Origin of the sequence: Azospirillum picis (assembly GCF_017876115.1) — a bacterium.
Taxonomy (GTDB): Bacteria; Pseudomonadota; Alphaproteobacteria; order Azospirillales; family Azospirillaceae; genus Azospirillum; species Azospirillum picis.
Genome location: NZ_JAGINO010000008.1, coordinates 111,315 through 215,713, shown reverse-complemented (window position 1 = coordinate 215,713; position 104,399 = coordinate 111,315). Strand labels below are relative to the sequence as shown.

Genomic DNA, 104,399 nt, shown 5'->3' with positions numbered 1-104,399 from the left:
CCAGCACCACCCAGGCCGCAACGGCTACCAACTGCCGCCGCCTGCGCATCCCTTCTCACAACACGGTATAAACTTGTCAAAGAACCCGCAGCGCCGAGACGCGCCGCACCGGCCAGTCAACGGCCTCCCTTCTTCAGGGAGTGTGCCGCGATGGCCGGAGGAATTTCTGTCGATCCCGGAAGCCGTAACCGCTAACCTGCTGTTATCGCTTCCGTTTTCTCCGCCGGCGCCGCGCTTCGTTCAGCGCCCCGCCATCGGTGGAGCGGTTTATAGGCGCCTCCCCCGCCGACGCGCAAGCGCTTTTTTCGCCGCCTTGCGCATTTTTATGTTCGATCGGCGGACGGATTTTCCTAGAGAAGCCCAAGCTCGCGAAGCTCCGCGGCAAGATGGGCGGGCAGTTCGTCCCCGGTGCCGCCGGCCGATGCCAGGTCGGGCGGCGCCGCTTCGACCGTCAGGTAGCGCCAGCCCTGGAACGGGCGGTGGGCTGTCGGCACCGTCGGCACCCGATCGGCGGCGAGGTGGAGCGTGCAGTAGCTTTCCCCGTCCGCGTCGGTTGCGGTGTCGATGGCGAGGATGGGCTGGCGCACCAGGACGCTGCCCTTGACCACCCAGTAGAGCGAACCACCGGCCAGCAGTTCGTCGCCGCGCTTGGGCAGGCGGCGGGTATAGACGGGGATCCGGGTTTCCGCGCCATTGGTGATGGCGCGGTTGCCCTGGAGTTCGGCCAGATGGTCGAGGTCACGGACGCCGACGGCGAGCTTGATGAGGTGAAGAGGCATGATCGCTGCGTTGAAGGGACGGAACCGTTCCTAACATAGGACGGCGGATGGCGTTGTCGCCGGGCGGCTGCCTTCGATCACAGCGTCCATGATCAAAGCGGATCGTTGCGGTCCGACCGCGACGACGGCCGGGCGTGGCCGATGATGGCGCTGAAGCCGAACAGCAGCAGCAGCACGCCCATGATGATTTCGATGCCGCAGACCAGCCGGACCGGACCGGACACCGGATGGATGTCGCCGTAGCCGACGGTGGCGAAGGTCACTATGGAGAAATAGATGCCCTCCGCGAAGGTCAGGTCGCGCCGCACGCCCTCGATCACGAAATTCGGCTCCGCCATGAAGCGGTCCATGATCGTGTAGATCGCCCCGAACAGGATGATGCAGAGCGAATAGAAGGTCAGGAAGGCGAAGGCCGGCAGGACGAGGCGGGCCGATTGCTGGAAGAATCCCTCGAACAGCAGCCCGGCATCGAGCAGGAAGACGGCGATGTCGCGGGCGACCAGCGCCACGATGGCCGCGATGGCCGACATCGCCAGCAGGAAGATCGCCCCCGCCGTCCAGACGTCGATGTCCTGCGACGGCACCAGGAACGTCAGGGCGCCGATGCCCCAGACCGGCGCCATCCACAGGAAGATGCGGTCGAAATGCCCGCCTTCGCGCAGGCGGCGCGACATGACGATCCGGCGGATGTCGTCCGCCCGCCACCAGGCGCCGCCGAGGAAGGCGATCAGCGGCAGGACGAAGGCGACCGCCTGCGCCAGCGGGTTGATGTTGTGGAAGTTGCTTTCCAGGAAGAAGACGAAGATGCAGGCATAGACGCCGATGAAATTGGTGAGCGCCAGCGTGAAGAACTGGCTGCCCGGAAACAGGTAATGGAAGGCGCCGACCACCAGCCCGACCGATCCCAGCAGCACGAAGGTCAGGTTTCCCGACACCGAGCGGATCGACAGGGCGATCAACCCGAGCAGCAGGGCCGTCAGCAGCGCTCCCCCCAGCCATGACCGCCCGGACGAACCGCGTCCGCCATGGAGGGACGAAGGCGGGCTGGCCGTCCGGGGAAGGCGGTCGGGAACGATCTGGTCCATGGGGCGGCAAACCGTATGGGGGGGCAGGCAGCGGCGGCGGTACGGCACCGGCGCGACGCTTGATCCGCACTTATACCGGCTTGCCGCTCCGGACCGTCAGAGATTTCCGCAGGCCCTGCAGGGATTCCACGGCGCGCCTCGGCGTCCGCGGAACGTCCGGCCCCTTCGACGCCTCATCCGGTCACCACCCGCCGGTGGCGAGCCAGCGATCGACCATGTCGAGCCGGTCCCAGCCCCAGAATGGTTCGCCGTCGACGATGACGAAGGGGGAGCCGAAGACGCCGCGCTCGACCGCGTCGTCGTTCTCGACCCGCAGCCGGTCCTTGACGGCGGGATCCTGCAGTGCCGCCGACACCCCGGCCCGGTCGATCCCCAGGCTGCCCAGCGTCCGGGCCGCGATCTCCGCCACCGTGTCGGCCGGCCCAATGTCGCGCCCCTCCGCGAAGTGGGCATGGTAGAGGGCGCGGGCCAGCAGCTTCGCCTGTTCGGGATGTTCGTCGGCGAGCCAGTAGACGGCGCGCGAGGCCGCGACGCCGTTGACCGGCGCCGAATCAGGGAAGGTGAAGGGGGCATCGATCAGCCGGGCGATTCGGCCGACGTCGTGGGTCAGGTACTCGCCGCGCAAGGGCTGCTCCAGGTTCGGCTTCATGCCCGTCACCTTGAAGATCGCGCCGAGCAGCACCGGACGCCAAGTGACGGTGCGGCCATGACGGGCAGCCAGCTCGTCGATGCGCAGGCTGGCGAAATACCCGTAGGGCGAAGCGAAGTCGAAATAGAAGTCGATGGGCTCCGGCACGCGCGCATCCTCCCGTCCACTGCGTCAGCTGGCCGTGCGCCAGCTATTTGGAAGACAGGCTAACGCGGGCGGCGGGGAGCGTCCAGGGCGCTCCCGGAGCAGTTTGCGGCAGCCGCCGGGCACAGGACATCCGCACCGTCGACGACCGCCGCCATCCGGAATGACCAGACGCTGTCAGACGGTGCGGACCTTGGCGTCGAAGACGTAACCGGCGCCGCGCTCGGTCTTGATGATGCGCGGCTCCTTGGGATTCGCCTCGATCTTGCGGCGCAGCCGCAGGATCAGCACGTCGATCGACCGATCGAACACCTCGGCCCCGTCCACCCGCGTGAGGTCGAGGAGCTGGTCGCGGGTCAGCACACGCTGCGGCCGCTTGACGAACGCGGCGAGCAGTCCGAACTCCGCCTTGGTCAGCTCCACCTCGCGTCCCTCATGGCCGCGCAGGCGCTGCGCGGTGAGATCGAGTTCCCAGTTGGCGAACTGCACCACCGCGCGCAGTTCGTCCGGGTTGCGCGGCGGCCGCCCGTCGCCCGACACGCGGCGGAGGACCGCCTTGATGCGCGCCAGCAGTTCGCGCGGGTTGAAGGGCTTGGTCAGATAGTCGTCGGCCCCCAGTTCCAGCCCGACGATGCGGTCGACATCCTGGTCCTTGGACGACAGGATGATGACGGGAATGTGCGATTCCGTACGGATCTGGCGAACCAGCCCCAGGCCGTCGCCGTCCGGCAGCCGCAGGTCGCAGACCACGAGATCGACCGGATCGCCATCGAGCGCCTGCTTGGCCGAACTGGTGTCGTGCGCCGTGGTCACCCGGTAGCCTTCACCCGCCAGGTAGGAGGCCAACAGCTCCCGAATCGGCTCATCATCGTCGACCGCGAGAATGTGCATGCCTGGTACCTCCCCCGCCCTTCTTATCCCACGCGCGAGCAGTGTGCAACGCGTTACAACTTCGTAACCTTGTGTCAGCCTTTCCCCGGTTCGTGAAAGGCCTGAAACGTTGGACCCGCCGGCGACATCAAATTTCCGTACGACCGACATTAACCGGAAACAACTTGTGCTTTAAATCTCGACCATTGGACAGGGGATGACCCAAGACGGAAAGGGTAAGCCAAGCGGACCGCCCGATTCCTCCATCGCCACGTCCACGGTCGCGGCCCGCCGTGACTACCTGTGCAGGGGTAAGACCAAAAAAAGGAGCACAACCGCCATGTCGAACATTGATCACTGCCTGGAGCGACTGAACCTCCTCGACCGCGCCGACCGGCTGCTGAACGAGGTCCGGGTCTATTCATCGCATGGATCGGTCAGGGAGATGCTGGCGGAACAGAGGCTGCTGCTGGGCGAAGCCCGGCGTCATCTCGACTCGGCCCGCGCGGTCGGCCGCCCGCGCTGACCGATGCCGCGCAGAACGACATGAACAATCGCCAGGGCAATGCCACGGCGGTGCGGGTGCCGTGCTCCCTGCCGCTCCGGCGCGGCGGGGCGCGGCCGGCAGCCGTCGACGGCCACCGCCGCCCGGCCCGGTGCGGCAGGCCGGGGGCGGCCGTCCCCGCCACCGCCCTCCTGCTTCCCGCCCCCCTGATTCCCGCCGTCATGCCGGTCGGCCTGCCATCGACCGGGCTGTGGCACCGCATGATGGAGCATTGGCTGGCGGCGCCGTCGCGGACGGACGGCGCCCATCCGTCCGCTCCCCATCCGTCCGTTCCATGACTCTCCCTATTCCCGCCCGAATTCGCCGTTATTCCGGCAGTTCGGGATTCACAGGAACGGAGAGACACACCATGCCCCGCGTCACCCTTCTCGCCTCCACCGCGCTTCTGCTCATCGCCCCTTCCGCCTGGGCGGCCGACGGAGGCGGGGCGGCGGCTGGCGGCCTGACGTTGACCCGGGTGCTGCTGTCCACCGGCGGCGTCGGCTATTTCGAATATGAGGCGACGGTCACCGGCAACGCCGACCTGACGCTGGAGGTGCGGCGCGACCAGGTCGACGACGTGCTGAAGAGCATCGTGGTCTATGACGACAAGGGCGGCGTCGGCACCATCGGCCTTCCCGGGGCCGAGCCGCTGGAGACCGCCTTCCGCGAGCTGCCCTTCTCGCAGGGCGACCTCACCTCCCCCGCTTCCCTGCTCAACGCCATGACGGGGGCCGAGGTGACCGCCGGCGGGCCACGCCAGCTCACCGGCCGGCTGATGTCGGTGACCGAGGAGACGGTCCGCCTGCCCGGCAACGACGGCGCCACCACCACCCGCCACCGCGTGACGCTGATGACGGCCGACGGGTTGCGGCAACTTGTGCTGGAGGAGGCCGATTCGCTGCGTTTCACCGATCCGGCGGTGCAGGCGCGGATCGACGGGGCGTTGTCGGCCGTGGCGGAAAACGCGCGCCGCGAACGGCGGCGGCTGACGGTCCATGCCGGCGCGCAGGGCGGGGGCGCGCAGGGCGGGAGCACGCAGGACAATGGCACGCAGGATGGCGGCACCCGCCGCGTGCATGTCGGCTTCGTCGCGCCGATGCCGCTGTGGAAGGCGACCTACCGGCTGAGCCTGCCGCCCGAGGGCGGCAAGGGGGCGCTGCAGGGATGGGCGGTGCTGGAGAATCTCAGCGGCGAGGACTGGCGCGACGTCGACCTCACGGTGGTTTCGGGCAACCCCGTCACCCTGCGCCAGTCGCTCTACACCCCCTACTTCGTCGAGCGGCCGGAGATCCCGGTCGAGGTGCTCGGCCGCGTCCTGCCCCGCGCCGACGAGGGCACCGTCACGATGGACGCCCCCCGCCCGGCCCTGCGCGCCGAGGCGATGCGTGCCGCCCCCGCTCCCGCCCCGGCCCCCATCGCACCGGACCCGAGGGAGGAGCCGCTGGCCAAGGCTGCCCCTCCCCCCTACGCGCCGGCCGCGACTCCCCAGGCGGCGGCGCTGCAGAGCGCCGATGCCGGCGCCGCCGAAGGCGCCCAGGTTCTGTTCCACTATCCGCAGCCGGTGACGGTGCCGGACGGCGGCACGCTGATGATGCCGATCGCGGTGCGCGACATGCCGGTGGAGCGCGTGGCGCTCTACCAGCCGGCCACCAATCCGCGCCACCCCCTTGCGTCGCTCCGCCTCGGCAATGACGGCGGCACGGCGCTGCCGCCGGGCCTGCTGGCCCTCTACGACCGTGCGAACGGCAGCGCCGCCTATGTCGGCGACGCCCGCATGGCGACCCTGCCGGCGGGTGACAGCCGGCTTCTGTCCTTCGCCGTCGACCAGGCCGTCACCGTGGACCGCGAGGAGAAGCCGGGTCGCAGCCTCACCCGCGCCACCATCGCCGACGGCGTGCTGACCCTGTCGGTCACCGACCGCCAGACCACGGTCTACCGCGTCGCCGGCGCTCCCGACCAGGAGCGCAAGGTGGTGATCGAGCATCCCCGCCGTCCGGGCTGGACCCTCGTCGAACCCGCCATCGCGAAACCGGACGGCCAGCAGGACAGCCGGCCGCGTGAGAAGCAGGGTGCCGGACCCGATGCCACGGCCAGCGCCTACCGGCTGCCGCTGACCGTTCCGGCCGGCGGGACGGCGACCTTGACCGCCACCCTGGAGCAGCCGCGCCAGGAGAGCATCCTGCTCGGCGACCTCGACCCCGAGGAACTGGCCGCGCAGGCCGCCTCGGCGGAACTGCCGGCCGAGCTGCGCCAGGCCTTGAACATGCTGGCCGGCATGCGCGCCGCCGTCGCCGAGAAGGAGCGCCGCATCGCCGACCTGGAGCGCGAACGGGACGAGCGCGTCGCCGACCAGGAGCGCCTGCGCGAGAACCTGAAGGCCCTGCCCGCCGGCAGCGACCTGCAGAAGCGCACGCTGGCCAAGATGACCGAGGCGGAAAGCCGCCTGGACACGCTGGCCCGTGACCTCGCCACCGCGCGCAGCGAGTCCGAGGCGGCCCAGCGGGCCCTGCGCGAGCGCATCCGCACCCTGTCGATCTGACGGGCCAGGAGCGCGGACGGCGCCGCGAGGGGACTGGGCCTACAGCGCCGTCGCGCTGCAATAGGCCCAGTCCTCGCCCTGCAGCCCGAAGAAGGCCGCCACCGGCTTGCCGCTGGACCGGTCGACGACCACACGGAAGCGGCTGCCGGTGCAGGCACCCGACGCCTGCTTGGCGAAGGGCAGCTTGACGTGCTTGGATTTCAGGCAGGCGTCGGACAGCTTCGGCGGGGTGGTCGAACCGTCCACCTTCTTGCCGTTCAACACCATGTAGTAGTTGGTGGCCTGTCCGCCCTTCACGTCCGCCTTCACCTCGATCTTGCCGAAGCGGGACTTGTACAGCCCGGCATCCTGCTCGCCGTCGGGACCGCCGGCGGCGAGCGGACGGAAGGAGATGGCCGCGCAGGCGGGCGGGTCCTTGGCCTCGGCCGGAGCGGCGAGCGCCGCGAGGCCGACGGCCAGCAGGAAGGCGGCCGGCAGGGTTACGGATGCGGCCGCAGGCCGGTTGAGCAACGGCATCATCAGGGGTCCCTTTCGAACTGGATGGCGGATCACTTCGGAAACACGCAGATGGCGGTCTGCTGCATCAGGGCGCAGTCGCGCTCGCGGCCCTCCTCCAGCATCGCCACCTCGACCTGGGTGATGACCAGGGTGCGGCCGGGCTTCACCACGCGGGCGCGGGCGATCATCACCTCGCCCTTGGCCGGAGCCAGCAGGTTGATCTTGAATTCGGCCGCCAGCACCTCGGCTCCCGCCGGCATCAGGGTGTAGGCGGCGAACCCGCCGGCGTTGTCGGCCAGCGTGGTGACGACGCCGGCATGGAAATAGCCGTGCTGCTGGGTCAGGTCGGCCCGGAACGGCATGCGCATCTCGCAGAAGCCCGGCTCCAGCACCGTCAGCTCGATGCCGAGCGTCCGGCAGACGGGCTGCTGTTCGTATGAGGCAAGGCAGCGCGCCTTCCAGTCTGGGTCGCGCGGGTCGAAAGTGGCGGGCACGGAACGGAGCCTCCGGCAAGGTTGCACTGGCGACAGCCTGCGGCAGAGGTCCCGCCCGATCAACAAACAAAGAACGGCCGAAGACAAAGAACGGCCGACACGATGCGGCGGGGTGGCTGCGGTGGGGTCCGTGCCTCAGCTCCCGATCAGGCCGAGCTGCGGGCTGGACGGCTCGGCGAAGGCGCGCATCGGCATGCGGCCGGCCTGCCGGGCGGCGCGGCCCGCCGCCACCGCGTCGCGCATCGCAGCCGCCATCCGCACCGGATCGCGCGCCTTCGACACCGCGGTGTTGAGCAGCACCGCCGAGCAACCGAGCTCCATGGCGCGGGCGGCATCGGAAGCGGTGCCGATGCCGGCGTCCAGCACCACCGGGACCGGGCTGCGGGCACAGATCGTCTCGATGGCGTGAGGGTTGCGGATGCCCATGCCCGACCCGATGAAGGCGCCGAGCGGCATCACCGCCGCGGCTCCCAGATCGGCCAGTTTGCGGCAGGTCACCGGATCGTCGTTGCAGTAGGGCAGAACGACGAAACCGTCGTTCACCAACTCCTCGGTCGCGCGCAGCAGCTCCTCGACGTCGGGGTAGAGCAGGTCGCGGTCGCCGATCACCTCAAGCTTGATCCAGGGCGTCTCCAGTGCCTCGCGCGAGAGCTGGGCGGTCAGCACCGCCTCCTTCGCCGTCAGGCAGCCGGCCGTGTTGGGCAGCAACCCGACCGGCCCGCCCGCCCGCCCGCCCGTGGCGCGGGCCAGCACGTCGACCAGGCTTTCCGAATAGCCGTCGAGGCTGATGCGGCGGATCGCCAGGGTGACGAGTTCGCTGCCGCTCGCCGCCAGCGCGTCCAGCATGACCTGCTGGTTGGGATAGCCGGCGGTGCCGAGGAACAGGCGCGACGAGAAACCGCGCCCGGCGATGACGAGAAGATCGCCGGAATGGGAAGCGGGTGACTGATGGGCGGGTGACTGAGAGGTGGGTGATTGGGAGCTATGGGACATGGGGAACAGCCTTCTGATGATCCCCCCTCCTCCTCCCGGTGCGCGACACGGCATGCATCCCGGCGTTGGCGTGCCCACTGGGCTGGACGAGCTTTCCCTTGCCGTCATGGCCCGATCGTCCAGTGAGTGTCCAACATCCATCGATGGGCGCCTATCGTGGCCGGCACCGAAGGGGAAAGAGGGCGGCGGGGGCGTCAGCCGCCCTGGATGGGGCGGACGATTTCCAGCGAGTCGCCGTCCTGCAGCCTGGTGTCGGCCCAGCGGCCGCGCGGCAGGAGGGCACCGTTCAGCGCGACGGCGACGCCGCGGGCGTCGGCGGCGATCCCGCGGGCGGCGAGCAGGTCGGCGACCGAGACGGCGGCCAGCGGCTCCGCCCTGCCGTTGACGTGCAGGAGCGCGCTCATGCTGCGGCTCCCGTTTCGGCCGGACGCCGGGCGAAGCGGCCGGGGCCGAACGGACGCAGAAGAGGATCGGTTTCGCCGGTCAGCACCAGCCGGGCGATGCCGTCGGCGGTCACCGGCGTCAGCAGGATGCCGTTGCGGTGGTGGCCCGTGGCGTGGATCAGGCCGGGAAGGCCGGACTCCCCGAGGATCGGCGCGTCGTCGCGGCTGCCCGGCCGGAAGCCGGCCCAGGCCTCCTCGATCGGCAGCTCGGCGATGCCGGGAAGCGCCCGCCAGGCACCGTCCAGCAGGGCGAGCTGCCCGCCGGCGGTGAGGCGCTCGTCGAAGCCGCGCTCCTCGGTGGTGGCGCCGATCAGCAGCCGGCCGTCAAGCCGCGGGATCAGGTAGGTGCCGGGGGTCCACACCACATGGCGCAGCAGCGGCAGCCGCGGGTCCATGCGCACGCAGATCATCTGCCCTTTCACCGGCCGTACCGGAGGTCGGGCGGCGTCCGGCAGGCCGGGCACACCGGCCGCCCAGGCACCGGCGGCCAGTACCACGCAGTCCGCCCGGTGCAGGACATCGCCGACGAGCAGGCCGGCGGCCCGGCCCCCCTCCACCGCCAGCGCCACCTCGCCGCAATGCTCGTGCAGCCGCACGCCCGCGGCCCCGGCGGCGCGGCGCAGGGACGCCGCGAGCTTGCGGTTGTCGACCTGATGGTCGTCGGCGCAGAACAGGGCGCCGGCAACGCCGGGCTGCAGGAAGGGCTCGCGCCGCCGCACCTCGGCGCCGCCCAGCCACTCCACCGGCAGCCCGAGGTCGCGCTGGAAGCCGTGCAGGAACCGCAGCTTCGCCGCGTCGTCCGCCGTCAGCGCGATGACCATGGTTCCGTCGGTACGCAGGTCGACCGGCAGGCCGCTCGCCGCCTCCAGATCTCGCGCGAAGCCCGGCCAGAGCGCCTGCGACGCACGGGTCAGCGGCAGCAACCCCTCCTCGCCCGGCTCGGTTTCCACGCAGGCGGCCAGCATGCCGCCGGCGGCGTGGGTGGCGCCGCGCCCGGCCTCCCCCCGTTCGAACACATCCACCCGGCAGCCGGCGGACGCCAGCCGCCAGGCGACGGCCAGACCGATGCAGCCGGCGCCGATGATGGCGACGGAGGGGCGCGCCCCCGATTGGGAAACGGAAAATGGATGCGATGCTGGCGCATGGATCATGCGGCGGCTCCCTTCGCTGGCATTACCCAGACAGGTTCGATGGGTGTGTTCTCAGCCGCACGACCACCGCGCGGCACCCCAGGCCTATGTCCTTGCCTTATGCCAATATTCCGCTGCGCCCACAAGCGGAATCGCCCGGACGCTTCCTTGCCGGACCGGCGCGGCAGGGAGGGGCGGACCATGGCGGCATGCCGCCGGATGCCTGCCACCGGATAAGGGCCGGCCCCGATGTGCCCCTCCCAGGCGCAGGGACTAAAATGCAGCAAAGCATCCCGCGATGCGGATCCAGGGACAGGATCCGGCCCTACAAGAGTGCGGGAAGCAACGACATGACGAGAGGGTCCACCTGTATGCCGTCACTCTTCCGCCCGGCCGCCTCCGCTCCCGCCCAGGCAGGACCCGGCACGGCCGCCGCGCAGGCGCCGGTCGCCGTTCCGCCGCCCGCCACGGCGGAGCCGCCGATCCGCAGCCTGTGCCTGCCGGCCGGCCGACTGGACGCCGCGGCGCTCGGTGGCCTGGGCTTCGCCGCCGGCGCGCCCGCCCTGGTCGTCGGCTTCGTGTCTCCCCATACCGATTTCGCCGCCGTCGCCCGCAAGGTCCGCGACGCGCTGCCGGCCGGCACGCCGGTGGTGCTGGTTTCCACCGCCGGCGAGCTGTGCGCCGCCGCGGACCGGCCGCTCTACCGCGAGGCCGGCGACCGCTGGGACAGCGTGGTCCTGCAATCCTTCAGCCCGCGGCTGTTCGCCGGCGTCAGCATCCACGCCATCCCGCTGCATTGCGAGGATCTGCGCGCCGGCCGCGCGGACGGCACCGTGGCCGCAAGGGTCGAGGCCATCCGGGGAGAGCTGGACCGCATCCGCGTCCCGTTCGCCATCGACAGCCACGACACCGTGGCCCTGACCTTCGTCGACGGGCTGTCCGCCAGCGAAAGCTGGCTGATGGAGGCGATCTACCGCTCCGGCCATTTCCCCTGCCTGTTCATCGGCGGCTCGGCCGGCGGCACGCTGGACTTCCGCAACACGTGGCTGTTCGACGGCCAGCGCGTGATGCAGAACACCGCGCTCGCCATCTTCCTGAAGGTGGCGCCGGGCTTCCGCTACGGCGTCTTCAAGTCGCAGAACTTCCGCCCCACCCAGACGCGGTTCGCGGTGGTCGACGCCGACCCGATGCGCCGCATCGTCCGCAGCGTGATCGACCGCGACAGCTTCGAGGCGGTCGGCTTCATCGACGCGCTGGCCGGGACGCTCCGCTGCCAGCCCGCGGAGTTGCCGGCACGGCTCGGCAGGAACACCTTCGCCGTCGAGATGGAGGGCGAACTGTTCGTTCGCTCGGTTTCCGGCTTCGACTTCGACAAGGGCGAGGTCAGCTTCTACTGCGACGTCAATCCCGGCGATTCGCTGTGCCTGGTCGAGGCCACCGATTTCGTGCGCCAGACCGAGGACGACCTCGCCGCCTACCTGCGCGGCAAGCCGCGGCCGGTGGGCGCCATCCTGAACGACTGCATCCTGCGCCGGCTGAACAACCCGGACCAACTGGCACGGGTGCGGGCCTTCGACGGCCTCGCCGCCGCCGGCTTCTCCACCTTCGGCGAGCTGCTGGGCATCAACATCAACCAGACCCTGTCGGCGCTGATGTTCTTCGAGGTGCCGGCCGGCACTCCCTTCGCCGACGACATGGTCGACCGCTTCCCGGTGCATTACGCCCGGTTCCAGAGCTACTTCATCGCCACCCGCTACAACCGCCTGGACCTGCTGAGCCGCATCCGCAACGGCATCATCGAGCGGATGCACGGCTATCTCGACGCCATGGTCACCCTGACGGGCGGCGTGCAGGAAACCGCGGGCTATGCCACGCGCATCGGCAGCTCCATGGCCACCATCGAGGCGACGCTGAACCGCCACGCCAGCCTGTTCGACGGCCACGCCGAGCGCCGGGAGGAACTGGTCCGGGAGTTCGGCCAGCTCTCGTCGGTGGTGGCGAGCATCGAGAAGGTCCTGGCGGTCATCGACGGCATCGCCAGCCAGACCAACCTGCTGGCGCTGAACGCCACCATCGAGGCGGCGCGCGCCGGCGAGGCGGGAAAGGGCTTCGCCGTCGTCGCGGCGGAGGTGCGCAAGCTCGCCAACGACACCAAGCAGACGCTCGGCGACACCCGGCGGGCCATCGACCGGATCGGGTCGTCGGTGCGCGCGGTCGGCGGCCAGCTCGACGACACCAGCGCCCGCATGGACAAGGCCGCGCAGGCGTCCCAGGCGCTGCAGGCCGACATCCACGCGGTGATCGCCGAGGTGGGGGGCGCGCAGCGGATCATCGAGGAACGCCTGGCCGACCTGGACGGTCACGCGCGGCGGATGGAGGACATCAACCACTACATCGGCTTCCTCAAACGGCTCGACCGCGCCGGCTGAGGTCGGCGACGGGGGCCGGCGAAGGGGGGCCGGCAACGGGCGCCGGGCCGAGGCCCCCTTACAGCAGGAACATCGACGCCAGCCCGAGGAAGGCCAGGAACCCGACCACGTCGGTGACCGTGGTGAGGAACACGGCGCTCGACACCGCCGGATCGACGCCGATCCGCTCCAGCCCGAGCGGGATCAGCGCACCGCTGAGCGCCGCCACCACCAGGTTGATGATCATGGCGAGCGCGATGACGATGCCGATCAGCGGCCCGTACCACACCAGCGCGATCACCCCGACCATCAGGGCGAAGATGCCGCCGTTGATCACCCCGACCAGCAACTCCTTGCCGACCACCCGCAGGGCGTTGGCCGAGGACAGCTCGTGGGTGGCCAGCGCGCGGACCACCACGGTCAGCGTCTGGGTGCCGGCGTTGCCGCCCATCGAAGCGACGATCGGCATCAGCACCGCCAGCGCCACGATCTGCTCGATGGTCCCCTCGAACAGCGAGATGACGCCCGAGGCCAGGAAGGCGGTGCCGAGGTTGACGGTCAGCCAACCGACCCGGCCGCGGGCGATGTCGGCGATGCCGCTGAACACGCCGGTGTCGCCGGAGCCGCTCAGCTTGCGCAGGTCGTCCTCCGCCTCCTGGTCGATGATGCGGACGACGTCGTCCACCGTGATGACGCCGATCAGCCGTCCGGCGGCATCGACCACCGGGGCGGAGACCAGGGCGTATTGCCGGAACAGGTTGGCGACCTCGGCCCGCTCCATGGTGGCGGGAATGGCGTCGACCTCGCCGGTCACCAGGTCGGCGATGCGCACGGCGCGGCGCTGGCGCAGCAGGCGCGACAGCGGCACCGCCCCCACCACCCGGTGCATCGGATCGACGATGAAGATGTCGTAGAAGTCCTCCGGCAGTTCGTCGGTCGCCGCGCGGACATAGTCGATGGTCTTGCCGACCGTCCAGAACTCCGGCACCGCGACCAGCTCGCGCTGCATCATGCGGCCGGCGCTGTCCTCGTCGTAGGTCAGGTTCTCCTGGACCAGTGCCCGTTCGGCCTCCGGCAGGCTCGCCAGGATCTGGGCGCGCGTCTCGGCGTCCAGATCCTCGATCAGCTCGACGGCGTCGTCGGTGTCGAGGTCGGCGACGGCGGCGGCCAGTTCCTGCGGTTCGAACCGCCCGATCAGCGCCTCGCGCAGGTCGGGGTTCAGGTAGGACAGGACCTCGCCGTCCAGTTCGGCCGGCAGCAGGTCGATCAGCTCGGCGCGCTCGGCCGGCTCGGCCTGCTCGATCAGGTCGGCGATATCGGCGGCATGCAGCTCCGCCAGCCGCGCCAGCACGGCGTCGCGTTCGCGCGCGCGCAGCAGCGAGGCGATCTCCTCGACGAAGTCCGGCTCGACGCCGTAGGGGCGCTCGTCGTCGGGCTCGGGGCCGGACGGGGGATGGGGAGCCTTTTCCGGCCGCGGCGGCGGCGCATGGGGATCGGTGTGCATGCCGGCACCCTCCCTTCGACGGTGGCGACGCGCGAACGCCCGGCACCGCTGCGGCGGCGCGGCTCCGGGATCCCGGACGACCTGCGGGCGGTCGGCCGGCATCGCCGGGAACGGGTGCCGAAGATCGGCACCGGACATCGGCGTCGGGCGTTGGCGGTTTGTGGAAGCCCCCATGCGGCACGGGTCTGGCCCGGTGCCGGGAACGACCCCGACATAGAGGCGCCGCCCGCGTTTGTCCAGTCCGGATCGGGCTGGCGGGGCTGCTTTCACACCATGCTCTTGCACCGCAGCAATCCTTCGTGCTCCCATGCGGCCGAGTCGCATCTTGGAGAGAAAGGGGCCGGAAGCGCCGATGGAGTATGCCTTCACCACCGTCGGGGATCGCGACGGCATCCTGCTGTCCGGCCGCTGCACCTACGAGGACGGGACCCGCTTCCACGACATGCTCGGGCACTGGGACTTCGCGGCGAAGCCGGTGGTTCCGCTCGACCTGCGTTTCGTCTCCTTCATCGACTCCGCGGCCATCGGCATGCTGTTCATCCTGGCCAACCGCTGCCGCGAGGCCGGCGGCCACATCGTCGCCAGCGGTGCGGCCCCCCACGTCGTCCGTGCGCTCCGCCGCGCCACCCTGGAACGCTACATCGAGTTCCGCTGAGGTGCCGGAACCCGGATGGCGCCTTCCGATGCGCCGTTGACCTGTCCAGTCACAAAACCGCAACACTGGCCGCTCCCCTCCCCACCAGCGGAGTCGCCGTGGAAGCCCTGCTGCATCTGGACCGGACGCTGCTGCTGTCGCTGAACCGGTTCGCCGGCCACAGCGCCGCGTTCGACATGGCGGTGCGCGGCATCGCCAACATCTACATGGTCAAGCTGGGGCTGTTCTGCGCCGGACTGTGGTGGCTGTGGTTCCGCCGGGAGGAAACCGCCGCCGCCCGGCGGCTGGTGGTGGACGCCATGGCCGCCGTGGCGCTGGCCGTCCTGGCCTCCATCCTCATCCAGGCGGCGATGCCGGAGCGACCACGGCCGCTGCACGACGCCGCGATCGCCTTCGTCCCGCCTCTCGGCCAGGACCGCGAGGCCCTGAAGAACTGGAGCTCGTTCCCCAGCGACAACGCCGCGCTGGCCTTTGCGCTGGCGGCGACCTTCGTCCGCGCCTCCCGGCTGTGGGGGGCGCTGGCCTGCCTGTGGGCGGCGGTGGTGATCAGCCTGCCGCGCGTCTATCTGGGCCTGCATTATCCAGGCGACGTGACCGGCGGCGCCCTGATCGGCATCGCCGCGGCGATCGCCGTTACCCGCCTCGGCACCGGCCGGCTGCCGCCGATGGCATGGGCCTACCGGTTGGCCGAACGGGCCGAGGAGCATTGGAGGCCCTGGTTCTACGCCGGCGCCTTCCTGCTGATCTACGAGATGATGGTGCTGTTCGAGGACATCCGCCGCGTCGGCGGCGGATCGCTGAAGCTGCTGCGCCCACTGCTGTCCTGAAGCCGGACACGAAAAAGCCCGCTCGGTCTTGCGACCTGCGGGCCTTTCGTTCGCTCCCGTATCCCCGGGATGGTCCCATCTGCATGGGAGTGGTGCGGTCGAGAAGACTCGAACTTCCACGGGTTGCCCCACAGCGACCTCAACGCTGCGCGTCTACCAATTCCGCCACGACCGCATCAGGCTGGTAGTTCCCGACCCGCGCTTGCGCGCCTCATCGGGTGGAGCGGGTAGATATCAGCTTCCCGACGGGTGATCAAGCGTTACAATCATCCTTCGCGAAGAATTTTGCCGACCGGCACCAGACCCATCCGCCGAGACCAGATCGAATGACCACCGTGACCAGCCCTCCCGCCAGTCAGACGCCGCCCGCCTCCGCCGACCGCCCGATCGAGTGGCGCATCTCCGACGAGCCGGTGCCCTACCCCGACGCGATCGCCGAGATGGAGGCGCGCGTCGAGGCGATCCGCGCCGGCACCGCGCCGGAAATGGTCTGGCTGCTGGAGCATCCGCCGCTCTACACCGCCGGCACCAGCGCCCGCGACGAGGATCTGCTGGAGGCCGACCGCTTCCCGGTCTACCGCAGCGGCCGCGGCGGCCAGTACACCTATCACGGGCCGGGCCAGCGCGTGGCCTACGTGATGCTGGACCTGAAGGCGCGCGGTGCCGACATCCGCGGTTTCGTCCGCGACCTGGAGGAGTGGATCATCCGCACCCTCGCCTCCTTCAACATCAGGGGCGAGCGGCGCGAGGGCCGGGTCGGCATCTGGGTCGACAAGCAGCCCTACGGCGGGCTGAGGGGGCAGGAGGACAAGATCGCCGCCATCGGCGTGCGGGTGCGGCGCTGGGTCAGCTTCCACGGCATCGCGCTCAACGTCGAGCCGGACCTGTCGCATTTCGGCGGCATCGTGCCCTGCGGCATCTCCGAGCACGGCGTCACCTCCATCGTGGCGCTCGGCCAGCTCGTGACGATGGAGGATGTCGATTCCGCCCTGATCGCGACTTGGCCGGAGGTGTTCGGCGGCCCCATGCGCGGCGGCGAAGCAGCCTGGACTCCGCCAAGCGCGTTGCCGTGAATCACACGGACGACTCTAATATTTCTTGAAGCCGCCGGCGGCCGGGGCGCCCCCCTGGGCGCCGGCGGGATTCACCCGCGGGTCCTGGTTGTCCATCGACTGCACGGTGCAGCCGGTGGAATCGCCGTTGCGGAACAGATAGATCTTCTTGGGATCCGCCTTCCGGCCGGGATCGCGCAGGTTCAGGCCGTGGCCGAAGGCGACGCCCATCACCTGTCCGTTGAAATAGGCGCGGAAACGCATCGGCGCGATCTCGTTGAAGCGCAGGGCCGCGCACTCCCGGCTCAGATCCTTCTCGAACTTGCCGGCCTTGCGCCAGTCCTCCTTGGACCGGATGGTCATCCATTGCGGCGGCAGGGCATACTGCACGATCGGCGGGGCGATCGGCAGGCTGGTGCCCGGCTGTGGCGGCGCCACATGGCCGGGCTCCGTCCGCTCCAGGGCGCCGGCCAGCGCCGGCCCGGCCGGAAGCAGCGCCAGGCAGAAGAACAGGCAAAGCGCTGCCTCCCCATGGCGGCGCGTGTCAAATCCGCACATCGAACCCCTGCTCCCTGATCTCCCTGCCGGCCGGCGCGGCCGGCGGCTCCGCCGCGGCGAGGCGGTCCAGCGGTCCCGCGAGCGTGACCGACAGTTCCACCCCCGCGTCCTCGGCCGCGACAGCGCGGGGCGACAGCGTCACCCGCCCTTCCAGTCCCTCGGGCTCCGCCGTCATGCTCCGGCCCAGCACCGCCATGACGCTCTCCAGCGCGTCGCCCGCCAGATCGCCGGCAGCGACCGTCAGCGCGGCGGAGGGGCGGGCGCCGGATCGCAGGCGGGCGAAAGCACCGGCAAGGCCGCCACCTGCGGAGCGCTCCTCCGCCGGGCGGCGCGACAGGTCGAGCCGGGCCTCGTCGGCCGACAGCGCCGGAGGTCCGTCCGTCACCCGCAGCACGACGCCTGACAGCGTGATCTCGATCTCCCCTTCCACTTCCCCTGCCGCTTCCCGCGCCGGCGGCGCGGCGTCGAGCGTCGATGCCGCATGCCTCAGGTCCTGTGGGCCGAAACGGCGGGCAATCGCCTGCTCGACCGCCGCGGCCCCCTCGTCCTCCAGGCCGAAGGCGGCGAGCAGCCGTCCCAGGTCGCGGGCCAGCGTCCGGACCGCCGGGTCGAGACGGTCGGCGAGGCCAGGCGGTCCATCGGGTTGCCGGCCCGGCGCATCCTCCGCCGCGTCGAACCCCGCGGTGACGCGCACCGCCGGATCATCGTTCCCCCTGGGGGCCGGCGCCTTGCGGGAGGCCGGCGTTGCGGCGGCGGCGGCACCCTGCTTGCGGGCGGCCTTCCCCTTCGCCTCCGCCGCCCTGGCGAAGACACCGGCCAGCATCGCCTTCATGCCTGCGACGTCGTTTGGCATCCCGGTTGCCTTCCGCTGCCTACCGCCGGCCAGCATGACGCCGTCTTGGTTAGCGGAGTGCTAATCCCGCGCATCCGGCGCCAGGAACGGCCGGGTCACTGGCTCGGCAACTGCCTGAAATCGGCAAGACGGGGATCCTGCTCGGGTTCGGCCACCACGTCGCGGACGATCGCCGCCGACGGGCCGCGGCGGCAGGCGTCCAGCATGTGGTCCACCGCCGCGGCAGGGCCGGCGAACAGCGCCTCCACCGTGCCGTCGGAGCGGTTGCGCACCCAGCCGGTCAGGCCCAGCCGCGTCGCGGTATCGACGGTCCAGCCGCGATACCAGACCCCCTGGACCTTGCCGAGGATGCGGGCACGGACCACCTTGCGCGGGGCAACGGCGGTCATGCGGCCCCCCGGCCGGACTCCCGGCCAGAATCTCGGCCAGAACCCTGGGCGCCATCCCGGACCACGGCCTGCTGGACGGCCGCGGTCCTCTTGCGCTCCTCCTCGTCGACCAGCGCCTTGCGGGACAGTTTCCCGATCATCGTCTTGGGCAGCTCCGCGCGGAATTCCACGACCTTCGGCATCTCGATGGGCGACAGCTTGTCCTTCAGAAATGCGGTGAGTTCCTCGGCGGTCAAGCTCTGCCCCTCGCTAAGCCGCACATAGGCCTTCACCGTCTGCCCGCGATACTCGTCGGGCAGGCCGGCCACCACGCACTCGGCGACCGCCGGGTGCAGGTAGATCGCCTCCTCGACGTTGCGCGGATAGACGTTGAAGCCGCTGCACAGGATCATGTCCTTGATGCGGTCGACGATGGTGGTGTAGCCGTCCTCGTCCATCACCCCGACGTCGCCGGTGTGCAGCCGGCCATCGACCAGCGTCTGCGCCGTCTCGGCCGGGCGGCGCCAATAGCCCTTCATCACCTGCGGCCCGCGGATGCAGACCTCCCCCTTCTCGCCGGGGGCCAGGACACGGCGCGGCTCCTCCAGGCTGACGATCTCGATGACGGTGCCGGGCAGCGGCAGGCCGATCGAGCCCTTCTTGTCCGCATGGAGCACCACCGGGTTCACGGTCGCGACGGGAGAGCTTTCGGAGAGGCCGTAGCCCTCCACCAGCGTGCAGCCGGTCGTGCGCTCGAACGCCTCCTTCACCTCCAGGGGAAGCGGCGCCCCGCCCGACATGCAGAAGCGGATGGAGGACAGGTCGAAGTCCTTCAGGCGTTTATGGTGGTTGATCGCGGTGTAGATGGTCGGCACGGCGGGGAACAGGGTGATCCGCTCCTTCTGCAGCGTGCGCATCACCTGCTCCAGCTCGAAGCGCGGCAGCAGGACGATCTCCGCCCCCAGATGCAGGCCGAAATTCATCACGGCGGTCATGGCGAAGACATGGAACAGCGGCAGCACGCCGAGCATGCGCTCCTGCCCGTCGCCCGGACCATCCGCAGCCCCTTCGCCCGGCCGGCGCTCCTTCGCCGCGTACCAGGTCGCGCACTGGATCGTGTTGGCATGGAGGTTGGCGTGGGTCAGCATGGCGCCCTTGGGCACGCCCGTGGTGCCGCCGGTGTATTGCAGCACCGCCACGTCCTCGCGGGCATCGATGGCGACCGGCTCCGGCCGGGCGCCGCCGGCGATCAGCCGGGCGAAGGGAATGTGCCGGTCGTCACGCGGGATCGCCGCGATCTCCGCCCTCTTCGCGATGGGAAACAGCCAGTTCTTCGGAAAGGGCAGGATGTCGGCCATGCTGCAGACCACCAGCCGCTTGAGCCCGGTCTCCGCCAGCATCCGCGCCATCTTGCCGTAAAGCAGCTTCAGGTCGAGCGTGACCATCAGGTCGATGTCGCTGTCGCCGATCTGATGGACCAGTTCGCGTTCGGCATAGAGCGGGTTGAAGTTCACCACCGTGCCGCCGGCCTTCAGGATGGCGAAGAAGCAGATGACGTAGTAGGGCGTGTTGGGCAGGAACAGACCGACCCGGCTCCCCTTCCCCACCCCGAGCTGCTGGAAACCATGGGCAGCGGCATCGACCAGCCGCCCCACCTCGCGATAGCTGGTGCGCTTGCCGAGGAAGTTCAGGCAGGTCCGGTCGCCGTTGGCCGCCACCGCCTCGTCCAGCAGGGCGGTCAGCGGACGGACCGGGATCTGCATCGCCCAATCGACTCCGGGTGGATAGGAGGCCAGCCAGGGATAGGCGGGCGCGGTATGGGCGGCATCTCCCATGAAGGTCTTCCTCCCCTCTGTTTCTTCTTTTCCGGATGCCGTGCCGGCGTCCGGTCGACGATCCCGGCTCCGGAACCGCTGGTTGCCGAAGCGCGATCGGTCGCCTGAGGTGGAGATGGGCATGCGCGGGCAGTGGACAAGCATAGTTTGACAGGCATGGGTTCGCCGGCGGCCCGGGACCGGCCGCCGCCCGGACCCGCCCCGCGATCAGGCCGCCTTGCGCAGCCGGTGCAGCACCTCCACCGCCATCCATTCGGCGAGCGCCCCATCCTCGCCATCGAGGAAGACCGCGACGGAGACGGGGACCGGTCCCGGTGCATGGTAGGCGGCCGGCGTCACCCCCGGCCCGCCGCCGGTGTGCCCCCAATAGGGACCGGCGGCGGGATCACGCTCCACCATCATCCCCAGCCCGTATGACGGCTCGACCCAGGGCCGCCCGGCCATCGGGCCGCCGACCGGCAGCCCGTCGCGCATCCGCCGCAGCAGCGCTTCGGGCAGATAGGCACCATCCGGCTCATGTCCCCACCGTCCGGCACCATGCACGGACAGGCCATGGAGGAAGCGTGCGGCATCGGCATCCTCCATCGCCACCACGCCATGGGAAACCCAGCCCGGGTGATAGCGCTCCGCGACCGCCGCCGTGCCGAAGGGTTGGCCAGGACCGAAGAACAACCCCTCCAGCCCGGCACGGGTCGACAGGAGCGCCGCACTCGCCAGCCCGAGCGGGTGGAACACCTCCCGTGCCAGCATGTCCGCCAGCGGGGCGTCGCCCGCCCGCTCCAGCAGCCGGCCGACCAGCAGGTAGCCGATGTTGGAATAGGCGAAGGTTCCGGCCGGCGGGCCGTCGACCCCGCAACGCGCCAGGAACTCGTCGCCGCTCCAGGGGTCGCCGCCGCCGGCGACCGCCGCGTGGTAGTCGGCCCGGCCGCCGTAATCGGGCAAACCGGCACGGTGGGCGAGCAGATCCGCCACGCTGGCGCGGACGGCGCGCCCGGCCAGTTCCGGCAGCCATCGCTCCGCCGGCCCGTCCAGGTCCACCACGCCGCGGGCCGCGAGCCGCAGGGCGGCGGCGGCCAGGATGGTCTTGGTCAGGCTGTAGACGAGGGCGCGCCGGTGGACGGGGGCGCGGCGGTGGACGGGGACCGGCAACCCGCCTGCGCCATTCCCGCCGGTCCCCTTGCCACGGTGCAGGGTGAAGCTGTGCACCGGTGCCGCCGCAGCCCCCGCTCCGCGGATGACGGCGACCAGTGCCGTCCCGGCCGGTGCCGGGCTGTCGCTCTCCTCCTCCAGCAGGCCGGCAAGCGCGGCCACCACCGTCTCAAATCCGCTATCCATTGCTCTCTCGCCCCAATCATCGACCACCCGGCTCCCCCGATCAGATGGCAGCCTTTGAGCAGGGAGGAAATCGGGTCTTCTCCCAGCGGGGCCGGCCGCAGTTCCACCGTTAACCACGCTCGCGGTCCGGATCGCCAACCGGAAGACGGACAAGATGGCGCACCCTGGGACCGCAGCAGCCGGAGGGGTGCGGGGCCGGCGCCGCTATCGGGATACGGGTGTCTGCTGTATGCTGCTGGATGTGCCACTGCGGGAGGCGTCGCCATGCCCGTGATCGATGCCGGCCAGCGCCGGAAGCTCGAGGACCAGTGTCTCCGCAAGGCGGAAGAGACGGTGCGCCAGATGCGGCGGGAGGCGGAAACCGGTGATCCGGCCCGCGTCGACGCCCTGGCGGACGGATTGGCCGCACAACTGAAAGCCCGCGAGTTCCCCAGCCTGCGCGCCGCCGAGTTCCGTGAGACCGGCCGCGCCATCCAGCGCGGCGCCTACCAGCGCAGCGTCGATACGCTGCTGGTGCAGGCCGAACGCTGCGGCCACCGCGGCGACGACAAGGGACGCAACGCCCTGCTCACCCAGGCGAAGGAGCGGTTCGCCAAGGCGCTGCGCTTCGGTGCCGACGACGAGTTCCGCCATGGGGTCGAGCGGCGTGTGCAGGCGGTGCTGCTGACCAGCAGGGACGGGGTGGACGACCGCACCAAGCAAGCGGCCAAGCGCAGGCTGGACCGGGATGCCGCCGGCGCCAGACCGCCGAACGGCGTCGAGCGCCGCCGCGCCATCCGCTACGTCGACCCGCCGCTGGCGGTCGAGGCGGACGGGCGGAGTTGCACGACCCTCAACTGGTCGACCCGCGGCCTGCTGGTCGCGGTGCCGCCGGGCGAGCTTCCGCACGCCGTCGGCGACCGGCTGCGGCTGGACCTGCAGTGTCCGGAGGCACCGGGGTCCGGCGGGCGGCAAGTCGCCCATGTCGTCCGCCTGGATCCCGACCGGCGTGCGGTGGCGCTGTCCTTTCCCGACATCAGCACCGTGGTGCTGGACCTGATGCACGCCATGAAGGAGGCCGGCATCAGGCCCGAACCGGAGCGGTGACCGAGCCCGCCCCCTTTGTATGGGCGGAGTGTGGGCGGAGGTCGGAAAACCTGCTTAGGGTCTGTCTGGTGCTTATTGAAGCACCCGACAGACCCTAAGCTTTTGGTTCCCGTGTGAGTCGCGTTTCAAGCGATACCGCTTGAAACGATCACGCTCTAGACCACGCCGATCCCGCTGGGCGCGGTGACCGCGTGCTCCTTCAGGATCGCCTCGGAGATCGCCGACACCTCGATGAGCTGCACCTCGTAGCCCCAGAGGTTGGCAATGTGGCGCAAGACCGCCTTGGCGTCGCCTTCGTCGAGCAGCACCCCGTTGGTGACGCGGTGCTGCAGGATCAGCTTGCGGTCGCCGGCGAGGTCGACGTCGACGATCTGGATGTCCGGCTCCAGGTAGCCGAGGTCGTACTGGCGGGCCAGCTTCTTGCGGATGTCGCGATAGCCCCGCTCGTTGTGGATGTGATCGACCAGCAGATAGGGGTCCTCCGCATCGTCGCGCACGCTGAACAGCTTCAGCTTCCGCATCAGGTGCGGGCTGAGATACTGCAGCACGAAGCTCTCGTCGCGGAAGTTGGCCCAGGCCTCGCGGACCGCCGCCATGCCGTCGCCGCGCCCGGCGAGGTCGGGGAACCACTGGCGGTCCTCGTCGGTCGGCGTCTCCGCGATGCGGGCGATGTCCTGCATCATCGCGAAGCCCAGCGCATAGGGGTTCAGGCCGGAGAAACGCTTGTCGTCGAATTCCGGCTGGAACACCACCGACGTGTGCGAGTGCAGGAACTCCAGGAAGGCGCCCTCGCTGATCTGGCCGGTCTCATGCAGGCGGCTCATGATCTGGTAATGGACGTAGGTGGCGCAGCCCTCGTTCATCACCTTGGTCTGCTTCTGCGGATAGAAATACTGCGAGATGTGGCGGACGATGCGCAGGAGCTCGCGCTGCCAGTGCTCCAGCCGCGGCGCCTTCTTCTCCAGGAAATAGAGGATGTTCTCCTCAGGCAGGCCGAGCAGCTTCTTGCGCTCCGACACCGACTTGGAAGGCCGCTGGCCGGCGGCCGGCTTGGGCACCGTGCGCCACAGGTCGTTGAAGGTCTGGTCCTGGTATTCCTGCCGCTCGCGCTCGCGCCGCTGCTCGGTGCGCAGGTCGGAGCGCTTCTTCGGGTACTTGTGCACCCCCTGGCTCATCAGCGCGTGGGCGGCATCCAGCACCCGCTCCACCGCGGCATGGCCGTAGCGCTCCTCGCAGTGGGAGATGTAGGTCTTGGCGAATTCCAGATAATCGAGGATACCTTCGGCGTCGGTCCACTGCTGGAAAAGCTGGTTGTTCTTGAAGAAGTGGTTGTGGCCGAAGGCGGCGTGGGCGATCACCAGCGTCTGCATCGTCATGGTGTTCTCTTCCATGATGTAGCTGATGCAGGGACTGGAGTTGATGACGATCTCGTAGGCGAGGCCGCGATAGCCCTTGCGGTACATCATCTCGTCACGGGCGAAATGCTTGCCGAAGGACCAGTGCTTGTACATCAGCGGCATGCCGATGGAGGAATAGGCGTCGAGCATCTGCTCGGCCGTGATGACCTCGATCTGGTTGGGATAGACGTCGAGGCCCATCTCCTTCAGCGCGATGTGCTCGACGGCGTCATAGACGCGCTTGATCTTGTCGTAATCCCATTCGACGCCGTCGTACAGCAGCGCCTCGGGCCTGGTGATCACAGCGGTCATTCTCGATCTCCCCCTGCCTTCCATTCATGGAAGGAATTCAAAAACTCCCCTCTCCCGCCCCGGGAGAGGAAGGGGCCCGCCGCAGGCGGGAGGGTGAGGGGTGATCCAAAGGGCCAGAAGCGCATGGTTCCTTGGATCACCCCTCACCCTTCCCATGCTGCGCATGGGCCCCGAAGTCGCTCGCAAGCCTCGCGACTGCATTCCGCCTACGATCGCCTTTCGGCGCTCGTCCGGCTTACGGCCGTCGGCTCCACGCCCTCTCCCGGGACGGGAGAGGGAGATCAAGCCCCCGCCTTCTCGCGGGCGAACAGCTCGCGGAAGACCGGGAAGATCTCCCGGCGGGACCGGACGCGGCGCATCGCCAGCGGGCGCTCCGGGCTCTGCACCTGCTTGTAGGTGCGCCAAAGCTCGGTCTCGCGCCCCAGCGCCGACAGCCCCATGTTGTGCTCGGCCGCCACCTCGATGTAGGCGAAGTACTGGCACATCGGCAGGATGGCGTCGCGCAGCAAGGCCGCCGACTTGGCGTTGTCCGAGGACATGTTGTCGCCGTCCGACGCCTGGGCGGCATAGATGTTCCACTCGTTGTGCGGGTAGCGCTCCTGCACCACCTTCTGCATCTCCTCCAGCGCCGTCGACACCACGGTGCCGCCGGTCTCGGTGGAGTAGAAGAAGGTTTCCTCGTCGACCTCCTTGGCCTCGTGGGTGTGGCGGATGAAGACGATGTCGACCGAGCGGTAGCGCCGCTTCAGGAACAGGTAGAGCAGCATGAAGAAGCGCTTCGCCAGGTCCTTCATGTGCTCGGTCATCGAGCCGGACACGTCCATCAGGCAGAACATCACCGCCTGGGCGATCGGCTTCGGCACCGTCTCGAAGCGGTTGTAGCGGACGTCGATCGGGTCGATGAAGGGGATGCGCTTGGAGCGCAGGACGATGCGTTCGAGCTGCTCGCGCAGCGCCTGGATCTGCTCGGCGTCCTCGCCCGATTCCTCCGCCTCGCGGAGCAGCTCCTCCATCTCGCGGATCTCGTCGCGCTTGGGGCGCTTCAGCGCGATGCGGCGCGACAGGCTGTTCCGCATGGTGCGGACCAGGTTCAGGTTGGCGGGCGACCCCGACACCGAATAGCCGGCCCGCGTCAGCGTGTGCGATTCCGACTGCTTGACCTTCTGCTTCACCAGATCGGGAAGCTCCAGATCCTCCAGGAAGATGTCGAGGAACTCGTCGCGCGACAGGACGAAGCGGAACTCGTCCTCGCCCTCGCCGTCGGCGCTGCCCTCGCTGCCGCGACCGCCGCCGCCGCCGTCCGGGCGCTGGATGGTGTCGCCTTCCACATACTCCTTGTTGCCGGGCACGACATAGTCGCGCACCCCGCCCTGGGACGCGCGGTGGAAGGAAGGCTCGCGCACCCCGCCGGCGGCGATCGTCACCTTCTCGCCGTTCTCGATATCCTGGATGCCCCGTTTGCCCGAGGCGTCGCGGACCGCCTTGACCACCTGTTCCTTGGCGCGGCGAAGGAAGCGCTGGCGGTTGGCCAGGCTCTTGCCCTGCGGGTTCAGGCGACGGTCGATGATGTTCATCAAGGGGCTGGCCCTCCCACCCGTTTCGTCACGCGGCCTTCAGACTTTGACAGCTTCCTATGACAGTGGGATCGCCGCGGGGCGTTGCAACACCCTGCCCCGCGGCAATTCCGTGCCTCGTCGGTCTGCCTGCCAATCAGCCCGCCGGCCTCAGCCCGCCTGCTTGACCCGCATGTACCACTCGACCAGCCGGCGGACCTGCCGCTCGGTGTAGCCGCGCGACATCATGCGCGAGACGAACTCGGTGTGCTTCTTCTCGGTCTCGCCGTCCTTCTTCGAGCCGAAGCTGATCACCGGCAGCAGATCCTCGACCTGGCTGAACATCCGCTTCTCGATCACCTCGCGGATCTTCTCGTAGGAGGTCCAGGACGGGTTGCGGCCGGCGTTGGCGGCACGGGCGCGCAGGGCGAACTTCACCACCTCGTTGCGGAAGTCCTTCGGGTTGGCGATGCCCGCCGGCTTCTCGATCTTCGTCAGCTCCTGGTTCAGCAGCTCGCGGTTCATCAGTTGGCCGGTGTCGGGATCCTTGAAGTCCTGGTCCTCGATCCAGGCGTCGGCGTAGTCGACGTAGCGGTCGAACAGGTTCTGGCCGTAATCGGAGTAGGATTCCAGGTAGGCCTTCTGGATCTCGTTGCCGATGAACTCGGCATAGCGCGGGGCGAGTTCGGCCTTGATGAACTCGACGTACTTCTTCTCCGTCTCTTCCGGGAACTGCTCGCGCTTGATCGCCTGCTCCAGCACATACATCAGGTGCACCGGGTCGGCCGCGATCTCGGTCGAGTCGTAGTTGAAGGTCGAGGCCAGCACCTTGAAGGCGAAGCGGGTGGAGATGCCGCCCATGCCCTCGTCGACGCCGCCCTGGTCCTTGTACTCCTGCATCGACTTGGCCTTGGGGTCGGTCTCCTTGACGCTCTCGCCGTCATAGACCCGCATCTTGCTGTAGAAGCTGCTGTTGGGGTGCTCGCGCAGGCGCGACAGCACCGAGAAGCGGGCCAGCATCTCCAGCGTCGCCGGCGCGCAGGGGGCGGTGGCCAGGTCGGAGCCGCGGACCAGCTTCTCGTAGATCTTCTGCTCCTCCGCCACGCGCAGGCAGTAGGGGACCTTGATCACGCAGATGCGGTCGATGAAGGCTTCGTTGTTCTTGTTGTTCTTGAAGGTCTGCCACTCCGCCTCGTTGGAGTGGGCCAGGATCACGCCCTGGAAGGGGATGGCGCCGATGTTCTCCGAGCCGACATAGTTGCCCTCCTGCGTCGCGGTCAGCAGGGGATGCAGCATCTTGATCGGCGCCTTGAACATCTCGACAAATTCGAGCATGCCCTGGGTCGCCCGGTTCAGGCCGCCGGAGAAGCTGTAGGCGTCGGGATCGTTCTGGCTGTAGATCTCCAGCTTGCGGATGTCGACCTTGCCGACCAGCGACGAGATGTCCTGGTTGTTCTCGTCGCCCGGCTCGGTCTTGGTGACGCCGATCTGGCGCAGCTTGCTCGGGTGCAGCTTCACCACCTTGAAGCGGGTGATGTCGCCGCCGAACTCGTCGAGGCGCTTCACCGCCCACGGGCTCATCAGCCCGGTCAGGCGGCGCTTGGGAATGCCGAAGCGCTCCTCCAGCTCGTCGCCAATCTCGTCGGGGTTGAACAGGCCGAGCGGGCTCTCGAAGGTCGGGCTGATCTCCTTGCCGGCCTTGAGGACGTAGATCGGGCACTTCTCCACCAGCGACTTCAGCCGCTCGGCGAGCGAGGACTTGCCGCCGCCGACCGGTCCCAGCAGGTAGAGGATCTGCTTGCGCTCCTCCAGCCCCTGGGCGGCATGGCGGAAGAAGCCGACGATCCGCTCGATCGTCTCCTCCATGCCGTAGAACTCGGAGAAGGCCGGATAGACCTTGATCGTCCGGTTCATGAAGATGCGGCCCAGGCGCGGGTCGCGGGCCGTATCGACCACCTCCGGCTCGCCGATGGCGGCCAGGATGCGCTCGGCGGCCGAAGCGAAGGCCATGGGGTCGTCGCGGCACAGTTGGAGATAGTCCATCAGGGACATCTCGGTTTCGCGGCGGGTCTCGTACGTCTGCGTGTAGCGCGTGAACAGTTCGTCGGCCGGGAACATTCGTCGCTCCGTCTTATCTGGTCCGATGCGCCGGAGGCCGCTGCCGGTCTATCCGGCGGCGGCGCGCGGCGCATGCCGCGATCCATGGGGCACTCCAAGGGATGGAACGGAACCGGTGGTCCCGCCACACCCCCGCTCAGCGGTAGAAGCCAGCGGTCTGGTGTAAGGAACGGTCCTGCAGAGGCCGGGGGCCGTACGTCCTGTGACGCTCCGTCTCCCGAACAAGTCATTTTTGAATGTAATGCCCCACCTTGAGCTTTCCAGGCACTCAGGCTCCATAGCCTGAAAGCCCGCGGTGGGGTCGCCCTTTGCCATAGGGTCTAGGCCCCTTGGCAGGAGCTGGCGCGGCGAGCGCGCCGATGCATCCCGCGCTTGCGGAAGGTACGGACGGGAGAGGCTTGCGGTGCCAAGGGTGGACGGCGTGGGACCGGCGGCCGAACGGGTGGCCCCTCCAGTCAGGGTATGTTGCCCGGTACGGTTCGACTGGGCGCCCTTGATCACGCCATCGCCCTCCAGAGACTTGCGCGCCGCCTCGACGAAGCACGGCGCTGGATCTTATCGTCGATGCTGGACTTCAAACCTTAACAAAATCTCGCAGGGGCCGTTGCCGTCGCTCGCGGCGGGGGTCGCAACACCTCGCCGCGGCGGGCGCCGCAACACCTCTTAGAGATCATGTTGCGTCCCAATCGTCTCCATCAACAAGGCGGAAATTGGGTAAGGGTTCGGCACCGGTTCGGCACGGACGGCGAGTCCCATTCGTTTATGCAGTGAATTCAAGCCCTTGCTTCCTCTCCCACAGGGCGGGAAATCTTTTTGGGCGGAAGCCTGAGGCGCGCGCCTGCGCGCGGTCGGGTATCGGGCGGCACCGGGCATCCCGGCTGCCCCGGTCCGGAGCCCGCCTTTCCCGGTCGCCGCCCCGGTCGCCGCCCCAGCCGCCTCAATGCGGCGCGACCACGCTCTCCGCCTTGAGGCAGGCGGCCAGAACCCCACGCAGGGCCGCCGGCGCGACCGGCTTGGCCAACAGCGCGTCGACGCCGACCGCCCCGGCCGAATCGCGCCGCTCCTGGTCCACGCGACCGCTCATGAAGACGACGGGCGGCCGGTCCCGGCCGGACGGGGTGCCGGCGCGCAAGGCACGGACGAACCCGAAGCCGTCCAGCGGCTGCATCTCGACATCGCACAGGATGACGTCGGGCGTCCGGTCGGCGACGGCGGCCAGCGCCGTCTCGCCGTCGGCGGCCTGGATCACCGTCCCGACGCCGAGCCCGCCGAGCATCTTGGCCAGCACCATGCGGGTGAAGGGGTCGTCCTCGACGACAAGGACGGACAGGACGCCGAAGACCACCGCCTCCTGCCCCATCCCCATCCCCTGCCCCTGCCCCTGCACCATCCCCTGCCCGATCCCCGCCGACTCCATGGCTCCGCCTTTCACGCCGTCCGTGGTGATGTCCCGGTGTGCGGGTGTATGCAGGCAACCGAGGGGACACAAGATGCCCGGTGCGGAGGGGGCCATGCCCTGGATGGGCGGTTGCGCCGGGAACGCGGCGCAGCTTAGATGGAGGCATGAGCTTCCTCGATCATATCCGCGCGTGCAACGCGCATGACCTGTCCGGCTTCCGCCGATTCGAGCTGGACGGCCACTTCGTCGGCTGGGTGCGCCATGAGCTGGCCGAGGCGCTGCCCGGCGTGGATCCCGGCTTCGTCGTCACCGCCGACCGGGTCGGGATCGCCGCCGAGATCAGGGATTTCGAGGCGCGATCCACCCTGCTCGACCATGCCGCCGCCTATCTGGTGGAACGCGGCACGGTGAAGGCGCTGCGCGGGGAGTATTATCCGGTGCTGCCGCGCTGGGGAGCGGAGCCGCTCGCCCGGCTCGACCGTGCAGCGGTCGCCGCCTTCGGCATCGAAGCCTTCGGCCTGCACGTCAACGGCTATGTCCGCGGGGATGACGGCCTGTCGCTCTGGATCGGCCGCCGGGCCGGCGACCGCGACGTGGCGCCGGGCCTGCTCGACAACATGGTCGCCGGCGGCCAGCCCATCGGCCTGTCGCTGGCCGAGAACCTGGAGAAGGAGGCGGCGGAAGAGGCCGGCCTCGACGCCGCCACCGCGCGACTGGCCAAGCCGGTCGGCGCCATCAGCTACAGCCTGGAAACCGCGGTCGGGCTGAAGCGCGACCGCCTGTTCGTCTACGACCTGGAACTGCCGGCCGGCATCACGCCGGTCAACACCGACGGGGAGGTGGAGTCGTTCGAGCTGTGGCCGCTGGACAGGGTCGCCGCGTCGGTACGGGGCACGGACGACTGGAAGTTCAACGTGAACCTCGTGGTGACCGACTTCCTGATCCGCCACGGCTGGCTGACGGCGGAGAACGAACCCGACTATCTGGAGATCGCCTGCGGGCTGCGGCGCTGACCGTCCGCCCCCGGAACGACCGTAACGCTCATCCCACAACGAAAAGCCCCGCCTTCCAGCGAAGGCGGGGCTTTCCGCATGCGCGGTCCGGGTAGGTTGCCGGGACCGTTATTGCGGCAGCGGCTGCGGGCTGTCGGCCAGCGATCGCAGGTAGGCGATGACCGCCGCCCGCTCGTCATCCTTCTTCAGGCCGGCGAAGGTCATCTTGGTGCCCGGCGCATAGTCCTTCGGGTTGTAGAGGAACTTGTTCAGCTCGTCGTAGGTCCAGGTCCCGCCGGTCTTCACCAAGGCGTCGGAATAGGCGAAGCCCTGCATGTGGCCCTTCGGCCCACCGATGATGCCGTACAGGTTAGGGCCGACCTTGGCGGCGCCGCCCTTGTCGAAGCTGTGGCAGGCGGCGCAGGCCTTGGCGACCTTCTGGCCGGCGGCCGGATCGGCGGCGGCGAGCAGGGGAGCGATCGGTGCCGGGCCGGTCGGCTCCGCCGCCTTGCCCGCCGGGGCTCCCGACCCCTCGGGTGCGGCGATGGCATAGACGCTTTTTTCCAGCGGCTTCGAATGGACCAGCACCTTGGCCGCGAAACCCGTCAACATGGCGATCAGCCCGGCCAGCAGCACGGCGCCGAAAATCTTGTTCCACTCCATGCTCATTGATGAGCCCCTTGTTCCCTAATTTCAGTGCACTCGGCGTTTCCCCCGCCCGCGGCTCCAGGCGCCGCGGCCACCATAGCCTGCGGTCCCGACGGGTCATAGCCCGCCGGACCGCGAAAAAAGGTCGCATACAAATTTGCCGCAGTCATCAGCCTCTTAAATTGCTTGCGAGGCACGCTGCACCGCAACAGGCCGGCCGCCCCGGCGGCGGGGCGCTCCACCGGCTGCCGGCGGCCAGGGGCGGAGCATGCGACGGCCCCCCTTGACGGCGTGTGGCCGCCCATGGTTCACCCCCGCAATCCCGCGAAACGCCACGCTCGTGGCCCATCGGAGCCCTTGCCATGACGACTGCCGCCGCCCGCCCCGCCAACCCGATCGTGGTGATCCCGGCCCGGATGGCCTCCACCCGCCTGCCGGGCAAGCCGCTGGCCGACATCCTGGGGGCGCCGATGATCGTCCATGTGATGCGCCGCGCCCAGGAGGCGGCCATCGGCCCGGTGGTCGTCGCCTGCGCCGAGCCGGAGATCGCCCGCGCGGTGGAGGCGGCCGGCGGCACCGCGGTGCTGACCCGCCCCGACCACCCGTCGGGCTCCGACCGCATCTTCGAGGCGCTGCGGCTGGTCGACCCCGAGGGCCGGCACGACGCCGTGGTCAACGTCCAGGGCGACCTGCCGACGGTGGAGCCGGAGGCGGTGCGCGCCGCCTTCGCCCCGCTGGAGGACCCGTCGGTCGACATCGCCACCCTGGTGGTGGAGATCACGCGGGAGGAGGAACGGACCGACCCCAACGTGGTCAAGGCGGTGCTGGAACTGCCGCCCGGCGCCGCCCGGGGCCGCGCGCTCTACTTCACCCGCACCACCGCCCCGCACGGGGACGGCCCGCTCTACCACCACATCGGGCTGTACGCCTACCGCCGGGCGGCGCTGGAGCGCTTCGTGGCTCTGCCGCCCGCGGTGCTGGAGCAGCGCGAGAAGCTGGAGCAGCTCCGCGCGCTGGCCAACGGCATGCGAATCGACGCGGCGGTCGTTGACGCGGTTCCGCTGGGTGTCGATACTCCGGCCGACCTGGAGCGCGCCCGCGCCCTGCTCGCCGGCAAGGCCGGCTGACCGCACCACGCCGGCCGCGAGGCCGGCCAACCACGCCGGCCCCAAGGCCGGCCGACCGCAGCTTCCGCTTCGCCCAGTCGCCGAAGGATCCCCGTCAATGGCCACCGCCAACATCATCGCCTTCCAGGGTTTCCCCGGCGCCTATTCCGACCTGGCCTGCCGCAACGCCCGGCCGACCATGACGACGATGCCCTGCGCGACCTTCGAGGACGCCTTCGCCGCCGTGCGCGACGGGCGGGCGTCGCTGGCGATGATCCCGGTGGAGAACTCCATCGCCGGCCGGGTCGCCGACAACCACTATCTGCTGCCGGAAGGCCGGCTGCACATCATCGGCGAGCATTTCCAGCGGGTGAACCACCAGCTCCTGGCGCCGCGGGGCGCCACGCTGGAGGGGCTGAAGACGGTGCGCAGCCACATCCAGGCGCTGTCCCAGTGCCAGACCGCGATCCGCGGCCTGGGCCTGCAGACGATCAACCATGCCGACACCGCCGGGGCCGCGAAGGAGATCGCGGCGCTGAACGACCCGCAGCACGCCGCCATCGCCTCCTCCCTGGCCGCCGAGATCTACGGACTCGACACCCTGAAGAGCGGCATCGAGGACGCCGAGCACAACACGACCCGCTTCCTGATCCTGGCGCGCGAGCCGAAGCTGCCGGCGCTGGGGTCCTGCAAGACCATCACGACCTTCGTGTTCCGCGTCCGCAGCGTGCCGGCGGCGCTCTACAAGGCGCTGGGCGGCTTCGCCACCAACGGCGTCAACATGACCAAGCTGGAAAGCTACATGGTCGGCGGCCGCTTCACCCAGACCCAGTTCTATGCCGACGTCGAGGGCCACCCCGACGAGCGCCCCCTGCGCCTCGCCCTGGAGGAGCTGGACTTCTTCGCCCACGAGGTGAAGATCCTCGGCGTCTATCCCGCCAACCCCTTCCGCTACCAGGAAAGCCAGCGGGTGGGCGAGGACTGACGCCGGCTGCGCCGGGGACGGCTCACCCTTCGTCGAGCCACTCGCTGATCAGGCGGTGGGCGATCGAGTCGGAGCGGGGAAAGCGGAAGGTCTCGTCCGGGACATGGTCGCGCAGGAAGGCGCGGTCGAACCAGGCGGCGCTTTCCAGCTCGTCGCTGCCGGTGTCGATGTCGAAGCTGGTGGCGCGCGCAGTGAAGCCCAGCATCAGCGAGGACGGGAAGGGCCAGGGCTGCGACGAGCGGTAGCGGATGTCGGTCACGGTCAGCCCGACCTCCTCGAACACCTCGCGGGCCACCGTGTCCTCCAGGCTCTCGCCCGGTTCGAGGAAGCCGGCCAGCACCGAATGCATGCCGGGGGCGAAGCGGGCCTGGCGGCCCAGCACCACCCGGTCGCCGCCGTCATGCACCAGCATGATCACCGCCGGGTCGGTGCGCGGGAAATGGTGGGTTGCGCAGTCCGGGTTGGTGCAGATCCGCACATGCCCGCCCTCGGCCGACGCCGCGGGGGAGCCGCAGACGCCGCAGAAGCGGTGGCGGGCGTTCCACCAGACCATGCCGCGGGCGTAGGCGCACAGCGCCGCCTCGCCCTCCGGCATCTGCGGGCCGGTGCTGCGCAGATCCTCGAACCGGGCGCCGCCCTGCATCGGCTCCCGAAGCGCCGGCAGCGACTCCGGCGCCTCGACCATCGACAGGTCGAGGGCGAAGATCGGGGTGCCGTCCATCAGGCCGAGGAAGATCGGTACCGCCTCCAGCCCCTCGCCGGCCAGCATGACGGCACGCGGCGCCTCCGGCGGCCCGGAGACGAGGTTCCGGCTCTGCCAGACCGGAAGGACGCGGGCCGACGGTGCCAGCCAGGCCTGCGTCAGCCAGTCCTCGTCCTTGCGGCGGAGCGACGCGCGGTCGAGCGGGGTGGCGGCATAGATGTTGGGTCGGTTCATCATGGTGGAGCAAAGGCTGCCACAAGCCGCGCCGGCCGGAAAGTCCCGCCGCATCCGCCTGATGTCCAGGCCGGGTGCTTTCGGGTTTCCGGGCGGGACCTGCGCCGTTAGGATGCGGCAGCCATACCGGCCCCCATGACCAAGGAGCGACCATGACCGAACCCTGCCCCGCCCCGATGGTGGCGCTCGCCCAGCGGTTGGCCGACTCCGGGGCCAGCGTCGTCCGGCGTTATTTCCGCACCCCCGTGGCCATCGACGACAAGGCCGACCACTCGCCGGTCACCGTCGCCGACCGCGAGGCCGAGCACATGATCCGCACGCTGATCGAGAGCCGGCGCCCCGACGACGGCATCTACGGCGAGGAGCACGGCACCAAGAACCTGGATGCCGAATGGGTGTGGGTGATCGACCCGATCGACGGCACCAAATCCTTCATCGCCGGCCGGCCGATCTTCGGCACGCTGATCGCGCTGCTGCACCACGGCCGCCCGGTGCTGGGCATCATCGACCAGCCGATCGTCGGCGACCGCTGGGTCGGCGTCGAGGGCCGGCCGACCACCCACAACGGCCAGCCGGTGCGCGTGCGCCCCTGTCCGGGCGGGCTGGGGGCGGCGATGTTCGGCACCACCTCCCCCGACCTGTTCCCCGGCGGCGACTACGACGCCTACCGCCGGCTGGCCGGTCAGGTGAAGACCTCGGCCTATGGCGGCGACTGCTACACCTACGGGCTGCTGGCCTCGGGCTATTACGACCTCGTCGTCGAATCGGGGCTGAAGCTCTACGACTTCGCCGCCCTGGTGCCGGTGGTGACCGGGGCCGGCGGGCTGATGACCGACTGGGAGGGCAAGCCGCTCGACGCCAGCTCGTCGGGCCGGGTGATCGCCGCCGGCGATCCGCGCACCCACGCGGAAGCCATGGCCGTGCTGGCCGGCTGATCCCGCCTCGTCATCCGTCTCGTTCGCACCCGTTTCAACCGGAAGCCGAAATGACCGCCGTTTCCCCGCCCGCCCGCTCCGTCTTCGAAACCTCGCCGGAGCGCCTGCGGCCCTTCCTGGAGGGGCTGGCGGCGCGGGTGGCCGGCGGGTCGAACTGGATGGTGCGCAAGAAGACCATCTGCGACCTGCTGCTGGGGCTGGACGCCTTCTTCGCGCTGCCGGCGGCCGAGCGCCAGGCGATGATGGCCGGGGGCGCCTCCGGGAGCGGCGCCCCGGTGGACGACTCCGACCAGGCGGGCGGCCCGGAGGATTTCCGCAAGGTGCTGCCGCTCTATGTCGGCGCCATCCTGGAAGGGCTGGGGGAGACCGAGCTGTCCTCGCCGGAGCAGGCGGCGATCTACCTGCTGTCGATCCATCCCGAACACCAGGCGGCGGCGGAGGCCTGGATGCTGGCCGACCCGCGCCACGGCAAGGCGGTGCGCAGGCTGATGCGGAGCGACCGCCGCTACCGCCAGCTCATGGACCGCATGGCCGAGCACTGGCGGGCGCAAAAGGCCGGAAGTGCCGGAAACTTCACGGAATGAGGGGTTTCCGGCTTGACCACGGCGCGGCTGTGGCAATCTAACGAAAGCCTTCTCCGACGCAGGACCGCCGATGCGCCGCCTTCTCGCCGTTGCCGCCACGCTGCTGACGCTTGCCGCTCCCCCGACCATCGTGACGGTCACCGGACCGGCCTTCGCCAGCGTGACGGTCACCGCCCTGAAGCAGTTCGGCGAGCCGGAGTTCAAGCCGGGCTTCACCCACTTCCCCCACGTCAACCCGGACGCCCCCAAGGGCGGGACGGTGACGCTGGCCGAATCGCAGCCCGGCACCTATGACAGCCTGAACACGCTGATCCTGCGCGGCGTGCGGCCGCGCACGCTGGGGCTGATCTCCGACACGCTGATGGTCGGCTCGGGCTGGGAACTGGATGCCGCCTACGCCCATCTCGCCGAGAGCGTCGAGGTGGCCGACGATTACGGCTGGGCGGTCTTCACGCTGCGCCAGGGTGCCCGCTGGCACGACGGCGTGCCGGTCACCGCCGCGGACGTGGTCTTCACCTGGGACGCGATCCAGGCCCACGGCGCCCCCTTCATCAAGTCCTTCCTCGACCGCATCGCCAAGGTCGAGGCACTCGACGAGCGCCGGGTCAGGATCACCCTGAACGGCGCCGGCGAGATCAAGCCGATCATCGACTTCGCCGTCACCCTGGCGCCCCAGCCAAGGCATTGGTGGACCGCCCAGGGCCGCGACATCTCCAAGACCACGCTGGAGGCGCCGCTGGGCAGCGGCCCCTACCGGATCGCGGCGGTCGATCCCGGCCGCTCCATCACCTACGAGCGGGTGAAGGACTGGTGGGCCAAGGATCTGCCGACCGCCCGCGGCTTCTACAATTTCGACACGGTGAAGGACGACTTCTACCGCGACGACGACGTGATGTTCGAGGCCTTCAAGGCCGGCGCCTATGATTTCCGCGGCGAGTACCGGGCGCAGCGCTGGACCACCGGCTATGATTTCCCCGCGGCCAGGGACGGACGCGTGCTCAAGCTGGCGGTGCCGAGCGAGCTGCCGCTGGGCGCCCAGGGCTTCCGCCTCAACACCCGGCGCGACAAGTTCGCCGACGTCCGCGTCCGCGAGGCGCTGGCGCTGCTGTTCGACTTCGACTGGATCCAGAAGAACATCCTGTACGGCCAGTACAAGCGGACGCTCAGCAACTTCCCCAACTCCGAGTTCGGTGCGGCGGGGAAGCCCGGCCCGGACGAGCTGGCGCTGCTGGAGCCCTACCGCGACCGCCTGGCCGAGCGCGTGCTGACCCAGCCCTTCACCCTGCCCGCCGGCGACGGCAGCGGCAACAACCGGGCCCAGGTGCGCGAGGCGACGCGCCTGTTCAAGGAGGCCGGCTGGGAGGTCCGCAACGGCAGGCTGACCAACGTGAAGACCGGCGAGGGGATGGCGATCGAGTTCCTCGACGGCACCGGCGCCCTGACCCGCGTCATCCAGCCCTATGTCGAGACGCTGCGCCGGGTCGGCATCGACGCCACCCTGCGCATCGTCGACACCGCGCAGTTCCAGGCCCGCACCGACGAGTTCGACTTCGACGCGATCATCGTCAACATGAACTTCTTCACGCCGCCGGGCACCGAGCTGCGCGGCTATTTCGGCTCCGCCGCCGCCGGCATCAAGGGATCGTCGAACTATTCCGGCATCCATGACCCGGTGGCCGACGCGCTGATCGACAAGGCGCTGGCGGCGAAGGACCTTCCCGCGGTGGAGGCGGCGACCCGCGCGCTCGACCGGGTGCTGCTGTGGGGCTTCTACATGGTGCCGCACTGGTACAATCCGGAGAACTGGATCGCCCACCGGGCCTGGCTGGCCCACCCCGCGGTCTGGCCGAAATACGACCAGGACTACCGCAGCACCAACTTCCCGGCCACCTGGTGGGTGGACGCGGCGAAGAAGGCGGGCGCGCAGCCTTGATCGCGCCCCGATGCCGGGCTACCTCCGGCAGACCGAACCAGAATGAACGAACGGCAAGGGATGAACCGGGAATGACCAGTCGGATGCGGAGGCAAGACGGACGCCGGACCGCCGGCCTGATGGCGGCCCTGATCCCGGCGGTGGCCGGCCTGCTTCTGCTGGCCACGCCGCTGGCGGCGCAGGAGGGCGGCGGCTCCCATGCCATCGCCCTTCACGGCACGCCGAAATACGGCCCCGACTTCCAGCATCTCGACTATGTGAACCCCGAGGCGCCGAAGGGGGGCGAGGTCAAGCTCATGGCCTTCGGCGGCTATGACAACCTCAACCCCTTCATCCTGCGCGGACAGGCGGCGGCCGGGTCCGGGCTGGCGTTCGAGACGCTGACCACCAGCAACGGCGACGAGGCGATCACCGAGTACGGCCTGCTGGCCGAAAGCATCCAGGTCGCCGACGACCGCAGTTGGGTGTCCTTCACCCTGCGGCCCCAGGCGCGCTTCCACGACGGCAAGCCGGTCACCGTCGACGACGTGATCTGGAGCTTCGAGACGCTGAAGGAGAAGGGGCATCCACTCTACCGTACCTACTACGCCGACGTGGTGAAGGCGGAGAAGACCGGGGAGCGCACCATCAAGTTCTCGTTCCGGAACGGCAACAATCCCGAGCTGCCGGTGATCATGGGCCAGCTCCCGGTGTTGCCGCAGCATGCCTTCGCCGGCCGCGACTTCGCCGCCACCACGCTGGAGCCGATGGTCGGCAGCGGCCCCTACAAGGTGGTCGACGTGCAGCCCGGCCGCTCCATCACCTACGAGCGCGTGAAGGACTGGTGGGCCAAGGATCTGCCGATCAACCGCGGCCGCTACAATTTCGACCGCATCCGCTACGACTACTACCGCGACCTCGACGTCGCGTTCGAGGCGTTCAAGGCCGGCGCCTATGATTTCCGGCAGGAGAACTCCTCGAAGAACTGGACCACCGGCTACAACGTCCCGGCGGTGCAGAGCGGCCAGATCGTCAAGGAGGAGCTGAAGCACCAGGACCCGCAGGGCATGCAGGCCTTCGTCTTCAACATCCGCCGGCCGATCTTCGCTGATCTCCGGGTGCGCGAGGCACTGAACAACCTGTTCGACTATGAATGGACGCGGGCGAACCTGTCCTACGGTCTCTACCAGCGCACCAAGAGCTACTTCGCCAACACCGAGCTGGCCTCCACCGGCCTGCCCTCGCCCGCCGAACTGAAGCTGCTGGAGCCCTTCCGCGGCCAGATCCCCGACGAGGTCTTCACCAAGCCCTACGAGCCGCCCAAGACCGACGGCAGCGGCAACATCCGCGCCAACCTGCGCACGGCGCTCGGCCTGCTGAAGGAGGCCGGCTGGGACCTGAAGGATGGCAAGCTGGTCAACGGCCAGGGCCAGCCCTTCCGCTTCGAGATCCTGCTGGTCCAGGCCGACATGGAGCGCATCGTCCAGCCCTTCGTCCGCAACCTGGAACGCGCCGGCATCCAGGCGCAGATCCGCGTGGTCGACAGCGCGCAGTACCAGAACCGGACCGACAATTTCGATTACGATATGATCATCGAGCGCTTCCCGCAGTCGTTGTCGCCCGGCAACGAGCAGCGCGACTACTGGGAATCCTCGCGTGCCGACCTGCCGGGCAGCCGCAACAGCATCGGCATCAAGAACCCGGTGGTCGACAAGCTGGTGGAGGCGCTGATCGCCGCGCCCGACCGCGACTCGCTGATCGCCGCCACCCGCGCGCTCGACCGCGTGCTGCTGTGGAACTGGTACGTCATCCCGCACTGGCACGACACCGTCTACCGGGTGGCCTATTGGAACCGTTTCTCCCATCCCGCCGTTGCTCCAAAATACGGGCTGGGCTTCTCCGACACCTGGTGGGTCGATGCGGACAAGGACGCCAAGCTCGCCGGCAGCCCGCGCCGGACGGGTCAGTAAGCTTCGGTTCCAGACTTACGCTTCACCGGATCAGGGAGGATCGGGACACCCGCGATGCTGGCCTACATCATCCGCCGCCTGCTGCTGATCATCCCCACCCTGTTCGGGATCATGGTGATCAATTTCCTGATCGTGCAGATCGCCCCCGGCGGCCCGATCGAGCAGATGATCGCCCGCGTCCAGGGCACCGCGGTGGAGGCGACGTCACGCATCGGCGGCAGCGCCGGCGGCGACAGCGGTGCCGCCAACGCCCAGCGCCAGGCCCAGGCCGGCAATGAGAGCGGCGGCAAGTACCGCGGCGCCCAGGGCCTCGACCCTGCCTTCATCAAGCAGTTGGAGAAGGAGTTCGGCTTCGACAAGCCGCTGCACGAACGCTTCATCCACATGATGTCGAACTACGTCATGTTCGATTTCGGCACCAGCTACTTCCGCGACCGCCGGGTCGTCGACCTGGTGCTTGAGAAGATGCCGGTATCGATCTCGCTCGGCATCTGGACGACGCTGATCGTCTATCTGGTCTCCATCCCGCTGGGCATCGCCAAGGCGGTGCGCGACGGCCAGCCCTTCGACGTCTGGACCTCCGGCGTGGTGATCGTCGGCTATGCCATCCCCAGCTTCCTGTTCGCGGTGCTGCTGATCGTCGTGTTCGCCGGCGGCCGCTACCTCGACTGGTTCCCGCTGCGCGGGCTGGTGTCGGACAACTGGTCGTCGCTGCCCTGGTACAAGCAGATCCTCGACTATTTCTGGCACATGGCGCTGCCGGTGCTGTCGATGGTGATCGGCGGCTTCGCCGGCCTGACCATGCTGACCAAGAACTCCTTCCTGGAGGAGGTCGGCAAGCAGTATGTCGTCACCGCCCGCGCCAAGGGGCTGAGCGAGAACCGCGTGCTCTACGGCCACGTCTTCCGCAACGCCATGCTGATCGTCATCGCCGGCTTCCCCGGCGCCTTCATCGGCATCCTGTTCACCGGCGCCCTGCTGATCGAGGTGATCTTCTCGCTCGACGGGCTGGGGCTGCTGGGCTTCGAGGCGGCGATCAACCGCGACTACCCGGTGATGTTCGGCACCCTCTACTTCTTCACGCTGCTGGGGCTGATCATGAACCTGGTCGGCGACATCACCTATGTGATGGTCGATCCCCGCATCGACTTCGATTCGCGGAGGGTGTGATGACGCCGCTGACCCGGCGCCGGCTGGCCAACTTCCGGGCGAACCGCCGCGGCTTCTGGTCCTTCTGGATCTTCCTGGTGCTGTTCTTCGTCTCGCTGGGGGCGGAGTTCATCGCCAACGACAAGCCGCTGGTGATCGAGTACGAGAACCACTACTACTGGCCGGTCTTCAACGCCTATCCCGAGACGACCTTCGGCGGCGAGTTCGAGACCGAGACCGACTACCGCGACCCCTACGTGCGCGACCTGATCAACGCCAAGGGCTGGATGGTCTGGCCGCCGATCCCCTACAGCTACCGCACCATCAACTACAACCTGCCGGTCCCCGCCCCCGCGCCGCCATCGGCCGACAACTGGCTCGGCACCGACGACCAGGGCCGCGACGTGGTGGCGCGGCTGATCTACGGCTTCCGCATCTCGGTGCTGTTCGGGCTGGTGCTGACCGCCTTCTCCTCGGTGGTCGGCGTGGCGGCCGGCGCGGTCCAGGGCTATTTCGGCGGGCTGACCGACCTGCTGTTCCAGCGCTTCATCGAGATCTGGCAGGGCCTGCCGACCCTGTTCCTGCTGATCATCCTGGCCAGCGTGGTGACGCCGACCTTCTGGTGGCTGCTGGGGCTGCTGCTGCTGTTCTCCTGGACGGCGCTGGTCCATGTGGTGCGGGCGGAGTTCCTGCGGGCGCGCAACCTCGACTACGTGCGCGCCGCCAAGGCGCTGGGGGCAGGCGACGTCACCATCATGGTGCGCCACGTCCTGCCCAACGCCATGGTGGCGACGCTGACCTTCCTGCCCTTCATCCTCAACGGCTCGATCACCACCCTGACGGCGCTCGACTTCCTCGGCTTCGGCCTGCCGCCCGGCTCGCCGTCGCTGGGCGAGCTGCTGGCCCAGGGCAAGGCCAACCTGCAGGCGCCCTGGCTGGGGCTGACCGCCTTCTTCGTGCTGGCGATCATGCTGAGCCTGCTGATCTTCATCGGCGAGGCGGTGCGCGACGCCTTCGACCCGCGCAAGACCATCGCCCAGATGTCCAGCGCCATCCCCGGCGAATCGGCCGCCGAGGCGCTGAGCAAGAAGGAAGCGGCGGAGTGACGGCGCCGGATGCCCCCTCCCCGGCCCTCCCCCGCTTCGCGGGAGAGGGAGAAAATTCCCTCCACCGCCAAAGGCGGGGGAGGGTTAGGGAGGGGGCACCCGGCACGCGCCTTCCGCCAACGAAGAAGGCCCGACAGCCCGTGAGCCCGCCATGACCCTGATGCCCCCCAACCCCGACCTCCTGTCCGTGCGCGGCCTGCGCGTCGAGTTCCGTTCGGGCGCCGGCGCCATGCAGGCGGTGAAGGGCGTGTCCTTCGACATCCAGAAGGGCGAGACGGTGGCGCTCGTCGGCGAATCGGGCTCCGGCAAGTCGGTGACGGCGCTGTCGATCCTGCAACTGCTGCCCTATCCGATGGCGCACCATCCCGCCGGCTCGATCCGCTTCCGCGACACCGAGCTGCTGGGCGCCGACGAGAGGGTGCTGCGCGGGGTGCGCGGCAACCGCATCGCCATGATCTTCCAGGAGCCGATGACCTCGCTGAATCCGCTCCACAGCATCGAGCGGCAGATCAACGAGACGCTGGTCCTGCACAAGCGGCTGTCGCGCGGCGCCGCCCGCGCCCGCACGCTGGAGCTGCTGCGCCTCGTCGGCATCCCCGACCCGGAGAAGCGGCTGACCGCCTACCCGCACGAACTGTCGGGCGGCCAGCGCCAGCGGGTGATGATCGCCATGGCGCTGGCCAACGAGCCCGACCTGCTGATCGCCGACGAGCCGACTACCGCGCTCGACGTCACCATCCAGGCGCAGATCCTGGCGCTGCTGAAGGACCTGCAGAGCCGCTTCGGCATGGCGCTGCTGCTGATCACCCACGACCTCGGCGTGGTGCGCAAGATGGCCGACCGGGTCTGCGTGATGAACCAGGGCGAGATCGTCGAGCAGGCCAAGGTCGACGACCTGTTCATCCGGCCCCGCCACCCCTACACCCGCAAGCTGCTGTCGGCCGAGCCGCGCGGCAACCCGCTGGCCCCGCCCGAGGACGCCGAGGAGGTGATGACCGCCGACCGGCTGAAGGTGCATTTCCCGATCAAGAAGGGTCTGCTGCGCCGCACCGTCGGCCATGTGAAGGCGGTGGACGGCGTCGACGTCGCGGTGCGCCGCGGCCACACCGTCGGGGTGGTCGGCGAATCGGGGTCGGGCAAGACGACGCTGGGGCTGGCTCTGCTGCGGCTGCATGCCAGCGAGGGCGCCATCCGCTTCGACGGCACCGACATCCAGGGCTGGCAGCCCAAACGCCTGCGCCCGCTGCGGCGCGAGATGCAGATCGTCTTCCAGGATCCCTACGGCAGCCTGTCGCCCCGCCTGTCGATCGGCCAGATCATCGGCGAGGGTCTGGGCATCCACGGCATCGGCGACCGGGCGGAGCGCGAGGCGATGGTCGCCCGCGCCCTGGAGGAGGTCGGGCTGCCGCCCGATGCCCGCAACCGCTACCCGCACGAGTTCTCCGGCGGCCAGCGCCAGCGCATCGCCATCGCCCGTGCCCTGGTGCTGAAGCCGAAATTCGTCGTGCTCGACGAGCCGACTTCGGCGCTCGACATGTCGGTGCAGGCGCAGATCGTCGACCTGCTGCGCGACCTCCAGGCCCGCCACAACCTCGCCTACCTGTTCATCAGCCACGACCTGCGGGTGGTGCGGGCGCTGTCCAGCCACGTCATGGTGATGAAGGACGGCAAGGTGGTCGAGCAGGGGCCGACCCAGCGCATCTTCGAGCAGCCGCAGCAGGACTACACCCGCGCCCTGCTCGCCGCCGCGCTCAATCTGGAGGCCGTCGACTCGCCGGCGGTGCGGATGTAGCCCCCGCCCCTGGACGGGCTAACGCCCCCGGATGAGGCCACCCAGTCCGGGGGCGGACGAATTGGGCACTGGCGCGCGGCTGCCGGCACGCCTAAAAGTTCGCCTGCACGGCAAGAGCAACGACGAAGGGCGGGCCATCCATGCTGAAGCGTCTCTACGAGTGGACCATGGCCAAGGCCGCGTCGAAGGATGCGACCGGCTGGCTGGCCGGGGTGTCCTTCGCCGAAAGCTCCTTCTTCCCGCTGCCGCCCGACCTTCTGCTGGTGCCGATGGTCATCGCCAACCGCAAGGCGGCGTGGAAGCTGGCGACGATCTGCACGCTGGCCTCGGTGGTCGGCGGCATCGCCGGCTACATGATCGGCTATTTCCTCTACGAGACGATCGGCCGCTGGGTCATCGACTTCTACCACCTGACCGAAAAGTTCGAGCAGCTACGGCTGACCTTCGTCGAGTACGGGGCGGAGATCCTGATCATCAAGGGGATGACGCCGATCCCCTACAAGCTGCTGACCATCACCGCCGGCGTCGCCCACCTGCCGCTGTGGGTGTTCATCGGCGCCTCCATCATCTCGCGCGCGATCCGCTTCTATCTGGTGGCCGCCCTGCTCTACTTCTTCGGCCCGCCGATCCGCGCCTTCATCGAGAAGCGGCTGACCCTGGTGACCAGCGTGTTCGCGGTGGCGCTGATCGGCGGCTTCCTGGTGGTGAAGCTGCTGTAGCCGGCCGCCTTTTCACGACAACGCCTCCTGCACGACGAGACCGCCGTTCCATGCCTGCGCGCGGGCGCCCGCCCCATCCCAACCGCGCCCGCCCGCCGGCCGGCCGGACCGCCTCCCCGTCCGCTTCTCCGAAGGGCTCCCCGCGGGAGGCCGCCGCCGATGAGCCGCGCAAGCTGTTCCGCGTCGCCGGGCTCGCCGCCGTCTCCGCCCTGTTCGACCATGAACCGGAGCGGGTGGAGCGGCTGTTCTACGAGGAGCGGATGAAGCCGGCGGTCGGCGCCTTCTGCAAGGCGATGGCCGCCGCGCGCAAGCCGTACCGCATGGTCGAGGCCGACGAGCTCGCCAAGGTGGCCGGCACCGTGCTGCACGGCGGGGTGGTGGCGCTGATGGCGCCGCGGACCCTGCCGGCCTTCGATCCCGAGCCGGCCCGCCGGGCACCCGCTCCGCTGCTGGTCCTCGACGGGGTCGGCAACCCGCACAATCTCGGCGCCATCCTGCGCACCGCCGCCTTCTTCGGGTTGCCGCGCGTGCTGCTGTCCGACCATCCCGGCCAGGCCCTGCCGTCGGAGGCCGCCTACCGCGTCGCCGAGGGCGGCTTCGAATGGGTGGCGCTGGAGCGGGCGCCGGCACTTCCGGCGCTGCTGAAGCGCCTGCGCGCCGGCCACCGCATCATCGGCACGGCACTGGACCAGACCCGTCCGACGGTGGATGCCGGGGCGCTGTCCGGCTGGCGCCAGTCGGGCGGCAAGCCGCCGGTCCTGGTGCTGGGCAACGAGGAGGACGGCATCCCGCCGGCGACGCTGGCCGCCTGCGACGCGGTGCTGACCATTCCCGGCAGCGGCCGCGTCCAGTCGCTGAACGTCGCCGCGACCGCCGCCATCCTCATCCACGCGCTGGCGACCGGCTGAGGGGGCCGGCTGAGGGGGCCGGCTGAGGGGGGAGCCCCCCAGCCCGAGGCCCGGCGCCGGTCAGCCCAGGGCGAGGATCAGCACCAGCGCGACCAGCACCATCGAGGCGAGCGGCAGCATCTCCACGCCGTCGCGGATCCAGGTCGGGGCGCCGCCATGGCCGTGGGCGGCGGGAGCATCGTCGAGCCAGCCATGGACCGACGGCTTCGCCCCCGGCGCCGACACCGCCGGGGCGGCCGGGCTGGCCATGTCGACGACGCCGTCGCCGCGATGGTAGTCGCCGGTCTGGCGGGCCAGCGCCGGGTTGGGACGGCCGCGCACCAAGCCGGCATCGTCCAGTTCGACCTCCACACCCGCCGCCTCGATCCGCTCGACCACCGCGGCCGTCTCCTCCGGCGTCATCATGTCGACCGGCAGGGCCGCGCCCAGAGCCTCGGCGCTCAGCCGGTTGCCGTTGCGCCGGCCCTGGTCGATCAGGGACTGGACGGCGGTGTCGTTGACGGTGCTGGCCATGGGTGCTGTCTCCTTTCCGGGGATCCTTAGTGACAGTGTTCACATGGGCAACACCGGCGGACGCCCCAAGGGTCCATTCCGCCGTCGCGGGCCTGCGCCACCTTGCCGCAGACGGGCGGACATCCGACATAAGTGGTCCCTCGAACGCACCGTCACTGATGGGAGATCCGACCATGCTGGGGCATTTTCTGCGCAAGCCGGCAGCCCTGCCGACGCCGGAGGAGGCACTGCCCGGCCGCAGCACGCCGATCCCGGTGCCCGAAAGCCACCACGTCAACGGCCATCCGCTGACGCCGCCCTATCCCGCGGGGATGGAGGTGCTCGACGTCGGCCTCGGCTGCTTCTGGGGGGCGGAGCGCAAGTTCTGGCAGCTTCCCGGCGTCTGGGTGACCGCGGTCGGCTACCAGGGCGGCCATACCGAGAACCCGACCTACGAGGAGGTCTGCAGCGGCCGCACCGGCCACACCGAGGCGGTGCGGATCGTCTACGACCCCGCCATGGTCAAGACCGAGGATCTGTTGCGCGTCTTCTGGGAGTCGCACGACCCCACCCAGGGCATGCGCCAGGGCAACGACGTCGGCACCCAGTACCGCTCCGCCGTCTACACCCATACGGCGGCGCAGAAGGCCGCCGCCGAGTCCACGCTGGCCGCCTACCAGCAGCGGCTCGCCGACGCCGGCTACGGCCCGATCACCACCGAGATCCGGGACGCTCCGCCCTTCTATTTCGCCGAAGGCTATCACCAGCAGTATCTGGCCAAGAACCCCAACGGCTACTGCGGCCTGGGCGGAACCGGCGTGACCTGCGCCGCATGAGTTGGGCGGCCTGAACCGTCCGTCCGGGCCGGCCGGCGCGCGCTCCCCGGCGGTCCAGCCCTCGCGGTTGCGCCGCACCGGCCCTTCCGGGTATGGTTCGGGCGGCTCTTGAAAGCTCCGGCGGCGCTCCAGCCGCGGGAGCGCCGCCCGTCCAGCCGCGATTGTCATGACCAAGGAAAGAACCGAGCTGGCGACGCCGTATCTCAGCGGCCTGCTCGAATTCTGGCTCACCAAATCCGTCGCCGGCCGCCCGCCGGTCCCCGCCAGCATCTCCCCGGCCGACCTGCGGCCGTGGAAGGACAACATCGTCGTGTTCGAGGTGATGGGCGAGGAGTCCGGCACCTTCGTCTATTCCTATTACGGCAAGGCCCTGGCCGCCGCCTTCGGCCAGTCGCGGCTGGGCGCCACGCTGGACGACCTGCCGCCGGAACAGCGCGCGGTGCTGCAGCCGGAATACGAGACGGTGCGGCGCGAGCGGCAGCCGCTGGCCCGCGTCCACACCGCCGTCTTCGGCGAGCGCACCCGCAGTTTCGAGCGCCTGGTGCTGCCGATGTCGAGCGACGGCGACACCATCGACAAGCTGCTGGTCGCCGCCTACGAGACGACGCCGCGCGACCTCGCCGCCGGCAAGCCGACCCCCGGCGGGATCGGCGCCGGCCCGGCCGCCTGCGGCCCTGCCCCTGTCGCCGGCCCCGAATCCGACGCCAAATCCGACCGCAAGCCCGGCCCGACCCCCGGTCACCTTTCCCTCATCGTTTCGAAGCCGGGAGCCTCGGCATGACGCCGCGTATGCCGCACCTCGCCGCCCCGCCGACCCAGGCGGGCGTGGTCACCGCCGACGAGTTCAATCTGTGGTGCGCGCTCAACGGCCGCCCCTTCAACCTCGTGCCCAACCCGCGCACCGACGGCCGCCTGATGTGGGACGTGGAGGTGCTGCCCGGCACGCCGCGCGCCGGCACCGTCTACTCCACCAACCTGTCGGACGAGGCGCTGGCGGTGGTCGCCGGCTTCGCCTTCCTGTCGGGCGTCGAGTGGGCCTACGAGGCGCGTGACCCCGCGGAAGAGGCGGCAGCCCCCTGCGAGGCGGCGTCCGCCCCGGCGCCGGGCGAACCGGCCACCGATGGCGGCGGCGTGCCCGCGGCCGTCCCGGCGGAGGCCCCCTGCGCGCCGGCCTCCCCGGCGGCGGACCCGGTTTCGGAGCCGGCCTCGGAGCCGCCCCACTATCCGGCGGTCTATTCGCTGCCGGCGGTGTCGCTCCTGCAGAACCCGCCGCCGCGCCCGGTGCAGCAGCATGACGAGGCGGTGCTGGCCCGCAACGCCCGGATGCTGGAAACCGTCCTGAAGAACTTCCGCGTCCGCGGCGAGATCATGGACGTCCGCCCCGGACCGGTGGTGACGCTCTACGAGTTCGAGCCGGCGCCCGGCACCAAGTCGGCCACCGTCATCAACCTCACCGACGACATCGCCCGCTCGATGAGCGTGGTCACCGCCCGCATCGCCATCGTCCCCGGCCGCAGCGTCATCGGCGTCGAGCTGCCGAACCCGGTGCGCGAGATGGTCTACCTGCGCGAGAGCTTCGACCACGACGCCTTCCGCAACACCACCGCGCAGCTCGCCATCGCGCTCGGCAAGGACATCAGCGGCGAGCCGGTGGTGGCCGACCTCGCCCGCATGCCGCACCTGCTGGTCGCCGGCACCACCGGCTCGGGCAAGTCGGTGGCGATCAACACCATGATCCTGTCGCTGCTCTACCGGCTGCCGCCGGAGCGCTGCCGCTTCATCATGGTCGATCCCAAGATGCTGGAGCTGTCGGTCTATGACGGCATCCCGCACCTGCTGACCCCTGTGGTCACCGACCCGAAGAAGGCGGTGGTCGCGCTGCGCTGGGCCGTGCGCGAGATGGAAAGCCGCTACGAGGCGATGTCCAAGCTCGGCGTGCGCAACATCGAGGGCTACAACGCCCGCATGACGGAGATGATCGCCGCCGGCGAGAAGATGCCGCGCCGCGCCACCCCGCCCGGCGAGCCGGAGAATGTCTTCGACCTGACGCCGCAGGACCCGGCGCCGCTGCCCTACATCGTGGTGATCGTCGACGAGATGGCCGACCTGATGCTGGTGGCCGGCAAGGAGATCGAGGCGGCGATCCAGCGGCTGGCCCAGATGGCGCGCGCCGCCGGCATCCACCTGATCATGGCGACCCAGCGCCCGTCGGTCGACGTCATCACCGGCACCATCAAGGCCAACTTCCCCACCCGCATCAGCTTCCAGGTCACCAGCAAGATCGACAGCCGCACCATCCTCGGCGAGGCCGGGGCGGAGCAGCTTCTCGGCCAGGGCGACATGCTCTACATGCAGGGCGGCGGCCGCATCACCCGCGTCCACGGCCCCTTCGTCTCCGATTCGGAGGTCGAGGAGATCGTCCAGTACGTGAAGGCCCAGGGTGCGCCCAACTACGTCACCGCCATCACCGAGGAGGAGGAGGAGGCCGCCACGGTGGAGGACGAGGAGGGCGGCGGCGGTTCGTCCGGCGACGACCTCTACATGCAGGCCGTCAACCTGGTGGTGCGCGAGGGCAAGGTGTCGGTCAGCTTCATCCAGCGGCAGTTGCAGATCGGCTACAACCGCGCCGCCCGCCTGGTCGAGCGGATGGAGACCGAACGCGTGGTCGGCCCTGCCAACCATCAGGGCAAGCGCGAGGTCCTGCTGTCCCATGCCGGCCTGTCGGCCAAGCGCGCCGGGGTCTGACCGGCGCGCGAGCCCTCCGGCAGCAGACGAGACCTCCATGGACGCCAGATCCCATTTCGAAACCCTCGCCCGTTACAACCGCTGGGCCAACCGGCAGCTCTGCGATGTGGCGGCGCAGGTGTCCGACGCGCAGTACCGCGAGGACCGCGGCGCCTTCTTCGGCTCGCTGCGCGGCACGCTGAACCACATCCTGGCCGTCGACCGGCTGTGGCTGGAGCGGATCGAGGGCTCCGGCCCGAAGCCGTCGTCGCTCGACGGGATCCTCCATGACGGCTTCGCCGGGCTGCGCGCCGCCCGCGAGGCGGAGGACGAGCGCCTTCTGCGCGTCGCCTCGCAAACGCCGGCCGAGCGCTTCGGCTCGACGCTCGCCTACCGCAGCACCGAGGGCGAGCATTACGAGCTGCCCTTCGCCCAGGTCCTGACCCACGTCTTCAACCACCAGACCCATCATCGTGGCCAGGCGCACACGCTGCTCGGCCAGTTCGGGCTGAAGACCCCGGTGCTCGACTTCGTCTATTTCCTGCTGGAGTCGCGATGAGCCATCCGATCACCGATGCCGCAGCCCTGGCGGCGCTGTACGGCGAGCCCGCCGGCCCCTCGATCGCCAAAGAGGTGCCGCGGCTCACGCCCGGCTACCGCCAGCTCATCGAGTCCTCTCCCTTCTTCGTGCTCGCCACCGCCGGGCCGGACGGGCTGGACGTCTCGCCGCGCGGCGACGGCCCGGGCTTCGTCCGGGTGGCGGACGACCGCACGCTGCTGGTTCCGGACCGCCGCGGCAACAACCGTATCGACAGCCTGCGCAACATCCTGGCGGATCCGCGGGTCGGGCTGCTGTTCCTGGTGCCGGGGCTGAACGAGACGCTGCGCGTCAACGGCCGCGCCGTCATCGACGCCGATCCGGCCCTGTGCGACGGCTTCGCCGTCGACGGCAAGGCGCCGAAGACGGTGCTGGTGGTCACCATCGAATCGGTGTTCTTCCAGTGCGCCCGCGCCCTGCTGCGGTCCCGCCTGTGGGATCCGGCGGCGCAACTGCCACGCGACCGCTTCCCTTCCGTCGGCACCCTGCTGGCCGAGGCCAGCGCCGGTCGCGAGGGCGGCGAGGATTACGACCGCTCCCTGGCCGAGCGGATCCCCAAGACGCTTTACTGACGGACGCTTTACTGACGGACGCCTTATTCGCGGCCGTTCTACCGGCGGCCGGTCACTGCGCGGCGAGGCGGTCGCCCACCGTCTCCGCCGGGGCGGCCGGCAGCCGGATGGTGAAGACCGACCCCGCGCCGGGCGTGCTCTCGACCGTCAGGACGCCGCCATGGGCGCTGATGATCTTCTGCGTCATGTAGAGGCCGAGCCCCGATCCCTTGGTCCCGCGCGACGAGGAGGCGCGGAAATAGATCGAGCCGATGCGCTCGACCTCTTCGAGGCTCATCCCCAGCCCGCGGTCGGAGACCCGGATCACCACCTCATCGGCGTCGTTGTCCCGGCCGCCCGGATCGCGCGCGTCGGCGGCCTCGTCGATATCGACGACGGCGGCGCTCACCCGCACCGGCGACTCCGGCGGCGAGTAGCGCAGCGCGTTCTGCACCAGGTTGCCGATCGCCACCGCCATGAAGGGGGTGTCGACCATGAGCAGCCGGTCGGGCCGCTCCACCTCCACCGCCAGGCGGCTTTCCGCCACCAGCCCCGCCAGGCCGTCCAGCGCCTCCTCCAACATCCGGCCGAGCGTCACCGGCTCCGGATTGAGCGCGAGCGCGCCCTGGTCCAGCGCGTCGGCCGACAGGAACAGGTCGACCAGTTCCGCCATCTTGCGGGTGATGTCGCGGACGCGCTGCAACCGGTTCAAGGCCGACGGCGCCTGGACGGCGCCGGACAGCTCGATCATCTGCGCGGCGCTGTCGATCGAGGCGAGCGGGGTCCGGAACTCGTGCGACAGCATGGCGACGAAGGTCCGCTGCTCCTCCGCCCGCTTGGTGGCGAAGGCGGTTTCCTCGCGGGCGCGCAGCCGCTCGGCCTGCAGGCGGCCGATGCGAAGGGCAAGCCCGATGCCCAGGATCAGCACCGCCAGCAGGGAGGCGGTCTGGTAGGGGTCGGCGACGAAGGCGTCGGCCGGCAGCAGGCCGCGCAGCGCAAGCTGCGCCAGCAGGAGGCCGGCCAGCGACACCAGCGTGCTGGCCAGGTAGAAGCGCGGGCTCAGGTCGCCGGGATAGAGCCAGGTCATGCGCGCGGTCAGGACCAGCGCGATCACCACCACCACCAGGGCCGACACCGTCACCACCGGGTTGCTGATCGCGTAGAGCGGCGTCACCGTGGTCGGCAGGGCCAGCAGCGCCAGCAGCGCCAGCCCCTGGTAGCAGCGCCGCAACAGCGGCGCGTGGGTGCGCAGGTCGAGGATGTAGACCCACATGAGCAGCGCGGCGGAAAAGCCGAGGAAGCCGCTGCCGCCCACCGCCATGTTCATCACCCAGCCCGGCAGGTCCGGCAGCAGGACCCCCGCGATGCCGTTGGCGAACAGGTAGTAGGTGAAGACCGTCGCCACGTAGCTGGTATAGGCCAGCAGCGCCTCGTCGCGCAGCAGGAGCCCCAGCGCGAAGTAGCCCAGCGACAGGACGCCGAGCACGCCGAAGAACAGGCCCTGGAACAGCAGGTCGGTCGTCTGGTGGCCGGCATAGGCGACCGGCGACCACAGCCGGGCCGACAGCCGGATGGCGCTGACCGAATCCACCCGAAGATAGAGCGACACCGGTTCGCCTTCCGGCAGGCTGAGCGGCAGCGCGTGCATGCGGGTGTTCATCGGGCGCTCGCTGCGCGGGACGAAGTCGCCGAGGCGCACCAGCCGGTAGTCGCGGGCGACGGGGCGCGTCGCCCCGGCCGCCACGCCGTTCCGGACCTCCGCCGTCCGGGGAATGAACAGGTCGAGATGGTCGATGTAGGGCTCGCCCATTTCCAGGATCCAATCCGCCGGGGCGCCGGGGGGGCGCAGCAGGTCGAACCGGTACCAGTGGATGTCGCGGGTCTGCCCGGCCCCGCGGAAATCGCCGCCCGGCTCCATCCGGCCCTGGGCATCGGCCTGCAGGACGTCCGCAAGGTCGAGCCTGCGCTCCGGGTCGATCAGCCGGGCGAAATGGCCGGCCAGCGTCGCCCGGCTGGTGGCGGCTTCGAGCCGCAGCGGCTCGACAGGCGACTCGGCCGGCGGCGCATCGGCCAGCGCCGGCCCGGCGAACGGCAGGACCGCCAGAGCGAGGCAGGCGATGAGGACGGCAAGCCGCGCCATGAGGCGGAAGGACGCGAAGCGGCCAGAAGGAGAGAGGCCGGACGGGAAAAGGCCGGACGGGAAAAGGCCGGACGGGAAAAGGGAAGGGAGGATCGGCTGCGGAACGGCCCCTGCGGTCCGCCGCCCTGTCCGTCCGGTTGCGCCGCCACCGGCTGCGCTCGGGTCGGCCGGCCGGTCGCCGCACCGGCTGATGATCCTGTCCTTCGCCATCATAAAGTTCGAATAAAGCTAAAGTTTTAGGAAATGATTAAGCGCGTATGTGATCGCGGGCCCCTACCCTGGCACCGGACGGCCGCGGGAGATGGCCGTAGGAACCGGCACGTCGCGATAACGGGGACCGGCATCAGATGCGCGACGGCGACAGCTTGAACTCCACCACCGAGTCGGTGGAGGCCAGCGCCGCGACCAGCGACATCGGATCGGGGTCGCCCTTCGCCTGCAGCACGAGCTGGCATTCGAAATGGCCGCTGCCGCCGGTCAGGTGGAAGGCCCAGTCGACCACGTCGAAGCCGTGCTGCTTGGCCGCCGCCCGCAGGCTCTCCGGCGGCGGCGCCTTGTCGCGGCTGAAGACCAGCGTCAGGTGGATCACCGAACGGTGGGGAAGCAACCGCTCCAGCGGCCGGAGCAGGCTCATGACCAGGATGGTCAGCAAGGCAGCGGCGATGGCGACCGCGTAGAAGCCAAGGCCGATGGTGATGCCGATCGCCGAGGTCGCCCAGATGGACGCCGCCGTGGACAGGCCGCGGATCGACAGCCCCTCGCGCATGATCACGCCTGCGCCGAGAAAGCCGATGCCGGTGACGATGCCCTGGATCACGCGAGTCGGGTCGCCCGCCCCCGCAGCGCCCTGCGGCCCGATGCCGCCGTACCACATGCCGGGATAGGCATTCACCACCGTCAGCGCCGCCGAGGCGAGGCAGACCAGCCCATAGGTCCGCATTCCCGCCGCCCGCCCGTGATAGCTGCGCTCGTAGCCCAGCAGGAGGCCGACCGCCAGCGCCCCCAGCAGATGCAGCAGGATCAGGCCGTTGGTCGCCAGTTCGGCCGGCGACCAGTAGGACTGCAACAGCTCCATGCCTCTCCCCGCCCCCTTCCGTCGAAGCCCGCGCTTCCCGCGCCCCGATCCTACAGCCCTCGGGCCGGAAATGCTTTTTCGCGGTGAAGTGCCATTCGGTCACAGGGGGATACCGCCGCCTCTTGACCTGCATCAATTCATCCCGGAGCGAAGGTACCGATACTAAGGGCCGAAAACCGGCACCTTGGTATGAGACTTTGGTGCCGCTCCAAGACCACCCCCGCTCCGACCGAGAGTGCCGCCATGAGGTACACCCCCTCCTTCCCCGACCAGACCCGGCAATCCGGCAGCCAGGGCGACATCGCGCCGACCCGCCGGGCCGAGGGGCTGATGTTCCTGTGGCTGGCGGTGCTGGTGTGGCCGTTGATCGCCGTCGGCAGCGTCGCCGCCTACGGCTTCTCGATCTGGATGTACCAGCTTCTCACCCATTGAGTTCCACGCCATGCCCCGCTCCCTCGAAGTCCACATCTCCAGCCTCGTCATCCAGCACAGCCCCGACCGCACGGATGCCGTGCGCGCGGCGGCAGCCGCCGTCGCCGGGCTGGAATGGTGCGCGGCGGAGAACGGCAAGGCGGTGGTGACGCTGGTCACCGCGAGCGCCGCCGAGGTGGTGGACCGCATTGCGCAGCTCAACGCCGTCCCCGGCGTCCACGGCACCACCATGGTCTACCACCACTACGAACCCGCGGACGCGATCGACGCGGCCTGACCGGTACCGCCCCGCCGGCACCACTTGGCTGGCGCGCCGCCGCCTCCGCCTCCGCCATTGCAAGACGCACTTTCTCCAAGACTGGAGTCCTCCGAATGTTCCTGACCCGCCGCGATTACCTGAAGGCGCAAGCCGCCGCTGCCGCCGCCGCGGCGGCCGGAATCAGCCTGCCGGCCTCGGCCGCCAATCTGCTGACCGGCGAAGGCGCCAAGCTGACCTGGTCCAAGGCCCCCTGCCGCTTCTGCGGCACCGGCTGCGGCGTGATGGTCGGCGTCAAGGACGGCCGCGTGGTCGCCACCCACGGCGACGTGAAGGCCGAGGTGAACCGCGGCCTGAACTGCGTGAAGGGCTATTTCCTGTCGAAGATCATGTACGGCGAGGACCGGCTGAACCAGCCGCTGCTGCGCATGAAGGACGGCCGCTACGACAAGGAAGGCGAGTTCACCCCGATCGGCTGGGATGCCGCCTTCGACATCATGGCCGAGAAGTGGAAGGAGACCCTGAAGAAGAAGGGTCCGACCGCCGTCGGCATGTTCGGCTCGGGACAGTGGACCATCTACGAGGGCTATGCCGCCTCCAAGCTGATGAAGGCCGGCCTGCGCTCCAACAACCTCGATCCCAATGCCCGCCACTGCATGGCGTCGGCGGTGGCCGGCTTCATGCGCACCTTCGGCATGGACGAGCCGATGGGCTGCTACGACGACATGGAGCAGACCGACGCCTTCGTGCTGTGGGGCTCCAACATGGCGGAGATGCACCCCATCCTGTGGACGCGCGTCACCGACCGCCGGCTCAGCCATCCCGGCTGCAAGGTCGCCGTCCTGTCGACCTACGAGCACCGCAGCTTCGACCTCGCCGACATCGGCCTGGTCTTCACCCCCGGCTCCGACCTGGCGATCCTCAACTACATCGCCAACCACATCATCAAGACCGGCCGGGTGAACAAGGAGTTCGTCGAGAAGCACTGCAACTTCAAGCGCGGGCGCGACGACATCGGCTACGGCCTGCGCCCCGACAACCCGCTGGAGATGAAGGCGAAGAACGCCGCCAGCGCCAACGACTCCGACCCGATCAGCTTCGACGAGTTCGCCAGGTTCGTCGAGCCCTACACGCTGGACAAGGCGCACGAGCTGTCGGGCGTGCCGAAGAACCGGCTGGAAGCGCTGGCCGAGCTCTACGCCGATCCCAAGGTGAAGGTCGTGTCCTTCTGGACCATGGGCTTCAACCAGCATGTCCGCGGCGTCTGGGCGAACAACCTCGTCTACAACATCCACCTGCTGACGGGTAAGATCTCGCAGCCCGGCTGCGGCCCCTTCTCGCTGACCGGCCAGCCGTCGGCCTGCGGCACCGCGCGCGAGGTCGGCACCTTCTCGCACCGCCTGCCGGCCGACATGGTGGTGACCAACCCCGAGCACCGCCGCCACGCCGAGGAGATCTGGAAGCTGCCGGAGGGGACCATCCCCGAGAAGGTCGGCTACCACGCCGTCCAGCAGGACCGCATGCTCAAGGACGGCAAGCTCAACGCCTACTGGGTCATGTGCAACAACAACATGCAGACGGCCCCCAACACGGCGAAGGAGACCTTCCCCGGCTACCGCAACCCGGAGAACTTCGTCGTCGTCTCCGATCCCTACCCGACGGTGACGGCGCTGGCCGCCGACCTGATCCTGCCCACCGCCATGTGGGTGGAGAAGGAGGGCGGCTACGGCAACGCCGAACGCCGCACCCAGCTCTGGCGCCAGCTCGTCGACGCGCCGGACGGCGCCCGCTCCGACCTCTGGCAGATCATGGAGTTCTCCAAGCGCTTCCAGATCGAGGAGGTGTGGCCGGAGGAGCTGCTGAACAAGAAGCCGGAGCTGCGCGGCAAGACGCTGTACGAGGTGCTGTTCCGCAACGGCCAGGTCGACCGCTTCCCGCTGTCCGACCTCGACCCGAACTACAACAACTTCGAGGCCAAGCAGGCCGGCTTCTACGTCCAGAAGGGCCTGTTCGAGGAATATGCCTCCTTCGGCCGCGGCCATGGCCACGATCTGGCGCCCTTCGAGCAGTACCACCAGGAGCGCGGCCTGCGCTGGCCGGTGGTCGACGGCAAGGAGACCAAGTGGCGCTACCGCGAGGGCTCCGACCCGTACGTGAAGGCCGGCGAAGGCATGCGCTTCTACGGCAACAAGGACGGCAAGGCCAACGTCTTCGCCCTGCCCTACGAACCGCCGGCCGAGATGCCCGATGCCGACTACCCGTTCTGGCTGTCGACCGGCCGCGTGATCGAGCACTGGCACAGCGGCTCGATGACCATGCGGGTGCCGGAACTGCGCAAGGCGTTCCCCAACGCCGTGGTCTTCATGCACCCCGACGACGCCAAGCAGCTCAACGTCCGCCGCGGCCAGGAGGTGCGCGTCACCTCCCGCCGGGGCGAGGTGCGGGCGCGGGTCGAGACGCGCGGGCGCAACAAGCCGCCGCGCGGCCTGGTCTTCGTGCCCTTCTTCGACCAGACGGTGCTCATCAACAAGGTGACGCTCGACGCCACCGACCCCATCAGCAAGCAGACCGACTACAAGAAATGCGCGGTCAAGATCACGCCCGTCGCGAACGCCTGAGGAGAGCCGGCATGAAGACCCGTTTCCTGATCGCCGCGCTGGCCCTGCTCGCCGGCGCGCCGGCCCTGACCGCCGGCATCGCCACCGTCGGCATCGCCACGGGCGTCACCGCGGCCAGGGCCGCCGACGCCAGCGCCGCCGACAGCCCGCAGGAGCTGGCCGGCACCGGCACCGTCGGGGGGATCAAGGTCCCCTCCGCCAACCACCCGATCACCCGCGACGACCCGGCCGAGGCGACGCATCGCGAGATCACCGACGACCAGCGCCGCGCCCGCAACTACGCCGACCAGCCGCCGCTGATCCCGCACGCCATCCGCGACTACCAGATCGACCTGAACATCAACAAGTGCCTGACCTGCCACGACCGGCGGAACACCGAGGGCTCGCAGGCGCCGATGATCTCGGTCACCCACTTCCAGGACCGCGACGGCCAGACGCTGGGCACGGTGGCGGCGCGCCGCTACTTCTGCACCCAGTGCCACGTGCCGCAGAGCGACGCCCAGCCGATCGTCCCCAACAGCTTCCGCGACTTCGACGCGGTTCTCGGCCATAGCCCGACCCAGGGCCTGGGCCAGGGCGGCGCCAAATGACGATCCGCGGCGCAGTGCTGGGCCTGTGGCGGCTGTTCGCCCGCCCCAGCGTCCATTTCGGCCTGGGTTTCCTGACGCTGGGCGGCTTCATCGCCGGCGTCGTCTTCTGGGGTGGCTTCAACACCGCGCTGGAGGCCACCAACAAGGAAGCCTTCTGCATCAGTTGCCACGAGATGCGCGACAATCCCTATGAGGAGCTGAAGCAGACCATCCACTTCACCAACCGGTCCGGCGTGCGGGCGACCTGCCCCGACTGCCATGTCCCCCACCAGTGGACCGACAAGATCGCCCGCAAGATGCAGGCGTCCAAGGAGGTCTGGGGCAAGATATTCGGCACCATCGACACCCGCGAGAAGTTCCTGGACAAGCGCCGCGAACTGGCCGAGCACGAATGGGCCCGGCTGAAGAACAACAACTCGCTGGAATGCCGCAACTGCCACAGCGCCGAGTCGATGGACATCACCAAGCAGAACCCGCGCGCGGCGAAGATGCACGAGACCTACCTGTTCACCGGCGAGAACACCTGCATCGACTGCCACAAGGGCATCGCCCACCGTCTGCCCGACATGCACGGCATCGAACCGGGCTGGAGCATGAAGACCAGCCAGAAGTAAGGATACGCCGTCGAAAGCCCCCGCTTCCCCTGGACGCGGGGGCTTTCGCGTTTCACGGGAAACGGCGTGTCATGACGGATGCCCCCTCCCCGCCACTCCCCCGCGGCACGCGCACCCTGGTGCACGGATGTTGCGGAGCGGCGAGAGAGGCCCTCGTCCCCCAGGGAGAGGGAATTCTCTCCGGTGTCGCAACATCTGTGCATCAGGTGGCCCGCCGGCGGGGAAAGGCCGGGGTGGGAGCACCCGCAAGCCGATGCCTCCCCGGCCTCATCCCAGCAGCGCCAGCACCCAGAGCGCCAGCAGCGTCACCAGCACCGCCTCGCCCAGCCCGACCAGCCCGCGCAAGGCCAAGGCGATGGCCCGGGTGGCGAGGCTGCGGCGGTGGCGGACCTCCGTCAGCAGACGGTCCTGGATGCCGGCGACGGTGCGCCGGGCGGACAGGCTGGCGATGCCGCCGCCCAGCGCCACCAGGCCGGTGCCCAGCACGAAATAGAGCGCGCCCTTCCAGCCGGCGAACAGCTCCGGATCGTTCAGGTAATGGCCGGTGCCGACGATGATCCACACCGCCGCCGGCCAGACGCCGACGATCTCCGGCCCCGGGTCGATCCTGTGCGGCCCACCCGCGCCCGCTCCCTCGCCGCCGCCCGCCATGGCCCGCCCCTCTCAGCCGCCGGGCACGTGGCGGTAGGCCAGCACGCGGGTGGCAGGGCCGCCTTCCTCGTCGGCCAGCGGCAGCAGCAGCTCCACGAACTTCGCCCCTGGCAGCATCGGGTCGTCGCGCACCAGCAGGCAGCGCGGCTCGCCGCTCTCCAGGCAGGCGCGCAGGTCGGACAGCCAGCGCCGCGCCGCCTGTTCCGGATGGCATTCGCTGACGCGGCGGGTGACCGGCCGCCCCTCCAGCCGCCGCTGCAGGGCGCGGCCGCAGGATTTGTAGACGAAGTCGCCGCCGTCGGCGGTCGGCTCCATCAGGGCGATGCGCGGCACGCTCTCGCGCACCTGCGCGGTGTCGATCTCCACCGCCAGCGGCATCCGGCGCTTGCGCTTCAGGCGCAGCCAGTGGGTGTAGAGGCTGCGGACCTGCGGCGACTGCTCGACGTCGATCGGGTCGGCGCGGCAGGGCGGCGGCGGCGCGTCGATCACCGGCGTGTCGAGCGGTGCCGCGGCGAAGGCGGCGGTGGCCGGCACCGGCTGCGAGGCGGCCACAGGATGCGCGGCGGCCGCGGTCACCGGCTGGCCGCCGCCATGCCCGGCCGGCGTGTGCCCGATCCGCCCGCCATGCTTCTTCAGCAGCGGCAGCGGCGCCCAGGCCTGGCAGGTGTGATAGCCCTTGGTGATGCGCCGGTAGTCCTGGCTGCTGGCGGTGCGGCACTCGCCCTCCACCCCGTGGCGGGCCACATAGACCAGCGTGTTGTCCTCCGACAGCGCACGCTCGCCGCCCCACGAGACGCAGGCGGCGCAGGCGCGGCTGTCCTTGGCGAAGGCGTGGCTCATCGGGGCGTACTCCAAAGGGGGGCGTGGGAATTGATGCCTGCCTTTCCGGTCCGGTTCAAGGGCGGCGGTGGGCGGCGCTGCCCTGCCCGAGACACTGTCATGCGAGGGTGGCATCCATGCCACCCCTTCCCCCCCGGACCCGAACCCCCTATAAGGGGGCCTTGCACGACATACCACCCCGCGCTCTCCGTCTCCGGTCATCCCGGCGCCGGGGGGCTTTCGGCTGACCACATTCCAGAGAAGCGGACCCATGCCCAAACGCACCGACATCAAATCCATCTGCATCATCGGCGCGGGTCCGATCGTCATCGGACAGGCTTGCGAGTTCGACTATTCCGGCGTCCAGGCGTGCAAGGCGCTGCGCGAGGAAGGCTACCGGGTCATCCTCGTCAACTCCAACCCGGCCACCATCATGACCGACCCCGGTCTGGCCGACGCCACCTACATCGAGCCGATCACCCCGGCCGTCGTCGCCAAGATCCTGGAGAAGGAGCGTCCCGACGCCCTGCTGCCGACCATGGGCGGCCAGACCGCGCTGAACACGGCGATGGCGCTGTCCGACGACGGCACGCTGGAGCGGCTGGGCGTGGAGATGATCGGCGCCAAGCGCGACGTCATCGCCAAGGCCGAGGATCGCATCCTGTTCCGCGACGCCATGGACAAGCTGGGGCTGGAGAGCCCGCGTTCGCGCATGGTCCGCACGCTGGACGAGGGCATGGAGGCGCTGGAGCTGGTTGGCCTGCCCGCCATCATCCGCCCCAGCTTCACGCTGGCCGGCACCGGCGGCGGCATCGCCTACAACCGGGCGGAGTTCGAGGACATCGTGCGCGGCGGCCTGCGCGCCAGCCCGGTCGGCGAGGTGCTGATCGAGGAGTCGGTGCTGGGCTGGAAGGAATACGAGATGGAGGTCGTGCGCGACGGCGCCGACAACTGCATCATCGTCTGCGCCATCGAGAACATCGACCCGATGGGCGTCCACACCGGCGACAGCATCACGGTCGCGCCGGCGCTGACGCTGACGGACAAGGAATACCAGATCATGCGCAACGCCTCGATCGCGGTGCTGCGCGAGATCGGCGTCGACACCGGCGGCTCCAACGTGCAGTTCGCGGTCAACCCGGCCAACGGCCGCCTGATCGTCATCGAGATGAACCCGCGCGTGTCGCGCTCCTCGGCGCTGGCCTCCAAGGCCACCGGCTTCCCGATCGCCAAGATCGCCGCCAAGCTGGCCGTCGGCTACCGCCTGGACGAGCTGACCAACGACATCACCGGCACCACGCCGGCGAGCTTCGAGCCGACGATCGACTATGTCGTCACCAAGATGCCGCGCTTCACCTTCGAGAAGTTCAAGGGGTCGGAGCCGCTGCTGACCACCTCGATGAAGTCGGTGGGCGAGGCGATGTCGATCGGCCGCACCTTCCAGGAGTCGGTGCAGAAGGCGCTGCGCTCGATGGAGACCGGCCTGACCGGCTTCAACGAGGTCAAGATCGGCAGCGGCGATCCCGACCGCATCGCCATCCGCGGCGCGCTCGCCACCCCGACGCCCGACCGCCTGCTGGTGATCGCCCAGGCCTTCCGCCACGGCTTCTCGGTGGACGAGGTCCAGGCCGTCTCCAAGTACGATCCCTGGTTCCTGGAGCAGATCAAGGAGATCGTCGACCGCGAGGCGGCGATCCGCACCGGCGGCCTGCCGACCGAGAAGGCCGGCTGGCTGAAGCTGAAGCAGATGGGCTTCTCCGACGCCCGCCTCGCCGAGCTGGCCAAGACCACCGAGGCGGCGGTCGCGGCGGCGCGCCGCATGGCCGGCGTCACCCCGGTCTACAAGCGCATCGACACCTGCGCCGCCGAGTTCGCGTCGGCCACCCCCTACATGTACTCGACCTACGAGACCGACGGGACCGGCGAGGCGGAGTGCGAGTCCGAGCCGACCGACAAGCGCAAGGTCGTCATTCTCGGCGGCGGTCCCAACCGCATCGGCCAGGGCATCGAGTTCGACTATTGCTGCGTCCATGCCGTCTACGCCCTGCAGGAGGCCGGCATCGAGACCATCATGGTCAACTGCAACCCGGAGACGGTCTCCACCGACTACGACACCGCCGACCGCCTGTATTTCGAGCCGCTGACGGCCGAGGATGTGGTGGAGCTGGTGCGAGTCGAGCAGCGCAACGGCACGGTGCTGGGCTGCATCGTGCAGTTCGGCGGCCAGACCCCGCTGAAGCTCGCCGCCGCCCTTGAGGCCGCCGGCATCCCGATCCTGGGCACCTCGCCCGACGCCATCGACCTGGCCGAGGACCGTGAGCGCTTCCAGAAGCTCCTGGTCGATCTGAACCTGAAGCAGCCCGCCAACGGCCTCGCCCGCTCGCTGGAAGAGGCCGAGGCGGTCGCGGCCAAGATCGGCTTCCCGGTCGTCATCCGTCCGTCCTATGTGCTGGGCGGCCGGGCGATGGAGATCGTCCACGACATGGCCGGGCTGCAGCGCTACATGGGCACCGCCGTCCAGGTGTCGGGCAAGAACCCGGTGCTGATCGACAGCTACCTGCAGGACGCCATCGAGGTCGATGTGGACGTCGTCTGCGACGGCGAGCAGGTCTATGTCGCCGGCGTGATGGAGCATATCGAGGAGGCCGGCATCCATTCCGGCGACAGCGCCTGCGCCCTGCCGCCCTACACGCTGCCGGCAGACACCATCGCCGAGATCAACCGCCAGTCGGACGCGCTCGCCCACGCGCTCAAGGTGGTCGGGCTGATGAACGTCCAGTTCGCGGTCAAGGCCGGCACCGTCTACATCCTGGAGGTCAACCCGCGCGCCAGCCGCACGGTGCCCTTCGTCGCCAAGGCCACCGGCACCGCCATCGCCAAGATCGCCGCCCGCGTCATGGCCGGCGAGAAGCTGTCCTCCTTCACCCTGAACGGCCCGACCCCGCCGCACACCGCGGTCAAGGAAGCGGTCTTCCCCTTCGCCCGCTTCCCCGGCGTCGACATCGTGCTGGGTCCGGAGATGAAGTCGACGGGCGAGGTCATGGGCCTCGACCACAACTTCGCTCTCGCCTTCGCCAAGGCGCAGCTCGGCGCCGGCGTCACCCTGCCGGTCAAGGGCAGCGTCTTCGTCTCGGTCAAGGACCACGACAAGCCGGCGCTGGCGGTGATTTCCAAGAAGCTGCACGAGATGGGCTTCCGCATCCTCGCCACGTCGGGCACCGCCAAGGTGCTGAAGGACGCCGGGGTCGAGGCGGAGACCATCAACAAGGTGGTGGAAGGCCAGCCGCACATCGTCGACGCCATGATCAACGGCGACGTGCACCTGGTCATCAACACCACGGAAGGCGCCCAGGCGCTGGCCGACAGCTTCAGCCTGCGGCGGACCGCGCTGACCTACAACATTCCGTACTACACCACCGTGGCGGGTGCACGCGCGGCGGTGGAAGCGATTGCCGCACTCCGGAACGGCAGCCTTGAAGTCGCTCCGTTGCAGTCGTACCTTAGCGGATCGTATTAAGGACGGACGACGGCGCGGCGGACCTCCTCCGCGCCGTCTCTGTCCTTAATGTCGCTTTGGACAGGTCGAACGACTGCAAGCGGTGATGGACCGAACATGGAAAAAGTTCCGATGACAGCGGCGGGCTTCAACCGCCTCCAGGAGGAATTGAAGCACCTTAAGATCACCGAACGCCCGGCGGTCATCAAAGCCATCGCGGAAGCCCGCGAACATGGCGACCTTTCGGAAAACGCCGAATACCACGCGGCCCGCGAGCGCCAGAGCTTCATCGAAGGCCGCGTTCTGGAGCTTGAGGACAAGATCAGCCGGGCGGAGGTCATCGACCCGGCCAAGCTGTCGGGCGACACCGTGAAGTTCGGTGCGACCGTGACGCTCGCCGACCAGGACACGGACGAGGAGACGACCTACCAGATCGTCGGTCAGGACGAGAGCGACATCAAGAACCGCCTGCTGTCGATCCAGTCGCCGCTGGCCCGCGCCCTGATCAACAAGTCGGTCGGCGACAGCGTCGAGGTTTCGACCCCCGGCGGCTCCAAGCTTTACGAGATCGTGACGGTCGAGTACCGCTGAGGATTGTTTTCCCTCTCCTCCGGGAGAGGGAAAACCGGGCGTCTCATCCCCCGAGCTTTTCCCTGAAGAAGTTGGTCACCCGCCGGATCGCGTCCGAGCGGGCGTCTTCGTTCGTCCCGACATGGGCCTTCCCGTCGGGCGCCGAGGCGACGTCGTCGCGCGTGCGCACCGGGGCGTCGGGCGCGTCGAAGCCGTGGTAGGTGTCGGGATAGACCACCAGGTCGATCTTGTCCTTCACGCCGTCGCGGGCGGCCAGATCGATGCAGGACTGCGGCGGCGTCCAGTCGTCCTTGTCGCCGACCAGCAGCAGCAGCGGCCCGTCGGGCTGCCAGTCCTCGTCGCTCAGCGAGGTCCGGCAGCCGGGATAGAAGGCGACGGCGGCGCGGAAGCCGCCCTCGTCCGTGCCGGCCGGCCCGTCCTCGCCGGCGCCGTAGGCGGCCAGCACGGTGCCGGCCCCCTGCGACCAGCCGATCAGACCGATGCGGCCATGGTCGACCTCCGGACGGCGGCGCAGGAAGGCCAGGGCGCCCCAGGCGTCGAGCTTGCGCTCCACCGTGGCGCGGACGGTGCGGTCCTTCAGCGCGGTGGTGCAGACCTCCTCGACGTCGCGCGGCCCGAAGCTGTCGACCATCAGCACCTCGTAGCCCTGCCGCTGCAGGTGGGTCGCCCACCAGACATGACGCGGCGACACCCGGCCGCTGCGTGCATAGAGGCCGCCGCAGCCGTGCAGCATCACGACCGCCGGATGCGGTCCGCTGCCCGACGGGCGCAGCAGGCGGCCCGACAGCATCGTCGGCGCCCCGCCGGTCAGGTCGCCGTCGGCCGACGGAAAGCGCACGATCTCCTCGGCATGGACACCGACGGCGGCATGGGCCGGCCGCGCCGACAGGACCGGGACGGCCGCAGCGGCGATCCCGATGCCGGCAAACAGCACCGCACCCAACACAGCCGCGCGATCGCGGGCGGAAGCCTTCATTCTGCAGCGTCCCCGACTCCCGGCGCCGCCACGGCGGCGGCGCTCGCGGTTGCAATATTAGTCCGTGGCGGCGCGGAAGGCCATGGCCGCCCCGCAATTGTTCTCGTCGTCGCTCCCTCGCGCGGGGCAATGCCCGGCCGCCGCGTTTGCGCTAGACTGCCGGCCATGCCACAGCCGCCTCCCGCCCCCCCCACGATGGCCCCGCCTGCCGTCCCCCCCTTCGGCGCCTTCTGCCTCTACTGGCTGAGGCTGGGGCTGACCAGCTTCGGCGGGCCGGCGGGGCAGATCGCCATGATGCAGGGCGAGCTGGTCGACCGCCGGCGCTGGATCGACCAGACGCGGTTCCTGCACGCGCTGAACTTCTGCATGCTGCTGCCTGGACCGGAGGCGCAGCAGCTCGCCACCTACATCGGCTGGCGGCTGCACGGGGTGCGGGGCGGCCTGGCGGCCGGCGGACTGTTCGTGCTGCCGGGCGCCCTGGTGCTGCTGGCGCTGTCCTGGCTGGCGGCCGCCCACGGCGACGCCGGCCCGGTCGGCGCACTGTTCGACGGCATCAAGCCGGCGGTGGTGGCGATCGTCGCCGCCGCGGTGTGGCGGATGGGACGGCGCACGCTGAAGGGGCCGGCGGCCGTCGCGCTGGCCGGCGCCGCCTTCCTGGCGCTGTTCGTGCTGCACCTGCCCTTCCCGCTGGTCATCGCGGCCGCCGCACTGGTCGGCGGGCTGGCCGCCCGCGCCGGCCGCCACTGGTTCGCCCATCCCCACCCGGTGGCAGGCGACGGGGCCGGGGAGGGGGCCGGGGAGGGGGCCGGGGAGGGGGACGGGAACGCGCCGGAGGCGCCGCCGGTGCGGCTGCGGCGGTTGCTGGCGCTGGTCGGGCTGTTCATGCTGCTGTGGACGGTGCCGGTCGCGGCGGTGCTGCTGGCCGTCGGCACCGATCCCTGGCTCGGCGTGGCGGCGCTGTTCACCAAGGCGGCCTTCGTCACCTTCGGCGGCGCCTACGCCGTGCTGCCCTACATCGCCCGGCAGGCGGTCGAGGTCTATGGCTGGCTCGACCCCGGACGGATGGTCGACGGGCTGGCGCTGGCGGAGACGACGCCGGGGCCGCTGATCCTGGTGACGCAGTATGTCGGCTTCTTCGCCGGCTGGAACCGGCCGGGCGCGCTGGCGCCGGAGCTGGCGGGGCTGCTGGGGGCGGCCCTGACCACCTACGTCACCTTCCTGCCCTGCTTCCTGTTCATCTTCGCCGGCGCGCCCTACGTCGAGCGGCTGATCCACAACCGCTTGGCCGCCGGCGCACTGGCCGCCATCGCCGCCGCGGTGGTCGGGGTGATCATGAACCTGGGGGTCTATCTGGGGGTGGCGGTGCTGCTGCCGGGCGGCAGCCCATGGGATACGGCCTGGGCCTGGGCGATCATGCTGGCCGCACTCTACGCCCTGACCCGCCGCGGCGCGGCGATCCACTGGGTGGTGCTGGGGGGCGCCGCGGCGGGCCTGCTCAAGGCGCTCGCCGCATCGTCCCTCTAGTAACCGCTCCGTCCGGTGCCGGGCTCAGCGCCGGGTGGCGCGGGCGGGGGCCTCGTCCTCGACAAAGTCCTCGTCCTCGTCGTCCTCGGTCCCTTCCGGGATGTCGGGCGAGTCGACGTCGATCGGAACGCCGGGGGTGTGCTTGGAGGTGCGGATCGACAACGCCGACTTCACGTGGGCGACGTTGGGTGCCGACGTCAGCTTCTGCGTCAGGAAGCGCTGGTAGTCGTCCCAGTCCTCCGCCACGATCTTCAGGATGAAGTCGTACTCGCCGGCCAGCATGTTGCACTCGCGCACCAGCGGCCAACTGTTGACGAGCTCCTCGAATTTCTTTAGGTCCGCTTCGGCCTGGCTGCTGAGGCCGACCTGGGCGAACACGGTGACGCCGAACCCGAGCGCGTCGGGGTTGACGTCGGCGTGATAGCCGCGGATGAATCCCGCCTCCTCCAACGCGCGGACGCGGCGCAGGCAGGGCGGAGCGGAGATGCCGGCACGCCGGGCAAGCTCCACGTTGGTCATTCGGCCGTCGTTCTGCAGGTCGCGCAGAATCCGCCGGTCAATTCGGTCGAGTTTGACCCGCCGCATGGTTTTACTCGGTCGCTCCGGGGATGGTTTGAAGAAAGGATATTACACGGGCATGGTGTCTACGCCAAGACCGAAACCCCTGCAAGGGCGAGCAACCCGGATGCGACCGTTTAATGCGTCCCCTTCGCGGACCCAACAATCCGGGCTCTCATGCACTCCCTGACCCCCGGCCTGACCTGCTGGGTGGTGTCCGACGGCAGCGCCGGCATGGAGAACCAGTGCATCGGCCTGGCCGAGGCGCTGGGGCTGACCCCAGTTGTCAAGCGCGTCCGCCTGCGCACGCCGTGGCGCCAGCTCACCCCCTACTGGCGGATCGGCAACCGCTTCGCCGCCGGGCCGGAGGGCGACCCGGTCGACCCGCCCTGGCCCGACCTGCTGTTCGGCACCGGCCGGCAGAGCGTCGCCGTCTCGCTGGCGGTGAAGGCCCAGTCGCGCGGCAGGACCTTCACGGTCCAGATCCAGGACCCGAAGATGGACCCGCGGCGCTTCGACATCGTGGTGGTCCCTCGGCACGACAAGCTGCGCGGCGACAACGTCATGGTGACGCGCGGCGCCCTGCACCGGGTGACGCCGGCACTGCTGGCCGATGCGGCGGAGCGCTTCGCGCCCAGGCTCGCCCACCTGCCACACCCGCGCATCGCCGTGCTGATCGGTGGCGACAACGGCGTCTACCGGCTGACGCCGACCATCATGGGCGATGTCGCCGAGCACCTCGCCAAGCTGACGCGCAGCCATGGCGCCGGGCTGATGGTCACCCCGTCGCGCCGCACCGGCACCGACAACGAGGCGATCCTGCGCGCCCGCCTGTCCGGCCTGCCGGCCGAGGTGTGGGACGGCACCGGCGAGAACCCGTACTTCGCCTATCTCGGCCTCGCCGACGCGGTGGTGGTGACCTGCGACAGCGTGTCGATGACCACGGAGGCCTGCTCCACCGGCAAGCCGGTCTATGTGATCGAGCTGGAGGGCGGTTCGCCCAAGTTCCGCGCCTTCCACGACGGGCTGTACCGCGACGGCATCACCCGTCCCTTCGACGGCTCGCTCGAAAGCTGGAGCTACCCGCCTCTGCGCGAGACCGAGGACGTCGCCGACGCGGTGCGCCGGCTCCTTCCCGCCCACCGGCGCCGGCACGGCCTGGCTTGAGGGGCGATCGGCGGGGCCGCGCGACCAATGCGCGCACCCCGCCTGATTGCCGCGGTGTCGCGGCGCCGGCCATGTCATAAGCGCGGCGAGAGCCGTCGCCATTCCGGAACGCCGCCATGACCACTGCAACCGCCGTTGCCGCCGCCGCCACTCCCGACGCCGACGCCGTCGCCGCCTCCTTCCTGCGCTGCCTGGCGCGCAGCCGGCGGGCCGACAGCCCCTACGCCCACTGGCTGCTGTCCGATGCCCTGCCGGAGCAGACCGGTGACGCCATCGCGAGGCTGCCCTGGACGCCGCCGGCGGTGTCCGACACCTACGGCAAGCGCGAGACCAACAACGCCTCGCGCACCTATTTCGGTGCCGCCGCCCAGGCGGAGCACGCGGTGTGCGGGACGGTGGCGCGCGCCTTCCAGGGCCGCGGCGTCGTCGAGGCCATCCAGCGGACCTGCGGGGTCGACCTCGCCGGCACCAGCCTGCGCATCGAATACTGCCAGGACACCGACGGCTTCTGGCTGGAGCCGCACACCGACATCGGCGTCAAGAAGTTCACGATGCTGATCTACCTCTCGAAGGGGCCGAACTGCGCCGGCTGGGGCACCGACGTGCTGGACGCCGACAAGCGCGTGGTCGCCCGCGCCCCCTACGCCTTCAACGAGGGACTGATCTTCATCCCCGGCACGGACACCTGGCACGGCTTCGAGAAGCGGCCGATCGACGGGGTGCGCAAGTCGATCATCGTCAACTATGTCGGGCCGGAATGGCGGGCTCGGCATGAGCTGTGCTTCCCCGACAATCCTGTCGCATAAGGATCGCGGCAAGCCCCGCGCCATCCCGCCCGGGATCTTCGCGCAGCGGCCGGGCTTCGGCCACGCGGTCGCCGGGCGGAAGGGGACTGGCGGCACGGGCGACGCAAGGGGGGCTTCCCGGCCGCCCCCGTCCTCCCGCGGCACCGCCGCGGGTCCCCCCTACCCCGCCACCATCGCCGCCAGCGTCTCCAGCCGGTCGGCCTCGTGCGCCGGCTTGTCCCAGCGGATGCGGTGGACGCGGGGAAAGCGCATGGCCAGCCCGCTCTTGTGGCGGTTGGACGGGTGGACGCTGTCGAAGGCAACCTCCAGCACCAGCCCCGGCTCGACCTCCCGCACCGGGCCGTAGCGGCGCGTGGTGTGGTTGCGCACCCAGCGGTCGAGCTCGGCCAACTCGGCATCGGTGAAGCCGGAATAGGCCTTGCCGACCGGCACCAGCTCCTCGCCCCGCCAGACGCCGAAGGTGTAGTCGGAATAGAAGCTGGAGCGTTTGCCGTGGCCGCGCTGCGCGTACATCATCACGGTGTCCAGCGTCAGCGCCCCGCGCTTCCACTTGAACCATGGCCCCTTCGGCCGCCCGGCCAGATAGGCGCTGTCGCGGCGCTTCAGCATCAGCCCCTCGATGCCGTTCTCCCGCGCGCCCTCGCGCATCGCCGCCAGCTCGTCCCAGCCGGCGAAGGGCACCAGCGGCGACAGGTCCATCCGCAGCGGCCGCACCGCCTCGTACCAGCGCTCCAGCCGGGCCCGGCGCTCGACGAAGGACAGGCCGCGCAGGTCCTCGTCACCGTCGAACAGGATGTCGTAGAGCCGCACCCAGGCCGGCCCGTCGCGCAGCATCTGCGCCGTCACCGTCTTGCGGTTCAGCCGCTGCTGCAGGTCGTTGAAGGGCGCCACCACCCCGTCGCGCGCCACCAGCAGCTCGCCGTCCAGAACCGCGTCGAAGCTCATATGGTCGACGACGTCCGGAAAGGCGGCGGAGACGTCGTCGCCGGTGCGGCTGTAGAGCCGGCGCTGGCCGTCGCGCGCCACGAGCTGCACGCGGATGCCGTCCCACTTCCATTCGGCGGCGTAGGCGGCGGGGTCGAGCGCCGCGCGGTCCTCCTCCTCCAGCGGGTGCGACAGCATCATCGGGCGGAAGCCGGCGCCATGCCCGGCCGCCGGCCGTTCGGCGCGCCCCTCCAGCCAGGCGAAGAGGTCGGGATAGGGGGCGGTCAGCCCGTGCCAGACCTCCTCGACATCGTCCACCGTCACCTCCGGCCGCGCCAGCTTCCCCCACTCCGCCAGCGCCGTCTTGGCCAGCCGCGCCGAGACACCGATGCGCAGCGCCCCGGTGATCAGCTTCAGCAGGGCGAAACGGCCCGACGAGTCGAGGCTGTCGAGCCAGCCCTCCACCCGCTCCAGCACCTGCCCGCGCTTGGCGGTGCGCAGGCCCTCCACCACCTCGTCCAGGCTGGGCGGCAGGCTGTTGGCGCGGTCGCGCAGATGCTCCGGCCGCTCGGGCCAGATCAGGGCCACCGTCTCCGCCAGGTCGCCGACATAGTCGTAGGACAGCGCGAGCAGCTCCGGGTCGACGCGGCCGGCCGCCAGTTCGCGGATGGCGGCCGGCTTGGCCTCGCGGAAGCTCAGCGCCCCGGTCAGCGCCGCCAGCGCCCAGCCGCGCTCCGGGTCGGGAGCGGTGGCGAAATGCTCGGCCAGCAGGCGGATCTTGCCGTTGCGCGACGGCATGAAGACCAGCGCGTCGATCAGCGCAGCGAACCGGTTCACGCCCCCTCCCCCCCAGTCCCGCCCGCTTCCTGTCCTGGAACCTCGTCCGAATCCTCGTCCTCGAAGCCGATCAGGGCCAGCGCCCGGGCGCGGATGCCGCGCTGCGTGGCGTAATGGACCAGCGCCTCCTCCCGGCCGTGGGTGACCCAGATCTCGGGCGCCCCGACATCCTCCAGCGTCCGGCACAGCTCGTCCCAGTCGGCGTGGTCGGAGATGACCAGCGGCAGCTCCACCCCGCGCTGGCGCGCACGCTGGCGCACCCGCATCCAGCCCGACGCCATGGCGACCACCGGGTCGGCCAGCCGCCGCGCCCAGCGGTCGGCCACCGCCCCCGGCGGTGCCAGCACCAGGGCGCCCTTCAGCTCGTCCCGCGCGGCGACGGTGGCCTGGCGCAGCTCGCCCAGCTCGACGCCGAACTCGGCATAGAGCCGGCACAGAGGCTCCAGCGCGCCGTGCAGCCAGATCGGCCGGTCGTAGCCGGCGGCACGCAGCAGCGTGATCAGGCGCTGGCATTTGCCGAGCGCGTAGGTGCCGACCACATGGCTGCGCTCGGGGAACAGCGCCAGCGAATGCAGCAGCTTGCCCACCTCGGCCAGGTCGGGCGGGTGGCGGAACACCGGCAGGCCGAAGGTCGCCTCGGTGACGAAGACGTCGCAGGGGACCGGCTCGAACGGCGCGCAGGTGCGGTCGAACCGCCGCTTGTAGTCGCCCGACACCACGACGCGAGACCCGCGGTGCTCCACCACCACCTGGGCGCTGCCCAGCACATGGCCGGCCGGCGCCAGCCGGACGCTGGTGTCGCCGATGCGCAGGGTCTCGCCGTAGTCCAGCGGCTGCAGGCTGCCGCCCACCGCCTCGCCCATCCGCCGGCGCATGATCGCCAGCGTGGCGGGGGTGGCCAGCACATGGCGGTTGCCGGGGCGGGCATGGTCGGAATGGCCGTGGGTGACCACGGCCCGGTCGACCGGACGCACCGGATCGATGAAGAAGCCTCCCGGCTCGACGAAGAGTCCCTCGGGCAGGACCTTGATCCATCGGTCGGGATGCGGGCGTTCTGTGTGGAGCGCAGCGGACATGCGTCCTAATATAGGGCTCCCTTTCCGGAGAGACAGCGCATGCATGACGCCCTGCTGCCGACAGCCGAGATCGCCGACGCGCTGACCGCCGGCCGCCCGGTGGTGGCGCTGGAATCCACCGTGATCTCCCACGGCATGCCCTATCCCCGCAACCTGGAGACCGCCCGCGCGCTGGAGGCCGAGGTGCGGGCGGCCGGCGCCGTCCCCGCCACCGTCGCGGTGATGGACGGGCTCATCCGCATCGGGCTGGACGACGCGGCGCTGGAGCGGCTGGCGGCCGGCGGCACCGCGGTGCGCAAGCTGAGCCGCCGCGACCTGCCCATTGCGCTGGCCACCGGCGCGCCCGGCGCGACGACGGTGGCGGCGACGATGATCGCCGCCCGGCTGGCCGGCATCGCCGTCTTCGCCACCGGCGGCATCGGCGGCGTCCACCGCGGCGCCGAGACCAGCTTCGACGTCTCGGCCGACCTCGACGAGCTGGCCCGCAGCTCGGTCTGCGTGGTCTGCGCCGGCGCCAAGTCGATTCTCGACCTGCCCAAGACGCTGGAGGTGCTGGAGACGCGCGGCGTGCCGGTCCTGGGATTCGGCACCGCCGAATTCCCCGCCTTCTACAGCCGCCGCAGCGGCCTGCCGGTCGACCACCGCTGTGACAACGTACAGGAGGTGGCGGAAATCCTGCGCGCCAAATGGCGGCTCGGGCTGGAGGGCGGCGTGCTGCTGGCCAACCCGATCGGCGCCGCCGACGAACTCGACGCCGGCACGATGGAGCAGGCCGTCGCGCAGGCGCTGGCGGACGCCGACTCCAAGGGAATCAAAGGGAAGGACATCACCCCGCACCTGCTGGCGGCCCTGGAGCGCATCACCGGCGGCCGCAGCCTGGCCGCCAACATCGCGCTGATCCGCAACAATGCCAGGGTCGCGGCGGAGGTCGCGGCGGCCTATGCCAGGGGCGAAAGGACCAGTTAGACCCAACCGGATAGGCCGTACCTCATGGGAGGTAAGGCTTACGCCCTGTGACCGGCTTAAGACCCCGTTAACTGCCTACGCGCAAATCTGTGGCCATCACACGAGCGGAGGCTTTGATGCGCGCACCCAGCAGCACCTCGACCCTGGTTTCCCGTATGATCGCGATGGCCGCCCACGGCGACGAGGCGCCCGCCGCCGCCGAGATGTCCGCCCCCGCCCATGTGAAGCGCATCGTCTGGGCCTCCCAGGCCGCCAAGCTGCGGGTTTCGCTGTCGGCCCGCGCCATCCACGAGATCGAGACCGCCGTGACCGCCGACCTGGACAGCATGGAGCTGCCGGAGATTTTCTTCACCTCGGTCGAGGTGGGCGGACGCGTGGTGACCTGCGACCTGGATGCCTCCGGCACCGCGTCGATCTTCGGCCTGATCGAGGCCGGCGAGTATGACGACCTCGTGGAGGAGGCCGGCGACGACGCCCTGTTCGGCGTCGACTGGGACGGCGTCTACGTCACCCCGGCCCGCACCCGCCACTGAGCCCATCCCGCCGGCCCGACCGCTCGGAATCCATCGTCCGGACGCGCGCACCGTCCGGACCGCGACGCCCCGCAGGCCGCCTGCGGGGCGTTTTTCATGCGCCCGCCCGCCTTGCCCCCGGCACGGAACAGGGCGGGCCGGCACCCGTTGTCCTGCGGCACCCCGCCATTCCGCAAGACCGGAGACGCCGCCCGTGCCAACGGACTTCCGCCAGCCCCTGCCCTATTCCCCGTCGGTCGAAACCCCCGCTCCCGACGAGGCCGCGCTCTTCGACGAGTTGTCCGAGACGATGCTGTCGATCAGCCGCAAGACCTACGAGGACGGCGGCCACGCGCTTCGCAGCGTCCATGCCAAGAGCCACGGGCTGCTGGTCGGCAGGCTGGAGGTGCTGGACGACCTGTCGCCTGAACTGGCGCAGGGCCTGTTCGCGCGGGCGGAGAACTATCCCGCTGTGCTGCGCCTGTCGACGACGCCGGGCGACATGCTGCCGGACAGCGTCTCCACGCCCCGCGGCCTCGCCGTCAAGGTGCTGGGCGTATCCGGCGAGCGGATGCCCGGTTCGGAGGGCGAGCCGACCCAGGATTTCGTCATGGCGAACGCCCCGGCCTTCTCCGCGCCCGATGCCCGTTCCTTCCTGAAGACGCTGAAGCTGCTGGCGGCCACGACCGACCGGGCGGAAACGGCGAAGAAGGCGCTGTCGGCCACCCTGCGTGCCGCCGAACGGGTCGTCGAGGCCTTCGGCGGCGAGAGCGCCACCCTGAAAACGCTGGGCGGCCATCCCGAGACCCACATCCTCGGCGAGACCTTCTACAGCCAGGCGCCGCTGCGCTACGGCGACTATGTCGCCAAGCTGTCGGCGGTCCCGGTCTCGCCGGAGCTGGCGGCGCTGGCCGGCGCGCCGCTGTCCGCCAGCGGCAAGCCCGACGCCCTGCGCGAGGCGGTGGTCGAGTTCTTCCGCGAGCAGGGCGCCACCTGGGAACTGCGCGTCCAGTTGCGCACCGACGCCGAGCGGATGCCGGTGGAGGATGCGAGCGTGCCGTGGCCGGAGGAGCTCAGCCCCTACCGCACCGTCGCCCGCCTCGTCGTCGCACCGCAGACGGCCTGGAGCAAGGAGCGGGCGCAGGCCGGCGACGACCGCCTGTCCTTCAGCCCCTGGCACGGGCTGGCGGCGCACCGGCCGCTCGGTTCCATCATGCGCGCCCGCCGGCTCGCCTACCAGCGCTCGGCAGCGTTCCGCACCGGACGCAACGGCCTGCCACACCGGGAGCCGGCCGCCGGCTACCGCCTGCCGGGCTGACCGCCGCCGCCTTCGCGCGGAGGCGCAACACCCCTCACTGCATGCCGCGCTGCATCTCTTCGAAGGTGCGGGAGAAGCCGTTCAGGGGGAAGTCGATGTCGTGCTTGCCCGAGTGCGGCGAGCTGACGCGGACCAGAACGGTCGAGCCGTTGCGGAACTGGTCGGCCACCTTGCCCGACACGAAGTTCGGGAACATGCACATGTTCAGCGTGGCGATGTGCGATTCGATCCGCGGCTGGCGGTCGACGCGGATGGCGCAGCGGTCGACCATTCCCTGGCTGGTGGTCAGGAACAGGTGGAAGTCGTTGCCGGTCGGGATGACGCTGAGCGCGATGAAGCCGACGTCCTTGCCGTCGTCGAACAGGCGGTAGATCATCAGCCGGCAGGACTTGCTGTCGGTCATCCGGTCGATGTCGCACTGGTTGGTCCAGGCGCCTTCCGGGCCGAAGGTCTCGGCGGCCTTGGAGTAGTCGACGGCGGCGGCGGGTGCCGCGGCAAGGCCGAGGGCCAGCCCTGCCGCGGCGAACGCCGCCCTGAGGACGCCAGCCGCCCTCCCGCCCATCAGCCCAATCCCGCGCATCGGCCCCGGCTCCCCGCCATCGTTGGTGTTAATCCACAATGGCGCCCATGATACCCGTGGCCGGTGGGGGCGCAAGGAGCGAGATGACGCGCGGGACGGCTCAGAACCGTCCCTCTTCGAAATCGCGGAAGGCCTGCATCACCTCCTCGCGCGTGTTCATCACGAACGGCCCGCCCCAGGCGATCGGCTCGCCGAGCGGCTGCCCGGCCAGCAGGAGGAAACGGGCGCCGTCGGGGCCGGCCGACGCCTCGACCCGCTCGCCGTCGCCCAGCACGATCACCCGCGGCCCGGCCAGCGGAGCGTCGCCGCCGACCGCCAGGCTTCCCTCGAACAGCACCAGGAAGGCGGTGTGGCCGGCCGGCAGCGCTTCCGAGAAGGAGGCGGACGGCGGCAGCGTCACGTCGAAATAGCGGGCGTCGGTCGCCTCGGCGCGCACCGGGCCGGCGGTGCCGCGGGCGGTGTCGCCGGCGATCACGGTGACCGTCACCCCGCCTTCCCGCGATTCGACCGGGATGGCGGCGGCGGGGAACTCCTGGTAGCGCGGCTCGCTCATCTTCAGCCGGGCCGGCAGGTTGATCCAGAGCTGGAAGCCCCTCATCAGCCCTTCGGTCTGTTCCGGCATCTCGGAATGGATCAGGCCGCGGCCGGCGGTCATCCACTGCACGCCGCCGGTCTCGATCACCCCCTCGTGGCCATGGTTGTCGAAATGGCGCATGCGCCCGGCCAGCATGTAGGTCACCGTCTCGAACCCGCGGTGCGGGTGGTCGGGGAAGCCGGCCAGATAGTCGGTCGGCTCGTCCGACCCGAACAGGTCGAGCATCAGGAAGGGATCGAGGGTGCGCAGGCGCGGCGTGCCCAGCATGCGCGTCATCCGCACGCCGGCCCCGTCGGAGGCGGCCATGCCCTCGACGGCGGCGAGCACCGGACGGACGGCGGGGCGATCGGACGGGGTGGCCATGGGAATTCTCCTGCTGCGCTGTGGCGGTGGACCGGATCTAGTCGTTCTCGCCGCCGCCGTGAAGCCGGGCGGGCGGCGCAACAGCGTTGCCGTACACACAACAATCGGCCCGGTCTTCAGGCACGGAGCCGGGTCTGGAAACCGGGCGGGCAGGAAAAAAGGCCGCCGGGAGCCCGGCGGCCTTTCTCTGGACGTTGCGGGAAAGAGCCCCGTCTCAGTGGATGCTCTCGCCGTGCAGGGCGAGGTCGAGGCCGTCGCGCTCGACATCCTCCTCGACGCGCAGGCCCATCACCACGTCGACGACCTTCAGCAGGATGAAGGAGCCGATGCCCGAGTAGACGATGGTGGCGACGATGCCGTAGAGCTGGGTGACGACCTGGCCGGCGTTGCCTTCCAGCAGGCCGGCGGTGCCGCCGATGCCCTGCTGGGCGAAGACGCCGGTCAGGATGGCGCCGACGATGCCGCCGATGCCGTGCACGCCGAAGGCGTCCAGCGAGTCGTCGTAGCCCAGCGCATGCTTCAGGCCGGTGGCGCCCCAGTAGCAGACGACGCCGGCGACCACGCCGATGACCAGCGCGCCCATCGGGCCGACGAAGCCCGAGGCCGGGGTGATGGCGACCAGGCCGCCGACCGCGCCGGAGATGATGCCGAGAACCGACGGCTTGCCCTTCAGGACCCACTCCGCGAACATCCAGGCCATGGCGGCGGCGGCGGCGGCGATCTGCGTGACCAGCATGGCCATGCCCGCACGGCCGTCGGCGGCGACCGCCGAACCGGCGTTGAAGCCGAACCAGCCCACCCACAGCATGGCAGCGCCGACCAGGCTCAGCACCAGGTTGTGCGGGGCGAAGTTCTCGTTCGGGTAGCCCTTGCGCTTGCCGAGCACCAGGGCGGCGACCAGTCCGGCCACGCCGGCGTTGATGTGGACGACGGTGCCGCCGGCATAGTCCAGCACGCCGTCACCCGCCAGATAGCCGCCGGGGCCCCAGACCCAGTGGGTGATCGGAGCGTAGATGATGATCGACCACAGGGCGGTGAAGACCAGCATGGAGGAGAACTTCATGCGGTCGGCGAAGGCGCCGGTGATCAGGGCCGGGGTGATGATCGCGAAGGTCATCTGGAAGACGATGAAGACCGACTCCGGAATGACGCCGGACAGGCTGTCCTTGGTCAGGTCGGACAGCAGGGCCTTGCTGAGGCCGCCGATATAGGGGCTTCCCTCGCTGAAGGCCAGGCTGTAGCCGAGGACGACCCACAGGATCGACACCAGGCAGCAGATCGCGAAGCTCTGCATGACCGTGGCCAGGACGTTCATCTTGCGGACCATGCCGCCGTAGAACAGCGCCAGGCCGGGGATGGTCATGAACAGCACCAGGGCCGTCGCCGTCAGCATCCAGGCGGTGTCGCCCGCACTGAGCGTCGGTGTCGGAGCCGGTGCTGCGGCGGCCGCAGCGTCCTGGGCAAGGGCTGCCACCGGCAGGCCGGCGACGCCCAGCGCAACCGCCAGCATCGGCGCGGCCAGAAGGAACAGACGGTTCATCGAGGCTCCTCTTTCTCCAAAATCGCTCCCGCCCCCGGGTAATTGGACCGCCCGGCTCCCGGCGGAGCCCGGCGGGTGCCGCCGGGGGCGACCCCGTCCCGGTCGCCCCGTCCCCGGCAAAGACGGGACGGCGGACGGGACCAAGGACGCCTTCATCCCTACAAGAAGCGTGCCAGCCGAAAACGGCTTGGAATCGTCAGGGTTGTCGCGCCAGACCGCCCCCGAACGGGCAGCCCCCGACGAGTCGGCCGACCGGCTGCACAGGATTTAGGCAGAATTTCGGCCCCCGTCCGCCGGCACTCCCGGCGGCGACAGGGCGAGGACTCATGGACAATTTTCGCGCTTTCGAGAGATCGCCCCGCTAAGACGCCGGGATCGGCGCGGCGGAATGGCTGCCGTTCCGGCACATGATGAAAATTTGTGCAGAGCGAGGCGCCGCGCGGGCATGGCGAAGGGCCGCGGCGAAGCGGCACCGTCCGTCCCGCATACGCCCGCCGTCGCGCCTCCCATTGCGCCTAGGCCCGCTGGCGGAACCGGAGGCGGCAGGACGGCGGGTCAGCCGAGGATGAACCGTCCGCCGGGCCTATTGGACATGGCGGCGAGATGTGGCACCGTCAACGCCTCTACGGAAGGGCTGCCTCCGGGCAGCCACGATAAGAAGGCAAAGGGGGTAACGGCCATGCTCGACAAACGGGATCTGCGCCTGGCGCCGCGGCGCGCGGTGGCGCTGGTGCTGGCGGGCGGACGCGGCAGCCGGCTGAAGCAGCTGACCGACCGACGGGCGAAGCCGGCGACGTATTTCGGCGGCAAGTACCGCATCATCGATTTCGCCCTGTCCAACTGCGTCAACTCCGGCTTCCGCCGGATCGGCGTGCTCACCCAGTACAAGTCCCACAGCCTTCTGCGCCATCTCCAGCGCGGCTGGAACGTCTTCCGCGGCGAGATGAACGAGTTCTGCGACCTCCTGCCGGCCCAGCAGCGGGTCAGCGAGACGGAGTGGTACCAGGGCACCGCCGACGCCGTGTACCAGAACCTCGACATCCTGCGCGACCACGAGCCGGAATACGTCCTGATCCTGGCCGGCGACCACATCTACAAGATGGACTACGGCGCGCTGCTGCTCGACCACATCGACCGCAAGGCCGACGTCACCGTCCCCTGCATCGCCGTGCCGCGCGAGCAGGCCACCGGCTTCGGCGTGATGCACATCGACGAGGAGCGCCGGATCATCGATTTCGTGGAGAAGCCGGCCGACCCGCCGCCGATGCCGGGCCGCCCCGACATGGCGCTGGCCAGCATGGGCATCTACGTGTTCAACGCCCAGTTCCTCTACCGGGAGCTGGAGCGCGACGTCGCCACCCCCGGCTCCAGCCGCGACTTCGGCAAGGACATCATCCCTCACCTGGTGAAGACCGGTGCCAGGATCATCGCCCACGACTATGCCGACAGCGCGGTGATCGACGCCCCCGACAACACCCCCTACTGGCGCGACGTCGGCACCATCGACGCCTACTGGGAGGCCAACCTCGACCTCTGCCACGTCACGCCGCAGCTCAACCTGTACAACCGCGACTGGCCGATCTTCACCTACCAGGAGCAGCTCCCGCCGGCGAAGTTCGTCTTCGACGACAACAACCGCCGCGGCATGGCGGTGGACAGCCTCGTCTCCGGCGGCTGCATCATCTCCGGCTCCACCGTGCGGCGTTCGCTGCTGTTCAGCTCGGTGCGCGTCAACTCCTACAGCGAGCTGTACGAGGCGGTGGTGCTGCCGGAGTGCGACATCGGCCGCCATTGCCGGCTGAAGAAGGTGGTCATCGACCGCGGCGTCAGCATCCCCAACGGCCTCGTCGTCGGCGAGGACGCGGAGCTGGATGCCCGTCGCTTCCACCGCACCGAGAACGGCGTCGTCCTGATCACCCGCGAGATGATCGAGAAGCTGCCTCAGGAGTAGGGAGCGGTCCTTTCGCCGTCCGACCGGAGCCGGCCCCCGCCCTGCTCCGGCCGCCCCCCGCCACCGCGGGCCGGACGGCCGGGCGGGGCGCGAGGGCGGCTGCATATCCCCCCTGACGTTCTGCCGTGACGTTCTGCCGTGACGTTCTGCTCCTGGGCATCGCGGCCGGATCGGGGGTAAAAGGCAGAGCTTCCGCTTCCTGCTCCACCGTTTCCTGCCGAGTGCCCGTCCGATGCGCGTCCTCTACGTCACGTCCGAATGCTTCCCGCTGGTCAAGACGGGAGGGCTGGCGGACGTGTCCGCCGCCTTGCCGCCGGCGCTGAACGCCGCCGGGGCCGATGTCCGCCTGCTGATGCCGGGCTATCCGGCGGTGCTGAACGGGCTGCAGAACCTGCACGAGGTCGGCGACCTGATCACCGACCTGCCCGGATGCGACCGCGCCCGGCTGCTGATCGGCCGCACCGCCGACGGCGTGCTGTCCTATGTGCTGGACGCCCCCTCCCTCTACGACCGGCCGGGCAACCCCTATCTCGGGCCGGACGGCCGGGATTGGCCCGACAACGCGCTGCGCTTCGCGGCACTGGCCTGGGCTGCGGCCGGCTTCGCCGCCGCCAAGTCCTACGACCCCTGGTGGCGGCCCGACGTGCTGCATGGCCACGACTGGCAGGCCGGCCTGATCCCGGCCTATCTGGCGCTGCGTCCCGACCGCTTCGCCGGCCCGTTCCGGCCGGGCACCGTGCTGACCATCCACAACATCGCCTACCAAGGCAATTTCGGCCCCTGGATGCTCGGCGACATCGGCCTGCCCTCCTCCAGCTTCCGCATCGACGGGGTGGAGTATTACGGCAACATCAGCTTCCTGAAGGCCGGCTGCTACTACGCCGACCGCCTGACCACGGTCAGCCCGACCTACGCCAACGAAATCCAGACGGCCGAGCACGGCACCGGGCTGCAGGGCCTGCTCGCCACCCGCTCCGACGTGCTGACCGGCATCCTGAACGGCGTCGATTACGGCATCTGGGACCCGGCGACCGACCCGCACATCCCCTCGCACTACGGCCCCGACGATCTCGGCGGCAAGGACATCTGCAAGGCCGACCTGCAATCGGCCTTCGGCCTCGACCGCCGCCCTGACGCGCCGCTGGCCGCGGTGGTCAGCCGCCTGACCTGGCACAAGGGCCTGGACCTGGTGCTGGAAGCCGCCGGCCAATGGGTGGCCTGGGGCGGCCAGTTGGCGGTGCTGGGCAGCGGCGACGCCAGCAGCGAGGCAGGCTTCAAGCAGCTCGCGCAATGGCACCCGCAGTCGGTCGGCGTGCGCATCGGCTACGACGAGCCGCTGTCCCACCGCATCCAGGCCGGGTCCGACCTGTTCCTTGTGCCGTCCCGCTCGGAGCCCTGCGGCCTGACCCAGCTCTACGCGCTGAAGTACGGCACCCTGCCGCTGGTCCGCCGCACCGGCGGGCTGGCCGACACGGTGGTCGACGCCAACCCGGCGGCGAGCGCCGACGGCAGCGCCACCGGCTTCCAGTTCGTCAACGCCACGGCGCAGGAGCTGCTGTGGGCGCTGCGCCGCGCCATGGCCACCTACCGCAAGCCCGAGCGCTGGCAGGCGATGCAGCGCCGCGCCATGACCCGCGACTTCGGCTGGCGCGTCCCGGCGGAGGAGTATATGGAGCTGTATCGGGGGATCGCCGGGCAGGACTGACGCTGCTCATTGCGCCGCCCTCCGCTCCGGCCATCCACGCCATCATTGCGCCCACCCTCCGTCCGCCCTATGTTCCCGGCAAACTCTCGTTTGTCCGGGCCCCGATGACTGACCTCTCGCACATCCGCAATTTCTCGATCATCGCCCACATCGACCACGGCAAGTCGACGCTTGCCGACCGGTTGATCCAGCAGTGCGGCGGCCTCGACGCGCGCGAGATGCGCGAGCAGGTGCTCGACAGCATGGACATCGAGCGCGAGCGCGGCATCACCATCAAGGCGCAGACCGTCCGCCTGCTCTACAAGGCCGAGGACGGCCGGCAGTACACGCTGAACCTGATGGACACCCCCGGCCACGTCGACTTCGCCTACGAGGTCAGCCGCAGCCTGTCCGCCTGCGAGGGCTCGATCCTGGTGGTCGACGCCTCGCAGGGCGTCGAGGCGCAGACCCTCGCCAACGTCTACCAGGCGATCGACAACAACCACGAGATCATCCCGGTCCTCAACAAGATCGACCTGCCCGCCGCCGAGCCCGAGCGGGTCAAGCAGCAGATCGAGGACGTGATCGGGCTCGACGCCTCGGATGCGGTGGAGATCTCGGCCAAGACCGGCCTCAACATCGGCGCCGTGCTGGAGGCGATCGTCCAGCGCCTGCCGCCGCCCAAGGGCGAGGCCGACACCCCGCTGAAGGCGCTGCTGGTCGATTCCTGGTACGACCCGTACCTCGGCGTCGTCATCCTGGTGCGCGTCGTCGACGGCGTGCTGAAGGTCGGGCAGAAGGTGCGCTTCATGGCGACCGGCTCGTCCCACGACGTCGACCGCGTCGGCGTGTTCACGCCGAAGGCGCTGCTGACCGGCGAGCTCGGGCCGGGCGAGATGGGCTTCATCACCGCCGCCATCAAGGACATCACCCAGACCCGGGTCGGCGACACCATCACCGACGAGCGCAAGCCGGCGACCGAGCCGCTGGCCGGCTTCAAGCCGTCCATTCCGGTGGTGTGGTGCGGCCTGTTCCCGGTGGACGCCGCCGACTTCGAACGGCTGCGCGAATCGCTGGGCAAGCTGAAGCTGAACGACGCCAGCTTCCACTACGAGGCGGAAACCTCGGCGGCGCTGGGCTTCGGCTTCCGCTGCGGCTTCCTCGGCCTGCTGCACCTGGAGATCATCCAGGAGCGGCTGGAGCGCGAGTTCAACCTCGACCTGATCACCACCGCCCCCTCGGTGGTCTACAAGCTCCACATGACCGACGGCACGGTGCAGGACCTGCACAACCCGGCCGACATGCCCGACGTGGTCAAGATCGACCGCATCGAGGAGCCGTGGATCAAGGCCACCATCATGCTGCCCGACGAGTATCTCGGCGGCGTGCTGCAGCTCTGCACCGAGCGGCGCGGCCAGCAGATCGAGCTGACCTATGCCGGCGCCCGCGCCATGCTGGTCTACCGCCTGCCGCTGAACGAGGTGGTGTTCGACTTCTACGACCGGCTGAAGTCGATCAGCCGCGGCTATGCCAGCTTCGACTACCAGATGGACGGCTACGAGGAGGGCGACCTCGTCAAGATGTCGATCCTGGTCAACGCCGAGCCGGTGGACGCCCTGTCGATGATCGTCCACCGCAGCCAGGCCGAGCGCCGCGGCCGCCAGTTCTGCGAGCGGCTGAAGGAGCTGATCCCGCGCCAGCTCTTCAAGATCGCCGTCCAGGCCGCGATCGGCGGCCGCGTCATCGCCCGCGAGACCATCAGCGCGATGCGCAAGGACGTGCTGGCCAAGTGCTACGGCGGCGACATCAGCCGCAAGCGCAAGCTGCTGGACAAGCAGAAGGAAGGCAAGAAGCGCATGCGGCAGTTCGGCCAAGTCGAAATCCCGCAGAGCGCCTTCATCGCCGCGCTCAAGATGGGCGACGAGTAGACGGCGGAAAAGCACAGGCGGACGGAAAAGGCGGGCCTTGGCCCGCCTTTTTCTGTCCTGGACCGTCCCCTCTCGGCATCCTCCCCGATGCCCATGGGAGCGCGCCCCGACACGGCGGCAGTCCCCTCTCCCACCAAAGGTGGGGGAGGGTTAGGGAGGGGGCGATGCGGGCACAGGACTCAGACCGATGGTTTCGGCTCGCCGGTGATCGCCGGCTTGGCCGGCAAATCCTCGCCCAATGCCCGGTAGGCCAGGCCGCCTGCCAGGCCGCCGGCCAGCGGGGCGACCCAGAACAGCCAGAGCTGCTGCAGCGCCCAGCCGCCGACGACCAGCGCCGGGCCGGTGCTGCGCGCCGGGTTCACCGAGGTGTTGGTGACCGGGATGCTGATCAGGTGGATGAGCGCCAGCGCCAGCCCGATCGCCAGCGGCGCGAAGCCGGCCGGGGCGCGGCGGTCGGTGGCGCCCAGCACGATCAGGATGAAGAAGAAGGACAGCACCAGTTCGATCGCCAGTCCGGAGGTCACGGCATACTGGCCGGGGGAATGATCGCCGTAGCCGTTGGCCGCCAGCCCGTTGACGGCGAGGCTGTAGTCCGCCTTGCCGGCGGCGATGGCATAGAGCAGCATCGCCGCCGCGAAGGCGCCGACGAGCTGGGCCAGCACGTAGGGCAGGATGTCCTTGGCCGGGAATCGCCCGCCCGCCCACAGACCGACGGTCACCGCCGGGTTGAGGTGGCATCCCGAGATGTGGCCGATGGAATAGGCCATCGTCAGGACCGTGAGGCCGAAGGCCAGGGAAACGCCGAGCAGGCCGATGCCGACCTGCGGAAAGGCGGCGGCGAGCACGGCGCTGCCGCACCCCCCGAAGACCAGCCAGAATGTCCCGAGGCATTCGGCCGAAGTGCGCTGGACCATTGTCATGCCAACCTCCCACTGCTTTCGCGACTGACGAAAACCAGCAGTTGCTGATCCGCATGCGAGCATAAGGCCGTCTCCGCCGCATCCGCCGCCGCCCGTTCGGAGAGGTCGCCGAGGAAGAAGGACAGGTGCGGGAACCATGTCCAAAGGCCGCCGCCACACCGGCGAGGCGCGACAAGCGGCACCGGAAGCCCTATCCTCCGGCCATCACATCCCGCTCCTCACATCCCGCCCGTCAAATCCCGCCCGTCAAATCCCGTAGAGAGACGATGCGAAGATCGATCCGATTCCCGGTGCCCGCCACGGCGCTGGCCGGTCTCCTGATGGCTCTGGCGGCACCGATGCCGGCGACGCCGGCATGGGCCGATGCATCCTTCGACTGCAAGGCCGCGTCGACGCCGGTGGAGAAGGCGATCTGCGCGGTGCCGGCGCTCGGCGATGCCGACCAGGAGATCGCCGACGGCTACAAGTCCCTGCTGGACCTCTCCGCGACCGCCGACCGGGACCGCCTGCGGGCCGAACAGAAGGCGTGGCTCGCCCAGCGCAACCAGTGCGCCTCCGCGGCGTCGGTCGCCGACTGCCTGACGCCGGTGATGGATGCGCGCCGCAAGGCGCTGGCGGACGCGGTGCCGGCGGCGGTCGCCGCGCTGGCCCGCATCGTCGACGGCATTCCCGCCGACCCGGCCGCCGCCGGGCGGCGGCTGGCCGACCTTCGCGGTCCGCTGGGCAAGGGGTGGACCGCCTACCTGCTGCGCTTCGGCCCGTCCCCCGACCCGAAGAAGGCCGAGGCGCTGCTGCGCGAGGCAGCCGGCGGCATCCAGGATTCGCTGGCCCGCGAGATGGCGGAGGGCACCGACCTCGCGACCGACGAGGGCTTCCTGACCGCGCTGCGCCTGATCGGCGACGAAGTCGAGATGGCATGGCCCTGCTCGGTGATGGAGCGGCGGGGCCAGCCGGCCTGGAAGGCGATGGAGCCGCTCTACGGCAGCACCCGCGACAATTTCGGCGCCCGTCCCGACTGTCCCGACGACCGGGCGCTGCTCGCCTCGCCGCCCTGGCAGGCGGTGGACGCCCTGCTGGCACCGATGCTGGAGGCGGCCGCCAACCGTACCGGCACCATACGCTACGCCACCTATCGCCAGATGGGGATGGACCGCCTGAAGTCGGCGGTCGATCCGCGCCTGTTCGTCGGCGAGGCGCCGGCGCTCGCCCCGCTGGTGGCCGAGGCGGCGGCATGGAGCAACCCGCGCTGGGTGGAGCCCGGCTGGGGCGACCGCCTGCGCGGCGCGGTCGAGGCGGCGGTGGCCGACTGGACGCCGGGGCTGGCGGCCCGCTACCGCATCGGCACCCCCGAGGCGCGCCGCATCGCCGAGGCGGTGGCGGCACAGGGGCTGAGCGGCAGCGTCGGGCTGATCACCGACAATCTGGAGCTGCAGAAGGACAGCCGCCTTCCCGACTGGCTGCGCGGTTCCTGGAGCTGGAGCGGCGGCGCCGAGGACACCCCCTTCGCCGCCGCCGGGGGCAAGGCCCGCATCGAGGACAAGGCGATCTGCGTCGGTGCCGACTGCACCGGCTACGACGTGACCGGGCAGGGAGAGGAGGCGGGGTTCGATCCGAAGGCGGCCAAGGCCGCAGGCGTCGCGCCGGCGCCGGGGGCGGCGAAGCAGGCGGTCAGCCTGACCTCGGCGTCGGGCAGCAGCTTCACCGCGGCACCGCTCGCCGACGGCAGGGTCCTGGTGACGAGCTACGGCAAGCCGGCGGTGCTGAAGCGGGAGGGGAAATGAACGGGCGGCATGTCTCGATCACCCCTGCGGCCGTTCTCCTCGCGGCAGGCTTCGCCGCCGGCCTCGGCCTCCTGCCGGCGGCCCGCCCCGCTGCGGCGGCCGGCTTCACCGACTCGGCCGGCCGCAGGGTCGAGCTGCCCGACCGCATCGACCGGGTGTTTCCGGCCGGACCGCCCGCCTCCGTCATCGTCTACATGCTGGCGCCCGACGCGCTGCTGGGCTGGACGCGGGCCATCAGCCCCGACGAACGTCCCTTCCTGCCCGACCGCTACGCCGAGTTGCCGGAACTCGGCCGGCTGACCGGACGCGGCAACAGCGTGAACCTGGAGGCGGTGGTCGCCCGGCGGCCGGACCTGGTCATCGACATCGGCAGCACGGCGCCGACCTTCGTCTCGCTGGCCGACCGCGTGCGGGAGCAGACGCGGGTGCCGACGGTGCTGGTCGACGGCCACCTCGACCGCTCTCCCGACGCCTTCCGCACCGTCGGCAGGCTTCTCGGGACGCCGGACCAGGGGTAACGGCTGGCCCGCTACGCCGAGGAGACGCTGTCGGAGGTCAGGCGGCGGATCGGCGCGCTTCCGGCCTGCTCGGCCCCAACGGCGGCGGCAAGACGATGCTGTTCAAGACCATCCTCGGCCTGCTGCCGCCGCTGGCGGCCCGCATCCTGGTCGACCGCGAGGATGCCGGCGGCTGGGCGCCGCGCCGCCGCGCGCTGGCCATCGGCTATGTCCCGCAGGCGGGTGCCGGCCAGTTCCCCTTCACCGTGCGCGAGATGGTGCTGATGGGCCGCACCGCCCATCGCGGTCCCTTCAGCGCCGCCGGCGCGGCCGACCTCGACGCGGCCGACGCCGCCCTCGACCGGCTGGGAATCGGCCATCTGGCGGAGCGCGAGTGGCTGCGCATCAGCGGCGGCGAGCGGCAGCTCGCGCTGATCGCCCGCCCGCTGGCCCAGGCGCCGCGGATGCTGGTGCTCGACGAGCCGACCGCCAGCCTGGATTTCGGCAACCAGATCCGGGTGATGGAGCAGGTGCGCCGCCTGGCCGACGGCGACGGGCTGGCGGTGGTCTTCTCCACCCACCACCCCGAGCAGGCCTTCGCCGTCGCCGACCGCGTCGCCCTGCTGCATGACGGGCGGCTGGCCCGGCTCGGCTCTCCCGCCGAGGTCATCACCGCGGAGATGATGCGCGAGGTCTACGGCGCCGAGGTGGAGGTGCTGCCGGTCGGCGCGACCGGCCTCAGCGTCTGCGTGCCCCGCGGGCTGCGCCGGCCCCAGGCACCGACGGATCGCTGACGGATCGCCGGGAGGATTGCGGGCGGAATTGCGGGGGGAATTGAAAGTCTTGCCTGCACCGTTCCGGTAGGCGACACTTCGCACCGCGTGTGCCGGTTGCGGAACCGGACGCGGCTTGCTGGGGGGAGACGATGGCACGGAACCTCAAGGCACTCGGGTTGTGGCGCACCGCCCTGGTCGCCAGCGTCCGCCAGGATGGGCCGGACCTGTCGGCGCGCCAGTTGGCGATCCTGCTGCAGGTCTACCTGACCGACCCGCCGCACACCGTCCGCGGCCTCGCATCCCTGCTGAACATCTCCAAGCCGGCGGTCACCCGGGCGCTCGACCGGCTGTCGGTGCTGGGCTTCGTCAAGCGCAAGCGCGACGCGGAGGACAAGCGCAACGTCCTGGTCCAGCGCACGGTGAAGGGCAGCGTCTATCTGTCCGACTTCGCCGAACTGGTGATCGCCGCCGGCGCGGTCACCGCCGACGACATGGCCCAGCTCCGCACCGACGATGCGATGGCCGCCGCCGCCAAGGCGCGGATGGAGGCGGACCTGCAGGCTCCGCCGCAGCCGGGCGGCCTGGGCGATGCCGCAATGGACGCGATGACGGTGATGGAAGCCTCCGCCTCCTAGAGTGTGATTCACGTTTCAAGCGGTATCGCTTGAAACGTGAATCACACGGAAAATCAAAATTCTAGAGTCTGTCTGGTGCTTCAATAAGCACCAGGCAGACTCTAAGCGGCGGTCCGGCCCCGCCCTCAGCCGGCGAGCGCCACCGGCTCCTCCCCGGCGACCGCGCAGAGGCGCTGCACCACCGCCGGCTTCGGCACCGCCACCTCGCCCTGCTCGAAGGCCACCACCTGGAGCCGGCCGCGCACGGCCTCCAGCAGCTCGCCGCGGCGCAGCAGGAAGTCGGGCGAGGACGGGCGGCCGAAACGGGCGTTGCCGTCGGCGAAGGTCTCGTAGATCAGGACGCCGCCCGGCTCCAGCGCCGCCAGGATGGCGGGGAACAGCGGCCGGTGCAGGTAGTTGGTGACGACGATCCCGGCGAAGCGCCGGCCTGGCGGCAGCGTGCCGAGGGGAACGGGGCCACCGGCCTCCACCGGCGCCTCCAGGTCCACCCGGACCAGCGTCACCCCGTCGCGGCCGTCCAGGTCGCCGACGCCGCCGAGGTCGCGGTCGAGCCCGACCACCGGATGGCCGCGCCCATGGAACAGCCGCAGATGCCGCCCGCCGCCGCAGGCGACGTCGAGCACCGGTCCGCCCGGCCGGACCAGCGGCGCGAAGCGCTGCACCCAGGACGACGGCGGCGAAGGCTGGCAGGGCGTGGACGGCATCGTCCCCTCTTGGGAATGGTGGCGGAAGGATGCGGCAGTGGATGAGGCAGTGGATGAGGCAGTGGATGCGGCCGGCGCTGCGGGCCGGCATCCGGTTGGCTGACCCGACGCGGCGGCGTTTGACGCGGCGCCGCCGCCATGCTGAATTAAGCCGGTTCCCGAGTCGTGCCGCAACCCGGATCGGCAGGCCGGGCCGGACCTTTCCTGCCGCGGGTTAGTTTGGGGTTTGTGGGGATATGATCCTCTTCGCGTTGAGATGCCCGGCCGACCACCGGTTCGAGGCATGGTTCCGCAACGGCGCCGCTTTCGACGAACAGGCGGCGGCGCACCAGATCTCCTGCCCGATCTGCGGCGACACCGGTGTCGCCAAGGCACCGATGGCACCCCGCATCGCCAAGGGCGTGGCCAGGGCCGCCGACCGCGCCCGCGAGCGCGCCGAATCGTCGGCGGCATCGTCCCCCGCGGCCGAGCCCGCGCCGGCCGCCGCCTCGTCCCCCGCGCCGGCCGCGGCCAACCTGCCGGCCCCGCTGTCCGGCGCCCTGCCCGCCCCGGCCGACATGATGGCTTCGCTGCCGTCCAGCCTGAACGACGCCCAGCGCGAGGCGGTGGCGGAGGTGATGCGCCACCTGACGGAAGTGCGCCGCACCGTCGAGAAGAACTGCGACTATGTCGGCGACCGCTTCGCCGAGGAGGCGCGGCGGATCCATTACGGCGAAACCGACCCGCGCGGCATCTACGGCCAGGCGTCGGACGAGGAGGTCGCCGAACTCCACGAGGAGGGCGTGACCTTCCACCGCCTCCCCTGGGTTCCCCGCACCGACTCGTGATCGCGGTGCCGGCGCCCGGACCTCCGGGCGGCTTGCCCTGAATGGCTTGAAAGGCGCGTCCGGCAACGGGCGCGCCTTTTCTCATGCGCGCGTCCCGTGTGCGGCCCCTATCGACCAAGGTAGGGGGTGCACCCAACAATGATCTGTATCAAACAATTGGGGAGGTCAAGGGCGTAGGAATTCCGGGAAGGCCCCCGGGACCAGACCGCCCGGACGGCAAATGCCCGAGTGTCTCAAGACCGTCGAACAATCGCCGGCACTCGATGAGGGGACGCACATGAGTCAAAACGCACAACGGATCCTGAGCAATCCGAAGTTCCAGGAGCTGGTGGCCAAGCGGTCCGCCTTTGCCTGGACCCTGTCGATCGCCATGCTCGTCATCTATTTCGGTTTCATCCTCCTGGTTGCTTTCGGCAAGGAATTCCTGGGCACGCCGATCGGTTCGGGCGTGACGACCTGGGGCATGCCCATCGGCGTCTTCACCATCCTGTCGGCCTTCGTCCTGACCGGCATCTATGTCCGGCGGGCGAACGGCGAGTTCGACGAGCTGAACCGCCAGATCCTGGAGGAGACCAAGTGATGCGCGCCGCCACCACCCGCATCGCCGCCACGGTCGCCGCCTCGGCCGCCGCGGCCGGCACGCTGCTTCCCGCCGCCGTCCATGCCGCGGGGGCGGTCGACGGCGCGGTGCAGAAGCAGGCGACGAACTACTCCGCCATCGTCATGTTCCTGGTGTTCGTGCTGTTCACGCTCGGCATCACCTACTGGGCGGCGCGGCGCACCAAGTCGGCCAAGGACTTCTACGCCGCCGGCGGCGGCATCACCGGCTTCCAGAACGGCTTGGCCATCGCCGGCGACTACATGTCGGCGGCCTCCTTCCTCGGCATCGCCGGCCTGGTCTACGCCAACGGCTTCGACGGCCTGATCTACTCGGTCGGCTTCCTGGTCGGCTGGCCGCTGGTGCTGTTCCTGATCGCCGAGCGGCTGCGCAACCTCGGCAAGTACACCTTCGCCGACGTCGCCTCCTACCGCTTCCAGCAGACGCCGATCCGCACGCTGTCCGCCTGCGGCTCGCTGGCCACCGTCACCTTCTACCTGATCGCCCAGATGGTCGGCGCCGGCAAGCTGATCCAGCTCCTGTTCGGCCTCGACTATGCGATCGCCGTCGTCGTCGTCGGCATCCTGATGATCGGCTACGTCACCTTCGGCGGCATGCTGGCCACCACCTGGGTGCAGATCATCAAGGCGGTGCTGCTGCTGTCGGGCGCCTCCTTCATGGCCTTCATGATCATGGCCAAGTTCGGCTTCAGCCCCGAGGCGATGTTCAAGGCCGCCGTCGACGTCCATCCGAAGGGCGTGGCCATCATGTCGCCGGGCGCCTTCGTCTCCGACTCGGTCGACACCATCTCGCTCGGCCTGACCCTGATGTTCGGCACCGCCGGCCTGCCGCACATCCTGATGCGCTTCTTCACGGTGTCCGACGCCAAGGAGGCCCGCAAGTCGGTCTTCTACGCCACCGGCTTCATCGGCTACTTCTACATCCTGACCTTCATCATCGGCTTCGGCGCCATCGTGCTGATCCTCGGCAAGGACGCCAACGGTGCCTATCCCTTCCTGACCGCCGCCCCGGCGGAAGGCGTCAAGGCGGCCGTCGCCTCGGTCATCGGCGGCACCAACATGGCGGCCATCCACACCGCCCACGCGGTCGGCGGCGACCTGTTCTACGGCTTCATCTCGGCCGTCGCCTTCGCCACCATCCTGGCGGTGGTCGCCGGCCTGACGCTGGCCGGCGCCTCGGCGGTGTCCCACGACCTCTACGCCTCGGTCTTCGCCCGCGGCCGTGCCAACGAGGCGGACGAGATCCGCGTGTCGAAGATCACCACGGTCATCATCGGCATCGTCTCGATCATTCTCGGCATCGCCTTCGAGAACCAGAACGTCGCCTTCATGGTGGGTCTGGCCTTCGCCATCGCCGCCTCGACCAACTTCCCGGTCCTGCTGATGTCGATGTTCTGGGGCAAGATGACCACCCGCGGCGCGGTGCTGGGCGGCTCGATCGGCCTGATCTCCGCCTGCGTCATGATCCTCCTCGGCCCGACCGTGTGGAAGGCCGTGCTGGGTCACCCGGAGGCGATCATCGGCTACGCCAACCCGGGCGTGTTCTCGATCATCCTGGCCTTCGTCGGCATCTGGTTCTTCTCGATCACCGACAACAGCGCGCAGGCCCAGAAGGAGCGCCGCGACTTCGAGGACCAGTATGTCCGGTCGCAGACCGGCCTGGGTGCCGAGGGGGCGTCGGCTCACTGAGGTCGGCCCACTGAGGTCGGCCTACTGGGGGACCCGTTTGACGGGACGGAAGACCGGGGGGCGCCTCGCACCGCCCTCCGGCGTCCGCCGGGAACCGCTCCCACGCCGAATGTCGCACCCGCTTCCGGGCCACGGCCCGTCGGGTGTATCCTGGAAACGCCCCCGGCACGGTCCCGGGGGCGTCTTTTTTTGCCCGCCGCCTTCCATCCAGTCCCGCCGCGACGGAGCCCGCCCGTGCAGCACGCCTCGCCGCCCCCCTCCCCGCCCTCCCAGGGCACCGATCCCGCCGGCTTCGACTTCGCCCGCGCCCCCTTCGACCTGCTGACGGCGGCACAGCGCGAGGCGCTGGCCGACGCCCTCGACATCGGCCTCTATCCGCGAGACACGGCGATCCTCAGCCGCGAGGAGCCCGTCGACGCGCTGTTCGTCGTGCTGCGCGGCTCGGTGCAGGAGCGGCGCGGCGGCGAGGTGGCGGCCGTCCACGGCCCCGGCGACCGCTTCGGCCTGCAGGCGCTTTACGGCAGCAGCCGGGGGGGCGGCAGGGGAGAAAGCGCTGGCAGCACCGGTGGGGGCGGCACCGGTGGGGGCGGGACCGGCCGGATCCGGCGCTTCATCGCCGCGGAGGACTGCGCCTGCCACCTGATCCCCCGTGCCGCCCTGGAGGCGCTGGCCGCCGACAACCCCGCCTTCGGCGCCGCCGTCCTCGGCGACTTCGCCCAGCGCATGCGGGACCTCGCCGCGGAGCGGTCGGACCGCGAGATGGCGGCCCTGACCATGGCGCGCATCCGCCAGGCCTACCTGCACCCGCCGCTGTTCGTCGAGGGCACGGCCAGCCTGCGCGAGGCGGCCGAGGCGATGCGGCGCAACCGGGCGGGCAGCGTCCTGGTCCGCGGCGGCGACGGCCGCACCGGCATCCTGACCGGCACCGACCTGCGCGACCGGGTGGTGCTGGACGGCCACCCGGCCGGCGCCCCGGTGGGGCCGCTCGCCCGCTACGACCTGCTCGCGCTCGACCGCGACGACCTGCTGTTCAACGCGCTGGTGCTGATGACCCGCCATGCCGTCCGCCGCATCGTGGTGACGGAGGACGGCGCGATCGTCGGCCTGCTCGGGCAGAGCGACCTGCTGGCCGTGCTGTCCAACCACTCCCAGGTCATCGGCGTCCAGGTGGAGCATGCGGCGGCCCCGGAGGATCTCGCCCGCGCCAGCCGCTCCATCGTCGCGCTGATCCGCACGCTGCACGCCACCGGCGTCCGCGTCTCCTTCATCGCCGACCTGGTGACGGAGCTGAACCGCCGCATCTTCCGCAAGCTGTACGAGCTGCTGGCCCCGCCGGAGCTGCTGGCCAACTCCTGCCTGATCGTCATGGGCAGCGAGGGACGCGGCGAGCAGTTGCTGAAGACCGACCAGGACAACGGCCTGATCCTGCGCGACGGCTTCGACTTCCCCGAGCTGCCGCGCATCGCCGCCGACTTCAGCCGCCACCTGATCAGCTTCGGCTATCCCCCCTGCCCCGGCGGCATCATGCTGTCCAATCCGGACTGGACCCGGCCGCTGGCCGGCTACAAGGACGCCATCTTCGGCTGGATCCACCGCCCGGACGAGGCGGCGCAGATGAACCTCGCCATCTTCTACGACGCCGCCCCGGTGGCCGGCGACCCGTCGCTGCTGGCCGCGGCCAAGGGCTACCTGCTGGGCCGGCTGCAGGACAACCAGATGTTCTTCAGCCACTTCGCCCGCCCGACGCTGTCCTTCGACACGCCGTCCGGCCTGTTCGCCGCCCTGTTCGAGCGGCGCCGCGCCGAACCGGTGGACATCAAGAAGGCCGGCATCTTCCCCATCGTCCACGGCGTGCGCGCGCTGGCGCTGGAACGCCACCTGGCCGAGACCAACACGGTGGAGCGCATCCAGCTCCTCGCCGAGGTCGGGGCGCTGGACCGCAAGATGGCGGCCGACCTGGCGGAGGCCTTCACCATCCTGTCGACCATCCGCCTGAAGGCGCGGGTCGATGCGCCGGAGGAGGAGAGCGAGCTCGCCATCGACAACCTCGTGCACCCGGACCGGCTCGGCAAGCTCGACCGCGACCAGTTCAAGGACTGCCTCGCCCTGGTGAAGAGCTTCAAGGAGCTGATCGCCCACCATTTCCGCCTGAACCATTGAGGCGGCGGCAACCACTGAGGCGGCGGCGATGCCCAACCCCGATTCCCGCGAGCGCGTGGCGATCCATTGCGAGGCGACCAGCTACGACCCGGCCGTCGCCCAGCCGCTGGCCGTCGCCGCCATCCGCATCCGCGGCAACCGCATCCTGACCGGCAGCGCGCTGCGGCTCCATCCCGGCAGCGACTGCGGCCTCGGCGAGGCCGGCGACCTCCTGCGCGCCTTCATCGGCGACCGGCCGCTGGTCGGCTATTTCCTCGACTTTTCCGCCGCCATGGCGGAGCGGCTGAACGGCCGGCCGCTCGCCAACGAGCGGGTGGAGGTGTCCGCCCTCTACTACGCCCGCAAGATCCGCACGGCGTCGAAACAGGCCGTCGACCTCCGGCTCGACAGCCTGATCCGCGACCTCGACCTGCCCGTCCGCGCCGACGACGCCTTCGGCACCGCACTGGCCGCGGCGATGGCGTGGCTGCGGCTGACGCAGGACGGGCGGTAGGGGACCGGGCCGTCACCCGCCGCCGTCACCCGCCGTCGTCACTCGTCCGCATCGTCCATCGGCTTCTGCACGCCGCGGATGCGTCGGCGGCGCTCGGCATTGCGCATGATCTGGCGGCCGTGGCGGTGCTGGGCCGGGGCCTCCAGCGGGCCGCCGGGGCGGACCGGCCGCTCGGCGAAACGGCCGAGCGAGATCATGCGGTCGTACATCACCAGCGCCCCGGCCACCCCGACATTGATGCAGAAGGACATCGGGATCTTCACCACGAAGTCGCAGCGCTCCAGCAGCGCCGGCGACAGGCTCTCGCGTTCCGGCCCCAGCACATAGGCTGCACGGGAGGGATGGCGGAAGCTGGGCAGCTCGATCGCGTCGTCGGTCAGCTCGACGCCGACCAGCGCGCAATCCTTCGGCAGGGACATGTCGGCGACCCGGTCGTGGATGTAGAGCGGCAGGTGCAGCGTGGCGCCCGACGTGTCGACCAGCCTGGTCTCCCGCAGGTCCGGTTCCGGATCGATGGCGAAGAAGAAGGAGGCGCCGAAGGCGTGGGCGGTGCGCATCAGGTTGCCGACATTGCCCGGCTTGCTGATCCGCTCCACCCCGATGCCGAAATAACCACGCATGGACGAAGAACCCGTAGGACAGAGGTAAAGGTAAGGATGGCCGTTGGTGCGCAACGCCGGCCGGAGCTTGCCGCCGCCGGCCGTCCGAGGCAAGCTTGCCGCCATGAGCCAGGATAACCAAGACAGCCACGGCCACTCCTCCTGCTGCGGCGGCCATCACCACCCGGCTGGCGGCGGCAAGCTCCGGCCGGGTGAGGGCGGCGCCGATCTGGGCGGCCCGGCGGACAGCCCGATCACTGTCGAGGTGACGCGCGGCACCATGGTCGAATCGATCCACCGCGCCCGCGCCTGCATCGTCGACGCCGCCGGCCATGTCCTGGCCCGCTGGGGCGACATCGAGGCGCCGGTCTACGCCCGCTCCGCCATCAAGTCGCTGCAGGCGATCCCGCTGGTGGAGACCGGCGCCCTCGACGCCTTCGCCCTCGGCGACGAGGAACTGGCGCTCGCCTGCTCCTCCCACAACGGTGAGGCGCGCCACACCGGGCTGGCGCGCGCCTGGGCCGAGCGGGTCGGGCTGTCGGTAGGCGACTACGAGTGTGGGGCGCAGGTCCCCTACGACCCGGAGACCGCCGCCGACCTGCTCCGCCGCGGCGAGGCGCCGACCGCCTTCCACAACAACTGCTCCGGCAAGCACACCGGCTTCCTGACCACGGCGATGCACAAGGGCGAACGGCTGAAGGGCTATGTCCGCTACGGGCATCCGGTCCAGCAGCGCATCCTCGGCGTGCTGGAACAGATGACCGGCCAGGACCTGTCCGGCGCCCCCTGGGGCATCGACGGCTGCTCCATCCCCACCATCGGCATCCCGCTGGGCGCCATCGCCTATGCCATGGCCCGCATCGCTGACCCGATCGACCTGCCGGACGCCCGGGCCGAAGCGGTGACGCGGATCGCCCGCGCCTGGGGCGGACACCCCTTCCTGATCGCCGGCACCGGCACCTTCGACACCGCGGTGATGGAGGCGGCGGAGGGCGCCGTGCTGGTCAAGGGCGGGGCCGAGGGGGTGGGCTGCGCCGTCATCCCCGACCAGGGCATCGGCATCGCGCTCAAGATCGAGGATGGTGCCGCCCGCGCCCGCGAGGTGGCGATGGCCGCGCTGATCCGCGCCACCGGTGCGCTGAGCGATGCCCAATGGGCGCGCGTGCCCGACCTGCTGACCGTCCCGCTGCTGAACCGCGCCGGCACCCGCGTCGGCGAGCTGCGGCCGGCGGCCGGCTGGCCGCGCTGATCACCCCCCAGGCAACACGGGAGAGGTCACATGCACGACGTCACCATCGGGGAACGGCCGGATGTCCGCCTGACCGGCTTCGAACACCGCGGCCCCTACCACGGCATCGGTGCCACCTTCGACCGTCTGGCCGCCTGGGCAGCGCCGCGCGGCCTGCTCGGGTCCGGCGCCCGCTGCTTCGGCGTCTATTACGGCAACCCGAATCTGGTGGCGCCCGAGGATCTGCGCGCCTTCGCCGGCCTGGTCCTCCCCACTCCCGTGCCGTTGCCCGCCAAACCACAGCCCGCCGAACCGCCGCAGGACGACGCCGAGACCATCGACGTCCCCGGCGGACCCTGCGCGGTGCTGGTCCACCAGGGCGACTACAGGGAGCTGGAGGGCGTCCACCGCTGGCTCTACGGCACCTGGTTCCCCGGCAGCGGCCACCGGCCCGATCCCGGCCGTCCCTGTTGCGAGGAGTATCTCAACGATCCGCGGAGCCTGCCGCCGGCGGACTGGCTGACGCGGATCACCGCTCCACTGCGATAGGCCGGCGAAAGGCTGTCATCGGGCGGGCGCGGTGCTATGGTCGCCGCGTCCGCTTCCGCTGCCTTATCAAGAGCATTGCCCGATGAGTGTCGACGACCTGCGCGCCCAGTACGAGGCCTATCCCTATCCCGCGCGCAATCCGGCCGACGAGTCGAAGCGCCTGATCACCGGGTCTCCCAGCCACCTGGATGAGTTGGTCCAGCATGTGTTCGGCGGGCGGATCGACCATGCCAGGCCGCTGCGCGTGCTGGTGGCCGGCGGCGGCACCGGCGACGGCGCCATCATGCTGGCGCAGCAGATGGCCGACGCCGGCAACCCCGGCCGCATCACCTACATCGACCTGTCCGACGCCAGCCGCGCCGTCGCGCAGGCGCGCGCCGAGGCGCGCGGCCTGACCAACATCGACTTCCGCCGCGGCTCGCTGCTGGAATTGGATGAGGCAACGGCGGAAGCCGGGCCGTTCGACTACATCGACTGCTGCGGCGTGCTGCACCATCTGGACGAGCCGTCGGCGGGCCTGCGCTCGCTGGCCGAGGCGCTGGCGCCCGGGGGCGGCATCGGCATCATGGTCTACGCCCCGCTCGGCCGCACCGGCGTCTATCCGATGCAGGAGGCGCTGCGCGGCATGACCGAGGGGCTGCCGCCGGCCGAGAAGGTGGCGCTGGCCCGCCGGCTGATCCAGGCGCTGCCGCCATCGAACTGGCTGCTGAACAACCCGCACATCAGCGACCACCGGCTGGCCGACGCCAACCTCTACGACCTGCTGCTGCACAGTTGCGACCGCCCCTACAGCGTGCCGCAGCTTGCCGAACTGGCGGACAGCGCCGGCTTGGCGGTGGCGTCGCTGATCGACCCGCTGCGCTACGAGCCGTCGCTGTGGATCAAGGATGCCAAGCTGCTGAAGCGGCTGGAAGGCATGGACCGGCTGGAGCGCGCCGCCTGGACCGAGCGCATCACCGGCGCCTTCACCAAGCACATCGCCTACCTGCTGCGCCCGGCCGACCTGGAGGCCGCGCGCATCGGGCCGGACGACCCGGAGGTCGTTCCGGTGCTGCGCGACGTCGACGGCCCGACGGTCGCCAAGGGCCTTCCCCCCGGCGGCAGCCTGGAATTCGACCTGATGGGCAGCGTGGTGGCCCTGCCGATGCCGCGGTTGGCCGGCCCGATCCTGGCGCGGATCGACGGCAGGACCAGCCTGGGCGCCCTGCATGCGGCGATCGAGCCGACGGCGAAGGTGACCTGGGACCAGTTCCTCACCCAGTTCCGCCAGCTTTTCCACGCGCTGGGCGGCCTGGGCAAGATGCACCTGCGGCGGGAGTAGGCTCCCGTCATCCCCGAAGGCGCATAGGCGCTGACGCTACCCCCCTCCTAACCTCCCCCGCTTCGCGGGAGAGGGACTACCGCCGCCTTTCCGAACAAGCGCTTGCCCCCTCTCCCGCATGAGCGGGGGAGGGTTGGGGAGGGGGAGGGACGATCCAGTAAACCAGCACTTGGACCTGGGATTGCCGGGCTCCCCTCGCCCGCCGCGCATGGCGGCACCCTCTCCCGGGGCGGGAGAGGGATTTACCCTACCCCCGCAGCACCGGCACCGCGGCGTCGAGCGCCTTGGTCAGGCGGTCGAAGGTCTCGTGGATCTCCGCCTCGGTGATGACCAGCGGCGGGCACAGCGCGATCGAGTCGCCCATGGCGCGGACGATCAGGCCGTTCTCCTGGGTCAGGCCGTTCACCACCGCGCCGGCGCGGCCGACCGGGTCGAACGACGCCTTGGTCGCCTTGTCGGCCACCAGCTCCACCGCGCCGATCAGGCCGGTGCCGCGGGCCTCGCCGACCAGCGGGTGCCCGGCCAGCGCCTTCAGACGGCTCTGGAAGGCCGGGGCGACGTCGCGGACATGGCCGACGATGTCGCGCTCCTCGTAGATCTTCAGCGTCTCCAGCGCCACCGCCGCCGCCACCGGATGGGCGGAGTAGGTATAGCCGTGGCCGAAGGTGCCGATCTTCTTGCTCTCGTCGACGCAGGCCCGGTAGACCGCGTCCGACACCATGACGGCGGAGATCGGCAGGTAACCCGACGAGAGCTGCTTGGCGCAGGTCAGGATGTCCGGCTGCATCCCCATGGTCTGGCTGCCCCAGAAGTTGCCGGTACGGCCGAAGCCGCAGATCACCTCGTCGGCGACCAGCAGGATGTCGTATTTCTTCAACACCGGCTGGATCTTGGCGAAGTAGGTCGCCGGCGGCACCACGACGCCGCCCGCCCCCATGATCGGCTCGGCGAACATGGCGGCGATGGTGTCGGGCCCCTCGGCCAGGATCAGCGCCTCGAGCTGCTCGGCCAGCCGCGTGGCGAAGGCCTCCTCGCTCTCGCCCTGATGGGCGTTGCGGTAGTGGTGCGGACAGTCGCCGTGGATGATGCGGGCGATCGGCAGGTCGAAGTCGCGGTGGTTGTTCGGCAGCCCGGTCAGGCTGGCGGTCGCCACGGTCACGCCATGGTAGGCACGCTGCCGCGAGAGGATCTTCTTCTTCTCCGGCCGGCCGAGGGCGTTGCTGTAGTACCAGATCAGCTTGATCGCGGTGTCGTTGGCCTCCGAGCCGGAATTGGCGAAGAAGACCTTGGACATCGGCACCGGCGCCAGCCCGATCAGCTTTTCCGCCAGGTCGATGCCGGGCTCGTGCGACTTGTGGCCGAAGATGTGGTAGCTGGAAAGCTGCCGCATCTGCTTGGCCGCCGCCTGCACCAGCCGCTCCTCGCCCCAGCCGAGCGAGACGCACCACAGGCTCGCCATGCCTTCGATGTAGTCCTTGCCGCCGTCGTCGAAGACGCGGACGCCTTCGCCGCGATCGATGATCAGCGGCCCCTGCGTCTCGTGCAGGTCGAGGTTGGTGTAGGGGTGGAGGACGAAGGCCTTGTCGCGGCTCGCGGCGGAGTTGCCGGCGGTGCTGCCCGGAGCGGTCATGGAGAGGTCTTCCTGTTCGATCTTGTCGGGACGTCCGCCCGCCACCGTGGCTTCCCGGTCCGCCGGCCCAATGGCCGGAAACCGGGATGGCGGGAGATGTTCGATTTGTTAAACACCTGCGACGATAATACGCACAGTCAGACCTGTCGACAAACCTGCATCGCCGTCAATCGTGCCATGCACGCAGCACCTGTTCGGCGGGGCCGGACCGGCCCTCCCGGTCCCGGACATGGCTTCGCCCGCCTCGCGGGGAGGCGGGCGAAGCCATGGTGGTCACGCTGTCCGCATCAGGGCGCGCGCCTCACGCCGCCCGCACCAGCCCGCCCACCGGCTGGCCGTCGATGGTCAGCGAGCCGCCTTCCGCCCCGACCGTCACCGTCTGGCCGTCCGTGACGCGGCCCTCCAGGATCAGGGTGGCCAGCGGGTTCTGCAGTTCGCGCTGGATCACCCGCTTCAACGGCCGCGCGCCGTAGACCGGGTCGTAGCCGGCCTCGGCCAGCCATGCGGTCGCCGCATCGTCCACCGTCAGCGTGATCTCGCGCTCGGCGAGCATCCTGGTCAGGCGGCCGAGCTGGATCCTGACGATGCCGCCCATATGCCGGCGGTCGAGCCGGTGGAACAGCAGGATTTCGTCCAGGCGGTTCAGGAACTCCGGCCGGAAATGGGCGCGGACGGCCTCCATCACCTCCTCGCGGACCGCGTTGCTGTCCTCGCCTTCCGGCTGCTCGGCCAGCGCCTGCGAGCCGAGGTTCGAGGTCATGATGATGACGACGTTGCGGAAGTCCACCGTGCGCCCCTGCCCGTCGGTCAGGCGGCCGTCGTCCAGCACCTGGAGCAGCACGTTGAAGACGTCGGGATGCGCCTTCTCCACCTCGTCGAACAGCACGACCTGGTAGGGCCGGCGGCGCACCGCCTCGGTCAGCGCCCCGCCCTCCTCATAGCCGACATAGCCCGGAGGCGCGCCGATCATGCGGGCGACGGAGTGCTTCTCCATGTATTCCGACATGTCGAGCCGCACCATGGCGGTTTCGTCGTCGAACAGGAACTCGGCCAGCGCCTTGGTCAGCTCGGTCTTGCCGACGCCGGTGGGGCCCAGGAACAGGAAGGAGCCGATCGGCCGGTTCGGATCCTGAAGCCCTGCCCGCGCCCGGCGCACGGCGTTGGACACGGCGACGATCGCCTCGTCCTGGCCGATGACCCGGCTGCGCAGCTTGTCCTCCATGGCCAGCAGCTTCTCGCGCTCGCCGGCCAGCATCTTGTCGACCGGCACGCCGGTCCAGCGGCTGACCACCGCGGCGATGTCGCCGTCGCGGACCTCCTCGTTCAGCATGCGGCTGCTGGCATGCTCCTCGGCTTCCTTCAAGGCCTTCTCCAGGCCGGGGATGACGCCGTAGGCCAGCTCGCCGGCACGTCCCCAGTTGCCGTCGCGCTGCGCCGTCTCCAGCTCGGTGCGGGCCTTCTCAAGATCCTCCTTGATCTTCTGCGCGCCCTGGAGCTGGTCCTTCTCGGCCTGCCACTTGGCGGTCAGCTCGGCCGACTCCTGTTCCAGGTTGGCCAGCTCGTCCTCGAGGTTGACCAGCCGCGTGCGCGATCCCTCGTCGGATTCGCGCTTCAGCGCCTCGCGCTCGATCTTGAGCTGGATGATGCGGCGGTCGAGCTCGTCGATCGCCTCCGGCTTGCTGTCCACCGCCATGCGCAGGCGGCTCGCCGCCTCGTCGATCAGGTCGATCGCCTTGTCGGGCAGGAAGCGGTCGGTGATGTAGCGGTTGGACAGCGTCGCCGCCGCGACGATGGCGCCGTCGGTGATGCGCACGCCGTGGTGGACCTCGTAGCGCTCCTTCAGGCCGCGCAGGATCGAGATGGTGTCCTCCACCGTCGGCTCCGACACGAACACCGGCTGGAAGCGCCGGGCCAGCGCCGCGTCCTTCTCGATGTACTTGCGGAACTCGTCGAGCGTGGTGGCGCCGACGCAGTGCAGCTCGCCGCGCGCCAGCGCGGGCTTCAGCATGTTGGAGGCGTCCATGGCGCCGTCGGACTTGCCGGCGCCGACCAGCGTGTGCAGCTCGTCGATGAAGACGACGATCTCGCCGGCCGCCGCCTGGATCTCCGACAGCACCGCCTTCAGCCGCTCCTCGAACTCGCCGCGGTACTTGGCGCCGGCCACCAGCGCGCCGAGGTCGAGCGACAGCAACTGCTTGTTCTTCAGTCCCTCCGGCACGTCGCCCTTGACGATGCGCTGGGCCAGCCCCTCGACGATGGCGGTCTTGCCGACGCCGGGCTCGCCGATCAGCACGGGATTGTTCTTGGTGCGGCGGGCCAGCACCTGGATGGTGCGGCGGATCTCCTCGTCGCGGCCGATCACCGGGTCGAGCTTACCGTCGCGCGCCGCCGCGGTCAGGTCGCGGGCGTACTTCTTCAGCGCGTCATAGCCCTGCTCGGCGCTGGCGCTGTCGGCGGTGCGGCCCTTGCGGATGTCGTTGATGGCGGTGTTCAGCGCCTGCGGCGTCACGCCGGCGGACTTCAGCGCCTTGCCCGACGGCGTGCCGTCGGCCATCGCCAGCGCCAGCAGGAGGCGTTCGGCGGTGACGAAGCTGTCGCCGGCCTTCTCGGCGACCTTCTCCGCCTGCTCGAACACGCGCGAGAGTTCGGGGGTGAGGTAGAGCTGGCCGGCGCCGCTGCCCTCGACCTTCGGCAGCTTGTCCAGGTCGGCGTCGACCGCCGCCAGGGCGGCCTTGGGGTCGCCGCCGGCCGACCGGATCAGGTTGGCGGCCAACCCCTCCTTGTCGTCCAGCAGGGTCTTCAGCAGGTGTTCCGGCGTCAGGCGCTGGTGGCCGCGGCGCACGGCAAGCGTCTGCGCCGACTGCACGAAGCCGCGGCTGCGCTCGGTGTATTTCTCGAAGTCCATGATGCTCCTCCTTCTCCCGTCGACCGTCCGCGAGGCAGCCCGGTCGATCCGATCCACATGACAGTGCGATCCGCAAGGATGCTGCCGGAGATGTAGGCGGACCCGCCGGTCATACAAGACCATCGGAGGGGAAAGGTTATCGGGAGAGGCAAGCCGCCGCGGCTTGGCGCAGGGGCGCCGCGCGCCAGTGTGAAGGGGGTAGCCCGGTACCCGCCGATTGCCCCACTTACCGGCTCCGGAAAGCCGCAGCTAGACTGCCGCCCGCCCCCCGCAAGCCAAACTCCGGATTCCGCCATGACCGATCTCGCCGTCCAGAGAAGCCGCACCGGCACCGACCACCCGGCCTCCGTCGGGCCGGCGCCGCGGACCAGGCTGGGCCGCCTGTTGCGCCTCGCCTGGTATCTGCGCGGCGTCTGGCACCTCGTGGCGCGGCCGCTGACCATGGGGGTGCGCGCGATCATCCTCGACGAATCGGATCCGGCCTCCCCGCAGGTGCTGCTGATCCGCCACAGCTATGTCGACGGCTGGCACCTGCCCGGCGGCGGCGTCGGGCGGGGGGAAACGCTGGGCGAGGCGATGCGGCGCGAGGTGCGGGAGGAGGTCGGGCTGCTGGCCGACCGGCAGATCCAGCCCTTCGGCATCTATGCCCGCTTCCGCAACGGGGCCAGCGACCATGTCGCGGTCTTCGCCGTCCGCGGTTGGAGCGGCACCCCCAAGGCGGACGGGGTGGAGATCCTGGAAGCCCGCTTCTTTCCCCTCGACCGCCTGCCGGCGGAGCTGTCGCCGGCCACCGGGCGGCGGCTGCGGGAGTTTCTCGGCCGGCAGCCCATCGCCGAACGCTGGTGACCGCCCCATCTGATGGGGAAGGGAGCAGGGGACCGGACCGCGACTGCCGCGGCGGTCCCGCCGCGACCTCTGCCGCAGCATGAAATCCAGGCACGGCATCGGTTGACAGGGACGCTCCGGCCCTTTCATTGTGCAGTGCAATGAACACCACGCTCGCCGCCATCCGCCGCTATCCCGTGAAGGGCCTGAGTGGCCAGGATCTCCCCGCCACCGACCTGACCGCCGGGCAGGCGCTTCCGCTCGACCGCCGCTACGGGCTGCTGCACGGTCCCGCCGCCATCGATGCGGACACCGCTGGATGGCGCCTGCCGTCGGATTTCGTCACCCTGGACCGCACGGAAAAGCTGGCCGCGCTGGAGACGGAGTTCGACGAAGCGACGCGGACACTGCTGGTCCGTCGCGGCGGCCGCCAGGTGTCGCGGGGCCGGCTGGACCAGCCGATGGGCCGCACGCTGCTGGAACAGTTCTTCGCAGCCTATCTGGCCGGCGTCGTTCCCGGCATGCCGCGGCTGGTGGAGGCGGCCTCCGGCGCCTTCGGCGCCTGCGAGGAACCGTCGGTCACGCTGCTGAACCTCGCCAGCCTGCGCGACCTGGAGGAGCGCATCGCCAAGCAGCCGGTCGATCCGCGCCGGCTGCGCGCCAACCTGCTGGTCGACGGCATCGATCCCTGGGCCGAACGCGCCTGGATCGGCCGGACCATCGCCGTCGGCGCGGCGACCCTGGAGGTGGTGGAGGCGCTGGACTGTGCCCCCGGCAACGACGTGAACCCCGACACCGGCGTCGCCGATCTCAGCCTGCCGACGATCCTGGAGCGTGGCCTGGGCCACGGACAGATCCTGTTGCGCGCCCGCGTGACCGGCGCCGGCCGGATCGCCGTGGGCGATCCGGTGACGCCGTCCCCGGAGCCTGCCGTCAGGCGTTGACGGCGGCCCGTTCCTCGCCATCGGTCTCGTCCTCGCCGGCCGACTCGTCGTCGTCGCCGGCCGACAGGGCGCTGCCCTGCGGCTGATGCCCGTGGCCGTTCACCGGCTGGCCGCCGCGCTGGCGGTTTTCCGATTCCTGGATCTGGTTGATGATGCGGAGGTAATGCTCCGCATGCTGCAGGTAGTTCTCGGCCTGCACCCGGTCGCCGGACGCCATCGCGTCGCGGGCCAGCGCCTGGTACTTCTCCTGGACTTGCCAGGCATTGCCGCGGATGCGGACGTCCGGGCCGTTGCTGTCGAAGGTCTGGTGACGCAGCGGCACATTCTGGCGACGGC

94 protein-coding genes, 1 tRNA gene and 1 riboswitch (1 of these 96 only partly in view) are annotated in these 104,399 nt (G+C 70.0%); of the genes, 55 read left to right on the top strand and 40 right to left on the bottom strand.

What is annotated here, in order from left to right; translation table 11 throughout:
* Window positions 1–350: 350 nt before the first annotated feature.
* The 4 genes from J2850_RS13815 to J2850_RS13800 form a co-directional block, all read right to left on the bottom strand.
* On the bottom strand, window positions 351–779 hold the full coding sequence (locus tag J2850_RS13815) for a DUF1489 family protein (RefSeq protein WP_209982524.1): 429 nt from the start codon (window positions 777–779) through the stop codon (window positions 351–353).
* 92 nt (window positions 780–871) lie between these two features.
* Entirely contained in the window at window positions 872–1,864 is a 993-nt protein-coding gene (locus J2850_RS13810) for a potassium channel family protein (protein WP_209982522.1), read from the bottom strand.
* 181 nt (window positions 1,865–2,045) lie between these two features.
* Window positions 2,046–2,660 (bottom strand): 2-hydroxychromene-2-carboxylate isomerase, encoded by a 615-nt coding sequence (locus tag J2850_RS13805; RefSeq protein ID WP_209982520.1) that lies wholly within the window; start codon window positions 2,658–2,660, stop codon window positions 2,046–2,048.
* A 174-nt stretch (window positions 2,661–2,834) separates the two neighbouring features.
* Window positions 2,835–3,548 carry a response regulator gene (locus tag J2850_RS13800; protein WP_209982518.1) on the bottom strand — a complete coding sequence of 238 codons (714 nt, stop codon included), beginning with the start codon at window positions 3,546–3,548 and terminating at the stop codon, window positions 2,835–2,837.
* A 319-nt stretch (window positions 3,549–3,867) separates the two neighbouring features.
* Between J2850_RS13800 and J2850_RS13795 the strand changes: the two genes are divergently transcribed.
* The 3 genes from J2850_RS13795 (at window position 3,868) to J2850_RS13785 (ending at window position 6,613) form a co-directional block, all read left to right on the top strand.
* The gene (locus J2850_RS13795; protein WP_209982516.1) at window positions 3,868–4,053 is read left to right on the top strand and encodes a hypothetical protein; all 186 of its coding nucleotides are present in this window, start codon (window positions 3,868–3,870) and stop codon (window positions 4,051–4,053) included.
* 20 nt (window positions 4,054–4,073) lie between these two features.
* Entirely contained in the window at window positions 4,074–4,370 is a 297-nt protein-coding gene (locus J2850_RS13790; RefSeq protein WP_209982514.1) for a hypothetical protein, read from the top strand.
* Between the two features lie 71 nt (window positions 4,371–4,441).
* Window positions 4,442–6,613: a DUF4139 domain-containing protein gene (locus tag J2850_RS13785; protein ID WP_209982512.1), complete on the top strand. Its 2,172-nt coding sequence runs from the start codon at window positions 4,442–4,444 to the stop codon at window positions 6,611–6,613.
* 39 nt (window positions 6,614–6,652) lie between these two features.
* On the opposite strand, the gene J2850_RS13780 is transcribed toward J2850_RS13785, so the two are convergent.
* The 5 genes from J2850_RS13780 to thiO form a co-directional block, all read right to left on the bottom strand.
* Window positions 6,653–7,132: a hypothetical protein gene (locus J2850_RS13780; RefSeq protein ID WP_246513050.1), complete on the bottom strand. Its 480-nt coding sequence runs from the start codon at window positions 7,130–7,132 to the stop codon at window positions 6,653–6,655.
* A 29-nt stretch (window positions 7,133–7,161) separates the two neighbouring features.
* Window positions 7,162–7,605: a PaaI family thioesterase gene (locus tag J2850_RS13775; RefSeq protein ID WP_209982510.1), complete on the bottom strand. Its 444-nt coding sequence runs from the start codon at window positions 7,603–7,605 to the stop codon at window positions 7,162–7,164.
* A 135-nt stretch (window positions 7,606–7,740) separates the two neighbouring features.
* Window positions 7,741–8,598 carry a thiazole synthase gene (gene thiG / locus J2850_RS13770; protein WP_246513049.1) on the bottom strand — a complete coding sequence of 286 codons (858 nt, stop codon included), beginning with the start codon at window positions 8,596–8,598 and terminating at the stop codon, window positions 7,741–7,743.
* 194 nt (window positions 8,599–8,792) lie between these two features.
* A complete protein-coding gene (gene thiS, locus J2850_RS13765; protein WP_209982508.1) occupies window positions 8,793–9,002 on the bottom strand; it encodes a sulfur carrier protein ThiS in 210 nt (69 codons plus the stop codon).
* Window positions 8,999–10,192 (bottom strand): glycine oxidase ThiO, encoded by a 1,194-nt coding sequence (gene thiO / locus J2850_RS13760; RefSeq protein WP_209982506.1) that lies wholly within the window; start codon window positions 10,190–10,192, stop codon window positions 8,999–9,001. The genes thiS and thiO overlap by 4 nt, the downstream gene beginning before the upstream one ends.
* Window positions 10,184–10,283: riboswitch (TPP riboswitch) on the bottom strand. (Overlaps the previous gene by 9 nt.)
* Before the next feature lie 259 nt (window positions 10,284–10,542).
* Here thiO and J2850_RS32075 point away from each other — a divergent pair.
* Window positions 10,543–12,600, top strand: coding sequence for a methyl-accepting chemotaxis protein (locus tag J2850_RS32075; protein ID WP_209982504.1), 2,058 nt, complete (start codon window positions 10,543–10,545; stop codon window positions 12,598–12,600).
* A 58-nt stretch (window positions 12,601–12,658) separates the two neighbouring features.
* On the opposite strand, the gene mgtE is transcribed toward J2850_RS32075, so the two are convergent.
* Complete coding sequence (gene mgtE / locus J2850_RS13750) at window positions 12,659–14,083, bottom strand: magnesium transporter (protein ID WP_209982502.1); 1,425 nt, start codon at window positions 14,081–14,083, stop codon at window positions 12,659–12,661.
* A 352-nt stretch (window positions 14,084–14,435) separates the two neighbouring features.
* Between mgtE and J2850_RS13745 the strand changes: the two genes are divergently transcribed.
* Window positions 14,436–14,738: an STAS domain-containing protein gene (locus J2850_RS13745; protein WP_209982500.1), complete on the top strand. Its 303-nt coding sequence runs from the start codon at window positions 14,436–14,438 to the stop codon at window positions 14,736–14,738.
* 98 nt (window positions 14,739–14,836) lie between these two features.
* On the top strand, window positions 14,837–15,565 hold the full coding sequence (locus J2850_RS13740; RefSeq protein ID WP_209982498.1) for a phosphatase PAP2 family protein: 729 nt from the start codon (window positions 14,837–14,839) through the stop codon (window positions 15,563–15,565).
* A 90-nt stretch (window positions 15,566–15,655) separates the two neighbouring features.
* Here the strand turns inward: J2850_RS13740 and J2850_RS13735 are convergent.
* Window positions 15,656–15,740: transfer RNA gene (locus J2850_RS13735), tRNA-Leu, on the bottom strand.
* 151 nt (window positions 15,741–15,891) lie between these two features.
* Here J2850_RS13735 and lipB point away from each other — a divergent pair.
* Complete coding sequence (lipB, locus tag J2850_RS13730) at window positions 15,892–16,638, top strand: lipoyl(octanoyl) transferase LipB (protein ID WP_209982496.1); 747 nt, start codon at window positions 15,892–15,894, stop codon at window positions 16,636–16,638.
* A 15-nt stretch (window positions 16,639–16,653) separates the two neighbouring features.
* Here lipB and J2850_RS13725 read toward each other — a convergent pair whose 3' ends face one another.
* The 5 genes from J2850_RS13725 to J2850_RS13705 all read right to left on the bottom strand — a co-directional run bounded on the left by J2850_RS13725 (window position 16,654) and on the right by J2850_RS13705 (window position 21,566).
* Window positions 16,654–17,175 (bottom strand): hypothetical protein, encoded by a 522-nt coding sequence (locus J2850_RS13725; protein ID WP_209982494.1) that lies wholly within the window; start codon window positions 17,173–17,175, stop codon window positions 16,654–16,656.
* Complete coding sequence (locus tag J2850_RS13720) at window positions 17,162–18,028, bottom strand: hypothetical protein (RefSeq protein ID WP_209982491.1); 867 nt, start codon at window positions 18,026–18,028, stop codon at window positions 17,162–17,164. The genes J2850_RS13725 and J2850_RS13720 overlap by 14 nt, the downstream gene beginning before the upstream one ends.
* A gap of 95 nt (window positions 18,029–18,123) precedes the next feature.
* Window positions 18,124–18,417, bottom strand: a complete 294-nt coding sequence (locus J2850_RS13715) for an acylphosphatase (protein ID WP_209982489.1) — start codon at window positions 18,415–18,417, stop codon at window positions 18,124–18,126.
* A complete protein-coding gene (locus tag J2850_RS13710) occupies window positions 18,414–20,231 on the bottom strand; it encodes a long-chain-fatty-acid--CoA ligase (protein WP_246513048.1) in 1,818 nt (605 codons plus the stop codon). The genes J2850_RS13715 and J2850_RS13710 overlap by 4 nt, the downstream gene beginning before the upstream one ends.
* 207 nt (window positions 20,232–20,438) lie before the next feature.
* Window positions 20,439–21,566: a serine hydrolase domain-containing protein gene (locus tag J2850_RS13705; RefSeq protein WP_246513047.1), complete on the bottom strand. Its 1,128-nt coding sequence runs from the start codon at window positions 21,564–21,566 to the stop codon at window positions 20,439–20,441.
* Window positions 21,567–21,830: 264 nt separating this feature from the next.
* Here J2850_RS13705 and J2850_RS13700 point away from each other — a divergent pair, with 264 nt between their 5' ends.
* A complete protein-coding gene (locus J2850_RS13700) occupies window positions 21,831–22,652 on the top strand; it encodes a hypothetical protein (protein ID WP_209982487.1) in 822 nt (273 codons plus the stop codon).
* A gap of 155 nt (window positions 22,653–22,807) precedes the next feature.
* Here the strand turns inward: J2850_RS13700 and J2850_RS13695 are convergent, their stop codons facing one another.
* From J2850_RS13695 to J2850_RS13680, 4 genes are all read right to left on the bottom strand, one after another.
* Window positions 22,808–24,361: a SpoVR family protein gene (locus J2850_RS13695; protein WP_209982485.1), complete on the bottom strand. Its 1,554-nt coding sequence runs from the start codon at window positions 24,359–24,361 to the stop codon at window positions 22,808–22,810.
* 281 nt (window positions 24,362–24,642) lie between these two features.
* Complete coding sequence (locus tag J2850_RS13690; protein WP_209982483.1) at window positions 24,643–25,935, bottom strand: YeaH/YhbH family protein; 1,293 nt, start codon at window positions 25,933–25,935, stop codon at window positions 24,643–24,645.
* Window positions 25,936–26,085: 150 nt separating this feature from the next.
* Window positions 26,086–28,032 (bottom strand): PrkA family serine protein kinase, encoded by a 1,947-nt coding sequence (locus J2850_RS13685; RefSeq protein WP_209982481.1) that lies wholly within the window; start codon window positions 28,030–28,032, stop codon window positions 26,086–26,088.
* Between the two features lie 937 nt (window positions 28,033–28,969).
* Window positions 28,970–29,449 (bottom strand): response regulator, encoded by a 480-nt coding sequence (locus J2850_RS13680; RefSeq protein ID WP_246513046.1) that lies wholly within the window; start codon window positions 29,447–29,449, stop codon window positions 28,970–28,972.
* A 146-nt stretch (window positions 29,450–29,595) separates the two neighbouring features.
* Here J2850_RS13680 and J2850_RS13675 point away from each other — a divergent pair, with 146 nt between their 5' ends.
* A complete protein-coding gene (locus tag J2850_RS13675; protein ID WP_209982479.1) occupies window positions 29,596–30,444 on the top strand; it encodes an NUDIX hydrolase in 849 nt (282 codons plus the stop codon).
* Window positions 30,445–30,552: 108 nt separating this feature from the next.
* Here J2850_RS13675 and J2850_RS13670 read toward each other — a convergent pair whose 3' ends face one another.
* Complete coding sequence (locus J2850_RS13670) at window positions 30,553–31,092, bottom strand: c-type cytochrome (RefSeq protein WP_209982477.1); 540 nt, start codon at window positions 31,090–31,092, stop codon at window positions 30,553–30,555.
* A 341-nt stretch (window positions 31,093–31,433) separates the two neighbouring features.
* On the opposite strand from J2850_RS13670, the gene J2850_RS13665 reads away from it, so the two are divergent.
* Together J2850_RS13665 and J2850_RS13660 are read left to right on the top strand one after the other, a co-directional pair.
* Complete coding sequence (locus J2850_RS13665) at window positions 31,434–32,198, top strand: 3-deoxy-manno-octulosonate cytidylyltransferase (protein WP_209982476.1); 765 nt, start codon at window positions 31,434–31,436, stop codon at window positions 32,196–32,198.
* A 97-nt stretch (window positions 32,199–32,295) separates the two neighbouring features.
* Window positions 32,296–33,162, top strand: a complete 867-nt coding sequence (locus J2850_RS13660; protein ID WP_209982474.1) for a prephenate dehydratase — start codon at window positions 32,296–32,298, stop codon at window positions 33,160–33,162.
* A 22-nt stretch (window positions 33,163–33,184) separates the two neighbouring features.
* On the opposite strand, the gene nudC is transcribed toward J2850_RS13660, so the two are convergent.
* Window positions 33,185–34,102, bottom strand: a complete 918-nt coding sequence (gene nudC, locus J2850_RS13655) for an NAD(+) diphosphatase (protein WP_209982472.1) — start codon at window positions 34,100–34,102, stop codon at window positions 33,185–33,187.
* Window positions 34,103–34,251: 149 nt separating this feature from the next.
* On the opposite strand from nudC, the gene hisN reads away from it, so the two are divergent.
* The 9 genes from hisN to J2850_RS13610 all read left to right on the top strand — a co-directional run bounded on the left by hisN (window position 34,252) and on the right by J2850_RS13610 (window position 45,174).
* Window positions 34,252–35,034, top strand: a complete 783-nt coding sequence (hisN, locus tag J2850_RS13650) for a histidinol-phosphatase (RefSeq protein WP_209982470.1) — start codon at window positions 34,252–34,254, stop codon at window positions 35,032–35,034.
* A 50-nt stretch (window positions 35,035–35,084) separates the two neighbouring features.
* Window positions 35,085–35,618: a hypothetical protein gene (locus tag J2850_RS13645; RefSeq protein ID WP_209982469.1), complete on the top strand. Its 534-nt coding sequence runs from the start codon at window positions 35,085–35,087 to the stop codon at window positions 35,616–35,618.
* A gap of 70 nt (window positions 35,619–35,688) precedes the next feature.
* Window positions 35,689–37,551: an extracellular solute-binding protein gene (locus tag J2850_RS13640; protein WP_209982467.1), complete on the top strand. Its 1,863-nt coding sequence runs from the start codon at window positions 35,689–35,691 to the stop codon at window positions 37,549–37,551.
* Window positions 37,552–37,670: 119 nt separating this feature from the next.
* Window positions 37,671–39,500 carry an extracellular solute-binding protein gene (locus J2850_RS13635; protein ID WP_209982465.1) on the top strand — a complete coding sequence of 610 codons (1,830 nt, stop codon included), beginning with the start codon at window positions 37,671–37,673 and terminating at the stop codon, window positions 39,498–39,500.
* Between the two features lie 54 nt (window positions 39,501–39,554).
* Window positions 39,555–40,670, top strand: a complete 1,116-nt coding sequence (locus tag J2850_RS13630; RefSeq protein ID WP_209982463.1) for a microcin C ABC transporter permease YejB — start codon at window positions 39,555–39,557, stop codon at window positions 40,668–40,670.
* Entirely contained in the window at window positions 40,670–41,755 is a 1,086-nt protein-coding gene (locus J2850_RS13625; RefSeq protein WP_209982459.1) for an ABC transporter permease, read from the top strand. The genes J2850_RS13630 and J2850_RS13625 overlap by 1 nt, the downstream gene beginning before the upstream one ends.
* Window positions 41,756–41,906: 151 nt before the next feature.
* A complete protein-coding gene (locus tag J2850_RS13620) occupies window positions 41,907–43,547 on the top strand; it encodes an ABC transporter ATP-binding protein (protein ID WP_209982457.1) in 1,641 nt (546 codons plus the stop codon).
* A gap of 140 nt (window positions 43,548–43,687) precedes the next feature.
* Complete coding sequence (locus J2850_RS13615; RefSeq protein ID WP_209982455.1) at window positions 43,688–44,266, top strand: YqaA family protein; 579 nt, start codon at window positions 43,688–43,690, stop codon at window positions 44,264–44,266.
* Between the two features lie 50 nt (window positions 44,267–44,316).
* The gene (locus tag J2850_RS13610) at window positions 44,317–45,174 is read left to right on the top strand and encodes a TrmH family RNA methyltransferase (RefSeq protein ID WP_209982453.1); all 858 of its coding nucleotides are present in this window, start codon (window positions 44,317–44,319) and stop codon (window positions 45,172–45,174) included.
* Between the two features lie 60 nt (window positions 45,175–45,234).
* Here the strand turns inward: J2850_RS13610 and J2850_RS13605 are convergent, their stop codons facing one another.
* A complete protein-coding gene (locus J2850_RS13605) occupies window positions 45,235–45,687 on the bottom strand; it encodes an RNA polymerase sigma factor region1.1 domain-containing protein (protein WP_209982451.1) in 453 nt (150 codons plus the stop codon).
* 173 nt (window positions 45,688–45,860) lie between these two features.
* Here J2850_RS13605 and msrA point away from each other — a divergent pair, with 173 nt between their 5' ends.
* From msrA to J2850_RS13580, 5 genes are all read left to right on the top strand, one after another.
* Window positions 45,861–46,502: a peptide-methionine (S)-S-oxide reductase MsrA gene (gene msrA / locus J2850_RS13600; protein ID WP_209982449.1), complete on the top strand. Its 642-nt coding sequence runs from the start codon at window positions 45,861–45,863 to the stop codon at window positions 46,500–46,502.
* 166 nt (window positions 46,503–46,668) lie between these two features.
* The gene (locus tag J2850_RS13595) at window positions 46,669–47,283 is read left to right on the top strand and encodes a PAS domain-containing protein (RefSeq protein ID WP_209982447.1); all 615 of its coding nucleotides are present in this window, start codon (window positions 46,669–46,671) and stop codon (window positions 47,281–47,283) included.
* On the top strand, window positions 47,280–49,247 hold the full coding sequence (locus J2850_RS13590) for a DNA translocase FtsK (protein ID WP_209982445.1): 1,968 nt from the start codon (window positions 47,280–47,282) through the stop codon (window positions 49,245–49,247). Before J2850_RS13595 ends, J2850_RS13590 begins: the two co-directional genes overlap by 4 nt.
* A gap of 37 nt (window positions 49,248–49,284) precedes the next feature.
* A complete protein-coding gene (locus J2850_RS13585; protein WP_209982443.1) occupies window positions 49,285–49,785 on the top strand; it encodes a DinB family protein in 501 nt (166 codons plus the stop codon).
* Window positions 49,782–50,396 carry a pyridoxamine 5'-phosphate oxidase family protein gene (locus J2850_RS13580; RefSeq protein WP_209982441.1) on the top strand — a complete coding sequence of 205 codons (615 nt, stop codon included), beginning with the start codon at window positions 49,782–49,784 and terminating at the stop codon, window positions 50,394–50,396. The genes J2850_RS13585 and J2850_RS13580 overlap by 4 nt, the downstream gene beginning before the upstream one ends.
* A gap of 52 nt (window positions 50,397–50,448) precedes the next feature.
* On the opposite strand, the gene J2850_RS13575 is transcribed toward J2850_RS13580, so the two are convergent.
* Window positions 50,449–52,515: a sensor histidine kinase gene (locus J2850_RS13575; protein WP_209982438.1), complete on the bottom strand. Its 2,067-nt coding sequence runs from the start codon at window positions 52,513–52,515 to the stop codon at window positions 50,449–50,451.
* A 343-nt stretch (window positions 52,516–52,858) separates the two neighbouring features.
* Window positions 52,859–53,590, bottom strand: a complete 732-nt coding sequence (locus tag J2850_RS13570) for an MgtC/SapB family protein (protein WP_209982436.1) — start codon at window positions 53,588–53,590, stop codon at window positions 52,859–52,861.
* 243 nt (window positions 53,591–53,833) lie between these two features.
* Between J2850_RS13570 and J2850_RS13565 the strand changes: the two genes are divergently transcribed.
* From J2850_RS13565 to J2850_RS13545, 5 genes are all read left to right on the top strand, one after another.
* A complete protein-coding gene (locus J2850_RS13565; RefSeq protein WP_209982434.1) occupies window positions 53,834–54,022 on the top strand; it encodes a periplasmic nitrate reductase, NapE protein in 189 nt (62 codons plus the stop codon).
* 10 nt (window positions 54,023–54,032) lie between these two features.
* A complete protein-coding gene (locus J2850_RS13560; RefSeq protein ID WP_209982432.1) occupies window positions 54,033–54,299 on the top strand; it encodes a chaperone NapD in 267 nt (88 codons plus the stop codon).
* Between the two features lie 95 nt (window positions 54,300–54,394).
* Complete coding sequence (napA, locus tag J2850_RS13555; RefSeq protein WP_209982430.1) at window positions 54,395–56,896, top strand: nitrate reductase catalytic subunit NapA; 2,502 nt, start codon at window positions 54,395–54,397, stop codon at window positions 56,894–56,896.
* Between the two features lie 11 nt (window positions 56,897–56,907).
* On the top strand, window positions 56,908–57,486 hold the full coding sequence (locus tag J2850_RS13550) for a nitrate reductase cytochrome c-type subunit (protein WP_209982428.1): 579 nt from the start codon (window positions 56,908–56,910) through the stop codon (window positions 57,484–57,486).
* Window positions 57,483–58,100: a cytochrome c3 family protein gene (locus J2850_RS13545; protein WP_209982427.1), complete on the top strand. Its 618-nt coding sequence runs from the start codon at window positions 57,483–57,485 to the stop codon at window positions 58,098–58,100. The genes J2850_RS13550 and J2850_RS13545 overlap by 4 nt, the downstream gene beginning before the upstream one ends.
* Window positions 58,101–58,367: 267 nt before the next feature.
* On the opposite strand, the gene J2850_RS13540 is transcribed toward J2850_RS13545, so the two are convergent.
* Together J2850_RS13540 and J2850_RS13535 are read right to left on the bottom strand one after the other, a co-directional pair.
* A complete protein-coding gene (locus tag J2850_RS13540; protein WP_209982425.1) occupies window positions 58,368–58,751 on the bottom strand; it encodes a hypothetical protein in 384 nt (127 codons plus the stop codon).
* A gap of 12 nt (window positions 58,752–58,763) precedes the next feature.
* The gene (locus J2850_RS13535; RefSeq protein WP_209982423.1) at window positions 58,764–59,591 is read right to left on the bottom strand and encodes a PAS domain-containing protein; all 828 of its coding nucleotides are present in this window, start codon (window positions 59,589–59,591) and stop codon (window positions 58,764–58,766) included.
* A gap of 250 nt (window positions 59,592–59,841) precedes the next feature.
* On the opposite strand from J2850_RS13535, the gene carB reads away from it, so the two are divergent.
* On the top strand, window positions 59,842–63,087 hold the full coding sequence (gene carB, locus J2850_RS13530; RefSeq protein WP_209982421.1) for a carbamoyl-phosphate synthase large subunit: 3,246 nt from the start codon (window positions 59,842–59,844) through the stop codon (window positions 63,085–63,087).
* A gap of 96 nt (window positions 63,088–63,183) precedes the next feature.
* Window positions 63,184–63,657 carry a transcription elongation factor GreA gene (gene greA, locus J2850_RS13525; RefSeq protein ID WP_209982418.1) on the top strand — a complete coding sequence of 158 codons (474 nt, stop codon included), beginning with the start codon at window positions 63,184–63,186 and terminating at the stop codon, window positions 63,655–63,657.
* Window positions 63,658–63,700: 43 nt separating this feature from the next.
* Here greA and J2850_RS13520 read toward each other — a convergent pair whose 3' ends face one another.
* The gene (locus J2850_RS13520; protein WP_209982416.1) at window positions 63,701–64,633 is read right to left on the bottom strand and encodes a dienelactone hydrolase family protein; all 933 of its coding nucleotides are present in this window, start codon (window positions 64,631–64,633) and stop codon (window positions 63,701–63,703) included.
* 165 nt (window positions 64,634–64,798) lie between these two features.
* Between J2850_RS13520 and chrA the strand changes: the two genes are divergently transcribed.
* Window positions 64,799–66,157, top strand: a complete 1,359-nt coding sequence (gene chrA / locus J2850_RS13515; RefSeq protein WP_209982415.1) for a chromate efflux transporter — start codon at window positions 64,799–64,801, stop codon at window positions 66,155–66,157.
* Window positions 66,158–66,181: 24 nt separating this feature from the next.
* Here chrA and J2850_RS13510 read toward each other — a convergent pair whose 3' ends face one another.
* On the bottom strand, window positions 66,182–66,742 hold the full coding sequence (locus J2850_RS13510; RefSeq protein ID WP_209982413.1) for an Lrp/AsnC family transcriptional regulator: 561 nt from the start codon (window positions 66,740–66,742) through the stop codon (window positions 66,182–66,184).
* 150 nt (window positions 66,743–66,892) lie between these two features.
* On the opposite strand from J2850_RS13510, the gene J2850_RS13505 reads away from it, so the two are divergent.
* Both J2850_RS13505 and J2850_RS13500 read left to right on the top strand, forming a co-directional pair.
* Window positions 66,893–67,882 (top strand): mitochondrial fission ELM1 family protein, encoded by a 990-nt coding sequence (locus J2850_RS13505; RefSeq protein ID WP_209982411.1) that lies wholly within the window; start codon window positions 66,893–66,895, stop codon window positions 67,880–67,882.
* Between the two features lie 116 nt (window positions 67,883–67,998).
* Window positions 67,999–68,688 carry a 2OG-Fe(II) oxygenase gene (locus tag J2850_RS13500; RefSeq protein ID WP_209982409.1) on the top strand — a complete coding sequence of 230 codons (690 nt, stop codon included), beginning with the start codon at window positions 67,999–68,001 and terminating at the stop codon, window positions 68,686–68,688.
* Window positions 68,689–68,847: 159 nt separating this feature from the next.
* Here J2850_RS13500 and J2850_RS13495 read toward each other — a convergent pair whose 3' ends face one another.
* Window positions 68,848–70,449, bottom strand: coding sequence for a cisplatin damage response ATP-dependent DNA ligase (locus J2850_RS13495; protein ID WP_209982407.1), 1,602 nt, complete (start codon window positions 70,447–70,449; stop codon window positions 68,848–68,850).
* Window positions 70,446–71,525: a ligase-associated DNA damage response exonuclease gene (locus J2850_RS13490; protein WP_209982406.1), complete on the bottom strand. Its 1,080-nt coding sequence runs from the start codon at window positions 71,523–71,525 to the stop codon at window positions 70,446–70,448. Before J2850_RS13490 ends, J2850_RS13495 begins: the two co-directional genes overlap by 4 nt.
* A 39-nt stretch (window positions 71,526–71,564) precedes the next feature.
* Between J2850_RS13490 and J2850_RS13485 the strand changes: the two genes are divergently transcribed.
* The 3 genes from J2850_RS13485 to J2850_RS13475 all read left to right on the top strand — a co-directional run bounded on the left by J2850_RS13485 (window position 71,565) and on the right by J2850_RS13475 (window position 74,321).
* Window positions 71,565–72,491 (top strand): pseudouridine-5'-phosphate glycosidase, encoded by a 927-nt coding sequence (locus J2850_RS13485; protein ID WP_209982404.1) that lies wholly within the window; start codon window positions 71,565–71,567, stop codon window positions 72,489–72,491.
* Between the two features lie 116 nt (window positions 72,492–72,607).
* Window positions 72,608–73,024, top strand: coding sequence for a hypothetical protein (locus J2850_RS13480; protein WP_209982402.1), 417 nt, complete (start codon window positions 72,608–72,610; stop codon window positions 73,022–73,024).
* A gap of 193 nt (window positions 73,025–73,217) precedes the next feature.
* Complete coding sequence (locus J2850_RS13475) at window positions 73,218–74,321, top strand: catalase family protein (RefSeq protein WP_307354399.1); 1,104 nt, start codon at window positions 73,218–73,220, stop codon at window positions 74,319–74,321.
* 34 nt (window positions 74,322–74,355) lie between these two features.
* On the opposite strand, the gene J2850_RS13470 is transcribed toward J2850_RS13475, so the two are convergent.
* The 3 genes from J2850_RS13470 to J2850_RS13460 form a co-directional block, all read right to left on the bottom strand.
* Window positions 74,356–74,901, bottom strand: coding sequence for an invasion associated locus B family protein (locus tag J2850_RS13470; RefSeq protein WP_209982400.1), 546 nt, complete (start codon window positions 74,899–74,901; stop codon window positions 74,356–74,358).
* Between the two features lie 100 nt (window positions 74,902–75,001).
* Entirely contained in the window at window positions 75,002–75,859 is an 858-nt protein-coding gene (locus tag J2850_RS13465) for a pirin family protein (RefSeq protein ID WP_209982398.1), read from the bottom strand.
* 214 nt (window positions 75,860–76,073) lie between these two features.
* The gene (locus J2850_RS13460) at window positions 76,074–77,399 is read right to left on the bottom strand and encodes an ammonium transporter (RefSeq protein WP_209982396.1); all 1,326 of its coding nucleotides are present in this window, start codon (window positions 77,397–77,399) and stop codon (window positions 76,074–76,076) included.
* A gap of 679 nt (window positions 77,400–78,078) precedes the next feature.
* Here J2850_RS13460 and glgC point away from each other — a divergent pair.
* The 3 genes from glgC (at window position 78,079) to lepA (ending at window position 82,962) form a co-directional block, all read left to right on the top strand.
* Window positions 78,079–79,350 carry a glucose-1-phosphate adenylyltransferase gene (gene glgC, locus J2850_RS13455; RefSeq protein ID WP_209982394.1) on the top strand — a complete coding sequence of 424 codons (1,272 nt, stop codon included), beginning with the start codon at window positions 78,079–78,081 and terminating at the stop codon, window positions 79,348–79,350.
* Window positions 79,351–79,582: 232 nt separating this feature from the next.
* The gene (glgA, locus tag J2850_RS13450) at window positions 79,583–81,055 is read left to right on the top strand and encodes a glycogen synthase GlgA (protein WP_209982393.1); all 1,473 of its coding nucleotides are present in this window, start codon (window positions 79,583–79,585) and stop codon (window positions 81,053–81,055) included.
* 104 nt (window positions 81,056–81,159) lie between these two features.
* Window positions 81,160–82,962 (top strand): translation elongation factor 4, encoded by a 1,803-nt coding sequence (gene lepA / locus J2850_RS13445; RefSeq protein WP_209982391.1) that lies wholly within the window; start codon window positions 81,160–81,162, stop codon window positions 82,960–82,962.
* Window positions 82,963–83,141: 179 nt separating this feature from the next.
* On the opposite strand, the gene aqpZ is transcribed toward lepA, so the two are convergent.
* Window positions 83,142–83,882, bottom strand: a complete 741-nt coding sequence (gene aqpZ, locus J2850_RS13440) for an aquaporin Z (RefSeq protein ID WP_209982389.1) — start codon at window positions 83,880–83,882, stop codon at window positions 83,142–83,144.
* A gap of 290 nt (window positions 83,883–84,172) precedes the next feature.
* Between aqpZ and J2850_RS13435 the strand changes: the two genes are divergently transcribed.
* From J2850_RS13435 to J2850_RS13420, 4 genes are all read left to right on the top strand, one after another.
* On the top strand, window positions 84,173–85,663 hold the full coding sequence (locus J2850_RS13435; RefSeq protein WP_343206884.1) for a lysozyme inhibitor LprI family protein: 1,491 nt from the start codon (window positions 84,173–84,175) through the stop codon (window positions 85,661–85,663).
* Window positions 85,660–86,181 (top strand): TroA family protein, encoded by a 522-nt coding sequence (locus J2850_RS13430; RefSeq protein WP_209982385.1) that lies wholly within the window; start codon window positions 85,660–85,662, stop codon window positions 86,179–86,181. Before J2850_RS13435 ends, J2850_RS13430 begins: the two co-directional genes overlap by 4 nt.
* Window positions 86,182–86,276: 95 nt before the next feature.
* Window positions 86,277–86,954 (top strand): ABC transporter ATP-binding protein, encoded by a 678-nt coding sequence (locus J2850_RS13425; protein ID WP_209982384.1) that lies wholly within the window; start codon window positions 86,277–86,279, stop codon window positions 86,952–86,954.
* Window positions 86,955–87,085: 131 nt separating this feature from the next.
* Window positions 87,086–87,571 carry a MarR family transcriptional regulator gene (locus J2850_RS13420; protein WP_246513045.1) on the top strand — a complete coding sequence of 162 codons (486 nt, stop codon included), beginning with the start codon at window positions 87,086–87,088 and terminating at the stop codon, window positions 87,569–87,571.
* A gap of 125 nt (window positions 87,572–87,696) precedes the next feature.
* On the opposite strand, the gene J2850_RS13415 is transcribed toward J2850_RS13420, so the two are convergent.
* On the bottom strand, window positions 87,697–88,275 hold the full coding sequence (locus J2850_RS13415; RefSeq protein WP_209982382.1) for a class I SAM-dependent methyltransferase: 579 nt from the start codon (window positions 88,273–88,275) through the stop codon (window positions 87,697–87,699).
* Between the two features lie 236 nt (window positions 88,276–88,511).
* Here J2850_RS13415 and J2850_RS13410 point away from each other — a divergent pair, with 236 nt between their 5' ends.
* The 5 genes from J2850_RS13410 to J2850_RS13390 all read left to right on the top strand — a co-directional run bounded on the left by J2850_RS13410 (window position 88,512) and on the right by J2850_RS13390 (window position 94,062).
* Window positions 88,512–89,102 carry a DUF1178 family protein gene (locus tag J2850_RS13410; RefSeq protein ID WP_209982380.1) on the top strand — a complete coding sequence of 197 codons (591 nt, stop codon included), beginning with the start codon at window positions 88,512–88,514 and terminating at the stop codon, window positions 89,100–89,102.
* A 277-nt stretch (window positions 89,103–89,379) separates the two neighbouring features.
* Window positions 89,380–89,682 (top strand): DUF485 domain-containing protein, encoded by a 303-nt coding sequence (locus J2850_RS13405; RefSeq protein WP_209982378.1) that lies wholly within the window; start codon window positions 89,380–89,382, stop codon window positions 89,680–89,682.
* Complete coding sequence (locus tag J2850_RS13400) at window positions 89,682–91,409, top strand: cation acetate symporter (protein WP_209982376.1); 1,728 nt, start codon at window positions 89,682–89,684, stop codon at window positions 91,407–91,409. Before J2850_RS13405 ends, J2850_RS13400 begins: the two co-directional genes overlap by 1 nt.
* Window positions 91,410–91,643: 234 nt before the next feature.
* Complete coding sequence (locus J2850_RS13395; RefSeq protein ID WP_209982375.1) at window positions 91,644–93,569, top strand: DUF294 nucleotidyltransferase-like domain-containing protein; 1,926 nt, start codon at window positions 91,644–91,646, stop codon at window positions 93,567–93,569.
* 28 nt (window positions 93,570–93,597) lie between these two features.
* Window positions 93,598–94,062, top strand: a complete 465-nt coding sequence (locus J2850_RS13390; protein ID WP_209982373.1) for a 3'-5' exonuclease family protein — start codon at window positions 93,598–93,600, stop codon at window positions 94,060–94,062.
* Between the two features lie 38 nt (window positions 94,063–94,100).
* Here the strand turns inward: J2850_RS13390 and J2850_RS13385 are convergent, their stop codons facing one another.
* Window positions 94,101–94,682 (bottom strand): RNA methyltransferase, encoded by a 582-nt coding sequence (locus J2850_RS13385; RefSeq protein ID WP_209982371.1) that lies wholly within the window; start codon window positions 94,680–94,682, stop codon window positions 94,101–94,103.
* Between the two features lie 103 nt (window positions 94,683–94,785).
* On the opposite strand from J2850_RS13385, the gene J2850_RS13380 reads away from it, so the two are divergent.
* The 3 genes from J2850_RS13380 to J2850_RS13370 all read left to right on the top strand — a co-directional run bounded on the left by J2850_RS13380 (window position 94,786) and on the right by J2850_RS13370 (window position 97,759).
* Window positions 94,786–95,910, top strand: coding sequence for an asparaginase (locus tag J2850_RS13380; protein ID WP_209982369.1), 1,125 nt, complete (start codon window positions 94,786–94,788; stop codon window positions 95,908–95,910).
* Window positions 95,911–95,940: 30 nt separating this feature from the next.
* Window positions 95,941–96,438, top strand: a complete 498-nt coding sequence (locus tag J2850_RS13375) for an AraC family transcriptional regulator (RefSeq protein WP_209982367.1) — start codon at window positions 95,941–95,943, stop codon at window positions 96,436–96,438.
* 82 nt (window positions 96,439–96,520) lie between these two features.
* Window positions 96,521–97,759, top strand: a complete 1,239-nt coding sequence (locus tag J2850_RS13370) for a class I SAM-dependent methyltransferase (protein WP_209982365.1) — start codon at window positions 96,521–96,523, stop codon at window positions 97,757–97,759.
* A 247-nt stretch (window positions 97,760–98,006) separates the two neighbouring features.
* On the opposite strand, the gene J2850_RS13365 is transcribed toward J2850_RS13370, so the two are convergent.
* Window positions 98,007–99,389: an aspartate aminotransferase family protein gene (locus J2850_RS13365; protein ID WP_209982551.1), complete on the bottom strand. Its 1,383-nt coding sequence runs from the start codon at window positions 99,387–99,389 to the stop codon at window positions 98,007–98,009.
* A 301-nt stretch (window positions 99,390–99,690) separates the two neighbouring features.
* Entirely contained in the window at window positions 99,691–102,294 is a 2,604-nt protein-coding gene (gene clpB, locus J2850_RS13360; protein ID WP_209982362.1) for an ATP-dependent chaperone ClpB, read from the bottom strand.
* Window positions 102,295–102,588: 294 nt separating this feature from the next.
* Between clpB and J2850_RS13355 the strand changes: the two genes are divergently transcribed.
* Window positions 102,589–103,140: an NUDIX domain-containing protein gene (locus J2850_RS13355; RefSeq protein WP_209982359.1), complete on the top strand. Its 552-nt coding sequence runs from the start codon at window positions 102,589–102,591 to the stop codon at window positions 103,138–103,140.
* A gap of 140 nt (window positions 103,141–103,280) precedes the next feature.
* Complete coding sequence (locus J2850_RS13350) at window positions 103,281–104,063, top strand: MOSC domain-containing protein (RefSeq protein WP_209982357.1); 783 nt, start codon at window positions 103,281–103,283, stop codon at window positions 104,061–104,063.
* Here J2850_RS13350 and J2850_RS13345 read toward each other — a convergent pair.
* On the bottom strand, window positions 104,053–104,399 hold the 3' portion of the coding sequence (locus J2850_RS13345) for a DUF4167 domain-containing protein (protein WP_209982356.1). It continues 94 nt past the right edge of the window; only the last 347 of its 441 coding nucleotides appear in the window; the start codon falls outside the window, past its right edge — the gene reads right to left on this strand; it ends in the stop codon at window positions 104,053–104,055. The two genes, J2850_RS13350 and J2850_RS13345, sit on opposite strands and share 11 nt — an antisense overlap.

Bases quoted from the DNA above. Each gene is read 5' to 3' on its own strand.
- J2850_RS13815 (WP_209982524.1), bottom strand. From the start codon at position 779: ATGCCTCTTCACCTCATCAAGCTCGCCGTCGGCGTCCGTGACCTCGAC.
- J2850_RS13810 (WP_209982522.1), bottom strand. From the start codon at position 1,864: ATGGACCAGATCGTTCCCGACCGCCTTCCCCGGACGGCCAGCCCGCCT.
- J2850_RS13800 (WP_209982518.1), bottom strand. From the start codon at position 3,548: ATGCACATTCTCGCGGTCGACGATGATGAGCCGATTCGGGAGCTGTTG.
- J2850_RS13795 (WP_209982516.1), top strand. From the start codon at position 3,868: ATGTCGAACATTGATCACTGCCTGGAGCGACTGAACCTCCTCGACCGC.
- J2850_RS13790 (WP_209982514.1), top strand. From the start codon at position 4,074: ATGAACAATCGCCAGGGCAATGCCACGGCGGTGCGGGTGCCGTGCTCC.
- J2850_RS13785 (WP_209982512.1), top strand. From the start codon at position 4,442: ATGCCCCGCGTCACCCTTCTCGCCTCCACCGCGCTTCTGCTCATCGCC.
- J2850_RS13780 (WP_246513050.1), bottom strand. From the start codon at position 7,132: ATGATGCCGTTGCTCAACCGGCCTGCGGCCGCATCCGTAACCCTGCCG.
- thiG (WP_246513049.1), bottom strand. From the start codon at position 8,598: ATGTCCCATAGCTCCCAATCACCCACCTCTCAGTCACCCGCCCATCAG.
- thiS (WP_209982508.1), bottom strand. From the start codon at position 9,002: ATGAGCGCGCTCCTGCACGTCAACGGCAGGGCGGAGCCGCTGGCCGCC.
- thiO (WP_209982506.1), bottom strand. From the start codon at position 10,192: ATGATCCATGCGCCAGCATCGCATCCATTTTCCGTTTCCCAATCGGGG.
- J2850_RS32075 (WP_209982504.1), top strand. From the start codon at position 10,543: ATGCCGTCACTCTTCCGCCCGGCCGCCTCCGCTCCCGCCCAGGCAGGA.
- mgtE (WP_209982502.1), bottom strand. From the start codon at position 14,083: ATGCACACCGATCCCCATGCGCCGCCGCCGCGGCCGGAAAAGGCTCCC.
- J2850_RS13745 (WP_209982500.1), top strand. From the start codon at position 14,436: ATGGAGTATGCCTTCACCACCGTCGGGGATCGCGACGGCATCCTGCTG.
- lipB (WP_209982496.1), top strand. From the start codon at position 15,892: ATGACCACCGTGACCAGCCCTCCCGCCAGTCAGACGCCGCCCGCCTCC.
- J2850_RS13725 (WP_209982494.1), bottom strand. From the start codon at position 17,175: ATGTGCGGATTTGACACGCGCCGCCATGGGGAGGCAGCGCTTTGCCTG.
- J2850_RS13720 (WP_209982491.1), bottom strand. From the start codon at position 18,028: ATGCCAAACGACGTCGCAGGCATGAAGGCGATGCTGGCCGGTGTCTTC.
- J2850_RS13715 (WP_209982489.1), bottom strand. From the start codon at position 18,417: ATGACCGCCGTTGCCCCGCGCAAGGTGGTCCGTGCCCGCATCCTCGGC.
- J2850_RS13710 (WP_246513048.1), bottom strand. From the start codon at position 20,231: ATGGGAGATGCCGCCCATACCGCGCCCGCCTATCCCTGGCTGGCCTCC.
- J2850_RS13705 (WP_246513047.1), bottom strand. From the start codon at position 21,566: ATGGATAGCGGATTTGAGACGGTGGTGGCCGCGCTTGCCGGCCTGCTG.
- J2850_RS13700 (WP_209982487.1), top strand. From the start codon at position 21,831: ATGCCCGTGATCGATGCCGGCCAGCGCCGGAAGCTCGAGGACCAGTGT.
- J2850_RS13695 (WP_209982485.1), bottom strand. From the start codon at position 24,361: ATGACCGCTGTGATCACCAGGCCCGAGGCGCTGCTGTACGACGGCGTC.
- J2850_RS13690 (WP_209982483.1), bottom strand. From the start codon at position 25,935: ATGAACATCATCGACCGTCGCCTGAACCCGCAGGGCAAGAGCCTGGCC.
- J2850_RS13685 (WP_209982481.1), bottom strand. From the start codon at position 28,032: ATGTTCCCGGCCGACGAACTGTTCACGCGCTACACGCAGACGTACGAG.
- J2850_RS13680 (WP_246513046.1), bottom strand. From the start codon at position 29,449: ATGGAGTCGGCGGGGATCGGGCAGGGGATGGTGCAGGGGCAGGGGCAG.
- J2850_RS13675 (WP_209982479.1), top strand. From the start codon at position 29,596: ATGAGCTTCCTCGATCATATCCGCGCGTGCAACGCGCATGACCTGTCC.
- J2850_RS13670 (WP_209982477.1), bottom strand. From the start codon at position 31,092: ATGAGCATGGAGTGGAACAAGATTTTCGGCGCCGTGCTGCTGGCCGGG.
- J2850_RS13665 (WP_209982476.1), top strand. From the start codon at position 31,434: ATGACGACTGCCGCCGCCCGCCCCGCCAACCCGATCGTGGTGATCCCG.
- J2850_RS13660 (WP_209982474.1), top strand. From the start codon at position 32,296: ATGGCCACCGCCAACATCATCGCCTTCCAGGGTTTCCCCGGCGCCTAT.
- nudC (WP_209982472.1), bottom strand. From the start codon at position 34,102: ATGATGAACCGACCCAACATCTATGCCGCCACCCCGCTCGACCGCGCG.
- hisN (WP_209982470.1), top strand. From the start codon at position 34,252: ATGACCGAACCCTGCCCCGCCCCGATGGTGGCGCTCGCCCAGCGGTTG.
- J2850_RS13645 (WP_209982469.1), top strand. From the start codon at position 35,085: ATGACCGCCGTTTCCCCGCCCGCCCGCTCCGTCTTCGAAACCTCGCCG.
- J2850_RS13640 (WP_209982467.1), top strand. From the start codon at position 35,689: ATGCGCCGCCTTCTCGCCGTTGCCGCCACGCTGCTGACGCTTGCCGCT.
- J2850_RS13635 (WP_209982465.1), top strand. From the start codon at position 37,671: ATGGCGGCCCTGATCCCGGCGGTGGCCGGCCTGCTTCTGCTGGCCACG.
- J2850_RS13630 (WP_209982463.1), top strand. From the start codon at position 39,555: ATGCTGGCCTACATCATCCGCCGCCTGCTGCTGATCATCCCCACCCTG.
- J2850_RS13625 (WP_209982459.1), top strand. From the start codon at position 40,670: ATGACGCCGCTGACCCGGCGCCGGCTGGCCAACTTCCGGGCGAACCGC.
- J2850_RS13620 (WP_209982457.1), top strand. From the start codon at position 41,907: ATGACCCTGATGCCCCCCAACCCCGACCTCCTGTCCGTGCGCGGCCTG.
- J2850_RS13615 (WP_209982455.1), top strand. From the start codon at position 43,688: ATGCTGAAGCGTCTCTACGAGTGGACCATGGCCAAGGCCGCGTCGAAG.
- J2850_RS13610 (WP_209982453.1), top strand. From the start codon at position 44,317: ATGCCTGCGCGCGGGCGCCCGCCCCATCCCAACCGCGCCCGCCCGCCG.
- J2850_RS13605 (WP_209982451.1), bottom strand. From the start codon at position 45,687: ATGGCCAGCACCGTCAACGACACCGCCGTCCAGTCCCTGATCGACCAG.
- msrA (WP_209982449.1), top strand. From the start codon at position 45,861: ATGCTGGGGCATTTTCTGCGCAAGCCGGCAGCCCTGCCGACGCCGGAG.
- J2850_RS13595 (WP_209982447.1), top strand. From the start codon at position 46,669: ATGACCAAGGAAAGAACCGAGCTGGCGACGCCGTATCTCAGCGGCCTG.
- J2850_RS13590 (WP_209982445.1), top strand. From the start codon at position 47,280: ATGACGCCGCGTATGCCGCACCTCGCCGCCCCGCCGACCCAGGCGGGC.
- J2850_RS13585 (WP_209982443.1), top strand. From the start codon at position 49,285: ATGGACGCCAGATCCCATTTCGAAACCCTCGCCCGTTACAACCGCTGG.
- J2850_RS13580 (WP_209982441.1), top strand. From the start codon at position 49,782: ATGAGCCATCCGATCACCGATGCCGCAGCCCTGGCGGCGCTGTACGGC.
- J2850_RS13575 (WP_209982438.1), bottom strand. From the start codon at position 52,515: ATGGCGCGGCTTGCCGTCCTCATCGCCTGCCTCGCTCTGGCGGTCCTG.
- J2850_RS13570 (WP_209982436.1), bottom strand. From the start codon at position 53,590: ATGGAGCTGTTGCAGTCCTACTGGTCGCCGGCCGAACTGGCGACCAAC.
- J2850_RS13565 (WP_209982434.1), top strand. From the start codon at position 53,834: ATGAGGTACACCCCCTCCTTCCCCGACCAGACCCGGCAATCCGGCAGC.
- J2850_RS13560 (WP_209982432.1), top strand. From the start codon at position 54,033: ATGCCCCGCTCCCTCGAAGTCCACATCTCCAGCCTCGTCATCCAGCAC.
- napA (WP_209982430.1), top strand. From the start codon at position 54,395: ATGTTCCTGACCCGCCGCGATTACCTGAAGGCGCAAGCCGCCGCTGCC.
- J2850_RS13550 (WP_209982428.1), top strand. From the start codon at position 56,908: ATGAAGACCCGTTTCCTGATCGCCGCGCTGGCCCTGCTCGCCGGCGCG.
- J2850_RS13545 (WP_209982427.1), top strand. From the start codon at position 57,483: ATGACGATCCGCGGCGCAGTGCTGGGCCTGTGGCGGCTGTTCGCCCGC.
- J2850_RS13540 (WP_209982425.1), bottom strand. From the start codon at position 58,751: ATGGCGGGCGGCGGCGAGGGAGCGGGCGCGGGTGGGCCGCACAGGATC.
- J2850_RS13535 (WP_209982423.1), bottom strand. From the start codon at position 59,591: ATGAGCCACGCCTTCGCCAAGGACAGCCGCGCCTGCGCCGCCTGCGTC.
- carB (WP_209982421.1), top strand. From the start codon at position 59,842: ATGCCCAAACGCACCGACATCAAATCCATCTGCATCATCGGCGCGGGT.
- greA (WP_209982418.1), top strand. From the start codon at position 63,184: ATGGAAAAAGTTCCGATGACAGCGGCGGGCTTCAACCGCCTCCAGGAG.
- J2850_RS13520 (WP_209982416.1), bottom strand. From the start codon at position 64,633: ATGAAGGCTTCCGCCCGCGATCGCGCGGCTGTGTTGGGTGCGGTGCTG.
- chrA (WP_209982415.1), top strand. From the start codon at position 64,799: ATGCCACAGCCGCCTCCCGCCCCCCCCACGATGGCCCCGCCTGCCGTC.
- J2850_RS13510 (WP_209982413.1), bottom strand. From the start codon at position 66,742: ATGCGGCGGGTCAAACTCGACCGAATTGACCGGCGGATTCTGCGCGAC.
- J2850_RS13505 (WP_209982411.1), top strand. From the start codon at position 66,893: ATGCACTCCCTGACCCCCGGCCTGACCTGCTGGGTGGTGTCCGACGGC.
- J2850_RS13500 (WP_209982409.1), top strand. From the start codon at position 67,999: ATGACCACTGCAACCGCCGTTGCCGCCGCCGCCACTCCCGACGCCGAC.
- J2850_RS13490 (WP_209982406.1), bottom strand. From the start codon at position 71,525: ATGTCCGCTGCGCTCCACACAGAACGCCCGCATCCCGACCGATGGATC.
- J2850_RS13485 (WP_209982404.1), top strand. From the start codon at position 71,565: ATGCATGACGCCCTGCTGCCGACAGCCGAGATCGCCGACGCGCTGACC.
- J2850_RS13480 (WP_209982402.1), top strand. From the start codon at position 72,608: ATGCGCGCACCCAGCAGCACCTCGACCCTGGTTTCCCGTATGATCGCG.
- J2850_RS13470 (WP_209982400.1), bottom strand. From the start codon at position 74,901: ATGCGCGGGATTGGGCTGATGGGCGGGAGGGCGGCTGGCGTCCTCAGG.
- J2850_RS13465 (WP_209982398.1), bottom strand. From the start codon at position 75,859: ATGGCCACCCCGTCCGATCGCCCCGCCGTCCGTCCGGTGCTCGCCGCC.
- J2850_RS13460 (WP_209982396.1), bottom strand. From the start codon at position 77,399: ATGAACCGTCTGTTCCTTCTGGCCGCGCCGATGCTGGCGGTTGCGCTG.
- glgC (WP_209982394.1), top strand. From the start codon at position 78,079: ATGCTCGACAAACGGGATCTGCGCCTGGCGCCGCGGCGCGCGGTGGCG.
- glgA (WP_209982393.1), top strand. From the start codon at position 79,583: ATGCGCGTCCTCTACGTCACGTCCGAATGCTTCCCGCTGGTCAAGACG.
- lepA (WP_209982391.1), top strand. From the start codon at position 81,160: ATGACTGACCTCTCGCACATCCGCAATTTCTCGATCATCGCCCACATC.
- aqpZ (WP_209982389.1), bottom strand. From the start codon at position 83,882: ATGACAATGGTCCAGCGCACTTCGGCCGAATGCCTCGGGACATTCTGG.
- J2850_RS13430 (WP_209982385.1), top strand. From the start codon at position 85,660: ATGAACGGGCGGCATGTCTCGATCACCCCTGCGGCCGTTCTCCTCGCG.
- J2850_RS13425 (WP_209982384.1), top strand. From the start codon at position 86,277: ATGCTGTTCAAGACCATCCTCGGCCTGCTGCCGCCGCTGGCGGCCCGC.
- J2850_RS13420 (WP_246513045.1), top strand. From the start codon at position 87,086: ATGGCACGGAACCTCAAGGCACTCGGGTTGTGGCGCACCGCCCTGGTC.
- J2850_RS13415 (WP_209982382.1), bottom strand. From the start codon at position 88,275: ATGCCGTCCACGCCCTGCCAGCCTTCGCCGCCGTCGTCCTGGGTGCAG.
- J2850_RS13410 (WP_209982380.1), top strand. From the start codon at position 88,512: ATGATCCTCTTCGCGTTGAGATGCCCGGCCGACCACCGGTTCGAGGCA.
- J2850_RS13405 (WP_209982378.1), top strand. From the start codon at position 89,380: ATGAGTCAAAACGCACAACGGATCCTGAGCAATCCGAAGTTCCAGGAG.
- J2850_RS13400 (WP_209982376.1), top strand. From the start codon at position 89,682: ATGCGCGCCGCCACCACCCGCATCGCCGCCACGGTCGCCGCCTCGGCC.
- J2850_RS13390 (WP_209982373.1), top strand. From the start codon at position 93,598: ATGCCCAACCCCGATTCCCGCGAGCGCGTGGCGATCCATTGCGAGGCG.
- J2850_RS13385 (WP_209982371.1), bottom strand. From the start codon at position 94,682: ATGCGTGGTTATTTCGGCATCGGGGTGGAGCGGATCAGCAAGCCGGGC.
- J2850_RS13380 (WP_209982369.1), top strand. From the start codon at position 94,786: ATGAGCCAGGATAACCAAGACAGCCACGGCCACTCCTCCTGCTGCGGC.
- J2850_RS13375 (WP_209982367.1), top strand. From the start codon at position 95,941: ATGCACGACGTCACCATCGGGGAACGGCCGGATGTCCGCCTGACCGGC.
- J2850_RS13370 (WP_209982365.1), top strand. From the start codon at position 96,521: ATGAGTGTCGACGACCTGCGCGCCCAGTACGAGGCCTATCCCTATCCC.
- J2850_RS13365 (WP_209982551.1), bottom strand. From the start codon at position 99,389: ATGACCGCTCCGGGCAGCACCGCCGGCAACTCCGCCGCGAGCCGCGAC.
- clpB (WP_209982362.1), bottom strand. From the start codon at position 102,294: ATGGACTTCGAGAAATACACCGAGCGCAGCCGCGGCTTCGTGCAGTCG.
- J2850_RS13355 (WP_209982359.1), top strand. From the start codon at position 102,589: ATGACCGATCTCGCCGTCCAGAGAAGCCGCACCGGCACCGACCACCCG.
- J2850_RS13350 (WP_209982357.1), top strand. From the start codon at position 103,281: ATGAACACCACGCTCGCCGCCATCCGCCGCTATCCCGTGAAGGGCCTG.